This is a genomic window from Bacteroides sp. 1_1_30, from assembly GCF_020982715.1.
GTDB classification, from domain to species: Bacteria; Bacteroidota; Bacteroidia; order Bacteroidales; family Bacteroidaceae; genus Bacteroides; species Bacteroides xylanisolvens.
Genome location: NZ_JAJKHN010000016.1, coordinates 1 through 88299, shown reverse-complemented (window position 1 = coordinate 88299; position 88299 = coordinate 1). Strand labels below are relative to the sequence as shown.

Here is an 88299-nt window from a genome sequence, read left to right as displayed (position 1 = left end):
TAAGAATTTTAACGCAATCCCCCAAGGTTTCAGACTGAGCCATTTTAACGCAATCCCCCAAGTTTTCAGACTGAGCCCCGATTTCTTCGATGAAATGGGGGAAAAAATAAAATCCTCCACATAAAATGCAGAGGATTAAGTGATCGCGACAGGATTCAAACCTGTAACCGGCTGATCCGTAGTCAGCTACTCTATTCAGTTGAGCTACGCGACCCTATAATTTGTAAGTTTTCAGTGACCGCGACAGGATTCAAACCTGTAACCGGCTGATCCGTAGTCAGCTACTCTATTCAGTTGAGCTACGCGGCCATTTTGTTAATTCAAAAAAGTGATCGCGACAGGATTCAAACCTGTAACCGGCTGATCCGTAGTCAGCTACTCTATTCAGTTGAGCTACGCGACCATTATTTCGTTTTAACGGGTGCAAAGATACGGACTTTTCCCGAACTAGCAAGCTTTTCAACGACTTTTTTTGTAGAAAATTATTCTATGAACCGATAATTGAATAGTTGCCAACCTATACTTAGTCCGACATTCCACTCCCTTTTCGGTGAGCTATAATGATTTACATATGCAGAGATGTCTCCAAAAGGTAATTGACATACAACAGAAATTTCTCCTAAATATTCAAACTTGGAGAAAGCTTTTCCATAATATGCTTTATTCAACGAGTTTTTTTCGATTGGATAAATGGGCATAAAGCCATAAAATTCTCCCCGAAGATGGAACATTTGGTTTAAACGGTAAATAGGCCGAATACCGGCTCCCACAAATTGATTGGCACGAAAGGCTTCGTTGTAGGTCAATTTACTGTGTAGCGTGGGCGAAAACTCTCCAGCCTGCATCATTGTGGCCGTATAGTTTTCGGAGAAGTTTTTAGAGGCATATAATGCCTTCAAATACCATCCTAAAACCCAATGTTCACTCATATTATGATATTTCTCTTTCATGTATGATAATTGCAACCATGAGTGATGGTCTTTATTATTGTTGTTGGTGGTACTTCCTTCGCCTGGGTAGAATCGCTCTTTTCCAACGAAGATCTGGGCAACAAGAGCTTCTCTGTATCCACGTGTGGGGTATTGTTTAGAATTTAGGGTACTTCCATTAAAGCTGATTGATCCACCGAATAAATCATAGCGACTTTTGTCAAATTTGTCATTTCCAAAGTCAATGACGCTTTTCTGAAAATATTTATCTTCTATTTTCGCAATTCCGACCCCAAACTCTGCTCGCTTGCTCGAAAGGAAAGGTAAGCCGACCTGCAATTTTAAGAAACGTTCGTCTTTCTGATTGAAGGCAGGTTTGTTATTTCGCGAAAAAAGTTTGTCTTTCTTGAAATAGTCGAAAGTACTGATTGAACCTATAAGACGGTATGAGGTAGGAATGGCAGTGGCAAAGTCAATTTTTGCCATAAACTGCACGTTATTATATACTTTTCCGAGTTGCCCGTCAAGGATAAACTCTTTGGCATAGTAGTTTAAATCCTGATAGCTAAGCCCCAGATAGATCTGATTGGAATTGGAAGTGGATATATTTCCTCCCAACCGCACAGCAAAATTATTTTCTAATTTCACCTTTAAATGTAGATCGTAGGTGTCGTCTTCCGGATTATAAATTGCATGCGGTATAATTTCGGAAATCATTTTATCAGATAACAATCGGAAATAACCTTGTTTTAAATCCTCATAAGTGAATTCTTTGGTATCTGATTTATGAAATTCTCTTTTAATATATACTTGTTGTTGTGGATTAGCTCCGTCGATGATGATATTTTTAAAGCGTAGCTCCGGAAAATTACTCCGGTATACCATTCTTCTTAAACGTATATTGTCCAGATTTACACGCCGATGAATACGACTTTTGATTGAATCCATCATGCTGATGGTTCGATTATATCCTATATCGTGTAATTCGTCAATGCGTTGAAAATCCATTAGATTAACATTGTCATATTTGAACGTCATTAAAATCCCCATGGAGTCCGGAATGGAATAGTCGGTTTTCTGCATCACCATATTCTCAATTTGACTCATGAGATCATTTTCTTTGGGTTTAGTGGGATTGGTTGACACGACGCTTCCTATGATGACATCCGGATGAAAATCATCTCTCATGACATCTGTAGGGAAGTTATTATAAATACCTCCGTCATAGGCTAATACATTGTCTATTTCAATAGGCTTAAACATGAATGGGAAACTCATGGAAGCTCTGACGGCATCTCCTAAATCTCCTTCCTTCATGACTAATTGTTTCTTGTTGTATACATCGGACGCAATGCAACGGAAAGGAACAAAAAGTTTATCAAAATCTCCCTTACAAGCGGCTGTGGCACGTGCATATAGGTCTACAAAAACGAGATTCATCTGAATCGGATTGACAACACTGGTAGGCAGGAATTGAGGTTTCAAACTTTTCAATGAATCCTTGAATGAAAAACGAATATTGAAGAATTCGGGAGTGGGAAGATTCTTTTTGAAGTGATATACATATTTCTCTTCCACTTCTCCGGAATACCATCGTTTAAAGTCTTCCGACTTGAGAAGTTCTACCATGTCGTCAGGAGAGTATCCCATGGCATATAAAGAACCGATAATGGCTCCCATAGAAGTGCCTGCAATGTAATCAATAGGAATGCTGTTTTCTTCCAAAGCGCGAATGATACCGATGTGTGTCATCCCTTTGGCGCCACCACCGCTTAATACAAGTCCTACTTTTTGGGCATGGATAGCCGGAATAATCAGCCATAAAGTAATTAACACTAAAAAAATCTTTCTCATAACCCAAATCAAACAATTGAATTTTTTGTCTATTAAGTGTTCAAATATATACAATACTTTTCAATTAATCGATATTTTACCGATCGTTTTAAATTGAAAAAGAGCATTACAACGTGTATTTAACGTTGAATGCTCTTGCTTGAAGTATGTGTAATGTTTAAAGGGGCGATATTAAATCAATTCTATGCTACGTTTTACGAAGTTATTCAAAGCTTCACCTCTTAGCATATTGTTTTGCAATAAGGCCAAATCGATCAGCTGGCGGATAACTTTATTATTGCTTGCGTAGCCGATAAAGATAGCTTCTTTCTTACTTTTCAGATCATCCCACTTCTTATCCAGATTGTTTAGTTCATCTTTTTCTGATGTGGGGATTTCTTCTTCTTTTTTATCCTTTTGCTTGTCTTTCAACTCATTGCGTTGTTTGTTGACATTGTCCATTTCAGAAAGTATCGGAGCTACTTCTGCCTGGCAAGCGCTTTCTTCTTCATTCAATACCTGTTTTATCAACTTATGGTCTGAATTCAGAATTAGATTAAACATATCAGGCATTTCACCATAGAAACTCATTCCGGCCTGAATATTCGCCATTTCCTTCATACGACGCATATATTCGCTTTGAGTAATCATGACTGGAGCTGAATTTTCTCCTAATGCCTGTGTCATGACATTGAATTCAACTTTATCCATTTTAGGCAATTGACTCTTGAAGGCTGTTGTGATTGCATCCTGTTTATTGGCTTCCAACGTTTCACCTTTCTTATCTTCTTTTACAATAAGATTGTCAACGACATCGCTGTCTACACGAGTGAAACGGGATTTTTCAAGTTTTTGTTCCAGCATGCTCACCATAGCTACATCCAACTGGCCATCCATGAGCAGAACATTGTATCCTTTGTTGGTGGCAGCTTCAATATAACTATATTGCTCATCCTTGTTATTTGCATACAGATAGATTAGGTTTCCATCTTTATCTGTCTGATTATCTTTAATAAGGGTCTGATACTCTTCAAATGTATAATGATTGTCATTTGTATCGGTGAAAAGGGCAAATTTTTGCGCTTTATCATAGAAATCCTCTTGTGTGAGCATTCCATAATTGATAAATATTTTTAAATCATTCCACTTTTCTTCAAACTGCTTGCGGTCATTCTTGAATATAGACTGCAAACGGTCGGAAACCTTCTTTGTGATATAAGTTGAAATCTTCTTCACGTTCGAGTCGCTTTGCAAATACGAACGGGAAACGTTCAACGGAATATCCGGAGAATCGATTACGCCATGCAACAAAGTCAGGAAGTCCGGCACAATACCTTCAACCGAGTCCGTAACATATACCTGGTTGCAATATAACTGAATCTTATTCTTATTTAATTCAATATTGCTCTTTACCTTCGGGAAATAGAGGATACCAGTCAAATGGAATGGATAATCAACATTCAGGTGAATCCAGAATAGTGGTTCATCAGACATTGGATATAACTTACTATAGAATGATTTGTAATCTTCATCCGAAAGTTCGCTAGGTTTACGTGTCCACAAAGGAGTGGTATCATTGATTATATTATCTTCGGCTGTTTCTACCTGTTTGCCGTCTTTCCATTCTTTCTTTTTCCCAAATGCAATGGGAACAGGAAGGAAGCTGCAATATTTCTTCAGAAGCTCGGAAATACGTGCTTCTTCGAGGAATTCTTTGCAGTCATCATCAATGTATAAGATGATGTCTGATCCACGATCAGCTTTTTCAATTTCTTCAATAGTGAATTCAGGGCTGCCATCACAAGTCCATTTTACGGCTTGTGCACCGTCTCTGTATGATTTAGTGATAATTTCCACTTTCTTTGCAACCATAAAAGCAGAGTAGAAGCCAAGTCCGAAATGTCCGATAATGGCATTTGCGTCATTCTTGTATTTCTCCAGGAAGTCGTTAGCTCCTGAAAAAGCTATTTGATTGATGTACTTTTCAATTTCCTCTGCAGTCAAACCGATACCACGGTCAGAAATAGTAATGGTATCTTTGCCCAATTCAACGTGAACGGTTAAATCACCCAGTTCACCCTTAAATTCGCCAATAGAAGCAAGCGTATTCAGCTTTTGAGTGGCGTCTACTGCATTGGATACTAACTCGCGCAGAAAAATCTCATGGTCACTGTACAAAAACTTTTTAATGATAGGGAAAATGTTCTCTGTTGTAACCCCAATATTACCTTTTTGCATAATACGTATATTTTTTAGTTTATCTATTGATTAATTTTAATTGATGTTTGTTCAGATAGAGACAAAAAAAATGCCAGACCCGAAGGTCTGACATTATGGCATATTATTTTATTTTCTTATTCAGGAAATAATATTATTCCGGAGTGACAACTTTCATCTCCAATTCACCTTTTTCTTCATTGAGAGATACCTGAATAGTATCTCCCTCCTTCAAAGAGGAGGAAATGATGAGCTCGGATAAGCCATCCTCCAGATAAGTTTGAATTGCTCGCTTCAAAGGACGGGCGCCATATTGTACGTCATATCCTTTGCCGGCGATAAATTCTTTCGCCTTATCTTCAATAACAAGCTTGTAACCAATAGATTCTATTCTATCATACAATCCTTTCAGCTCTATGTCTATAATCTTTGTTATTGCTTCCAGAGAAAGCTGGTCAAACGTGATTATCTCATCTACACGATTGATGAATTCGGGCGCGAATGATTTGTTTAGAGCTTTTTGTATTACGCTTCGCGAGAATTCCTTATCATCCAGGCGGCTTTGTGTCGCAAAACCAACGCCACGTCCAAATTCTTTCAGCTGACGGGTTCCTATATTGGAAGTCATGATAATAACAGTATTTTTGAAATCTACCATTCTGCCATAACTGTCAGTCAGACGACCTTCATCCATAACCTGAAGCAAGATGTTGAACACATCCGGATGTGCTTTTTCTATCTCATCAAGCAATACAATCGAGTATGGTTTACGGCGCACTTTTTCTGTCAGCTGACCACCTTCTTCATATCCTACGTATCCCGGAGGTGCTCCAACCAGGCGTGAAACAGTGAACTTTTCCATATATTCACTCATATCTATACGAATCAGTGCATCAGCAGAACCAAACATATATTTGGCTAACTCTTTTGCTAAGTGAGTTTTACCAACTCCTGTCGGGCCTAAGAACATAAATGTGCCAATTGGCTTATTAGGATCTTTTAGCCCTACACGGCTTCGCAAAATAGCTTTAACCAGTTTTTCTATTGCTGTATCTTGTGCGATGACTTTAGCCTGCAAATCTTCTTTCATACCTGCGAGCTTGATACCTTCAGCCTGTGCCATCCGTTGTACCGGAATGCCTGACATCATTGAGATGACATTGGCAATTTCTTCTGCATCAACAGTTTGCCTGTTTTCTTTCAGATTGGCTTCCCATTCTTTTTTCATCTCATCCAATTGGACAGAAAGCTCTTTTTCTTTATCACGGAAGCTGGCTGCAAGTTCGAAATTCTGCGATTTCACAGCTTCGTTTTTCTTGCTTTTGGCTTCTTCGATCAGTTTTTCTTGTTCTTCTATCTCTTTGGGCACATTGACATTGGTAAGATGTACACGTGAACCGGCTTCGTCTAAAGCGTCAATAGCTTTATCAGGGAAATTACGATCTGTGATATAGCGGTCTGTCAGCTTGACACATGCTTCCAATGCTTCATCCGTATAATACACATTGTGGTGATCTTCATATTTATCCTTGATATTACGCAAAATCTGCAAAGTTTCGGCAGCGGTAGTCGGTTCTACTATTACTTTTTGGAAACGACGTTCCAAAGCGCCATCTTTCTCAATGTTCTTACGATATTCATCAAGAGTGGTAGCACCGATACATTGTATTTCTCCTCTTGCCAATGCCGGTTTTAGCATATTGGCAGCATCCATAGAACCTGCCGCAGAGCCTGCGCCTACAATCGTGTGGATTTCATCAATGAATAATATTACATTCGGATTTTTCTGTAATTCATTGAGAATGGAACGAATACGTTCTTCAAATTGTCCACGATATTTGGTTCCTGCTACAACAGCAGTCATATCAAGAGCAACCACTCGTTTATCAAACAGAATCCGCGAAACCTTTTTCTGAATGATTCTTAATGCAAGACCTTCAACAATCGCTGATTTTCCTACACCAGGCTCACCAATCAAAATCGGATTGTTCTTTTTGCGGCGGCTTAAGATCTGCGCTAAACGTTCGATTTCTCTCTCTCTGCCGACAACGGGATCCAGGCGTCCTTCTTCTGCCGCTTTTGTCATGTCAGTACCGAAATTGTCAAGTACCGGTGTGTCATTAGACGGCTTCTTTGAAGCGGTTTGTGCCTGTTGGCGTTCGTCCGAACCACCTCTGCCGGAACGGGGAGAGGACATTTCTTCGTCATCATCATCGTCTTCCGTAAAGCCCATACCAGAGTTTATATCTGGCTGCAATGTAGCTTGCTCCAGTACTTTCACATAATTTATATCGTTTGCTTCAAGTACAGAAGCGGCCATATTGTTTTTTTCTCTTAAAATAGCCAATAATACATGTTCTGTATCAGCGATGTTACTTTTCATTCCACGAGCTTCTAAAATACACATTTTTAATATCTTTGCCGCATCATTAGATAACGGTACCTCTGCATCAGGCAATAACATATCATCAGCTTCTGCCTTCAGTTGAGCTTCAATCTGTTGCTTTATTGCAGCTAGATTGGTGTTGAGTTTAGACAATATCTCGATAGCTTTTCCTTCACCGTCACGAAGGATTCCCAGAAGCAGGTGCTCAGGGCCTATATACCTACTTCTCAACCGATTCGCTTCTTCCTTACTATAGACGATAATGTCGGAAACTCTTTGTGAGAATTGATTATTCATACTTTTCCTTTTCTTCTAAGGGTTATTCACTGGCAAATATACGCATTAATCAAGTTTGTATTGCAATATTTGCTTTATTTCTTATATCTACAAATGGCGTGCCATAAAAACGGTGTATTTGCATTATATATATAAGGTATAACAAATATCCAGCTCTTTTTTACCAATGTTATCTATCTTTCCATATTATATTTATCGTTTTTATCTTTTTATTTTCGAATTTTAAAGTTTAATGAATTGTCGTCCCGGTCATGCTAAAACTTTCTTTCTAAAAACTTTCGTATATCGGGGAAAAGTAGTACTTTAGCGTGGTTTTTCACAAACCGTAGAATGTATAATTAATAATCATTTTAAATGCTTGAACAAGACAGAATTATAAAGATTAACATCGAGGAGGAAATGAAGTCATCGTACATTGACTACTCCATGTCGGTCATCGTTTCACGTGCCCTTCCGGATGTTAGAGATGGATTTAAGCCTGTTCACCGTAGAATTTTATACGGAATGATGGAATTGGGCAATACTTCAGACAAACCTTATAAGAAATCAGCCAGAATTGTGGGTGAGGTACTCGGTAAGTACCATCCTCATGGAGATTCTTCTGTTTATTTTGCAATGGTGCGTATGGCTCAGGAATGGGCAATGCGTTATCCTTTGGTAGATGGACAGGGGAACTTTGGTTCTGTAGACGGTGATAGCCCTGCTGCTATGCGTTATACAGAAGCTCGTCTTAATAAGTTGGGTGAAGCAATGATGGATGACCTGTATAAGGAAACCGTCGATTTTGAGCCTAACTTTGATAATACGCTGGTAGAACCTAAAGTTATGCCGACACGTATCCCGAATCTTCTGGTGAACGGAGCATCCGGTATCGCTGTAGGTATGGCTACCAATATGCCTCCTCATAATCTTTCGGAAGTAATTGAAGCATGTGAAGCATATATTGATAATCCGGAAATTACAGTAGAAGAACTGATGGAATTTGTCAAAGCACCAGATTTCCCTACTGGCGGGTTTATATATGGTGTGAGTGGTGTACGCGAGGCATATTTGACTGGACGGGGACGTGTAATTATGCGTGCGAAAGCCGAAATCGAAAGCGGACAGACACATGATAAGATCGTAATAACCGAGATTCCTTATAATGTAAATAAGGCCGAACTGATTAAGTATATAGCTGATCTTGTAAATGATAAGAAAATAGAAGGTATCTCAAATGCCAACGATGAGTCTGACCGTGACGGTATGCGTATTGTTATTGACATCAAACGTGATGCAAATGCAAGTGTAGTGTTGAACAAACTCTATAAAATGACAGCTTTGCAGACATCTTTTGGCGTAAACAATGTTGCTTTGGTTCATGGACGTCCAAAAACGTTGAATCTGAGAGATTTAATTAAATATTTCATCGAACATAGACACGAAGTTGTTATTCGTCGTACTCAGTTCGATCTTCGTAAAGCGAAAGAACGTGCGCACATTCTTGAAGGTTTGATTATCGCTTCGGATAATATTGATGAAGTAATTCGTATCATTCGTGCAGCAAAAACTCCTAATGACGCTATAGCAGGCTTGATTGAGCGATTCAACCTGACAGAAATTCAGGCTCGCGCAATTGTAGAAATGCGTTTGCGTCAATTGACAGGTCTGATGCAGGATCAGCTTCATGCGGAATACGAAGAAATAATGAAGCAGATAGCTTATTTGGAAAGTATTTTGGCTGATGATGAAGTATGCCGTCAGGTAATGAAAGATGAATTGTTGGAAGTTAAAACGAAATATGGAGATGAACGTCGTTCTGAAATCGTTTATTCTTCAGAAGAGTTCAATCCGGAAGACTTCTATGCAGATGATCAGATGATTATTACAATTTCTCATATGGGTTATATCAAACGTACTCCGTTGACTGAATTCCGTGCACAAAATCGTGGTGGTGTAGGTTCGAAAGGTACGGAGACCCGTGATGAAGACTTTGTAGAACATATCTATCCTGCTACCATGCACAATACGATGATGTTCTTTACACAAAAAGGCAAGTGCTATTGGCTGAAAGTATATGAAATACCTGAGGGAACGAAGAATTCTAAGGGACGTGCTATTCAGAATTTGTTGAATATTGACTCGGACGATAATGTAACTGCATACTTGCGTGTGAAGAGTTTGGAGGATTCTGAGTTTATTAATAGCCATTATGTATTGTTCTGTACTAAGAAAGGGGTAATAAAGAAGACATTACTAGAACAGTATTCTCGTCCTCGTCAGAATGGTGTAAATGCCATAACTATCCGTGAAGATGACAGTGTTATTGAAGTTCGTATGACGAATGGAAACAATGAAATCATCATTGCCAATCGTAATGGACGTGCAATTCGTTTCCATGAAGCAGCAGTTCGTGTAATGGGACGTACAGCAACAGGTGTACGCGGTATTACATTGGATAATGATGGTCAGGATGAAGTAGTAGGAATGATTTGTATCAAAGATTTGAAGACAGAATCTGTGATGGTAGTTTCCGAACAAGGATATGGCAAACGTTCTGAAATAGAAGACTATCGTAAGACGAACCGTGGCGGTAAGGGTGTGAAGACCATGAATATTACCGAAAAAACAGGTAAGTTGGTAACAATCAAGTCAGTAACTGATGAAAATGACTTGATGATTATCAATAAGTCTGGTATCACTATTCGTTTGAAAGTGGCTGATGTTCGTATTATGGGCCGTGCTACTCAAGGTGTCCGTCTGATAAATCTAGAAAAACGTAACGACCAGATTGGTTCGGTATGTAAGGTTATGACAGAAAGTCTTGAAGATGAAATTCCGGCAGAAGAAGCAGAAGGAACAATTGTGAGTGATCCGAATGCTGATGCTCCTGATATTGATGATGCAGCAGACGTAAATGAAAACGAAAGCAACAACGAAATCGAGGAATAGACATAATATTAATAATTAATCAAACAACAATCATGAAAAGAGTATTATTTTCGATGGTTTTATTGATGGCTGTTAGCTTCTCATTCGCACAAACGAAGAATGTAAAAGAAGCAAAGAGTATTGCTAATGATGTAAAACCTAATTTTAAGCAGGCTGAACAGCTTATTGGGGAAGCTATGAAGAATCCTGAAACGAAGGATCTTGCTGACACATGGGACGTTGCTGGATTTATTCAGAGACGTATCAACGAAGAGCAAATGAAAAATGCTTTTTTGAAAAAGCCGTATGATACATTGAAAGTGTATAATAGCATTCTGAAAATGTATGAGTACTATACTAAGTGTGATGAATTAGCGGAAATACCTAATGAAAAGGGGAAAGTTAAAAACAAATACCGGAAAGCAAACGCTTCAAGTATGTTGGCTGAACGTCCTAATTTGATTAATGGTGGTATTCAGTATTTTAACTTGGATAAGAATAAAGAAGCCTTGAAATTCTTTGCAACATATGTTGAATCAGCTTCTTACCCAATGTTAGCTGATAAAGAATTGGCTAAAAACGATACTCTTCTCCCGCAAATTGCCTATTACGCAACATTAGCTGCTGATAGAGTAGGTGATAAAGATGCAATTATTAAGTATGCTCCTGCTGCTTTGTCTGATAAAGATGGTGGTAAATTTGCAATGCAGTTGATGGCTGATGCATATAAGGCTAAAGGTGATACTGTTGCATGGATTAAGGCTTTGGAAGAGGGTATCCTTAAGTTCCCAGGAAATGATTATTTCTTCGCTAACTTGGTTGATTATTATAATAGCTCTAATCAAGCTTCAAAAGCTATGGAGTTTGCTGACAGAATGTTATCTAATGATCCGAACAATAAGTTGTATTTGTATGTAAAAGCATATCTTTATCATAATATGAAAGAGTATGATAATGCAATCGAATACTACAAGAAAGCTATTGCTGCTGATCCGGAATATGCAGAAGCATACTCTAATGTAGGCTTGGTATATTTGATGAAAGCACAGGATTATGCTGATAAAGCAACAACAGATATCAATGATCCTAAATATGCTGAAGCACAGGCTGTAGTTAAGAAATTCTACGAAGAAGCTAAACCATTCTATGAAAAAGCTAGAGCTTTGAAACCTGATCAACAAGATTTATGGTTACAAGGTCTTTATAGAGTTTACTATAACTTGAACATGGGACCTGAATTTGAAGAAATCGATAAACTGATGAAGTAATATCGTTTTCAGGAAAATTATAAGTCTGAAAAATATGGGAAGGTTGCTAGAAATAGTAACCTTCTTTTTTTTCGTATAATTCTATTGGGGAGAGATAATCAAAATATACATTTGGGGGAGTAACTTTCTTCAATTGATAAAAATTAAAAAGGAGTAATATAATAACATTGCTCCTTTTTGTATTAAACATAATATTGATTATTCACCAATCATAAATGCCCATTTTTTGCTTGATCTGATCAGCTGTTAATAACAAGTAATGGTGTATCAGAATGAAAAATCATTTTTCTAGCAATACTTGGATTAAATAACCGAGCAAATATGTTCCTTTTGTAAGAAGTCAAAGTGATTATATCTATTTGATTATCTTTGATATACTGATCAAGTCCTTTTAACAAATTATCGTTCATTACTACATCATAATGAATTTCAAGCCCTGGATATTGCTTGTGAAAATATTCTTTTATGCCTGCTAGTTTTATTTCATTCCAGGTATCTTTGGAGTCAGTAAGATGTATTAAAGATACAGAAAAATGGAATGATTTCCAAGTATTAAAGAATGCTTCGAAAGCAATTAAATCTCTTTGATCAAAATTGGTAATAAAGGCGATCCGTTTTACTTCACTAAACTGTTTAAATGGTGTGTTTTCGGGAATGGCCAGTACAGCTGTGCGGCTTCTATCAATAACTTCAGCAGTTACACTGCCAATCAAATCGATATCTTTCTGATTCTTTCCCCGAGTCCCCATGATGATAACCATAGGACGCTGTTCCTTAGCATATCTTAAGATTTCTTCTTCTGGAATACCTTCACGTAAGATACAGCTATATTTAATATTGGGAAAATCACCCGATGTGACTTTTTCTTTTATCTTTTCTGATAAGGCATTGAGGTCAGAATGAACTTTCTGAATAATCGTTTTTACGGATTCTTCATCTCCAATTTGGTAATTGAAAACATCTCCATATGGTAATGATGAAGCATATATAGGCGTAAAATAGACGTGCAACAAAATGACTTCAGCATTTTCTGTTTTTGCTAGGTTAAATGCAAATTCACACGCTTTCATCGAATAATTAGAGAAGTCGACGGGAATTAAAATCTTATTTGACTTATTTTCTGTTTTGGGCTCCTTCTCTCCCACTATACTTTCAGACAGCCATGTAGAACTTTCTGTTATTTTCAAAGCACGTGGCAGATCGCTTTCCTTTATGCGTAAACGCACCCCCGAAGAAACAACCGGTTGTATTTGATTTACGTTGTGAATGTATGTTTCTATACCTTCATTTTCCAAGACATTCTTTAAGATCTGCGCTTTGGTGTATGTCAGAATGGCTAGGGTTACTAATTTGTCTTCCATAAATGCACATTTTATAAGGTGAAAACAAATAAGAAATCCCAATTGTTTGATTCAATTGGGATTCAGTTTGTTATATTTTAAACTTGCACAGATTCGGTAGCCTGTTCTTTTTGCATACTCATATTCAATTCATCTAGGATTTTTAAAGCCCGATCAAGAACGGTCGTATCATCCAACATTACAAGCCCACCATCTGGACCGGGCTCAAGATGTATTCCGACACTTTTTCCCTCCTTGAAATTGTGTCCTCCGAAAAAGTTTCGCACTGTATCTACGTGCAAACCAAGTTCGTCTGCTATTCTATGCATGCTACCGCTAGGCAATGAATCTTTAATTTTACGAAGTTCATTAAACGTTATTGTTCTCATGTCTCATAAATTTAATGGTTAATACTATGTGATTTTTTTATCACGCTATAAACTTAAGCAAAAAAAAAGATAAAACAAATTATTTGCTTATCTTTTTTTCTTGAATTTATAAAATCTATTAATGACCTTTATATTACTTCAATAGCGGAAGCTGGTACCCATCCTACTTTTCCATCTTCCAACCGAATTTCTTTCCATTCTTTCATAGAGTTGTCCTTGACGTTTACTTTTCTCCCTTCATGCAGAATAAACAAACTGGTACCACTCTCGCTTGGAGTACTTCGAACTGTTACACTTGGGTTCATTACTATAGCTTCATTTCGATTGACTAAATGTTCTTTTTGTTGTGAAGCAAAAAGATTAGAGCAAATGGTGACAATCAGAAAAACAATTCCTAATATGAAGCCTACTTTCTTTAACACAATCTGTTTAGAGAATATAAAAAAGTAAAGAGCTATAATCAATAGAATAAAGGATACAATACCCCATGTGGCCCATGCATCTACACTCATGCTATTTGTCAGAGATTTGATCCATGAAACAAAGAACACTTCAGGAACAGGCTCAACTTTGTCTATTGTCTTTGCGCGTGCCACTTCAAGATTAGCACGTATATCGCCATTTCCAGGTTGCAATAACAAGGCACGCTCATAATTTAAAACAGCTTTCGCTATCTCTCCTATTTTATAATAACTATTTCCCAGATTGTAATAAACGTCAGCAGCTTCTCCATTTTTTAATAATGCTTCATATATTTGAATAGCTGCTGCATAATCTTCTTTTATATATGCGGAATCGCCTTCAGCTTTTGTGGCATCTTCCAGTGTGTTACTGGAAAATGTGGTGTGTGAAGCGTGGATAGAATCAGCTCCATTGGTTTGTTTAGAATCAATGTTTAACGAATCTTGTGCAAAACAAGTAAGTGACATTGATAATAATATAAAAAATAATATCTTTTTCATGACACAATCTCTTCTGGGTTAATGTTTTATCGAATTCTCCATTTTGCTTATTACTTCTATTGAAGAAGAATAAACTTTATCCATGGCTTGATTTTCATCACCTGGAGCAAACCGGGCAAATTCACAGTCATTCAATGCATTCAGGAATTCTTTGATTAGTTCCTCATTTACTCCATGATTTCTTAGCTTCTCTTCAATATTATCTTTAGATAAACGAGATACCGGAATATTCAGTTTGTCACTTATATATCCCCACAGTGCCTTTAAAACTTCATCATAGAAAGCATCTTTCTTATTTTCTGAGAGTAATTTTCCAGCTAACTTCATACGTTTTGTTGCTACTTTATTGGCTTTCTTCGTACGCATTTTAGCTACGTTCGCATTTTCAGCAGCTTGCTTACGATAAATAATAAAGAAAATAATAAAGGCAAGAGCCGGAATGATATAGAATAGCCAATATGTCATTGAACCATAGAAGAAACTTCCTTTAGGCTGGAGAGTAACTTCGTTTTGTTTGATGTAACGGATGTCCTCACCTAATACTTTCAAATCCTCTTTATTAGTGAAATTAGCAATTACTTGATCTGCATTACCCGCACCTTTCTCAACGTTTATTACATATTCTTCTGTTTTCAGCGTTTTATAAGATTTGGAGCGAATATCAAAATAACTAAAAGATACTCCTGGAATCTTATATGTTCCAGCATGTCTCGGAATTGCTAAATATTCGATAACCTTATTACCTGTAAGTCCTTCCCGGGTTAATCTGACTTGATTGTCTACTTTGGGATCGTATACTTCAAAATCATCTGGGAATTTAATTTCCGGATTAGAAATTAATTTCAGGTTACCTGTACCGGATATTACTAATTTAATAGTAATAGCATCATTGGTTTTCAGTTCCTTGTTGTTGATAGATGAAGAAATATTGAACTCTCCCACTCCACCGGAGAAATCTGCCGGTTTACCTGCAGGAAGCGGATTTACATTTATTGCTATTTTAGGGGTGGAAATTGATTTTTTTATTTCAATGACATTACTTCCTCCATTGAAGAAAGCATCAAAAGGATCATCAGATTGTACAGGCTTACCGACTGTCATCTGGAATTGAGCAGGATCAATATATAGTTTTCCTGATTGTTGCGGGAAGAGAACGAACTGACGATAAACTGTCGTATAGTAATTACGTCCCTGATAATGTTCCGGAGTCCATCTCGCATTTGTAGTCATTTCGATTTCTTGAGAATGGAAGCCTTTAAAGTCGGGTAACTTTGCATTATTCAGTTGTAAATTGGATTCTCTGGTGTATATTTTATAGGTCAGGACAAATGCTTCCTGTTCGTACACATTCGTTTTACTGGCACTTGCTGTAATAAACAAGTCTTGGTTAGAGACCCCTGTACCAGATGAGGAATGTGTAGAAGAGCTACTGCTACTATTGCTATCACCTTGATCTTGTGGCAATACTTTAATCCTTACTGAATTTGATACCATTTGATCGCCATCAGCAACAATTGAAGCTCCAGGTATTGTATATTCTCCGGCATTATTCGCCATTAATATATATGTGAATGTAATACTACTAGTAGACGTAACATTACCATTTACTATTTGAGTATTACTTTGTTGTGAACGGCTTGGCCCCATCAACACATCAAAACCTTTGATTGATGGTGCCCGGAAATCTTTCACTTTTTGTGTAGTAACAGTATACGACAGCCTGAACTGGTCGCCTACTACCACTGCGTCAGGAGCAGAAGCAGTAAAAGACACTTTATCAGCAAGCATCTGAGTGCTATATGCTATCAATGCCATCAATATAATAATCAGTTTTTTCATTGCTTATGAAATTTATATCATCAACTTTATATTACCAATCTTTTTCTAAGCGACCACCTTGCATAACTTTTTGTTGCTTTTTCACTTTGTCTTGCACATCTTTTTCATCCTGCATTACAGAATTCAGCAATTGTTCAGCATTCTCCTTTGACATCTGGTTATCTTGTTTTTTTTCTGACTTCGGTGGTTGCTGCTGATCTTTCTTTTCATCTTGTTTCTGATCTTTCTGCTTGTCTTTATTCTGATCTTGTTTTTGATCTTGCTTTTGTTGATCTTTATTCTGATCCTGATTTTGGTCTTGATTCTGCTGATTTTGTTGATCTTTCAACATTTTCTGTGCAAGAGCCAAATTGTACCGGGTTTCATGATCGGCAGGATTATTACGCAGTGACATTTTATAGGCGTCCACAGCCTTTGCATAATCTTTACCAGCTTGGAAAAGTACTCCCATATTGTGGTAGATATGGGCGAGCTTCATTTTATCCTTTTCAATTTTGCTGGCCGATACGTATTGTTCCATGGCATCCTGAAACTTTTGCTGTTGCGAAAGAGTATTTCCCAAATTGTACATAGATACTGTAGACTTGGGATTTGCTTCCAGAGCTTTCCGGTAGTTTACCTCTGCGTCAACAAATACACTATCATTAAACAGGCGGTTTCCCTTACGGATATAGTCGCGTTCTGCTTTCTGAGCCGAGACACCGACTGTCGCTAGCAGAAATACAGCGAATAGAATATATTTACTTTTTAACATACGTATAACTATTTCTTATTAGAAAACAGGTGAATGTTCTTAAATAAAGGATTTTTGCGGTCCAAAATTAAGATTTCTGCCAATAACAATAGTAGAATAACCCATGCAATAGCTTGGAATTGTTCGTTAAACTCTGTATATACTTTCGACTCTACATCAGACTTCGCCATTTTGTTCACTTCTTGATTAATAGCTCTTTGGGCTGAATTAGAGTTGTCTACTCGTACATATATACCTTTTCCTTCCTTAGCAATTTCCTGGCACATAGCTTCATTCAAACGGGTAACAATCACATTACCTTCCCGGTCGCGACGATAATCATTCGTACCTTCTACCGGAATGGGGGCACCATCAGGCATACCTACTCCCAATACACTTACTTGAATACCTTTTTCTGCAGCGGCTTTTGCGGCTTCCACTGCACCACCCTCATGATTTTCACCGTCAGTAATAACAATAATAGCACGTCCTACCCCTTCTTGTGGAGTGAAACTACGAGCTGCTAAATTGATTGCTTCCCCGATAGCTGTACCCTGTTTAGAAATCAACGAAGGATTGATGGACTCTAAAAACATCTTAGCGGAAATATAGTCACTTGTAATTGGTAGCTGAGTAAAAGCGTCACCTGCAAATACAATCATACCTACCTTATCATTGTCAAGTTCATCCACTAATCTGGAAATTAGTCTTTTTGCTTTTTCCAGACGGCTAGGTTGTACATCTTGAGCTAACATAGAGTTTGAAATATCCAAAGCTATAATTACCTCTACTCCTTTACGCTTAACCGTTTCCAGCTTAGAACCGAATTGGGGGCGTGCTAATAATACGGAGAACAAGCCAATAGCAACAAAAATAATCCAGAATTTTACATCCGGACGATATTTGGATACATCAGGCATTAATTGAGCCAATAAAGTCGGGTCCCCGAAGCGTCGGATATTCTTTCTTCTCTTGTAGTTGGAATACAAGTAGAAAGCTGCTAAAAAAGGTAATAGCAGCAATAAGTATAAATATGTAGGTTCTCCAAATCGAAACATCTTCTTACTATTTTATGATTGACAAATAACGATTGACAAACATTCTTATGGAATTTTTTTGAGTACCGAATTGCGTAATAGTACTTCCAACAAAACACAGAGGAAAGCAGCTAGGGCAAACCAGTGATACTCTTCGTCTCGTTTACTGTACTCTTTTACGTTCAGTTTCGTCTTTTCCAGTTTATCAATTTCTTCATATACTTCTTTTAGTTTCGAGTTGCTCGTAGCCCGGAAATAGTTACCATCCGTTGTTCCGGCAATCTCTGTCAATGTCTTTTCATCAATTTCCACCGGCATACTTACATATTGTACAGTATTCCCCACCGGATAAGGATAAGGGGCCATTCCATTAGTACCTACCCCGATAGTATATACACGAATACCAAAACTTTTAGCTATTTCTGCTGCTGTCATTGGAGAAATATCTCCCTTATTATTAGTACCATCCGTCAATAAGATAATAACTTTAGATTTCGCTTTGCTATCTTTTAAGCGAGTCACAGCATTAGCAATACCCATACCAACCGCAGTACCGTCAGTGATAAGGCCGCATTTAATATTATGTATCATATCCAACAATACGGCATGATCTACAGTCAACGGACATTGAGTGAAAGTTTCTCCTGCAAATAATGTAATACCGATATTATCATTGGGGCGTCCGTTGATAAATTCAGCAGCTACATCTTTGGCAGCTTCAAGTCTGTTTGGCTTTAAGTCTTCAGCCAGCATACTGGTAGAAACGTCAATAGCCAGCATAATATCAATTCCTTCTATTTCACTGTTCTGCCACTTGTTAGTAGTTTGCGGGCGTGCAAGAACCAAGATAACTAACACCAAAGCAATGCAGCGCAGTAGAAATGGAACATGCAACAAATAGTTCTTATAACTTTTAGGTGTATGTGCATATACCCGAGCATCTGAAATTTGAAGGGTTGCTTCACTTTTCTTTTGTTTCAGGATATACCATACAATATATGGTATAAGCAATAATAGCAAAAACAGATATTCAATATTGGCAAAAACCATTTTATTTATGATTTAACAGTTTACTATTTAGTATTAAGTTATACACTCTTTATACAAAAAGATTGTATAACTGCAGACCTATATATATAAAGGTACCAATCAGTGCTGCTGATAACAGTGCAATTCCGCAAATCAGCATAGCTTTAACACGTAAAGAACGTTTCTCAATGATAGTGATTTCCGTTGGTTGCGGTTTCTGGTTTTCCTCTTCCGGTTGTTTTGTCTCATTGATAAAATCGATGGCATTAATTAAATTAGCATCGTTTTCATTCATCTGAGGATCATGTTTGGCAAACTTAACTAAATCAGCGGTCTGGAACAAAAGCTTCAAGTCTGATATAGCCTCTTTATCATTCAACTCCAATAGCTGGTCAATTATTTCAGAAGAAGTCATTTCTAATGCGTTAAATCCGAAACGGTTCTTAATATAGGTGCGAAGTGTATCCGTTAGTTCGGTATAATACTCCTTCGATTGTCCTTTTTGCCATATCTTCTCTGTTTTGATACGTTCTATCTCTTTCATTGCAGCCTGATGTGGCGGCAATTTAGGTTCAACTTTTATTTTACGGATAATAGGTTTATTATCACGTATACGAATAATGAGATAGATCAGTAAACCAAGCAAAGGTAAAGCCAGGAATGAACAAGCAATCAATCCATACCAGTCTTCCCACGCAAAAGGAGCTTTCATCACAGGTTTCTGTCCAAAGAACTGGTCCGGATGTAATGTATCAACCGGCATCGAATATACTTTCAATGCCAGAGCTTTGGATTTATATACTTTATCATCTACGGTAACCGGCATTGGTGGTAGATAATATAGAGCAGAGTCAAAAGAAGTGATAATGTATTCTTGAGTAATCAACATTCGTTGGCGATCATTCAGGAATTGAGTATCCGGTTTGACAGTTTCTATAATTTCCACACCTCTTACCAATGTATCGGTGTAAGCAGGAAAAATAGCACGCTGTTTAGCATCCATGGCTACTTGCAATTGCACTTTCGCCTGTTCGCCAATCAGTATCTGCAATGAATCAATTTTTGCTTCTACCGTGACAGACTGTGCTGCTGCTTTGCCTACAGACAATAGAGCTAATAATGCTATCAGAATAATATTTCTATTCATCTTTGATTCCATTAATTTCGTTTGGCAAATAAATTCAACAATGCCTTTACGTAATCCTGGTCGGTTCTGACAGATACAGCATCCACGTTACTTTTAGTGAAAGTATCGTTAAGTTCAGTCTGCTTTTGTATCCACCAGTCACGATGTGCCCGGCGTACAGCTTTGGAAGAGGTGTCGATCCATTGTTCATGTCCAGTTTCCGCATCTTTGATTCGCATCAGTCCTACTGGGGGAAGATCACTAACCCTCCTATCGTACACTTGTAATGCTACTACATCATGTTTTCTGTTAGCAATGGTCAGTGCATTCTTAAAGCTGTCCTGATCAATAAAGTCTGATAAGATAAATGCGGTGCAACGTCTTTTCATCACGTTTGTCAAATATTCTAAGGCAAGACGAATATTTGTACGACGGCTTTCCGGCTGAAAATCAATCAATTCGCGGATAATATATAAGATATGTTTACGTCCTTTCTTGGGAGGAATAAACTTTTCTATCCGGTCTGAAAAGAAAATCACACCAATTTTATCATTGTTCTGAATAGCAGAGAAAGCAAGCGTGGCAGCGATTTCCGTCACCATATCTTTCTTCAACTGCTTGATCGTACCAAATTCCAAACTTCCGGAAACATCGACCATTAACATAACTGTCAGTTCACGTTCTTCTTCAAACACTTTCACATAAGGTTTATTGAAGCGCGCAGTCACATTCCAGTCTATGTCACGTATATCATCGCCGAACTGATACTCACGGACTTCCGAAAATGACATACCCCTACCCTTGAAAGCCGAATGATATTGGCCTGCAAAGATATTGTTAGACAATCCTCGTGTCTTTATTTCAATTTGGCGAACTTTTTTTAGTATTTCACTTGTTTCCATTTATACAGTAGTTAAGTAGTAAGTAGTTAAGTAGTCATGTATAGATATTAATGACTACTTATTGACTGTATTATAACTACAAATTAGGGCACTTCAACCTTATTCAGAATCTTACTGATGATTTCGTCCGAAGTCATATTATTAGCTTCAGCTTCGTATGTCAATCCAATACGATGACGGAGAACATCATGTGCTACAGCACGTACATCTTCCGGAATTACGTAACCGCGACGTTTGATAAATGCATACGTACGAGCAGCCAAAGCCAGATTGATAGACGCACGAGGTGAACCTCCGAATCCGATCATATCTTTCAGTTCCTTGAGGTCATATTTTTCAGGGAAACGAGTTGCAAATACAATATCTACAATATAACGTTCAATCTTCTCATCCAGGTACACTTGACGAACAACCTTACGTGCTTCAATAATTTCATCCGCTTTGAGAATAGGCTTCACATTGAACTTCTCACCATTGATATTTTGGCGAATAATCAGTTTTTCTTCTTCCAGCTTTGGATAATCAATGACAACTTTCAACATGAAACGGTCAACTTGTGCTTCAGGAAGCGGGTAAGTACCTTCTTGTTCGATAGGGTTCTGAGTAGCCAGTACAAGGAAAGGTTCCGGTAATATGAATGTTTCTTTACCAATAGTAACCTGACGTTCCTGCATTGCTTCCAGCAAAGCACTCTGTACTTTAGCAGGAGCACGGTTGATTTCATCAGCTAATACAAAGTTTGCGAAAATTGGTCCTCGCTGCACTTTAAAAGATTCATCTTTCTGACTGTAAACCATTGTACCAATAACGTCGGCAGGCAATAAGTCCGGCGTAAACTGGATACGGCTATACTTCGCATCAATCAGAGAAGCGAGTGTTTTAATAGCCAAAGTTTTCGCCAAACCAGGCACACCTTCCAAAAGAACGTGACCATCGGAAAGTAATCCGATAAGCAGTGATTCAACCAAATGTTTCTGACCAACAATGATTTGGTCCATCCCTGTCGTAAGATTGGTAACGAAAGCACTTTGTCTTTCAATCCGCTCATTTAGCTCGCGGATATCAATTGATTCAGCCATAAATACTTAATATTTTATTATTTAAATCCCTTTTATTTTTATGTAAGCCTTTCCTGTGTGTTGTAAGGCTTCTTATTTTGCCTCCAAAAGTACGCCATATAATTAACGATTGCAACTAATTTTTATTAAAAAACAATGCGAAATCTTTAGATTAAGGTACTTTCATACGCTTTTGTACATCCATAACATTTCACCCGATCAATACAGGATTTGTATGATCGGGTGAATGGATTATTGCTATTTATTCTTTTGTAAGTTCCGGTATTTCAATTGTTGTGCCATATGGTACGTTATTGGGGTTCTTAATAACCTTCGGATTGTGCTTCACAATGTATGGCCACATTGCTTTTGTACCATAAAAACGCAAGGAAACCCTAGTTAAAGTTTCTCCTTCTTTGATTGTATATTTTGTTTTGGTTCCTGTAATTTTATAAGATGCTGAATCCAAATAAGCAGATGTAGCGGGTTGCTGTGGAGCTGTCTGGGGTTCTGCTTTGGCAGGAACAGTTTCTTCTTTTTGAGCAACAGGTGGTGTGGGCGTAACAACTTTAGGTACATCAGGAGTTATTTCCTTTATGGTATCCTTCTGTTCAATTGTATCGGAAAGTTGTGTTTCCGGTTGAACGGGTTGAGTTGTCACAGGTGGCATATCCAGCGCATTCTTGTCAGATGAAGAAGAAAATAAATCCGGGTAATAAATAAACAGGATAACCCCTCCACATAATAACAAAACGATTACAATAACAGCTATTAAATAAGGTACAGGAGATTTTTCCTTCACTGGAGCTGTTTTTTTAGAAGCCGGTTGGGATACATGTTCTGATTTGACCGGTTTTATCGTTTCTTTTTTAGCAGGAGGTATTATAGGAGCCACAGGTTGCAGATTTGCTTTCATAAGCTCTTGTTCTATAATTTTCTCGGCAGTGATCTCCTCTTTTTCTTCTATTATAGGTGCTGCAGGTTGTTGTTCTACCATTGCGACTTCCTCTTCCGGGACTTCTTCATCTTCCAGCTGTTCGACTTTCTCTTCAATATTAGTTTCTGTGCTGGTTCCTTTAGGTTCTACATGAGAGGATGGCTCAATAGATTCTTCTACTGTAGATACATTTTCAACGATAACAGGTTCTTCAATGGAGTCTTCCACAGATGGTTGAGCAGTTATTTGCTCTTCCTGAATCAACTCTTTTTCTGAAAGCTCATCATCAGTGCTTTCATATTCCTCCGTTACAAGGGGGGGCGTATTCTCACCAATCTCATTCAATACAGTTTGTGCTGATGCTTCCTCACCTGCTTCTTCTTCCTCTGTATCTTCTATCGGAGTATCTTCCAAAATTGTATTTTCATTCAATACAACAGTCTCAAAGTGTGCGAAAGGCTTATTTATTGTATCTCTTAGATTGGCATCCGGAGAAAATGAGACTTTTGTATGTCCCTTTATCTGGAAACGTTCTCCTGTGTTGACATTGACACTTTCCCGGCTATCTACATCAATAAGTTTGAAAGTTCCCAATCCTTTGATTTTTACAGTCTTTTCGTTCTCCAAAGCTTGTTCTATCAAGAGAAAAAACTCTTTAACAAACGCTTCGGCGTCTTTCTTGGTCATGCTATGTTTGGCTGCCAATAAGTCAGTAAGGTCTTGAATTGTTAGTCTTTCATTCATAACGGGAAATTATTTATTTAAACTTATCTTTCAATGTATTGCTAGGTCTATAAGATAGCACTAATTTGGGTGGAACCAACATGCGTTGTTTACTTGCCGGGTTGATTGAAATTCGTTCCGCTTTCTTTTTAACTTCAAAAGAGCCGAATCCTTGAACTGCAATCACATTACCTTCTTCCAATTCTTGTGTCATGCTGGACAACAAAGAACCTATCAATTCGGAAGTATCCTTGATTGTGTATCCCAATCTTTCCGCTAGTTCGGATGTAAATTCCTTATTATTCATAGTCATTTATAATCTTTGCATATAAATCAAAATCGTCTGCATTCGTCACTTCCACCTGATAAAACTGTCCGATCTTAAGTTCTCTCTCTGAACGCTTAACCAGCACTTCCGGATCTACTTCCGGTGAATCAAATTCTGTTCGTCCAATATAATAATCTCCTTCCAAACGGTCGATGATAATTTTCATCTGTTTACCGATTTTTTCCGCACTTAATTCTGCCGAGATACCTTGCTGGATGTCCATCAATTCATCAAGTCTGGCTTGTTTAACCTCTTGTGGAATAGAATCTTCGTATGATTCTGCAGCATAAGTTCCCTCTTCTTCGGAATATGCGAAAGCTCCCATCCGATCGAAACGTACTTTGCGCACAAACTCTTTAAGCTCTTCGAAGTCTTCCTCGGTTTCTCCGGGATGTCCTACCATTAAAGTTGTTCGCAGGTGAATGCCCGGCACTTCTTTACGAAATTGTTCAATTAGTCGGTAAGTATCCTTTTTGCTCACTTGCCGACGCATTAATTGCAACATATTGTCACTGATATGCTGAAGAGCAATATCCATATATTTACATACATTATCGCGTTCACGCATAACCCGGAATAAATCCGTAGGGAAATGTGCCGGATAGGCATAATGCAACCGAATCCATTCCACGCCAGGGATATCGGAAATACGTTCAATCAGTTCCGGAAGCATTTGCTTCTTATACCGATCGATCCCATAATAAGTCAATTCCTGTGCGATCACCTGAAATTCTTTCACGCCTTGCGATACCAGATATCGTACTTCGTCCAAAATTTCCTCCATCGGTTTGGAGATATGGCGTCCTGTAATAATGGGAATGGCACAATAAGAACATTTGCGGTCACACCCTTCTGAAATTTTCAGGTAAGCATAGTGTTGGGGAGTTGTCAATGTCCGTTCGATATATAACTCATCATGATAGACCTTTCCTAAATCTTGTAAAAGCTCCTTCCAATTGAACTTGCCATAAAATTTATCTACTTGCGGTATCTCAACAGCCAATTCCTTCAGATAACGTTCGGAAAGACAACCCATCACGAAAAGTTTCTTTAAATCCCCTTCTTCCTTTCTTTCAGCAAACTCCAGAATCATATTTATGGACTCCTCTTTGGCATCACCAATAAAGCCGCACGTATTGATTACTGCAATTTCTCCTTGTGGATTTTCAGTATCATGGGTTACGCTATATCCGACTTCTTCCAGTTGGCGCATTAACTGTTCGGAGTCAACCAAATTTTTAGAGCATCCTAAAGTGATAATATCTATTCTCTTTCTTTTCATGCATTCTCTCCAAACAAGGAATCAACGAATTCATTTTTACGGAATACTTGCAGGTCTTCCATACCTTCACCTAACCCGATATATTTAACAGGAATCTTGAATTGATCGGAAATACCAATCACAACACCACCTTTAGCGGTTCCGTCAAGTTTAGTGATAGCCATGGCAGTTACTTCGGTTGCCAGAGTGAATTGTTTGGCTTGTTCGAATGCATTTTGTCCGGTGGAACCGTCCAATACCAATAAAACTTCATCCGGCGCATTGGGCACAACCTTCTTCATCACATTCTTGATTTTGGTCAGCTCGTTCATCAAGCCCACCTTATTATGCAGGCGACCGGCTGTATCGATTATAACCACATCTGCGTTGTTGGCAACGGCAGAACTAAGAGTGTCATAAGCCACAGATGCAGGATCCGCTCCCATTTTCTGTTTAACAACAGGAACCCCTACCCGTTCTCCCCAAATCATTAACTGTTCTACGGCTGCAGCGCGGAAAGTATCGGCTGCTCCCAAATAAACCGATTTGCCTGCTTTTTTGAATTGATAAGCCAGCTTGCCGATAGTTGTAGTCTTCCCTACTCCATTCACTCCCACAACCATAATTACATAAGGTTTCCTTGTGATGGGTACGTCAAAATCAGCTACATCATTCGAGTTGTTTTCGGTAAGCAAAGCTGCTATTTCGTCACGTAATATAAGATTCAGTTCTTGAGTATTCACATACTTATCAGCCGCAGCGCGTTTCTCGATGCGTTTGATAATATTTAAAGTTGTTTCTACACCTACGTCAGATGTGATCAGTACTTCTTCCAGATTATCTAATACTTCATCGTCTACTTTTGACTTACCAGCCACAGCACGAGCAATCTTACTGAATACGCTCTCTTTGGTTTTAGATAATCCTTTATCTAAAGTCTCCTTCTTCTCCTTTGAAAAAAAACTAAAAAATCCCATATTGACACTTGTTTGTATAATACATTTGCTACAAAGATATAACAAAGGATTGGAAAAGTAAAAAAAGAAGCAATAAAAAATCCCCTCATTGTTCACCAATGAGAGGATTTTGCAGTTATAGCGTATATGCTATTTCGATTATTTTTTGAAAAAGTCTTGTACTTTTTCGTTCGGAACCATTTGTTCATCAAAAACGTATGCTCCAGTTTTCGGAGATTTTACCATTTTGATAACCTTGGTATAAGCACGACCTTCTTTTGAACCTTCGTGCAAACTTGCTACTGTTTTCTTTGCCATGGGTTATACTACTTTTATTATTTAATTTCCTTGTGTACTGTTACTCTCTTCAGAATTGGGTTGTATTTTTTCAACTCAAGTCTTTCTGTAGTATTCTTTCTGTTCTTAGTTGTGATATAACGAGATGTTCCCGGCATTCCACTGTCTTTGTGTTCTGTACATTCCAGAATCACTTGTACTCTGTTACCTTTTGCTTTCTTTGCCATTGTAAGTTTTCTCCTCTACGTTTAGCCGATTACTTTAATGCTTTTCCAATCACAATAACCTTTAGCCACTGCTTCAGTCAGCGCAGCATCCAGTCCTTTTTTGTTGATAATACGCAACCCGTTAGCGCAAAGGCTAAGGCTGATCCAACAATCCTGTTCTACATAATAGAACTTTTTGTTAAACAAGTTCAAATCAAAGGTTCTTTTAGTTCTTCTCTTTGAGTGTGAAACATTGTTGCCAATCATGGCTTTCTTTCCGGTAATTTGACAAATCTTCGACATTTCTATCTTATTTTTATAGTTTTATATCTATACTTATTTCAAACAGGACGCAAAGTAAGCACTTTTATCCGTATAAAACAAGAATTTCTTAAAATAATTCACTTACAGGCACCTATTTTTCTTTATTTGAGTAAATCACGGAGCATTAATAGGGCATTATTGCCAGCTCTTTCAATGTTCATGCCTCTTCCGCGGTTTGTTTCTTGCTTGTAAGTATGAATTTCGTTTTTATAACCAGCAGCTATCCATACAGTTCCCACCGGCTTTTCCGGAGTACCACCTCCAGGGCCTGCTATCCCTGAAGTAGCAACAGCGCAATCTGTTTTTAATGTTTTCATCGCACCTTTTACCATTTCAATCACAGTTTCCTCACTGACAGCTCCATATCGTTCCAAAGTTTCGGAGGAAACGTGCAAAAGCCCCATTTTCACTTCATTAGAGTAGGCCACTACACTTCCATTAAAATATTCAGAACTGCCGGCGATGGAAGTCAACCGTGCGGCAATACTGCCCCCGGTACAACTTTCTGCGGTGGAAACGGTCAATTTCTTCTTTTTTAAAAGCTCACCGACTATAACCTCCAATGGTGTATCTTCTTCACTGAAAATATCTTCACCAAGTATTTCCTCTAATTTTAACTTTTCACGTTCAAGAAGAACTTTTACTTCTTCTCTGTTTTGTCCTCGTCCTGTCAGTCTAAGACGAATAATGCCAAGTTTGGGTAGATATGCCAATTTAATGCATTCCGGTAAAGTGTTCTCCCACGATTCTAACTTTTCGGCTAATACAGATTCCGGATAGTGCTGTACGAGAAATGTTTGATGCATAATAACATCCGTTTGAAACCTATCGTGCAGCTTAGGTAGCACGCTTTCTGTCATCACAGCAATCATCTCTTGTGGAACGCCCGGCATGGAAACAAGTACCTTGCCATCCCTCTCGAACCAACTGACAGAAGCACTTCCCACAGGGTTATTTATTACCATACAATCTTTCGGGACCATTGCCTGGCTTTTATTGAGTGCATTCATTGGTATTTTTCCTGCTAGTACCCGTTTTACGTTTTCGAATACTTCTTCGTTAAAAACCAGTTCCGTATGGAAGTATTTACATAAAGTCTGTTTGGTAATATCGTCTTTGGTAGGTCCGAGTCCTCCGGTTACTAAAACAATATTCACCCTTTCCATCGCATTATCAATCGCTTCCATGATTTCTTCTTCCCGGTCACGGATTGAAACAATACGAAGAACCTCAATACCTATTTTATTTAATTCCTGTCCCATCCAGGCAGAATTAGTATCGACAACCTGTCCTATCAGCAGTTCATCGCCAATGGTTATTATTTCGGCAAACATACTTCTTAGTTTTATCCTATTATATATAAGGTATACTTATTATAATGTCACACGCGAATAAGCCGGAAGATCAATAGAACAAAAATCCTTATCCAGGTATTTGAAATATCCGGTAATGGCAATCATTGCTGCATTATCGGTAGTATAACTGAATTTAGGGATGAAAATATTCCAACCATATTTCTCGGCGTGTTCTCGGAAAGCATTGCGTAATCCGTTATTTGCGGAAACTCCTCCGGCTACTGCTATTTCATTAATTTTATATTCTTTGGCAGCTTTCCGTAATTTATCCATCAGAATGTCCACTATAGTAGCTTCCAATGATGCTGCAAGATCCACTTTATGGTGCTCTATAAAATCCGGATCATCTTTTAGCCAGTCGCGTAATGAATATAAAAAGGAAGTTTTCAATCCGCTGAAACTGTAATCTAAACCGGGAATATGCGGTTTGCTAAATGTAAAAGCTTTCGGATTTCCCTGGCGTGCTAATTTGTCAATGATTGGTCCACCCGGATAGCCAAGTCCCATCACTTTAGAACATTTATCAATTGCTTCACCTGCCGCATCGTCAATAGTCTGTCCGAGGATCTTCATATCATTATAGGCTTTTACCAGTATGATTTGTGAATTTCCTCCGGATACCAGCAAGCAAAGAAATGGGAAAGCAGGCTGTCTTTCTTCCTCTCCTTCTGCTTTAATAAAATGAGCTAAAACATGTCCGGTCAAGTGATTAACGTCAATCATTGGAATGTTTAAGGAACGAGCAAATCCTTTTGCAAAGGAGACTCCGACAAGCAAAGATCCCATCAATCCTGGACCACGAGTGAAAGCTACTGCGCTCAACTCTTCTTTGGTGACACCGGCACGTTTTAATGCTTCATGTACTACCGGTACGATGTTTTGTTGGTGTGCCCGTGAAGCCAACTCGGGTACTACTCCACCGTATGCTTCATGTACGGCTTGACTTGATACCACATTTGACAGCAAATAACCATCCTTGATTACGGCTGCCGACGTATCGTCACAGGAGGATTCAATTCCTAAAATTATTGCACTCATAAGTATTTAAACTATTAAACGGTGCAAAAGTAATCATAAAACTACGATTCGTAACGAACTATTTTATATTTTTGTTCGCAAAATAAAAGTTATCGCATATCAGAACGCTGAAAAAGACTGTACGCTGGGTAGTTGGTATTGTACTGGGAGTATATATCGGGACTATTGTTTTGCTGAATATACCAAGCATTCAGCAAACAATGAGTGTATTTGTGGCTAAAGAACTTTCCGAAGTTTTAAACACAAAGGTAGTGATTGGTAGAATTAATATCGGTCTATTGAACCGTATTATTATTGATGATGTATTGCTTGACGATCAAAGTGGTCAGGAAATGCTCAAAGTCACTCGTTTATCCGCCAAGTTTGATATTATGCCTTTCTTTAAAGGAAAGATATCCATTAGCAGTGTTCAGCTCTTCGGATTTAATATCGATCTCCGGAAAGAGACTCCGGAGTCTCCTCCTAATTTTAAATTTGTTTTGGATGCTTTTGCTTCCAAAGATACAGTAAAGAGAGAAAGTTCACTTGATTTACGAATTAACTCCATCCTGATTCGTCGTGGAAGGATGTCCTATCATGTGTTATCGGAACAGGAAACACCGGGAAAATTTAACGCCAAGCATATTCAGCTTCAAAATATCATAGCCAATATATCGCTGAAAGCCTTAAGTAAGGACTCTTTGAATTTAGGAATCAAGCGATTGAGCCTTGATGAAAAGGCATCCGGCTTTTCTTTGAAAAAAATGAGTTTGAAACTGGTTGCCAATGACAAGCAGACAAACATTGATAATTTTACTATAGAGTTGCCCGAAACATCTCTTAAGCTGGATACCATTCATTTAGAGTATGATAGTTTGAAAGCTTTTGACCGTTTTACAGAACAAGTGCATTTCTCTTTCCGTACTTTGCCGTCGCAAGTTACTCTAAAAGATATTTCTCCTTTTGTTCCTATCCTATCGCATTTCAAGGAACCGGTGACATTGGATATGGAGGTGAAGGGAACTGTGGACCAGTTGACTTGTTCGCATTTGGAAATTACGGCCGACGACCGCCAGTTTCGTTTGCGAGGGGATGTGTCGCTTCAGGACTTGTCGCGTCCACAAGATGCGTATGTATATGGAACACTTTCCGAGCTTTCGGCCAATACTCGTGGAGTCGGCTTCTTAGTGCGTAATTTGAGTCACAATTATAATGGAGTTCCTCCGCTTCTCGAACGTTTGGGAAATGTAAGTTTTCAGGGAGAGATTTCAGGATACTTTACGGACCTAGTTACTTACGGGCAATTACAAACGAGCCTTGGAAATGTAAAAACCGACTTAAAATTGAGTTCTGACAAGGCTAAAGGACTGTTTGCATATTCCGGTGCTGTCAAAACTGAAGATTTCCAGTTAGGTAAGTTATTGGATAATGAGAAGTTGGAAGAAATCACTTTCAATCTGGATGTACATGGGCGGCACATTACCGGGCAATTGCCAGCTGTGGAATTGAAAGGATTGATCGCTTCGGTAGATTATAGCAGATATAGATATGAAAATATCACATTGGATGGAGAATACAAACAAGGTGGATTTAATGGTAAAGTGGCGTTGGATGACCCTAATGGATCGATTTATCTGAATGGAGATGTAAATGTTACGTCTAAAGTGCCTACTTTTAATTTTCTTGCAGTAGTCAACAAAGTACGTCCACATGATTTGAATCTTACGACTAAATACCCAGATGCGGAGTTCTCTTTAAAACTGAAAGCTAATTTCACAGGTGGATCAGTGGATGAGATGATTGGAGAAATCAATGTGGATAGTTTGGAATTTACAGCTCCGGATAAAGCATATTTTATGCAGAATATGAATATCCGGGCTACCAAACAGAACGGCGAGAACCAACTAAGATTGACTTCTGAATTCCTGAAAGCAAGTATAGAAGGTAAATTCCAGTACCACACATTACCTGCCAGTATTCTGAATATTATGCGGAAGTATGTGCCGTCTTTAATATTACCTCCCAAGAAGCCGATTGAAACACATAACAATTTTCTGTTTGACGTACATATATATAATATGGACATTTTATCTACAATCTTTGATATACCGTTGACAGTGTACACTCATTCCACATTGAAGGGATATTTCAATGATGCCTTACAACGCTTGCGTGTAGAAGGATATTTTCCCCGTCTGCAATATAAAAATAACTTTATTGAGTCGGGCATGATTCTGTGCGAGAATCCTGCAGATCATATTCGTGCACAGGTTCGTTTGACTTCTTTGAAAAAGAAAGGGGCAGTCAATCTATCCTTGGATGCACAAGCTAAAGATGATAATGTCAGTACGACATTGAATTGGGGGAATAATGCTGCAGTGACATATAGCGGGCAATTGGCTGCCGTTGCCAAATTTCTACGTACAAGCGGGGAAAAACCATTGTTGAAAGCGATGGTGGATGTAAAACCTACTGATGTTATTTTAAACGATACTCTTTGGAAGATACATGCTTCACAAGTGGTGGTCGATTCAGGCAGGGTGGATGTGAATAACTTCTACTTTAGCCATCAGGATAGATATGTACGTATTAACGGCCGGCTCTCCGAGAATCCTAAAGATACTGTAAAGGTTGATTTAAAAGATATAAATATGGGATATGTATTTGATATTGCAAGCATATCCGACGATGTGAATTTTGAAGGTGATGCAACGGGAACAGCTTATGCAAGCGGAGTGCTAAAGAAACCTATTATGAATACCCGTTTATATATAAAGAACTTTTCACTTAATCAGGGTCGCTTGGGTGATTTGGATATTTATGGTGAGTGGGATAACGAAAATAGAGGTATCCGGTTGGATGCATCCATTCAGGACATATCCCCTTCTCCGTCACGTGTCACAGGTATTATTTATCCATTGAAACCCGAGAGCGGACTTGATTTAAATATTGAAGCAAATGAATTGAACTTAAAATTCCTCGAACATTATATGAAGTCTATTGCCAATGATATTAAAGGACGTGGGACGGGAAAAGTACATTTCTATGGAAAATTCAAAGGATTGAATTTGGATGGTGCGGTTATGACAGACGCTTCCATGAAGTTTGATATTCTGAACACACATTTTGCTGTAAAAGACACGATTCATCTAGCTCCTACCGGATTGACATTTAATAATATACATATATCCGACATGGAAGGACATTCGGGAAGAATGGACGGATATTTGCATTTCCAGCATTTTAAGAACTTAAACTATCGTTTTGAGATACAGGCAAATAATATGCTTGTGATGAATACGAAGGAATCGGCAGATATGCCTTTCTATGGTACGGTATACGGTACCGGAAATGTATTACTTGCCGGAAATGCCACACAAGGGTTGGACGTAAACGTGGCTATGACAACCAACCGAAATACTACCTTTACTTATATTAATGGCAGTGTAGCATCGGCTACCAGTAATCAGTTTATTAAGTTTGTAGATAAAACCCCCCGTCGTACTATTCAGGATTCTATTCAGGTAATCTCATATTACGAACAAATACAGCAAAAACGTCAGGCAGAAGAAGAGCAGAAAACGGATATCCGTTTGAATATTCTGGTGGATGCAACTCCCGATGCCACCATGCGAATTATCATGGACCCTATTGCTGGAGACTATATTAGCGGAAAAGGTACGGGAAATATTCGAACGGAATTTTATAATAAGGGTGATGTGAAGATGTTTGGTAATTATCGGATTAATCAGGGAGTATATAAATTCAGCTTGCAGGAAGTAATCCGTAAGGACTTTATAATCAAGGATGGAAGCACAATAACGTTCAATGGAGCACCTCTGGATGCTAACATGGATATACAAGCTTCATATACAGTGAATTCTGCTTCCTTGAATGACTTGATACCGGATGCTTCGGCTATTATCCAACAACCCAATGTACGTGTAAATTGTATCATGAATTTAAGTGGTATGCTGGTACGTCCGACTATCAAGCTGGGCATAGAGCTTCCAAATGAAAGGGATGAAATACAAACATTGGTGCGTAACTATATCAGTACGGAAGAACAGATGAATATGCAGATCCTTTACCTGCTGGGTATTGGTAAGTTTTATACGGAAGATGCACGGAATAATAATCAAAATTCGAATGTGATGTCTTCGGTGCTCTCATCTACCCTCTCCGGCCAGTTGAACAATGCACTTTCACAAGTCTTTGAAACAAATAACTGGAATATAGGTACGAATTTGAGTACGGGTGATAAAGGTTGGACGGATATGGAAGTAGAAGGTATTCTATCGGGACAATTATTGAATAATCGTTTATTGATAAACGGAAACTTCGGTTATCGGGATAATCCGATGGCTAATACTAACTTTGTAGGAGACTTTGAAGCAGAATGGTTGATTACCCGTTCGGGAGATATACGCTTAAAGGCTTATAATGAGACGAATGACCGCTATTATACAAAAACAAATCTGACTACACAGGGAGTAGGTATCATGTACAAGAAGGACTTCAATAAATGGAGTGATCTCTATTTTTGGAATAAATGGCGGTTGCGTAATAAGCGCAAACGGGAAGAAGCAGAAAAGGTGAAAACGCATCAAACGGACAGTATCACTGATAAAACAGCCAAATCGGCAGTAAAGAGAAATCATTCGCAACAACAATAAACATATAATAAACGATGACATGATTCCAGGCGGATATGTCATCGTTCATTATATGTGAGAATTATGTAATCAGGAGCATGTGCATCCTTTTTTATGGGATGACAATGCCGTCTTCATTGATATTTACTTCAAGATCTACATTCATTTTTTCCAGTTCAATCCGATAATAGATGGTGCCATCTGCTTTTTCAATACGTTTCGCTTCGTCAAAACGATATTCTCCATATTGATTATTAATCGTATTTTTGACAGCTTCGGGCAGTTCATTTTGACGTACTTCCCATGAAGTAGAATGCCAATCTCCGGTCTGATCGAACAAAACATCTTTTGATATTCCGTTATGAATGATATCCACTTCCGTATATCCGAAATCCCAGTCATTTCTATCATCTTCTACATCTATTTCCATGATTTTGGCATTCGGATATTTTTCATTAATGAAGTTTCTCATTGCTTCAGTCAATTGAACGGGAAGATGACCGGTGTTATCATCATCAGTGTCTACGATACTTTTAATCAGAGTTCCGTCCGCAGAATAATATAAGTCTATCTCCTGGTTCTGATTTTCGACTTCAATTACGAAAATAGTCTCAACGCCTGTCCGCTCCAATTTGTCTACATCATCTTGTTTCCACGAAGCATATTCACTCTTTTCAAAAGAAGTTTTCACAGCTTGCGGTAATGCATTGTAAGGAATGTCCGTTTCCGTCATTTGCCATTTTCCATCTTGGGTAAACCATGCAGATGCTTCATATCCATCATAGAAATCTGCTACATAATATCCGCACTTAGTTTCCCATTTCACATTTGCAGCATTAGGGTATTTAGATGCAAATGCGTTTTGAAGTTCGGTAGGAACAGCAATTGAATTATCGTCGTCGTTATCACAACTTTGTAGGCTCCATGTAACGCAAAGTGCCAGTAAGAGTGTATAAATCTTTAGTTTCATCTTTGTTCTATTTTAAAAGGTTTAGAAGTCAATATCAATCAAATTAAATTTCAAGTCGAATTTCAATTCCGTACGGTTGGACAGTTTTACTTCATAATCTTTTTTATCCCTCTCTATTTTCAGGATTTTAGCATCGGGATAATTGGTCGTTACATATTTTTGAATTGTTGCAGGGATAATAGCTGTAGGTACCGCGCTATATTTGCAATTCACTTCTTCCCAGTTTCCTTTGTTATCAAATTCTACTTTATCGCCATTAGTGAAAATCACTTCATAACTTTTATAGAAGAAATCACTTTCCATTTTGGCTAATGCTACTTTGCTGTCGGCAAAATGCTGTTTGATAAACTGCTGTGCCTGTTGTGGCATTTGAGTTACCTGAATAGGTTTGTCGTCATCTGCACGAGCTACTGTTTGCAAAGTAAAAAAACATACTAATAAGAATACTAACTTTTTCATAATCGTTGTTTTTTAAATATTGGTTTTTACTACTATTATTAATTTCGCATTGCAAAGATGAAAGGAGAATCTGAAAAGATTTGGGAATTTTGAGAATTATCGAAAAAAATCTCATAAAAATATAGTGACGCTATCCTGTTAACATAGCGTCACTATCTATAAAGGATACCGTCACCATCCCATAAGGATAGCGTCACTATAATTTCTTCCTGAAATTAGATTCTTTAGGATTCTTTTAAAACTACTAATATACACATCGTTTATTTTTGCACACACGAATTTGACGATATTCATATTAAATAACCATAAGAACTTTTTTATGACTATGAGAACAAATTATTTTTTATTATTAGCTATTCTATTGGGGGTTATTCCCATGAGTTACACACACGCCAATGATTCAATACCGAAAAGCGTGATTCTGTACACACCTTACACAAAAATCTCCGTATCGCCCGGAGCGTCAATTGATTACAGTATTGATCTTATCAACAACACGGACCAATTGACGAATGCGAATCTTTCTGTCAGCGGATTATCCGCCAGTTGGAAACACGAAATGAAATCCGGTGGCTGGAGTCTTAGCCAGTTGTCGGTACTTCCCAAAGAGAAAAAGACTTTTAATTTAAAAGTCGAAGTTCCATTAAAAGTGAATAAAGGCAATTATCATTTTGTGGTATATGCCGGAAACGCTAAACTTCCCTTGAATGTGGTGGTTGCCCAAAAAGGAACGTACCAAACCGAATTTACTACTGACCAGCCCAACATGCAGGGAAATTCGAAGTCAACCTTCACTTTCAGTGCTACTTTAAAGAATCAGACCGCCGATCAGCAACTATATGCTTTGATGGCTAATGCCCCCAGAGGGTGGAATGTCGTTTTTAAACCGAACTACAAACAAGCCACTTCTGCACAAGTAGAGGCAAACAGTACACAAAATGTAAGTATAGATATTACCCCTCCTGCCAATGTAGAAGCCGGTAGCTATAAAATTCCGGTACGTGCTGCTACAGGTACAACTTCTGCCGAATTGGAACTGGAGGTAGTTGTCACTGGTTCTTATCAAATGGAACTGACTACTCCTCGCGGATTATTGAGCACAGATGTCACAGCTGGTGATGTGAAGAAATTAGAGCTGGAAGTAAGAAACACCGGTTCTTCATTACTGAAAGACATTCAGTTGTCTGCCAATAAACCTGCAGACTGGGAAGTTACTTTTGAACCTTCAAAGGTTGACGCATTAAAAGCTGGAGAGACATCAACGGTAATGGCTACTTTGAAAGCTTCTAAAAAAGCGCTGCCCGGGGACTATGTGACTACTATCATGGCTAAAACTCCTGAAGTAAATGCCGATGCGCAGTTCAGAATTGCGGTAAAAACTCCGATGATATGGGGATGGGTAGGTGTGCTTATCATCATTGCTACTATCGGTGTGGTTTACTATCTGTTCCGTAAATATGGAAGGAGGTAAATGATGGGCGAACAAGTGATCGTACTTACCGATTTGACCAAACAATATGGTAATTTCACTGCTGTAGATCATATTCGCCTGAATATCCGGAAAGGGGAAATCTTCGGATTGCTGGGACCGAATGGTGCCGGAAAATCAACTACTATCTTAATGATGCTAGGGTTGACGGAGCCTACTTCGGGAACAGTTGAAATCTGTGGAATAAATTCTACCACTCATCCTATTGAAGTAAAAAGGAGGATAGGTTATTTGCCTGAAGATGTAGGATTTTATGATGATATGACAGGACCGGAGAACTTGATCTATACAGCGCGATTAAATGGTATTCCTGATAAGGAGGCGAAAACCAAAGCTATGGAACTGATGAAGCGGGTAGGCCTTGAAGAACAGTTAACCAAAAAGACCGGAAAATATTCTCGTGGTATGAGACAGCGGTTGGGATTGGCTGATGTGCTTATTAAAAATCCGGAGATTATTATCCTCGATGAACCGACTTCAGGAATTGACCCGGCTGGTGTTCAGGAGTTTATCGAACTGATTCGCTGGTTGAGTAAGGAAGAGGGGTTGACTGTACTTTTCTCTTCCCATCACTTGGATCAGGTACAGAAAGTATGCGACCGGGTTGGTTTGTTTAGTAATGGCCAATTACTTGCGTTGATCGATATGGCAGAACTGAAAGACAAGAAACAGGAATTGTCTGATATTTATAACCATTATTTTGAGGAAGGAGGAGAAAGACATGAATAAAGTCAATCATCCTTTTTGGGTGATCGTCAACAAGGAAATTTCCGACCATGTCAAAAGTTGGCGGTTCATTATATTAATAGGTATTATAGCGCTTACCTGCATGGGATCGCTATATACAGCACTCACAAATATTGGTGAAGCTATCAAGCCTAATGATCCGGACGGCTCGTTTTTATTTTTGAAGTTGTTTACGGTTTCAGATGGGACTCTCCCCTCTTTTGTACTGTTTATTAACTTCTTAGGACCTTTATTAGGAATCGCCTTAGGATTTGACGCAGTCAATTCCGAACAAAATAAAGGAACATTGAGCCGTATGCTGTCCCAGCCTATTCATCGTGATTGCATTATCAACGCGAAGTTTGTGGCTGCTCTAATTGTAATAGGTATCATGCTGTTTGTATTGGGCTTTTTGGTAATGGGCTGTGGATTGATTGCCATTGGCATTCCTCCTACAGCAGAAGAGTTTTGGCGAATTGTTTTCTTCATCATTACCAGTATCTTTTATGTAGCATTTTGGCTGAATTTAGCTATTTTGTTTTCACTTCGTTTTCGTCAGGCAGCGACTTCTGCATTGGCATCGGTGGCTGTTTGGTTGTTCTTTAGCGTATTCTATACCATGATTGTTAATTTGGTGGCAAAAGGTTTGAGTCCGTCACAGATGGCGTCGCCTTATCAGATTATCAGTTATCAAAAGTTTATTTTGGGATTGATGCGTTTGGCACCGAGTGAATTGTTTAATGAAGCTACCACTACATTATTGATGCCTTCTGTTAGAAGTTTGGGACCATTGACTATGGAACAGGTTCAGGGAGCTATTCCCAGTCCGCTTCCGTTGGGACAAAGTCTTTTAGTCGTATGGCCGCAACTGACGGGACTGATTGCAGCAACAGTTATCTGTTTCGCTATCTCTTATATCATGTTTATGAGGAGAGAAATACGATCCCGATAACTGACTCACCATAAAAGACGCAAAGGACACAGAGAAATAAGTTAAATGAATACAGCTGATAGATCAGATGATGATTACCGATCGGTTATTCACTTTTTACTCCGTGTCCTTTGTGTTTTCTGAATAAAAAATTATTGTCTGGAAATCTCGAAGCAGTGCTCTTTCTGTTCGAAGTAATATCTTATACTCAAGTGTTGCAAACGACAGATAGAATCGGCTATTGCTAGTCCCAGACCTGTAGATCCTTCCTTTTTAGTTCCTTGATAGAAACGTTCGAAGATATGTTCCTTATCCAACGGATTTTTTACTCCTGAATTTCGGAAAGTAATACTGTTTTTGGTGACAGTGATCCGGATATGTCCCCCGTCAATGTTATGTACAAATGCATTTTTTAGGAGATTCGTGAGTAAAGCAACAGCCAGAGATTCGTTTATTGTCACATTGAAAATGTCCTGTTCATCGATAGTTACTTCTATGTTACGATAGTCGTAAACTTCTTCGTAATCTTGCAGATATTGTTTGAGAAGTCCATTTAGTTCCAATTGCTTGGTATCCGTAAACTGGCCATTGTCAATTTTAGTAAGCAATAGTAGAGATTTGTTTAATTTAGTGATGTATTCTAAAGTCTGGTGGGTTTTCATCAGCTCTTCCAGTTGTTTTTCTGATAACGAATCATCTTCCATCAACATTTCCAATCGGTTACGACAGATAGCAAGTGGAGTTTGTATCTCATGTGAAGCATTTCCGATAAATTGTTTTTGTTGTTCGAACATCTGCTCCGTACGTTCTACATAACGAATAGCAGCCTCATTTAATTTTCGGAATTCCGTGATTTGGGTTTCGTTACTCAACGGCTTATTCTTTTTTCCTGTTTGATAACCGTCCAGCCAATGAAGAAGCACATAGAGCGGTCGCATATTCCGATAGAACACCCATACGGAAATGATAATAATGCAGAATAACAGAGCTACATACAAAAATATAATCCATACTTGGATGGCATCTCTCAAATCATCTTTTTCAATGCTGGGAATTGATACTGTCAGTTCGTGGTATCGTCCTTCATCGTCTTTAAAGATAGTAGTAAGAATACGTGCCGGTTCGGTTTCCTCTTTTTCTTCAATATATACCATAGAGTCTTTATATTGAATATCCTCCCGGCTTTCTGCATATTCTTTGCTTACTTCCATCATATAATATTGATTGTTGGAGCCGTTGGTTTTAGAAGGTAGCTCCTCTCCTGCCAATGCCCGGATAATGATGGTTTCCGAATAATCTTCCAGAGCGTCATCCACTTCATCGTTGACTTCATCAATCATCGTAACATAAAAAAAGATAGCCCAGACCGTCAGTATGAAGGTCAAAGCAAGCGTAATACGAAGAATGATGTAATATATTAATTTCATGGACAATATTCTCTTTTTTTTTATTCTACTACCATTTTATACCCAAACCCATAGACCGCTTTGATTTCAATATTTGCACCCGAATCTTTGAGCTTTTTGCGAAGATTCTTAATCTGTGCATATATGAAGTCAAAATTGTCAACCTGGTCAATATGATCTCCCCATACTGATTCGGCCAAAGTGTTTTTATTGATTAATCTTCCGGGACGATTGATAAAATATAACAGGATGTCATACTCTTTTCTATTTAGCTCCACTTCCTGATCGTTGACAAATACACGATATTTATCCGGTTCTATTCGTACATTACCTTGGCGGATATCAATTTCTCCGTCATGCTGATGACGGCGAATCACGCTTTTAATTCGTGCATTTAGTTCAACCAAATGAAATGGTTTTGGCAAATAATCGTCTGCTCCCAGTTCTAGTCCCAAAACTTTGTCTTCCAAGGAGTCCTTTGCGGAAATAATAATTACGTTCTCCCGTTTATGGAGAGCTTTCAGTCGTTCAAGAAGATCAAGTCCGCTTCCGTCCGGTAGCATGATGTCCAATAAGATACAATCATAGTCGTAGTCTTCAACTTTGCGTAGAGCAGAATTAAAGTCACTGGCTGTTTCCACAACGTAACGTTCTTTTTCAAGTGAACATTGAATCAGTTCTCTTAAAGAGGGTTCGTCTTCTACAATCAATATCTTCATAACTTTGTCTCCTTTCTTTTTTACAGCTACAAAGAAAAGGGATATTTCTGAAATAAAACTGAAATGGATTGAAAAAAGAGTTTGAAATAACTATTGAATGTCCTATGAACTATTAGGACAGGTCACAAATAATATAATATGGATGGAAAAAGAAAAGGATGAAAGCGATTGAATCGTTTCCATCCTTTTTATAATTATGTGTGATTTCTATTTAATAAGAACGTGCAAATATCACGCGGCAAGCAGATGGTTTGCCTGTTACCATACATTTACCCGGTTCCTTGTCTCCCGGAACAAATGAATCGAACGGAATACAACGAATGGTTGCTTTGGTTTCTTCCTTAATCTTTTCTTCTGTTTCAGTAGTTCCGTCCCAATGAGCCAGAATAAATCCACCTTCTTCGATTTTTTCTTTAAATTCGTCGTAGGTATCTACTGTTGTAATCTTGGAGTTACGGTAGTCCAATGCTTTCTTGTAGATATTAGCCTGCATTTCTTCAAGCAAGTTCTGAACATACATTTCAATGCCTTCACAAGTAACTGTTTCTTTTTCCAGTGTATCACGGCGCATCACTTCCATGGTGTTGTTTTCAAGGTCGCGACCACCCATAACCAAACGAACAGGTACACCTTTCAATTCATAGTCGGCGAATTTAAAGCCTGGACGTTTATTATCTGCATTGTCATATTTAACAGAGATACCTAATGCTTTCAGTTTCGCTACAATGCCTTCTACTTTAGCATCGATTTGTTTCAGTTGTTCGTCATTCTTATAGATAGGAACGATCACTACCTGAATCGGAGCCAAATGCGGAGGTAATACCAATCCGTTATCATCCGAGTGAGTCATAATCAATGCCCCCATCAAACGGGTAGAAACGCCCCATGAAGTAGCCCAAACATACTCCAACTTGTTTTCTTTATTAACAAATTGAACATCGAATGCTTTTGCAAAGTTTTGTCCCAGGAAGTGGGAGGTACCACTCTGCAACGCTTTTCCATCCTGCATCATGGCTTCAATTGTATATGTATCAAGTGCGCCGGCAAAACGTTCGTTGGCTGATTTTACTCCCTTTACAACAGGAACGGCCATATATTTTTCTGCAAATTCACCATATACATTCAGCATTCTGATTGCTTCTTCCTCCGCTTCCTCACGAGTAGCATGAGCAGTATGGCCTTCTTGCCACAGAAATTCAGCAGTACGCAGGAAAAGGCGTGTACGCATTTCCCAACGGAAAACGTTAGCCCACTGATTGCAAAGAATAGGCAGGTCACGGTAAGATTGAATCCAGTTCTTATAAGTATTCCAGATGATTGTTTCTGATGTCGGACGGATAATTAATTCCTCTTCCAATTTAGCTGCAGGATCTACTACAACTCCTGAACCGTCTTCTGCATTCTTCAAGCGATAATGCGTTACAACGGCACACTCTTTAGCAAAACCTTCTACGTGTTCAGCTTCGCGGCTTAAGAATGATTTCGGGATTAATAACGGGAAGTATGCGTTTACATGTCCTGTTTCTTTGAACATATCATCCAATTGACGTTGCATTTTTTCCCAGATGGCGTATCCGTAAGGCTTAATCACCATACATCCGCGCACAGCAGACTGTTCTGCCAAGTCAGCTTTTACCACCAAATCGTTGTACCACTGTGAGTAGTTTTCACTACGTTTGGTAAGGTCTTTCAGTTCTTTTGCCATTATATTTTTCTATTTAAAGTTTTCTTGAGTGTTAAAACAGGGTGCAAAAATACGAAAAATGCATGAATTGCCCTATTCTTCATGCATTAATTTTCTAAAGTCATGTTTTGTTTCTTTTCCTCTATAATATGTATTTCAATAGAAAAGGGGCTTGGAAATAAAAAAATCAGGCAGTGTATTTAAGTTAACTGTCTGATTTTCAAAAGAGCGGTAAACGAGGCTCGAACTCGCGACCCCCAGCTTGGGAAGCTAGTGCTCTACCAACTGAGCTATTACCGCATATTTACTGTGTTTCCCGACTTAAAAGCCTTATGAAACGGTGATGCAAAGGTAAACATAATTTTTATATCTCAAATAAAATCACAGAAATTTTAATGAAAGAAAAAAGTAATGTCAAAGTTGCTTTTACTCTTTTGTTTTGATGAAAAAAGGACTGGAACTGAAAGAGCGTGAACAAACCTCTCTTTTCATCTGTTAGAATATCTCGAAATCAGATATAACCTAACCAGTATGAAAAAAAATAAGCGACTTTTTATACTATTGACTTTGTATTTCTCCATCAGTCAGATAGATGCACAGACACCATTAAGTTTTGAAGAATCACTGCATCTGCTGAATCAGGGAAATCAGAGTTTGAAAATTGCAGATAAGAGTATTGAGATTGCGAAGGCTGAACGTGATAAACTGAATGCTTTCTGGTATCCCAGTCTTCAGTCTACGGGTGCGTTTGTGCACATGTCGGAGAAGATTGAAGTAAAACAGCCCCTATCGCAGTTTACTGATCCGGCTAAAGACTTTGTACATTCCATTATTCCGGATGATCAGGTCATTTCATCCATACTAGATCAAATTGGAGCCAACACACTGGTGTTTCCCCTGACTCCCAGAAACCTGACTACTGTTGATTTATCAGCCGAGTGGGTGCTCTTTTCCGGTGGTAAACGTTTTCGTGCCACCAATATCGGAAGAACGATGGTCGACTTGGCACGAGAAAGTCGGGCACAGGTATCGGCTAACCAGCAAAACCTGTTGGTTGAAAGTTATTATGGGCTTCGGCTGGCACAACAAATAGTAACTGTTCGTGAAGAAACTTATAACGGATTGAAGAAACATTATGAAAATGCCTTGAAATTAGAGGCAGCAGGAATGATTGACAAAGCAGGCAGACTTTTTGCCCAAGTAAATATGGACGAAGCCAAACGTGCATTGGAAGCTGCGCGGAAAGAAGAAACAGTAGTGCAAAGTGCTTTAAAAGTCTTGCTAAATAAAAAGGATACAGATGCTAATATCATTCCTACCTCTCCCCTTTTTATGAATGATTCACTACCACCTAAAATGCTTTTTGATCTTTCTGTAAACAGCGGAAACTATACGCTCAATCAATTACAGTTACAGCAACATATTGCCAAACAAGAAGTACGGATTGCTCAAAGCGGGTATCTGCCGAATATAGCCCTTTTCGGAAAACAGACCTTGTATTCGCATGGTATTCAGAGTAATTTGTTGCCACGTACCATGATAGGTATTGGTTTTACATGGAATCTCTTTGACGGACTGGATCGGGAGAAGAAAGTACGGCAATCGAAATTGACGGAACAAACACTGGCTTTGGGACAGATGAAGGCTCGCGACGATTTGGCTGTTGGTGTAGATAAACTTTATACGCAGTTGGAAAAGGCACAGGATAATGTAAAAGCTCTAAATGCAACAATTGCTTTAAGCGAAGAACTGGTTCGTATCCGAAAGAAATCTTTCACAGAAGGGATGGCAACCTCTACCGAGGTTATTGATGCTGAAACCATGCTTGCCAGTGTAAGAGTAGCTCGTTTGGCAGCGTATTATGAATATGATGTGGCACTTATAAATCTACTCTCGCTTTGTGGCACACCGGAACAATTTGCAAACTATCAACCTAAACCGTAACAAATAATGAAACCAACTAGTAAAACCCTATCATGGGCTTTTGTTATCATCCTTTTGGCGGTCGGTATTTTTACCGGCTTGGGAGTTATACTAATGCATAAACAACAGCTAGTTCTGCAAGGACAGGCTGAAGCAACAGAAATCCGTATCAGTGGAAAACTTCCCGGTCGTATCGATACTTTCTTCGTTCAGGAAGGCGATTGGGTACACCAAGGAGATACTCTTGTCGTTATTAATAGCCCTGAAATATATGCCAAGTATCAACAAGTGAATGCATTGGAACAAGTAGCGGTACAGCAAAACAAGAAAATAGATGCCGGAACCCGTCGTCAGATTGTGGCTACTGCATTGCAGTTGTGGAATAAAACGAAGAGTGACCTAACTCTCGCTCAAACAACCTACAACCGTATTCTCACTTTATATAAAGACAGTGTTGTCACTTCTCAAAGGAAGGATGAAGTAGAAGCGATGTATAAAGCGGCTGTAGCAGCCGAACGCGCTGCATACGAGCAGTATCAGATGGCTGTAGACGGTGCACAGAAAGAAGATAAAGCATCAGCTGCCAGTATGGTGGATGCTGCACGAAGCACGGTGGATGAAGTTTCGGCTTTATTGGTCGACTCCCGGTTGACAGCTCCGGAAAACGGACAGATAGCAACGATCTTTCCTAAACGTGGAGAATTGGTTGCACCGGGAACTCCCATTATGAACTTGGTGGTTATGGATGATATACATGTCGTTCTTAACGTACGGGAAGATCTGATGCCACAGTTTAAAATGGACGGAACATTCGTTGCAGATGTACCCGCCATCGGTAAAGAAAATATAGAGTTCAAAATCTATTATATAAGTCCGTTAGGCAGTTTTGCGACCTGGAAATCAACCAAGCAGACCGGAAGTTATGACTTACGTACATTTGAGATTCATGCGCGTCCTACTCAAAAAGTGGATGATTTGCGTCCCGGTATGTCCGTGTTATTGACTTTAGACTAATTGACATCAAATAAACCAGCGAATGGATGAATCACAAACATACTCCCCTTTTCGTTCCGTATTGTTAAGAGAATGGCAGCGAATGACTTCGCGGCGCCTTTATTTTGGCGTCTGCATTGTTTTGCCGTTGTTCACCCTTTTCTTTATGGCTACGATTTTTGGCAACGGACAGATGGAAAATATTCCTATCGGTATTGTCGATCAGGATAACACTGCTACTTCCCGGACTATTGCCAGGAATATCTCTGCCGTACCGACTTTTAAAGTGACAAAGCATTTTGCAGATGAAGCGGCTGCCCGTGAATCTGTACAAAAGAAAGAGATTTATGGTTATCTTTCCATACCTCCCCAATTTGAGCAAGATGCTATCACCGGAAAGAATGCAACACTCTCCTACTATTATCACTATGCATTATTGTCGGTAGGCGGTGAGCTGATGGCGGCATTCGAAACATCATTAGCTCCGGTGGCTCTTTCCCCTGTGGTGATGCAAGCCGTGGCTCTCGGAGTAGAACAAAATCAGATTACCACCTTTTTATTACCAGTGCAGGCTAATAACCATCCGATATATAATCCAAGTTTGGATTATTCGGTATATTTGAGTCAGCCCTTTTTCTTTGTTTTGTTTCAGGTCTTGATCTTGTTGATTACTGTCTATACGGTCGGTATTGAAATTAAGTTCCGTACAGCAAATGATTGGTTGACGACTGCTAAAGGCAATATAGTAACTGCTGTTTTGGGTAAGTTATTGCCTTATACCATTATATATATATTGATAGGGTGGTTAGCTAATTATGTCATGTTCGGTATCCTGCATATCCCTTTTCAAGGGAGTTGGTGGTTAATGAATATCATGACCGTGCTTTTCATCATTGCGACGCAGGCTTTAGGGCTGTTTTTATTCTCGCTGTTTCCGGCAATTTCGTTGGTGATAAGCGTAGTCTCTATGGTAGGTTCTCTGGGGGCTACCTTGTCCGGGGTGACCTTTCCGGTTCCCAATATGTATCCGTTGGTGAGGGATGCTTCCTATTTGTTTCCTGTCCGCCATTTTACGGAGATGATGCAAACCATGCTTTATGGAGGCGGTGGTTTTATCCATCTTTGGCCGTCGGCTGTGATACTCTGTATCTTTCCGTTGTTGGCCCTATTGTTGCTTCCCCATTTAAAACGAGCTATAGAAAGTCATAAGTATGAAAAAATTAAGTAAGTTACAACAGTTATCATTCATCATTCGTCGTGAATTTCTAGCTATCAGTACCAGTTATGCAGTTCTGCTTGTGTTGATGGGAGGAATCTTTGTCTACGGATTACTCTACAATTATATGTATGCACCGAATATTGTAACCGATGTTCCTGTTGCCGTAGTCGATAATTCGCATAGTGAATTAAGTCGTGACTTTATCCGTTGGCTGGATGCTACTCCCCAAGCAGAGATTTATAGCCAGGCGATGGACTATCACGAAGCAAAAGAATGGATGAAAGAAGGCAAAGTACAGGGAATACTCTATCTGCCTCATGATTTTGAGAAGCGAGTGTTCCGGGGAGATGAAGCCGTATTTTCTCTTTATGCAACTACGGATGCTTTCCTGTATTTCGAGGCTTTGCAGGGGGCTTCATCGCGTGTCATGCTGGCTATTAATGATAAATACAGGCCTGATGTAGCTGTATTTCTTCCGCCTCAAGGATTGCTTGCCGTAACTATGGCAAAACCGATCAATGTAATAGGAACTGCACTTTATAATTATACAGAAGGCTATGGCTCTTATCTTATTCCCGCAGTTATGATGATTATAATCTTCCAGACTTTATTGATGGTTATTGGTATGGTGACCGGAGAAGAGCACAGCAACAGAGGAATCCGCGCTTACACTCCTTTTGGATATGGCTGGGGAGTTGCCATTCGTATAGTGGCGGGAAAAACATCCGTATACTGTGCTCTTTATGCTATCTTTGCTTTCTTTCTATTAGGCTTGCTCCCCCACTTTTTCAGTATCCCTAATATTGGAAACGGACTATACATTGTATTATTATTGATTCCATACCTGATGGCGACCTCTTTTCTGGGGTTGGCAGCTTCCAGATATTTTACGGATTCAGAAGCTCCCCTACTCATGATCGCCTTCTTCTCTGTAGGATTAATCTTTCTTTCCGGGGTTTCCTATCCGATGGAACTAATGCCCTGGTATTGGAAAGCTGCACATTACATTCTTCCCGCTGCACCAGGCACACTTGCTTTTGTGAAATTGAATTCTATGGGAGCCAGTATGGCGGATATCAGACCGGAATATATAACCCTTTGGATACAAGTACTTATTTATTTTATAGTAAGTATATGGGTTTACAAGAAGAAACTGAAATCTGATCCGATTCGTTAAATTAACGAAAATAGAATATACGCTAATTATGACAGAAGTTTAAAGAATACCTTCAGATAAATCAACTTCTCAAAGTGAATAATCAACTTTGGAAATAAAAATGTTTCTAAATGAATATTTTCTTGTAGAATCTCTCCTTTTTCTTTGCATTTTTCATTGCTTTTGTCTAGTTTCGTTAATTGTTATATTTATATGATTGCTAGAAGTAGTTTAAAAACAACTGTTTATATGAAATACATTATATATATTCTCCTCTTTTTTCCTATTTGGGTTACAGCACAAACATACAAATATATAGGAATAGAAAATGGTTTGAGCAATCGCCGGATATTCAATATTCAGAAAGATACACAAGGGTACATGTGGTTTCTCACCAATGAAGGAATGGATCGTTATAACGGTAAAGATATAAAACACTATAAATTAAATAAAGAAGCTAGTACTTTAGATGCTCCTGTACGTTTGGGATGGTTGTATACAGGTCCACAAATTGGTATATGGGTGATCGGTAAGCAGGGACGGGTTTTTCGATATGAAGCAAACGAAGATGATTTCAGAATGGTATATAAACTACCGGATATTTCTGAAACAATTAGTTGTGGCTATTTGGATCGGAATAATAACATTTGGCTATGTTGTAAGGATTCTATATTACTATATAATATAAATGATGCTCACATTCTTCAATTTTCCAATATACTACATAGTAATATCACAGCGATAGAACAAATAGACGAACAACATTTCTTTATAGCAACAGAGCTAGGCGTTCGATATGTTAAACTGGAGAATGGCATTTTGGAGACTATTCCTGTTAAAACACTGGATTATTTTCATGCGCAAGTAAGTGAATTATATTTTCATAAGCAATTAAAAAGACTATTTATCGGTTCATTTGAAAGAGGAGTTTTTGTGTATGACATGAATACACAGGAGATTATGCGACCGGAAGCTGATCTTAGTGACGTAAATATAGCTCGCATCAGCCCGTTGAATGAAACGGAGTTACTGATTGCAACAGAAGGAATGGGAGTATATAAGGTTAATGCAAATACTTGTGAACTGGAACATTACATTATTGCTAATTATCAAAGTTATAATGAAATGAATGGGAATAATATCAATGATGTATTTGTGGATGAAGAAAAACGGATATGGCTTGCTAACTATCCCACAGGGATTACGGTGATTGATAATCGCTATGAGAATTATCATTGGATGAAACACGCTATGGGCAATGTCCAATCATTAATCAATGATCAGGTACAAGCAGTCATTGAAGACCATGAAGGTGACTTGTGGTTTGGAACTAGTAATGGTATTAGTCTTTATAATTCAAAAACAGGTCAGTGGCATTCATTCCTAAGTTCTTTTAATCAGCAACTAAAAGACAAGAATCATATTTTTATTACTCTATGTGAAGTGTCTCCCGGCATTATATGGGCAGGAGGATATACTTCCGGTATTTATAAAATAAATAAAAATACTCTATCAGTTGAATACTTCTCTCCTTACCTGCTTTCTCACGTCAATATGCGTCCGGATAAATATATTCGTGATATAGTTAAAGATTCAAGAGGGTATATCTGGTCGGGAGGATATTATAATCTAAAATGTTTTGATCTGGAGACTAACACTACACGTCTATATTCAGGATTGAATTCCATTACGTCCATTGTTGAAAAAGACAAAGATAATATGTGGATTGGGACTGCTATCGGATTGTATTTATTAAATCGAAATACTGGTGAATATCAGTATATTGAAATGGAGGTAGGGATTACTTATATCAATACGCTTTATCAGGCAGATAATGGGTTGTTATATATCGGGACAAATGGTATGGGAGTATTTATCTATCATCCTCAAGATAAAACTTTCGAGCATTACTTTTCTGATAACTCTGCATTAGTTTCAAACAGAATATTTACAATATTGCCGGAAGTAGATGGACGTATAATGATGAGTACGGAGAATGGAATAACCTGTTTTCATACTAAAGAAAAGATATTTCGTAATTGGACCAAAGGAGAAGGATTGCTACCTTCATATTTTAATGCAGCAGCAGGAACGGTGCGTAAAAATAAAAACTTTGTATTCGGTAGTACGGATGGAGCAATTGAACTTCCGGTGAATGTGAAATTTCCGGATTATAAGTTCTCCAGATTGATATTCAGCGACTTCCATCTTTCTTATCAACCTGTTTATCCGGGTGTCAAGGGTTCCCCTTTACAGAAGAGTATTGATGAGACAGATGTATTAGAGCTGGCATATGATGAGAATACGTTTTCATTTGAAGTTTCTACAATCAATTATGATTCTCCCGGAAGTGCACTATACTCATGGAAATTAGAAGGGTTTTATGAAAAATGGACTCAACCGGGAGCAAATAATTTGATTCGTTTCACCAATTTGCCTCCGGGTAAATATACCCTTCATGTGCGTGCAGTATCCAGAGAAGAACATGACATTGTTTTTCAGGAACGTACTATGAAAGTTATCATCACACAGCCTTTTTGGTCGAGTTGGTGGGCTATCCTGTGTTATATCCTGTTGGTAATCGGAGGATCTTATTTCGTTCTGCGGGTGATAAATCTAAGAAAGCAAAAGAATATATCTGATGAAAAAACGCAGTTCTTCATTAATACGGCGCATGATATACGTACTCCATTAACTTTGATAAAAGCACCTTTGGAGGAATTGTTGGAAGAAGAGTCGCTTACCGACAATGGAATCACTCGTACGAACATTGCATTGAGGAATGTAGAAGTACTTTTACGACTGGTCAGCAATCTGATTAATTTTGAACGAACGGATGTATATTCCTCTAAAATGAGTGTTTCCGAGTATGAGTTGAATACCTATATGAATGAGATATATGATACATTTTCTTCTTATGCAGCCATCAGGCGCATTGAATATACATACGAGAGTACTTTCAGCTATATGAATGTATCGTTTGATAAGGAGAAGATGGATTCTATTTTGAAGAATATAATATCAAACTCGCTAAAATATACTCCGGAAAATGGCAAGGTCAGCATTTCCGTATCTGATACGAATGATTCATGGAAAGTGATAATCAAGGATACAGGTATAGGTATTCCTGCCAGTGAACAAAGTAAGTTGTTCAAGCTTCATTTCCGTGCCAGCAATGCTATTAACTCTAAAGTGACGGGTAGTGGTATCGGATTAATGCTGGTAGGAAAACTGGTCAGCCTTCATGGAGGTAAAATTAGTGTAGATAGTGTTGAACATCAAGGTACGACAATCAAAATTGTTTTTCCGAAAAAGAATAAGACTTCTCAAAATATCAGTGACGAAGCACCTTCTAAATTTGAGGCGTTGGCTCCTGTACTGCCCGCTCCGAATGTACCAGCAAAGACAACCGCTACGATAGATAATCCAAATTTACGACGGATTCTTGTTGTAGAAGACAATGATGAGCTACGCTCCTATCTGGTCAGTTCATTATCTTCTATATATAATGTACAAGCTTGCGCTAACGGAAAGGAAGCGTTGATTATTATCAAAGAATATTGGCCGGAACTGGTTCTTTCTGATATCATGATGCCGGAGATGCGGGGAGATGAATTGTGTGTTGCTATCAAAAGTGATATTGAGATTTCACATATTCCTGTGTTGTTGCTCACTGCTTTGGGAGAAGAAAACAATATTCTGGATGGACTGTCGATTGGTGCGGACGAATATCTCATCAAACCTTTCAGTGTGAAAATATTACGGGCGAATATCGCTAATCTGTTGGCAAACCGGGAACTGTTGCGCATGAGATATGCCAATCTGGATATAGAAGCGAAATCAATGGTTCCATCTGCAAACGGTACTAACAGCCTCGATTGGAAGTTTATATCAAGTGTAAAGAAAATCGTGGATGAGAATATAAACAACCCTGAATTTTCCGTTAATGTGCTCTGTGAATCAAGTGGCATGAGCCGTACCAGTTTCTATTGTAAATTGAAAGCATTGACGGGACAGTCTCCGACAGAGTTTATTCGGGTGATGCGTTTGAAACGTGCTACCGAGTTATTGAAAGAGGGTGAATATGCCATTAATGAAATTTCAGACATGGTTGGATTCTCTGAAACTAAATATTTCCGGGAAGTATTCAAAAAATACTATAAGATGAGTCCGAGCAGGTATGCTAAAGGAGGAGGTAATCCCACTGCTGCTGATATGGAAGATGACGACGAAGATTGATAAATAGAAAAATAGATGAATAAGTCCTATTATTATAATATGTTCTCCCCTGCTATAAATATCTTTAGCAGAGGAGAACTTTCTTTTTCAAGACTTATTGTTCTGATTTTGGAAAAGTGGGATATTTAAAAGTTCAAATTAATACCACCCATAAACGTAGCTTTCGGCATGGGATAACCTGCATTTATTTCATAGCGTTGCGCCAACAGGTTTTCTCCTTTCACAAAGAGATTAGCGAAACGACAGAGACGATAATTTCCCCGAAGGTTCCATAAGACAAAACTATCTTGTTGCTCGTTGTTTAGTATTACAGAGGTATAAAGCCCCTTTACATATTGTATACCTGTTGATACACTCCAACGTCCGGAAGTATAATCTACTCCTGCGTACAATTTATGCTCGGGAGCGGCAAGAACAGGATTTTCCATGTGAAGCCAGCTATAATTGGCATTGACATTCCAATGTGAATTCATGCGATAACCAATGTTGGTTTCCAACCCCCAGTTTTCTATTTCACCGGAATTGATATTCAATGGAGGAACCAAACCGTTCGACATAATCACATTATCCCCATTGATATAATAAAGGTTGACTCCGTAGGATAACGCGCCCTCCAACAGACGTTGTGAGTATGAAAGTTCGTAACTTATCAGTTTCTCCGGTTTTAGTTCCGGGTTGGCAGGAGGAAACATATACATTTCACGAATCGTCGGATTGCGGTAGCCTTTGCTAACCATTGCTTTAAGTTCTCCATGCTTCGGCAAATGAAAGGCCAACCCACCTTGTGGAATCCATTCAGTACCTACATGCGAATGATGGTCTACACGAATACCTGCATCCAATGAGAACCAGCTATTGATATCCTGACGGAAATCAACGTATCCGGCAAACTCATCCATTTGCTTGTCTACTCCCGGAGTATGTTCACCTGTAGCTACAACCTTGTTCCACGATTCACCTCCGAAGTGCTGATAATCCAGTCCTACGGTCAAACGGTTGCCGGTAAAGAGAGTGGCACTTTGATACCATGACACACCCAGCATCTTATCTTTGGAGTTGAAATGTGACTTTTGCGGTTCTTTTCCTATCTGATAACCATCATTGATTTTATGCCGTCCCCAGTTATAGAAAAAGCTCAAAGCACCCGAAGTCTTCTCGTAATGATTCTCTAAAGCAAATGATGTCATTCCGCGAGTGATACGGGAATCGTTGTCGATCAATGGTACTTGAATAGTTCCCGGATTGGAAGCATTAAAATGAGTTACGTTTACATCTCCCCACACCTTCCAGAAAGAGTTGATGTCATAGCCTAACTTTGCATATCCACCGTATTGCTCGAATTTCATATCAGGGCGATGTCCGTCCGTACGATTATAAGAGCCGGTTACGACACTACTGAAACGTCCCTTTTTGACACGGTTTGAAAATTCAGTCTGTAATGTGTTGTATGAACCATAGCCCACTTGCATATTCGTATTTACTCCATCTTCCTGTTGCTTGCGGGTGACAATATTAATCACTCCACCCATTGCATTCGAACCATAAAGCACGGATGCGGGGCCTCGTAACACTTCTACTTTTTCTGCCATCATCGATTGATAAGCATCCGCTATCGGATGTCCCATCAACCCCATGTACTGCGGATGCCCGTCAATCAATACCAATAATCCCGCTGTCGGACTACCACCGATACCGCGCAGGCTCATACCTCCCGCAGCTCCGCCGGATACACCATATCCCATGACGCCACGACTGGTAGTGAATAATCCCGGCACCTGCTCCGTCAATAACGGTAACAGAGAAGGTTCATATCTTTTCTCAATCTGTTGCCTACTGACTACGGAAATAGTCATCGGAAGATGACGTACATCTGTCTCATTACGTGTCCCGGTGACTACAACTTCATCGATCATATAATTTCTTCCGGCCTGTGTACTGTCTCTTTTAGTTTGTGCCATTCCCGAGAGGGAAAGCAAAATACCGAACAGGAATAAACAAGCTGTATTTCTTCTCATACTTTATTTCGTGTTTCAGTTATCTCTTTCTTACTTTCTACTTCTAATTTTTTCCAGGAAATCGCGGATCAGCGGTAATATTTCTTCTGCTGATTCCACTTCGCTACACATGGTTTCTACTGGACATCCTCCTGTACGGTCGCGGTTCCAGATAAAAGCAACTTCCTGCGCAAAATCGACTTTCACATCTGATTTCCGGAATAGCTCCAAAGCCTTGGTACTGATAATATCCGTATATAATTCTTCTATACCACCCAGAATCATCAGGGCGGCAGCTCCCTTGCCAACCACTTTGTCGGCAACCAAAGCTCCTTTAAGAAACTCCGGTTCCTGTGTTAGCAAATCATAGAGATCGGCTACGCCACGTTGAGTGAAAGTGCGGATTTTTCCTCCGTTGGCAATGGTACAGGAATATCCTCCTGTATGTAATAGATTGATTAATTCTTCCATCGTTTCTTTTATAAAGTACCTTGTTTCAATTGTTCTACAAACTGGTCTATCCGGTGCAGTTCTTTCAGAATATCAATGTTTTGCGGGCAATGAGCCACACACTGATTACAACCGATGCAATGGCTTGCCTGACGAAGTTTGGGCACGCTACGGTCATATCCGACAAGAAAAGCGCGTCGGGCTTTCGCATAATTTTCATCCTGTCCGCTTCTGGCGACATTACCTTCATTGACACAACGGTTGTAATGCAACAATACGGCAGGTATATCCAGCCCATACGGACATGGCATACAGTATTTGCAGTCGTTACAAGGGATAGTAGGATATTTCAGCATTAATTGTGCCGTTTCTTCGAGGAATTCTTTTTCTTCATCTGTCAATGGTTCCAAAGGAGAATAAGTGCGGAGATTATCCTGCAGATGCTCCATGTAAGTCATACCACTTAATACAGTCAGAATATCCGGGAATGAACCGGCAAAACGGAAAGCCCAGGAAGCGACACTGCTTTCCGGACGACGTTGTTTGAGCCGTGCCACCAGATTATCGTTCAACTTGGATAGACGTCCTCCCAAAAGTGGTTCCATAATGATGGCAGGAATCCCCCGTTTGGCCAGTTCGCCATAGAGGTATTCCGCATCCGTATTTCGAGTATTGGTCTCTTTAGCATGTTTCCAGTCTACATAATTGAGTTGTATCTGTACAAAATCCCATTTAAATTCATCGTGTCGTGAGAGCAGATAATCATATACTTCAATATCGCCATGGTAAGAAAATCCGAGATTCCGGATACGTCCGGCTTCACGTTCTTTAACCAGAAAATCAAGTATTCCGTTATCCAGGTATCGTCCTTTAAGGGCTTCCATTCCTCCCATGCCGATGCCGTGGAGCAACATATAATCAATGTAGTCGACTTGTAGCTCCGCAAACGATTTGTGGTACATCTTGAGCGAGGCTTCGCGAGACCACGTATCAGGAGAGAAATTAGACAATTTGGTAGCGATGTAATATTTATCACGGGGATGACGACTCAATGCAATACCTGTTGCCTTTTCGGAAAATCCTTGTACATACGCCGGAGATGTATCGAAATAGTTTACTCCGTGAGCGATTGCATAATCTATCAATCCATTGACGGCATCCTGGTCGATAACTTCACCATTACCATCGGGAGCAGATTTGAGCGGCCAACGCATACAACCATATCCCAAAAGTGAAACACGGTCACCGGTGGTTGGAGATGTGCGGTAAGTCATTTTATCGGTGGGCACCTCTCCTTCTCCTGTTGCGCTACTTGAAGAAGTAGTCCCCTTTGAAGAGCATCCGTATAGCAACCCGGTCGATGTGGCTGCGCTGATACCTACAATCTTAATGAAATCTCTTCTATTTATATCTTTCTTATTTTTTTCTTCCATAATCTTATACTGATTTAGATCAAATAATTCTGTGCATCTGGTGTCCGCTCACATAAATGGCGCTGAAAGGACGGGACGGACAAAGGTTTTCACACGCTCCGCAACCAATGCATTTTTCTACATTCACTACCGGAATTTTTAGAGAATCCGCTTTGTCAGGATCGGAAGCCACCATTTGTATGGCACCTGTCGGGCAATGGCGGGCACAGTTGCCACACTCCATTCCATCCGTCAAAGGCACACAGTTCTCTTTAATCCATACGGCATGTCCGATCTGAATAGCCGATTTCTCGGCAAGACTGGTCAGATGAATAGCACCTGCCGGACAAACCTCCGAACATTTGGTACATTCAGGGCGACAATATCCGCGTTCATACGACATTTCCGGTTGCATCAATGTCATCAGATTGTCTGAAGGACGCAACACTTGGTTGGGGCAAACAGATACACATAATTGGCAGGCCGTACAATGTTGAGTGAAATTACGTGCGCTTAATGCGCCGGGAGGATAAATCGGATTTTCTCTGTTCGGGATCTTCTTATCCTCAATAGTGGCTAACCCGCCGTCCACTTTCTTTTCCTGTGCTTTCAGGACAGAAGTTGTCGCAAAGATTGCTGATGCCGAAAGGAAGCTACGGCGGGCATTATCAATCTGTTCGGTAGTGACAGCCTTTGCTTTCATATCTTCACTTGTAGCAGTTTCGTTTTTAGGTTTCCGTCGAGTGTATTTAATGGCTCCATGCTTACACTTTCCAATGCAATCCATACAAGCCACACAACGACTATAATCAATTTCATGAGCTTTTGAATTGATACACGATGCTTTGCAATTACGGGCACATAAACCGCAACTATTACATTTGGAAGTATCAATCACCGGTTTGAATATCGCATATTTGGATATAAATCCCAATACAGTACCCACCGGACAGATGGTATTGCAATACGTTCGTCCATTACGCCACGCCAGAATGAAAAGGACAATGAGAGTGACAACGGCAATAATCAGTGTTGAAAGGCTCTTCATCCATACATCTACCTCATAAAAAGCATAACTATCCATTCGTTCGGCAAAGTACGCCAACAGGTTGTTTCCCCATTGCCATACCGGCGCGAAAAGGCTGGAAGCTATCCGTCCATAAGCACTATACGGAGCCAGTAAGATAGCCAAAGAATTCAGCCCTGCAACCATCATGATAATGAACATTCCTAAAACGCCATACCGCAACCATTTCATTGCCGATGAATAGCGGAACCGGTTTTTCTTTTGTTTACCGGATATCCACGAAACGATGTCCTGAAACACTCCCAACGGACAGATAACGGAGCAATAGATACGCCCGAACAGGAATGTAAGCACAATTAAAAACAATACGACACCTATATTCAAGGCTAATAAAGCCGGCAGAAATTGAATTTTCGCCAACCATCCGAACCATGTGTGCAATATACCCGTAAAGTCGAGAAAAAGCAGGGTAATAAGCGTAAAGCACACAATGGCGGCTGAAAGTCTGATAGTACGTAGCATAAACTTTTTTAATTTTCAATTTATAGTAGTTATCTCTAAATGTCCAAAACAGTCAGGATTGAACCATCTGTATTTCAACGTTGCAAATTTAATCAGTGAAATTTGTTTTTCAACTATACAGATTACAGAATGTTTTACCAATTTTACTGATAAATAGAAAAGAAACGTTTAACCGTATTAGGTGAAGAGCTATTTTTCTAATGTCACGACCTCTCCGATCTCCGGAATCAATACATTGAGGTAATCTTTATTCTTCATCTCTTCTGCATTCTTCAAAGGCTCGTCCCAACGATGTTTGGCTAACGCATATTTAGAATGATGTACGGTCAGGACTTTCTTCGCTTTTAAGTCTCTGGCTGTCTGCGCCATATATTGGGGCATGAGGTGAATTAAGCTCCACTCTTTGTCGTATTGCCCGTTTTCGAGGATTGCAAGGTCGATATTGGGGAAGCGGTTGCCTATTTCCGCATAATGTGTATCATACCCTCCGTCTCTATAATTAGGAGATTTCATGACTCTCTCCAGCCGTTCCCCGCGAGGAGTTCTGCCGAAGCTGGGTTGATTGATAAAAACAACGACTGACACAGCCAGCAACGCTATTACAGCTAATATACATCCTACAATCATACGTGTTCTGAATTTCTTGAATATGATACGCATATAATTAATGACTAAATTATTTCACGCAGCAAATATACAGGTATTCAGAGAGCCCGTTAGTATATAGATTACAGATTGTTATACCATAATTACTGAAAGCAGTTGTCTGTTGGGTGTCAGTCTATTGTGTGAACAAACCTTTTCTTATTCAGTGCTTTAGAAATAAATTTTGTAGCTGATGTTCGGAATCAATCCTGACCCGTCTTTTTCTTCTACTACGCTTGTTCTTTCATTGTATTCATAGAAATGCATTCCGGTGCGCATACCTACATTCAGTATCTTTAGAGAGAACTTGTGAGACACTCTTTTCTTATTGATCCGGAAGCTGATAGAGACATCACCATTAATGGAAGGATTGAAACGTTTGGTATATGCCTTGCTTTCGTCAAAAACGATGTCGCGTTCTTCTTGGCTTTTTTCTTCATCCACAGGAGTGTAGCGTCCCCCTCCTTGAAAAAACAGGCGTCCGTTTATACTTAATACATTTTGTTTGAGTCTGCCGACCATCCATTCTTTTCCGGCGAGCAAGTTCACTAAATAACTTTTGTCCAGTCTTGTATTTCGCCAGATACGATCTCCTCCCCTATACTTCGACTTAAATAATGAACCTGTAATCATATAGTAGAAGCCATTTTTCATGTACTGCTCCAATGTTATATCTATTCCATAGTTTTTCGCTGTTCCAGTGCTTGTCAGGATTCGGTCTAAATAGAATTCTTCGTAATTAATAATCGAAAAGGAAGAATTCTGTTCCACCGGTATGTGGAACAGGTATTGATAATAGGGTTCTATTTTCAGATGCAGGTTTTGATTAATATTCCAGTCATAAGTAAATCCGAAATGATGTGCCTTAGAAAAATCCAGGTATCGGTTTGATTCCTTTTTACCATTGATTACCTGTTCGACAAAATAATAATCGAGCCTTTCCCTATGGCTGTGCAAACCGTAAGCTACCGCTAAAGAATGTGCAGGATTTATTTCCCATTTGAGTGCGACTCTCGGTTCTATCGACCAGTTCTTGTTTAAAGTAAAGTATTGTCCGGTAACTCCCAAACTGGTTGTCAGGTTATTGCTCAAGTTGATTACGGAACTGCTATACGCCGAAAGAACTGTACTTTCTCCACTACCTTTCGAAAGCTGCTCCATGGGTTGGTTTAATCCAAAATAAGGACTGACCTTATAATCAAGATCATATTTAAGTTCCGTAATGGTAATCCCCGTTCTATTGGTGTGCCTCGAACTGAATTTCTTGTTCAGATAAGAATTGAACACAAAATTCCATCTGCTGTTTTGAATATCTCCCACTTGGACAATGGTTCCATCGTCAGTCTGTAAATTGACTAGTGAATGATCTTTCGAATAGGTTGCAGATAGAGACGAACGGATATAGGTATTTTCATTAATTACATATTTATGAGTTAGCCCGCCTGCCAGTTTATCCAGTTTGTTAGATCCCGACGACCGGTCTCCCATTGTTTCCCATTCGGAACGATCCAAAACCTCTGCCTTGTTCCTGTCGATCAATCCTAATCCCCAGATCGAAAAGGTTCCGGCTTTACGTGTGGGGAAATTCAGTTTAAAGGCTAAATCCTGATATTTCAGGTTGATGTCATTGCCCGACGCCAGCGAGGTAGTGGAAAAACGGTAATTAATCAGGTAGGAACTTCCCCGCTTTTTATTGATAGGGCCTTCCGAAGCCAAATCTATCCCCATGAGTCCGACCTGAAAAGCGTGTTCGTACTTCTGATTATTGCCATTTCGCAGATGCATATCGAAAACTCCTGATAGGGCATTGCTGTATTCCGCAGGGAAAGCTCCGTTGTAGAAGTCGGAGTTGCCGATGACTTGCGTACTTAAGCCAGACAGGAATCCTCCGCCCAAACCTGATAAATCGGCAAAATGGGTAGGATTAGGTATTTCAATTCCCTCCAGTCTCCATTGGGTAAATTGTGGAGCGTTTCCCCGGATGGCAACCGCATTGGTACCGACATCTCCCGCTACTCCTGCAAATGCAGAACTCAACCGTGCAGGATCGTCAAAGCCATTGGCAAATCGTGACGCTTCTTCGATACTAATCATACGTCCTCCTGTGATGGCCATCGGGTTGACAGTCCGGTCTTTTTTTATTTCCGGTTTGACAAGCACTTCTGCCAAATCCTGTACATTTTCATCCATCGGAATCTCTACAAATACTTCTTTGGAAGAAGTGACAGATACTTCGGTGATGATACTTGAACGATACCCCATAAAAGTTGCCTGAATATTATAACGCCCTACCGGGACATTATTAATCCGGAAATTTCCCCGTTCGTCAGTCGAACCTCCCCGCGAGGGATCTTCTGTTATACAGACGGAGGCATATTCTATCGGCGTATTGGTTTTGGAATCAACAACAATTCCTCTTATGGTTTGAGTCAGTTTTTGTGTATAATTGTTGGCGGGCTTTTGCTTGTTATCCTGCAAAGAGATAATAATATGATATCCTTTTATCTTATATGCATATCCCGTTCCTTTCAATAGTTGGATCATGGCTTTGTCGACAGTTACATTTTTGAGAGATAAAGAGTGCTTCTTTTCGATATCCAGCTTCGATTGTTCATAAGCGATGCTATATCCGGTTTGTGTCTCTATTTGTGCAAAAGCCTCTTTTAATGAGATCTTTTTATTTTGTATGGTAATCTTTTTTTCTTTATTCTGTGCAACAGTTGTAAGAGAGAGAAAAGTAAAAAATAAAAAAATGGCGAGCTTACCTGCTCTTTTCTTCGTATTTATTCGATTCATTATTCTATATTTGTATGTTGATACTTCATTTTACGTCACTGGTTGAATGAGGGTAGACATTTCAGAACTGGGAAGAGGGTCTCAAGCTACTTCCCGGTTCTTTTTATTCATAGGCTGTTTCTTTTTTATGGTTGGGTTACTACTATTTTCTTTTCATACTGCTGATAATCAAAGCCGATTATATCTTTCAATATATTCAGTATTTCATCCAGACTTTCATCTTTCAGAAACTTGACTGTATATCGTTTCGATGTGGGGATAGTTGCTGTATTATCAATCGTGGTGTTGTAGTGCCTTTCCAGGGTTCGGAATATTTCTCCGGCACTGGCATTGGTAAAGACCAGTTTCCCCACCATCCAGCAGTTGGTATCATTGGTATCTATCATTGATATATGGATGTCTGATGATTTTTTGTCGTATGTAAGCTGTTCGTTAGGCTTTAGTATATGGGGAGGTTGGGACTGAACGCTCACTTCCACCTTACCGCTAGTCAATGTAGTAGTTATTTTCTCATCATTAGGATAGGCTTTCACGTTGAATCTGGTTCCGAGCACTTTCACCGAAAGTTGGGATGTTTCTACAATAAAAGGACTTGCGGTATCTTTTTTGACAGAGAAATAAGCTTCGCCGTCAAGCATGACCAAGCGTTTATCTTTGGCAAAAGTTTCCGGGTATAAAATGGTACTTCCCGCGTTCAACCATACTTCCGAACTGTCTGGTAAGATCAGGCGTTTCTGTTCTCCGTAGGCAACGGATACTTCTATCATTTCGTTTTGGGGAGAAAGATAGTAGAACATTCCTCCTGCAAATAAAAACAAAGGAATAATAACGGCGGCAATACGGGCAAATTTCTGATAAGAAGCTATGTTGGTGAGATGCTCCTTATTATATCCCGTTCTTAAATTTACCCGTTCCAATGAAGCATAAGTATTTGAATCGGCTTCTACGTCCAATTCATTCCAAAAATCCAGTGAAGCCTTAGCTTTCGCCTGCTGATTTTTATCTTTGATGATCCACTTCTGCACTTTTTCTTCCGTTTCGGATGGAAAACGGGCGGAGAGGAACATTTTGATGATTTTACTGATATTACTTTTCTTCATTTTTGCTGCACTTTACTATATATACAGTTTGGTGGCAAAAAGCTCAATAAGAAAATAGAAGTTTTTTTGAAAAAAACAGGATGAAGACGAAAATGATCCTATAACAATGATACCAAAAAACATGAAATCACCTTCCGTATTTCTTTCAAAGCAAGGCTTAACTGGCTTTCAACATTTCTTTTGGTAGTATTCAGGCGTTCGGCAATCTCGGCATTGGATAGTCCTTCGTTACGGCTCAATGTATAAATCATTCTCCGTTGTTCGGGCATTCCTCCGACAAGTTTGTCAATCAGCATTTCCAGTTCCTTGGCAATAAGGTCTTCTTCGGAAGTAGAGCTATATTCTGTATCTTGGTTGTTGTTCAGATAGGCATCACACACATATTTATGTTTCAGGAAGTTGATGGCTGCATTTCTGGCAATGGTGTGCAAATAAGAATTGAATGATTTGGATGTATCAATGGAATGACGATTGATCCAAAGATTGACAAATAAATCCTCTGTCAGCTCTTCTGCATCGGGCTCCGATTTTATATATCCGTCAATGAATGTTTTGGTTTTGTTGTAGTATGCTATAAAAATAGTCTCAAAGGCCTTGTGATTCCCATCCTGAAAGGCCTCCAGCGTTTTTATATCAATGTTATTACTCATACTATTTCCCAACTTTCATTTCATTAGGACAAAAGAAACAATAATTTATCTTATATGAATGCTCTTTTTTGAAATATTAATGATATTAGGAGGATTTATTTTATTTTAATGGCCGGTAAAGAATACCAAATACATTCAGCAGATAGCCTAACAAACAGACTAAAGGGGCAATACGTATGCGTGTTTCGCTAAATATATCGGGATGATAGGCGGCAAGGGTACTCCCCTCGCCGCTCATCAATATATATCCTGCGATAATCAATATCGAACTGCTTATTAAAATGATGTAATTCTTTTTGCTTAATACAGTTTTCTGTTCTTTCTCTTTTACTATTTTCGTTTTCATCTTTCTTGAGTTTAGTTTTGATAATTCATTAGTTGAGCGAGTCGCATGTATTTCTCTTCAAACTGCTGATTACTCTGTTTATACCTCTCTTTATCCATATCTTTCAGTAATTCATTACACTGATTCCACTGCCAGAACTTATACAGGCAATCCCGTTGAACCATTTCTATCCGGCTATCTCCCAGCGAGAAAGCCCAGTCGATATAATCTCTCGATTCTGCTATCAGATCATTCAATAAAGTGATCGCTTTCCCGGTTTCTCCTATGGAGGCATAAGCTGTGGCTATCTCATACGAACCACTCTCGTATACTTGAGGTACATTATACGCCGGAATAGCTTGTTCGGCATACGCTAATACTTTTTGGGCGCGGGCATTGTCTCCTTGTTTCACCAGTTCTTTAGCCAGTTGGGCAAAGAGTCTTCGGTGGGAGTAGCAGATACGCATAGTCGTTTCGTCCAGATAAAGTCCGGGAGTATCTAATCCTCCATATTTATATCTGTTCATCACATTCTCGTAGAATTTCTCCGTATCTATTGCATATCCATTGTCCCCTTCCGCGTCTCCCCATTTTTTATAATTAAATGGGGTAAACCGGAATGCCAATCCTTCCTGGACAAAGTAATCATTAAACTTCAATTTAGTGGCATTTCCCACCGAGATAGCCATGTATAACGGACGTTCCCAGTTGCAGTTAGCCAATATTTCGAGTATGAGCAAATCTACTTTAGTCAGCAGACGCATATCTTTCAGAGAAATAGATAGTTTATCCGGTATCGCATTTTTCAATTCTTCTCCTTTTAAATGACGAATGGCTTTAGGCAACATCATTCCCGAACGAAGCACTGCATCCTTATCGATGTGAATATTTATCGTATCGGTAGGTATCACATGAAATTCCTGCTTCTCTGCAAATACCCAATGTTTCAAGATATTCTTTATCTCATACGGATCATCTCCAAAACTGTCACGGGCTTCTTCGGGATGCTTTTGATACAATTCTTCTATTTGTTTTTTCAACTCCGGACGAACGGCTACATATTCGTTCTTTCCCTCTTGATATTGATTTTGTTCCCAGCTGATCGGTAGTCCGGGAGCATTGTATAGAGGACATTGTTGCTGATAAATATACCAGTCGGTTTGCGCATAACTTAAGTTGCAGATGCGTGCATCTCTGCGCACCTCTTCCGTGTCCTGATTATACCATAAAGGGAACGTATCATTGTCTCCGTTACAGAATATGATCGGATTTCCTGTATCGGGAAGCGTCATTAGATAATTAGCCCCAAAGTCACGGCAGGTATATCGGTTGCTCCGGTCATGATCGTCCCGAGTCTGGCTTGCCATTTGTACGGGGATGAGCAGGCAAAGCAGCATGAGTAAGCTGACCGGGAGGACTTTAAAGTGCTTCCGACGAAGCATGTCACAGCATCCGGCAGCTCCCATCCCGATCCAGATAGCGAAGGCATAGAACGAACCTGCATACGCATAATCCCGTTCGCGAGGTTGTCCGGGAGTCTGATTCAGATAGAGCACAATCGCCAATCCGGTCATAAAGAAAAGGAAAAACAAGACACTGAACTGTTGCTTGCCTTTCTTTCCACGTGCCCATTGCCAATAGATACCAAGTAGTCCTAATAATAACGGCAAGCCATAGAAAACATTGTGGCCTTTATTCTGCTGCAAAGATTCTGGTAAAAGCTTCTGATCTCCCAAGCGCAGATTGTCAAGCCAGGAAATTCCTGTAATCCAGTTGCCGTGTTCCGGTTCACCGCTTCCTTGAATATCATTCTGCCGTCCGACAAAATTCCATAGGAAATAACGTACATACATGTAGTTGAGCTGGTATGTAATGAAATAAGTCAGGTTCTCTTTTTGTGTGGGTACATCATTCGTGCTTCCCGACCATCCTTTATAAGAAGCAGCGAAACGATCATTCCACATTCGCGGAAACAACATATTTTGAGTGTAGCACACATTTTCTTTATAGCCGATGATTTTATACTTGCCTTCTTCTTTATCTTGTCGATATATGGCACTACCTTTTTCTGTTTTCACTTTGTAATAGTCTCCTTCGGGCACATACTCCGGTTCGGAAGCGTATGTTCTTCCATAAAGTAAAGGGGCACTTTCATACTGTTCGCGATTCAGGTAGCTTTTGAGCGTGAAAATATGATCCGGTGTATTTTCATTAAGCGGTGTATTGGCATTGGCACGAATCAATATGACCGCATAAGTGGTATATCCTATGGTGAGCATGAGCAGGCACCATAAACCGGTATGTACTATGCGTTTTTTGAATCGGTAGATGGCTCCTATCAACAAAAACAGGACTAAAGTCAGAAAAATGATTAATCCTGTTTGGAAAGGAAATCCCAATACATTGACGAAGAATAGCTCGAACCATCCTCCCATATCAGCCATTCCGGGTATATAAACAAAGAGAATCAATACAATAAGAAGACCGGACAGAGCAATCGTTCCGATCACTCCCTTGAGTGATACAGCTTGGTATTTCCGGTAATAGAACACCAATACAATAGCAGGAATACAGAGCAGATTGAGCAGATGTACTCCGATGGAAAGTCCTATGATATAGGCTATCAGGATAATCCAGCGGTCGCCGGATATTGAATCTGCTTCGTCCTGCCAGCGAAGAATCATCCAAAAAACCAAAGCTGTGAGGAAGGAAGAGAAGGCATATACTTCACCCTCTACCGCACTGAACCAGAATGTATCACTGAAGGTGTAAGCCAAAGCTCCTACAAACCCTGCTCCTAAAATGATAATTACGTCGGTCGTTGATAGCTTCCGTGCATCATCCGTAAGTATGCTTCGCACCAATCGGGTAATACTCCAAAAAAGAAATAAAATGCACCCTGCACTTAATAGTGCATTTAAAAAGTTGACCATGTGCGACACCTGCGAAGCATCGGACGCAAACTGGGTGAATAGATTCCCGACAAGCATATAGAAAGGTGCTCCCGGTGGATGACCTACTTGTAGCTTTTCGGCACACGAAATAAATTCGGGACAATCCCAAAAACTTGCGGTAGGTTCAATAGTCATTCCATACACAAAAGCTGCTATCAGAAAGACAATCCAACCTCCTAAATCGTTTCCTCTTTTAAATAATAAGTAACTCATTGTTCTGTCATTTTTTTGTTTGCAAAGTTACAGAACATGCATATATGATAAGTGTTTTTAGCCGGACAGATACGGACAAAATGATTTCGTAATTTATTGATATTCAGACTTGATAGAAGCCTAAATACAGACAAAAGCAGACAGCATATATATAGGGGAAAATTATTTATTCTGTAATTTCATTGTTTCTTCAATTTTAGCTTATTTCTGTACGGGTTTTCACCACAGAATTCTAAGACCTATGCAAATAATAGGCCTATAAAAAACAGTTAAAGAAGTTAAACGGGCTATTTCAGTCCGTTTACTTTTTGTAAGTCATTAACTCCACAAAGGGTGTTCCCCTTTTGACCACCGCAAACATTCTTCCTACTAGTTTAAACTTGACTGCATTTAGCACTACTCCATAAGCTTTCCCTTCCTTCCTTTTCCTTTCATAATACTCTTTCATTTCCTTATCCCATACAATCGCTGAATTAGCAGCTTGTGAAAGATCCGCTTTCAATAGTTTTGCTCCCGTGGGATAAACCCTTGTTTTACCTTTAATACTTGTTCCCGAAGAATGCTCAAAAGGAGCAATACCTAAATAACATGCATATTGACGTGCCGTTTCAAATGCCTGAAAATTATTAGTATGTATGATTGTATTCATCGCATTGATCGTCCCAATGCCTTTAATACTGTTTAAGAGCTCATAATTTCGGAGAATAGATGGGTCTGAATTGATAATTTGCAGCATTTCTTCTTCAACACTTGCAATTTCTTCATCCAGTATCTTTACCATATGGGCAGCGCGCCCAATGGTAGAAGTCATTTCACAATCTTTTCTATCAGTGAGAAAACCTTTGTATTCAGCTTGTTGCTTTACAAAACGTTTTCTCTCTGCAGCAAAGTCACGCAAACGGATAATTGAACTCCCTGACAGCTTAGAGTAAGATAGTTCATCCCGATGAAGATAAGCAAAATAGGCTATTCTTTCGGCATCTACACGGTCATTTTTCCCACGTACCAAACCTAAGGAACGTTTTAAATGAAGAGGATTGAAAGAACAGTAATCGATGGATGCTGCTTCTAGAAAAAGGCATAAGTCAAAACTGTAAATACCCGTATTTTCCATACTAATGACCAGCCTTTTCTTTGCCATGTTTTTCTTTTTCAACCAACAAAGAAGAGACTTGTAGCCCTCTTCTTTGTTTAAGAAGCGTTCATAATTTGTTTCGTCCGCATGTTTCTTTGTAGGAACGTAAATAACAACATCCAAAGTTTTTTTTGAGATGTCAATGCCAATAAACCATTTCTTTTCCATATTTTTGCACTATTAAAGGGTTAACCATAGGTTGAACAAACTATATCCTTTAATAGGCCAACGACCTAAAATTCTAATTGGATCTGTTCAACTGATAAGGAAAGAAGGACTAATTCCGTGGATAGGGCTTCTGCCTAGAGGACACAATGGGTCACCTACTTTCCTTGGTTAACTTGTTTTAACCACAAAGGTAATATTTCAACCTTTATTTTTCACAGTGCAAATCTAAAGGAGGACACAGAGGGCACAGAGGTGAATTTTATTCATTACTTACAGTTTTGAGCATAATTGTGATGCGTAATCCCCTACTATAAAGTTGAAAAACGTAAAAACATCTGCCACCTGCAACGAAAAGCGTGTAATGTGCTAGTTGATAAATAGTTGGAACGTTGCAGATACCTGCGGCAGATAGGTTGCAGATACTTTATCTGCAACGCAGTATAAACTTTACATAAGCTAATTCTCTAGGAGTGCAAAAGTTTATTTGAATACATAACTTCCTGTTTCCAGGCGGGGAATTGTAGTTTCCTGCATTAGAAACTACAGTTTCCACGGTAGGAAACGAGAGTTCCCAAGGCAGGAAACTACAGTTTCTACGTAAGGATACTGTCGTTTCTCCATAGGGACTATAAATTATCCATAGAGCCATCCCAATTATCCCATAGCTTTGCGTAAAGGAATCAAGGCTTTTTCTTTGATTATATAACGTGTTGCAGATAAAGTATCTGCAACCTATCTGCCACAGGTATCTGCAACGCTCCAACTATTTGTCAACTAGTATATTACACGCTTTTCGTTGCAGGTGGCAGATGTTTTATGTTTTTTCAACTTTATAGTAGACAAAACTTTCATTCATTTCTGCACTGAAATAAATTTCTCCGTTAAAGTGGTGAAGCCCCCAATGACTTAACAATATCTTCCAATGATTCTTTCGAGTTTGCCAGCATCAGTTTCTCCGTTTTTATTCTGGAAATTCTTCGTGTCAGCGTTTCGGTAGTAAGTTTCATTAAATCAGCAAAATAAGCCGGTTGAACTCCTTCCCGTAGAAAAGCACATACCCTTAAATCTTCTTCCGTGAGTTTTGGACTTATCTCTTTCAATTTAGAAACAAGTCCATAGACATTCTCTTGAAGTCGCAGCAACTCTGTCCAGTCTTTCTCGGAGAAAGAAGGGATTTTAGAAGACAAAACATTCCGTTCCTTAAACTGCCGTACTTTTGAGACAACCGGAGAACTTTCATAGATATGTAGTTGAAGAGACTGATACTTCTCTTCGAGATGATTACATTGCAACATCAGCTTATCCGACTCGACATCTTTCTTCAGTATTTCCTCTTTGAAAAGATCCAGTTGGGAAAGTGCGTGCCGGTTTTTCTGCCAGAGTAGTCCAAGCAACAAAGACATCACACCAAACATACCTAAAGCAGAAGACAGAATGACCGAAGAATCACTTTTGTTATCGTTTAACATCAACTGACTGGCGTATGCCTTTCTTTCCATTTCCAGTGCTTCATCAAAGTTACCGTATTTCTGATAATAAAGACTACATCGTTTGCATATTTTTGCCAGATGATCGTATTCCTCTGTTTCTTTGGCAAGTTTGATTGCCTCCTTAAAGTGGATCTCTGCATCCTCTTTCTGTTCCAAATCACTTTCTACACAGGCAAGATAATAATATGCTTTTGATTTTTGATATTCATCGCCATTCTTCTCATAATAAGATGCCGCCTGCCTAATCTGCTTATCAGAGGAATGAGGAATGTTTTTATCCTCGTTGAGCTGGGTACACAATAAATTATACTCTGCCAGTTGAGCCTCATTCATTTGGCTTGACTGAATAGTCTCAAGAATAATGGATGCTGTATCAGGGTCCTGCTCCATCAGTTGCGCAGCCTTGTCCAGCCCTTGCTTCACGCTCGTCCCTTCCGGATGACAGGCAGCTAGTGAAAGGAGCATCATATACAATAAAATTCGAAGATTATTCATAACTCTATTTTTGTCTTTGCAAAGGATTGATTGGATTTGCAAATATAAAAAATAATCGGCATTTATGCTTCTATAAGTTACACAAAATATAGTGACGCTATCCTGTTCTTATAGTGACACTATCCTTGCTAAATGGCGTCACTATCCTGACAGGATAGCGTCACTATGTTTTTTTGACAAATATCAAGCCGTTGCGGGCTATTAATTAAGAAGATAAGCCGTATCTTTGTAGCAAACAAGAAAATTATATATCATGATTAAAAACATTGTATTTGATTTTGGAGGAGTGATTGTAGATATTGATCGTGACAAAGCGGTTCAGGCATTTATCAAACTGGGACTGGCAGATGCTGATACCCGGCTGGATAAATATCACCAGACCGGCATCTTTCAAGAATTGGAAGAAGGAAAGCTAAGCGCGGATGAGTTTCGGAAACAACTGGGGGATTTATGTGGCCGTCCATTGACGATGGAGGAAACCAAACAGGCATGGCTGGGCTTTTTCAATGAAGTGAATCTAAATAAACTCGATTATATATTGGAATTGAGAAAGTCTTATCATGTGTATATTCTAAGTAATACCAATCCTTTTGTTATGTCGTGGGCATGCAGCCCCGATTTCTCATCGAAGAAAAAGCCGTTGAATGATTATTGTGACAAACTATATTTGTCTTATCAGGTCGGTCACACGAAACCTGCACCCGAAATTTTCGAATTTATGGTGAATGATTGTAATATCATTCCTTCCGAAACTTTATTTGTTGATGACGGCGCTTCAAATATCCATATAGGCAAGGAACTCGGATTTGAAACGTTCCAGCCGAAGAATGGTGAAGATTGGCGGGAAGAAATGACTGCTATCTTGGAGAAATGATAATTGAGCAGTTAGTACCATACCGCAAATAAGAAATATGCAACCACAAGTCATACTTATCACCGGAGCATCTTCCGGATTCGGCAAGATTACCGCTCAAATGTTATCGGAACGAGGGCACATCGTTTATGGAACAAGCCGGAAACCTTCCGAAGACATGAATCAAGTAAAGATGCTTGTTGTCGATGTTACCAATTTCCTTTCCGTTTGTCAGGCCGTAGAGCGGATTCTATCGGAGCAGGGACGGATTGACGTATTGATTAATAATGCCGGAATAGGTATCGGCGGCGCATTGGAACTTGCCACTGAAGAAGAAGTGAATATACAAATGAATACAAACTTCTTCGGTGTAGTGAATATGTGTAAAGCAGTTTTGCCATCTATGAGAAAGGCGCGAAAGGGCAAGATTATCAATATCAGCTCTATCGGTGGTGTAATGGGAATCCCCTATCAGGGATTTTATTCTGCTTCGAAATTTGCAGTGGAGGGATATAGCGAAGCATTGGCTTTAGAGGTTCATCCGTTCCATATAAAGGTTTGTGTAGTAGAACCGGGAGATTTCAACACCGGATTTACTGATAACCGGAATATCTCCGAACAGACAAGACTGGATGCTGATTACGGAGAAAGTTTTCTGAAATCATTGGAGATTATAGAAAAAGAAGAACGTAATGGATGCCATCCGCAGAAGTTGGGTGCTGCCATCTGTAAGATAGTGGAACGTACCAATCCTCCTTTTCGGACGAAAGTAGGTCCATGGATACAGGTGTTGTTTGCGAAGAGCAAAAAATGGTTGCCTGATGCAGTGATGCAGTGTGCCTTACGGATATTCTACGCAATTAAGTAAACGATACAATATATAAAAGAAACTGTTCCCAAAGTTTCTAAAAGAAAAATCGTCCTTACTACAACCTATCGTAGTAAGGACCATTTTATAAGATCAAGGCTTTTTTGAACGGCCTCTTTTTTTGATTTGAATATCTTCTATGTTTCCGGATTAACCTTTCGGAACCAATTCCAAAAACATGGTAGTAGTCAGCAACACGGCCAGTCCGACGCAAACGCTTATCAACAGCCAATTGATATATTTTGCTTTCGGCTTGGTGTCGGCATGCAGATTATTCAGGAAATACTCCCTAAAGAAAAGATACAGGCCGGGGATCGTAGCACTTGCCAATAAGAAATCTTCCGGAATCTGAAAGAAATAAGTTTTGGATAATCCGATCAGCGACCAGTGGCAAAGGAACAATACCAAAAACATATTGACCTTTTGCGCAAACAGCAATAACAATCCGATGGTAAACACCACTACCGAACAAGGCATGACCGGAGAAGTCATTTCCGGGAATGAAAGTCCGCGTGCCAATGAAACCAAAGGATATATAAAAGGCATTGCCAACAGGACATAAGACAGTAGATCATATTTGTGGGTACGTTCGAAGGTAGTATATCCCGTAATCGCATCCCATATCCAAATGATAGCCATCACACCCCAAAACATAGCCATCACCCCATTATAGCTACGCTCTTCACAGTAGATATAATAGTAGACTAGAGAAATCCACGTATACAGACCTATCATATAGAACTTCATCGCCATTTTCACCCACGGACGTGGTCGACCGATAAGCAATCCGGTCAATGCAATACCAATCAGAATGATAACTATCTGTAACAGCCAGGTAGCTGAATTATAATATGCAATTGTTCTCCAAAAAATCTCCATAAACGTTCGTTTTAGTGTCTTGTTAATGAAAAGGCTCTATGTGGGAACAGGAACATCGGGAACGTAGCTCCTACCGCCAACATGAAAATCACTGTGCTTGCTATCAGAGTATTAGAGAAGAACATCGACATAAACTTGTCCAGCTTATCCGGATCATTCACATTTTGCAGACACATGATAAGTGAAAATACCATGTTGTATGCAAACTTTCCCGGAATCATGGGAAGTAACGCCGGAATGTACAATACCGTCATCGGGCAATATACTTTTTTCCCTAACCACAAACTACCGAAGCCGATGACTAATCCGGCAAACAACGAACCTGTGGCAATATCCACGCCTAAATAGGTCATCAAACAAAAACGACAGGCGTGTCCCAGTGCTGCCAGTATGGCAATCATTTTGAATGCACGCAAAGGAGGATCGGAAATCGCACCAAATCCTATACCTGCTATTGCTGCAAAAAATCCATCCGTAAGAATGTCAAGTGCTATCATATCAAATTAAACTGTTTTTTACCATTAATAATGTGAAGGAAAGTCCGATAGCGATGCTGACAATCAACAAAGAAGCCTCTGTCAGACGGGCAAATCCTGTTAATACATATCCCTCTACTACATCAATCACGCCATTAATCAAAGGCACCCCAGGCACAAGATAAAGCACGCTGGTTGCCATGGCAATCTCCGAAGTTGTGTCGAAAATTAGCGCGGTGGAAGCACACAGGGAAGCAACAAAAGCCGAGACTATAAATACAACATAATGATTGATCTTTTTCGCCTGCATTTGTTGTTTCAGGTAGAATCCTGTAATGGTAGCCGAGAACACAATTCCCATCGAAATTAAATCACCGCCGAACAATTTGCAGAAAGACGCATTGGCAAATCCTACCAGTAGTAAAACGAAAAGTGGATGTATCCGCGGAGCAGAAATAATCTTCTTGTATTTGTCTTTCAATTCTTCCAATGACAAATGATTGTCTACTGCTTCCCAGCTCAATGCGCTTAACTCTGAATTATGTTCAAAACTGATCGGGTGTGCAGGAATGTCTATAACCTCGTTACAAGCCTCGTTTGTTTCTTTGTCTATAATAGTCAGAATGATGTTTCTATGAAATACGCTTAATTTGACATCTAGTCCGAAAGCCTCTCCAATACGCTTTGTGTTACGTACTACCCGCGAGGTGTGTACTCCGGCTCCCATTAAATGGGCTGAATATTCTGCAATAAATTTACCTATGGATAATAAAGATTCGCCTGTCTTCATGAATATGATATTTTTAAATCGGGCGCAAAAGTACAAAAAAAATAGATACCTTTGCCGCGATTAAAAATAAAAAATGCATGAATAACCAATTTACGCATCCAAAAGAGAGAATACGCTTTGCCATATTGACTTTTTTCTTCGCTCAAGGACTTTGTATGGCAAGTTGGGCTAGTCGAATCCCTGATTTCAAAGACGTTTTTGCCGCAAATTATGCTTTCTACTGGGGACTGATTTTATTTATGATCCCTGTCGGAAAATTTGTCGCGATCCCCTTGGCTGGTTATCTTGTTTCGAAGTTAGGAAGCCGGAGCATGGTACAGGTCAGTATCTTGGGATACGCTTCATCCCTGCTTTGCATTGGGCTGGCCCATGAGGTCTATCTTTTAGGCTTTCTGCTCTTTTGCTTCGGGGTGTGCTGGAATTTGTGCGATATATCATTCAATACACAAGGCATTGAGGTGGAACGTATCTATGGTAAAACCATTATGGCCACTTTTCATGGAGGATGGAGTCTGGGGGCATGTGCAGGAGCACTTATCGGCTTCGTAATGATTTTGGCAGGAGTCTCCCCCATCTGGCATTATACACTGATATTTATCATCATCCTTATAATTGCACTTTCCGGGCGGAAATATTTGCAGGAGAGCGCATCGCAGGAAACGGAAGTTTCTGATACAAAGACGCAGGAAAGAAATGCAGCCAAAGCTCCCAATGGTTTTCGCCTGTTATTTCAAAAACCGGAAATGTTGCTTTTGCAGTTAGGACTTGTCGGACTGTTCGCACTGATTGTAGAAAGTGCGATGTTCGACTGGAGTGCCGTTTATTTCGAATCAGTGGTTCATGTACCTAAATCATTGCAAATCGGTTTTCTTGTATTTATGATTATGATGGCAACGGGCCGTTTTCTGACTAACTATGCTTATCAGCTTTGGGGAAAGAAGAAAGTCCTGCAACTGGCGGGCAGCTTTATCTGTATCGGCTTTTTTATTTCTGCCCTGTTAGGAGGAGTTTTCGAATCTATGGCCATGAAAGTAATTATCAATTCTTTGGGTTTCATGCTGGTCGGCTTGGGTATTTCCTGTATTGTGCCTACTTTGTACAGCTTCGTGGGAGCCAAATCAAAAACACCGGTCAGTATTGCACTTACCATTCTGTCAAGTATCAGTTTTATAGGTTCGTTGATTGCTCCCCTGCTTATCGGTGCCATCTCGCAGGCGTTCGATATCCGTATCGCTTATATGCTTATCGGCATATTGGGCGGATGCATCGTATTAATTGTCAGTTTCAGTAGTGCTTTCAATATTCAGGAATCTAGCGATAAACCTGAATAGAACAAATAAAAAACGCAGCCTTTCACAGTGTTTAAAATTAAACTTCCTGTGAAAGACTGCGTCAATCTTTTAATGCCTTAACTAACCTAACTACTTTATCTTAACTATACTAACCTATCTACAAAATACCCGAAAAATCTTTTATACTACTAATAATCCTATCTTTCAATTCGTTATTTTCAACTATTGAGAAGCCACAGTCTACATTTGCCGGAGCCAATAATACAGCTTTAGCTTCTTCTGCATCTGCCATCTCTTCCGGGTGCTCTCTGAAATAAGTTTCCCATTGGGAAGCTGATTGTGAAGTTACACCCAGCACATAGTTGATAAAATCATCATCCGTCAAAAAATCCATTACCTTTGAGCACATATCGCATCCTTTTTAAGCGTTTACATAAGTAGGACGGCGTTATCCTGTCTATGTACTCAACCCATTTACCTTTTTACTAAAATTAACTCGCCAGACTACGCAACTTTGTCAATCCGCGATGCATCAGGTTGCGTACAGACTGATAATTCATATTCATAATCTCGCAGATATCCTCGTATTTCTTTTCTTCTATATAATATAATGTAAGCGCTTCACGTTGGCGGGGAGATAATTGGTCTAAGAGACGTCTTACCAATGAGAATTCATTCTTGCGTTGCTCTTCTTCCATATAATCATCTTCTACATCTGTAGGAGTGGATATGCTAACTTCTTCTACTGCCGTATCAGACATATACATACGTCTGCGAAGTTCATCACACAACTTATTCTTTAAGGAGATGAATAAATAAGATCTCAAATTATCGATTGTTCCTAATTCATCTTTCTTTGTATAGAGTTTCACGAAGATGTCATGAATACAATCTTTCAGTAACTCTTTATCAATGGTCAACTTCAATCCGTAATTAAAAAGGACGTTGATGTGCAAGTTATACAGCTGTGAAAAAGCTGCCATATTTCCCGCTTGAAAAGAAGCGAGCAAAGTGTCGGTTGAATGATTAGTCTGTTCCATCATAGCATTAATTCGATTGATTTGATGTTGCAAAGCTAAGCAGTATCGACTGCAACCTTGGGTAAAATCTGGTTTGTGGATTGAAAAAACAAGTATCATGTTTTATAACACTCTTTTACTAGAAATTACCAATAAAAAGCAAAAATCCCGCTGAATGGTCTTCAACGGGATTCTCTGCTTTATAACTTATGGAACCAATAAATACCTTCTTTCTTATCTGGCACCTTTAGTTTGTATAAACCATTTATTTTCAGTGATTTATTCATCATTTCGATCTTTCCGGAAGCAGGATGAATGTACTTTAATACATACTTTCCGGACGATAATTGAACTGGAATTTCTGTTCCGGACTTGGAATAAATGATACTTCCAATATCAGATTTTACCATTTTCTTGTACTCATCCGTATTTGTTTCTTCCACTTCCATTGCTGCTGCATCCTTCAGAAACGCTTTATCTGTACACGGAATTACAGGACATGAACCTCCTGCCATAAATACAGCCCATCCCATAGCCGGATAATTCTGTGCGTAGAATGTCACTGCCTTTTGAGGAAATTTCTGACGATACTCATTGACAGCTTTATATGCTTCTGTGAAAGTCACCTTTCCTACTTTCATCTTACGCATGTGCTGACGTGGCGCCATATTCTTTCCACCTTCCGGCGCAAAGATTCCATCCGTCTTATAATGCCAGTATCGAATATCAATAATATCTACTACGGCAGCGCGTTTGGGATCTGCAAGGATTGCATCCTGTACGTCTTTCGTTGTACTCAATGCCACTTTTGCTTTCTTTCCGGTTTCAGTTTCCCATTCGGCTATCACGTCCAACCAAAATTGTACGAAATGCAACGGACCTGTAAATTCGGCACTTGTCAACTGAATAACATTCGAATTGTCCGCGAAGTTATTCAGGCACTGACGGATATATTGTCTGTGCAATTCACGACGAACAGGATGACTGATGTCATAGAACATATCCGCCACAAAGATTCGTTTGTCTCCGGCAAATGGAGCAGGTTCAGGAAATCCGGTCTGATTGATGTTATTGCTGCTTCTCCATGGAGAATCTACCCAATGCGCACCGGCTTCCAATATATTGTGCTGGAAATAGTTTTCATGGAACAACAGCAGTCCGTCCTTATTTCCTTTTTCTGCAAATTCTTTTAAGCGGCTCCAGTACCATGCATTAGGGCGTTTCAAATCATATTTGCTCAATCCTTCCCATGCTGTTCCCTGACCGCTACGACCGAATGGCTGTTCATAGAAAGGTCCCCATACATCACCATCCCGACGGCGAACCCGTTCGTGGTCATCCCGGCGACGGTCATACCAAAGACCGTAATTTTGATCGAAAACAAGAATGTTTTTCTGTTTCATGAAGTCAACTACAGAATCAATGCGGTCGGTTAATCCCAATCCCTCACGTCCCGGCACAAAGCGGGTGATGGCCGGACTTGCCTTTTTCAGATAATTGGTTTTGAGCTTTCCGTTCCACCAAGGGGTGGTATGACTGCCTCCCACCAATAGAGCACCGTTCATCTGAATACGTCCATTGGTTACAGTTACTTCCGGTTGGGTTAATAATTTAGCAGCAGTAGAAGAAGAAGAAGATTTTGCAAGTGCAGCGCTCTTTTTCTCTTTAATGTCATCAATTGATTTTACTCCGGTTGATGCCACCGAAGGAGCAAACTTATTATCACCTATCCAATGTTCCAACGTCAACCGTGGTTTATATGCTTCTTTAGCGAGTTCCATAGCTACTTCCACTGTAGGACTACTGGTTGCACTTGTATTTCTGGGCAGAATACGTGCACGTTCCGCACATTCTTTGTTCAACCGTTCTCCCAATTGAGCATAAAAAATACTGCGAGGTTGTACATGATTGTTGGATTGTGCCCATTCACCGTCACCGGAGAATTGTGCCCAACAACCGTATGCACGGTTCATCGCATCTTTTGCCGGGGCATAACATTCGATTTCCGCTGCGGTACATTGCCAAAACAAGCTGTTTGCCGTATTCCAACCGGCTCCGTTTTTATCTTGTCCCAAATTCTTGAAAGTCAGGTTATGACCGTCGATATTTACTACGTCAAACAACAGTCCGCACGCCCAGGCATCAATAGAACCACTGAATCCCAAAGATTCGTACGAATCACATTGTACAAAAGCATTGGGACCGGCTGCGCAATATCCGGCAGCAAAGTCATGAATACCCTGTTCCGAATAGCAGCGTTGAAATAAGGTTTGTTGTCCCAACGTATGGAAAGTGCAACGACGCATCCCTCCGATTTCTGAAACGGGTTCTTTCGAGATACAGTCTTCAACGGTAATTTTGGAACCTGTGCGCTGAACAATCACAGCGCTTCCTGCAAAATGCTTGAAGTTAACCAGTCTCACCCAACAGTTTTCCGCATCTTCAATGGAGATACCTGTCCAGCAATGATCCTCGTCTTTAGGATAACGCTTGTCGTAATCAGAAATCAGTGTCATATTTTCTACGCCACAATCGTGAATACGTCCGTTCCATTGATAAGTCAACAGGGAAGAAGTTCCATAGTTAGCATCCAAAGCTACGGTTAGCGGAGTATCCAGTGTTATCTGGTTGCCGTTTACTTCGCAGACTGTTCTGTCCCAAGTCAGATCCATGTCACCTTCTTTCCATCCCAAAGCGCTGATACCTCCTCCAAAGATATCACAACCCAAAGAGGCAATCCATTCTTTGCCGGAAGGACGGGTAACCATGACACGATCTCCTTTTTTCAGAGAAACACCCGAAGCGACTTCCAATGTTCTCGCGTTTACCGGAACATAGTGGGAAAGCACCTTCAATGTGTCTTGCACATTCAGGTCGTCCACTCCTTCCATATAGATAAGCGCACCTCTGTCTACGCCCTTTTTCAGCAGTATTGTTTTTTCTTTATCCGTTCCCCGCAATACAATTCCGGATGCGGAGATACGAATACTGCCGGACAGGGAAAACTCTCCCTGATCGAGTAATACGGCTCCCCGAAAACCGGAAGCGTCGGGAGTCAGCGAAGCTACATAATCAATGGCACGTTGAATGCGCGCAGTATTATCTCCGGCTTTCCAAGGTACAAATACCACATTGCGGACAGAAGGAATATTCTGTTCGGAGGATTTATATCCGCATGTAGAGAAATCGAGAATCCGGTTTCCCCGATCATCATTCAGGTAAGTGATCTGGTCATTCTTAACCTGTAAAGCAAAGGTTTGCGCATAACTTTGCACAAACCCAATGCTCAATAATCCTAAAAGGATCGTTCTTACTTGTATATTCATTACAATAAACTTTAATCTCTTTTCATCCGGTTACAACAGACTTTTCCGTTTAGACAATGTATCGTAATTGTTCTTCAAGTCTGTCCAGTCCACTTTCTTTCTGGTGTCTATACCATTGATGTATTTTTCAATATTGGTATATCCGTCACCGTTGCAGTCCATGTTGGCGTCGGTCGGGTCATTCGGATTCAATCCGTTGGCAATTTCCCAAATATCCGGCATACCGTCGCCGTCCGAGTCTACTACCGCTTCACCTTTATATTCGGGCAGTCCGCCTACCTGACGAATATCTGTGATGATACCTTGCTTGTAAGAATCAGCCGGTAACCGTCTCTTCACGTAAGGAGAGACAAACTCCGGTGCATCTTTCGCATAAATGGCCTTTCCTGTTTGTACGGTTTTAATGACACGTGCATCTACTGCGTCACGTTTCGGAAAATTAGCTCCTACATTATCTAATACAAAGGTATAAGCTTTTTTGGTATCCATTACAGTTACCGGTGGCATTTTGAAAGCCTCGTCCGATTTAATTAGCGGCAAAAACTTTGCGGCGTCCACCTCTTCTTTAAGTTGTACGCCTCCGTCCCAGTTATCTTTTGTAACTTTAGCATTGCCATGGATAATATTTCCGTTTACGTATGCTTTTCCGAATGAAAGCGGTCTGTTCTTGTCACGTCCTGCTTCCGGTTTGAGAATACGATAAGAAATCGGTTTACCTATCGGAGTGATCGGACCGGGTTTGAAATAGTTGTTTATCATATTGTAGAAACTGTTGTGATCGCCTCCGTCTACGGAACGGTTCCACCAGTTGAAAACAACATTATTGACGAAGTTAAAGTCGCCGTCCATACCTACCGAACTGTTCCGGCTGATGTTGGAAGCAAAGAGATTACGGCAGAACATACTGTTATGCCCACCGATGGTTGCACCGAAAGCATGATTGTAGGTATCCAATGCTTCAGAGAAAATAGAATTCTGGATGGTAATGTTTACTGTCGGAAGTTTCAGCCCGTGTCCGTCTGCCCCTCTGTTGTATACATGACGGTAGATAGACATATTTTCATCCAATCCCCAACTGGCGGAGCAATGGTCTACCATAATATTTCCAACCGCATTCCCTCCTACTGCATCATCACGGAAAGCTACGTCCTGCGCACCGCGGCGGAAGCGCATGTGACGAATCACGACATCGTGTGTATCGATCAGGAAAGATTGTCCGGTGACGCAGATACCATCTCCGGGAGCCGTTTGTCCGGCAATCGTTACATAAGGGGCACGTACACTAATCGGGCTTTTCAAACGAATCACTCCCGCTACATTGAATACAATAATACGTGCACCTCCCGTTTCACAGGCTTCGCGCAATGTTCCGGGGCCGGAATCTTCCAGCGAAGTGACCACGATCACTTTACCTCCACGACCACCGGGAGTATACATACCTCCGCCTTCCGCGCCGGGGAAAGCCGGGATATTACTTTTTATCAAATCTTCGGGTTTGGAGGCCCAAGGCTTATAGGGACGACCTTTCTTTGCTTCTTCTAACACTGTCGGCAAAGCTTTTTCCCATGCCGCATCCGATTTCCGTTCAAACTCCGCTTCTTGTTTTGCTCCTCTTGCTTTTACCGAGTCCGGAATTACAGGATACTGGGCTGCCACAGGTAGTACACAGGCAACCAGCATCCACGCTGATAATACTTTCTTAATGTTGTTCATTCTTTCGAATCTTAATTAGGTTTCTAAAAGGACGATTAAGAAAGCATTTTGTAATCGGTTATCTCTCTCCTTTCCGCCATTCATTCATATATTCGCGAGGGGACTGATTATATTTTTTCCGGAAACACTTACTATAATATCCCGAATCCTTGAATCCGACAGCAAAAGCAATTTCGGAAACACTTAAATCCGTATTTTTAATCAGCTCGATAGATTTATTCAAACGAATCTCTTTTACCAGATCGACGGGTGCCAGGCCGGTAAGACTCTTCAGTTTCTTGAAGAATGCCGAACGGCTCAATCCGATACCGGATGCTATGGTGTCAATGTTAAAGTCACTGTCATCCATATTTTCTTCAATGACCTGATGTATCTTTTCGAGGAACTGTACGTCTTTCTTTACCAAAAATTGTTCGTAGCTGTCTTCTTCGGTCGTCGTCTGGTTTTCCATTTGCTGACGGATTCGTTCACGGAACAGTTTCCGTTCGGCAAGCAACTGGTCGATACGTGCCAACAGATATTCCTTACTGAAAGGTTTGGTGATGTAGGCGTTCGCCCCTAAAGTGATCGCTTTGGTCTTGGCGCCTTCATCATTCTTCGCAGTCAGGATAATGACAGGGATATGACTGATTTGGAAATCTTTGCGGATGGATTGCAACATTTCAAGCCCATCCATTTCGGGCATCATCTGATCGGTCACCACAATATCCGGATGATATAGGTGTACTTTCTTCAAACCTTCCACTCCGTTATTGGCAATATGGATATTGAACTTGTCCTCCAGCTGAAGCTTTATCAACTGGCAAAGGTCTTTGTTATCTTCCACCAACAGAAGGGTCGGTAATGAAGCGTCGATTTCCGGTTCTTCTTCCGTACCGTCTTCGGATATGGCATTTGCAACAGGATCTTGTTCTACCGAAACAGGGGCTGTCTCCGTATCTCCCACATAGAAGTCTACTTCTGACGGGCGGTAATGCTCCTTATCCATCAGGAGTTCTACAATAAACACCGCTCCTTGTCCTTCGGGACTTTCGGCACGAATCTGTCCGTGATGCAGATTGACGATCTCTTTTGAAAGTGCCAATCCGATACCAGTGCCTTGATAATAGGAGTTTTTCGCGTTCTCTCCTTGCGAGAAGCGTTCGAAAATCTCGGTCAGTTTATTTTGTGGAATACCTACTCCGTTATCTTCCACCCGTACATAACAACGTTTACCGTCGTCCGTCAATCCGGTAGTTATATAAATACTTCCTCCGGAATGAGTGAATTTGAATGCGTTGGATATGATGTTGCGGATAACAATGCTCATTTTCTCCTTGTCCGCCCATACCATAATCGGTTCATCCGGCAACTGGAAAGTAAAACTGATCTCGTTTTCTTCGGAAAGTACCCGGAATTCTTTCTGGAAAGAAGCTATCATCTCATTAAAATCAATTAATGACACATGCAAACGCATCTTGCCGTTCTGAATCTTCCGGAAATCAAGGATCTGATTCACTAATTGCAGCATCTGATTGGTGTTCTTCTCCATCAGATCCACATATTGCAATCCTTTCGGAGAGAGCTTTTCGCGTTCTCTTAGTTCCTGTATCGGACCTTTTATCAATGTCAAAGGAGTGCGCAATTCATGGGAGATATTGGTAAAGAACTTGATTTTCATCTCCGATACCTTCTGCTCGATATAAATATCATTCTTCATTTTAAGCATGAAGAAAGCCAGGCGCAGGCTGAAATAGAGAGCTGCCAAACCTAGAATTACATATATAAGGGTTGCCCACCAGCTCAACCACCACGGTGGAAGGATAGTAATAGCCAATGTACAGTTGGAAACCAGCTCCGGATTGGCTTCATCTACGGTTTCTACACGGAATGTATAGTCTCCGGGAGGTACGTTGGTATAAGAAGCGATACGATTCTTTCCGTTATAATGCCATTCTTTTTCATATCCTTCAAGTATATATCGGTAAGATACCCGGTTCTGATTATAGAAATTCAATGCGGCAAATTCAATCGTGAACATGGATTGATTGTAGTTCAGTTCGATTGCTTTGGCGTATGTGATGGATTCTTTCAGAATCGGACACTCGCGGAAACTACGCAGATCGCGGTTGGAAACTTTAAAGTCAACAATACGTGTATCGTAGTTCGTATGCAATGTTTCCAGTTTGTCGGGAGAGAATGTCAGGATTCCCTGCCGGGTACCAATCCACAAATCTCCATTCAAGGTACGGAGGGCACTACCCTCTTCCAATTCCACGTTTAAGAAACCGTCGTATTTGTCGTAGTTACGAAACTGTTCGGTAGCTTTATTGAAGCAAGACAAGCCAATTTCCGTTGTAAACCACAAGTTACCGTTTTTATCTTCTACGATAGACTTGACTACATCGTTATTCATTCCTTCACGTATGCCGTATGATTTGAAAATCGGCTCACGCTTTTCTTTATCATAGCGGACTAATCTATTCAAACCGCCTCCGAATACACTTACCCAGATTTGCGAATCAGTATCTTTGTAGAGTACATAAATATCATTATCCGCTACGTTTGAATTTTCGCTGACTTGGCGGTACGTTTCAAACTGGATCTGTTCGGGGGCAGTGAAATGTCCGTCGAAAGACATCAGTCCATCCATTGTTCCTACCCAAATACGTCCGTCTTCATCTTCCGTCATGGTACGCACCTCCATATAAAGACCGTATGCAGGATATTGTTTCAAGCCATTGTATTTATGGATAAAGGTAATTGTTCCGTTCTCTTCGGAAATTAGATTCAGACCCCCTCCTAGTAATCCGACCCAAATGCGTCCCTGGCTGTCCTGATAGGTAAAGTACACATCGTTGTTACTGATAGAATTCGGATTCTTGGGGTCATTGATATAACGGGTAAAACGCAACCCGTGCGGTGAATTCATGTCTGGTTCGGCTTTGACAAGCCCGTTTCCTTTGGTGGAAAACCAAAGATTACCGTCTTTGTCTTCCATAATATGATATACGGCTCCCAATAGATAGTTCTTATCCGAGAAGATTTGTTTCACTTGTCCGTTACGATCCAGGCGATACAAGGCTTGCCAGCGGGTTCCTACCCAAATGTCTCCATTTTGCGCCTGGAAGAGAGCACGTATTCCCTGGTTCCAGGAAGTCGATCTCTCGGGCACTACCGGAGATGGAGAAACTTCTGTCAGCAGTTGGAATTGCTTCTTGGGGAAATTAAGCCTGTATACTCCGCTGCTTGTAGATGCCAGCCAAAGGATACCATCTTTATCCAGCAGAAGATGGAAGAAAAGCTGATTGGGAAGATCGTCGGAGAAAGGCTTCAATTGGTTGATACGGGTCATTTCCAGTTTCTCCCTGTCGAATAGAAGAATTTCTCCTCCCGGAGTCATAAAGAACATACCCTGTTCGCCGGCATCCTGCATTTCAAAATTACCAATTGCGTTCTGATTGGGGAATGTAAAGCGGTAATGGCTTCTGTTCAGGGGATCATAATAGGTCAATGCCTGGTTACCCTCCTGAAACCATACCTTATCATATTTATCATAGAATATAATTCCATTGTCCTTTTCGGGGATGGTAAAGGGGAGCTTGGTCAACTGTTTGTAGCCGATATTGTACTCGTATGCTCCTTCGTTGGTGGTAATGTACATCAGACCGGATTCCGTTACCAGCAAATTAGAAACCGGCTGTTTGATTTCCGGTATCTCGTAACGGTTAACCACTCCGTTTTGCGGATCAATGCTATAAATGTGGCCTTTCTTGTCTCCCAACCATAAGAATTTAGAATTATAGGAGGCACAAGTAAACTGATCGGGGTTGGCAGATACCTTTTTCTGTATAAAGTCGGCAGGTTTGTCTTTCAGCGCTTCCCCTTTCCGTAGGGACAGAATCTGATAATCCATACCGATCCAATTGATAAACTCGGCTGTTTCACAGAATATGTTGTGTTTCAGACGCATGTCGTACACGTTCACGTTAGGACGCGAATCATGCAATTGTTTCATCGTTATTTTACCTTCCTTGTCGGTGTACGCACGCAAAAGGCTTTTATCTTTTGTCAGCAACAGTACGTCGCCATCTTCGGTCGTCTGAATCTTGATAATCTGAATGTTCTCGGAATATTCTTTCACATCATCGTAGACGGCATGAAAGCTTTCATGCCGTTTATCGAACAGGTAGAGTTTACGGTCGATAGTCTTAATCCACAGAAAACCATTCTTATCTTCTACGATGCGCTGAATCTTACGCGGCGGAATGTCTGTGGAATAAAACCCGTCATGGTTATCGTAGGAACGGAATTTACTTCCGTCAAAGCTGCATAGTCCATACCAGGTGCCGAACCAGATAAATCCGTCTTGTCCTTTTAATGTACAGTTTACGATATTATTAGGCAAACCACGTTCAGCCGTGTAGTGTTCTACAATCATATTTGGATAGGCAAAAGCATACATGCCTATCATGGATAGTAATAGTATTAGAATATTCCGTTTTCTCATTGATGGCTATAATTGGAATTAAATGTACTCAAAGATAGTCTTTTTTTTTGAATAGTGCTTTAGTAACATATAAAAAACAAGTTGGCAGATCACCCTGCTAATCACTTATCACTAACCTGCTAATCACTTTTATCGTACTATTTTTCAGTTCCAAATTCAGTCTGTTGACGTTCTACTTCATCTAACACCCGTTGGCGTTCTTCCTCTGTCAGTTGCACTTTTCCTTCAGATGGTTCCTTGGCCGGGTTTGCATTGAGAGTGGACGGTGTTGTCCTTTGTATTTCATAAGTCTGTTCCTCATAGCAGAAAGGAAGTTCTGCAGGAACACTTTCCAGTTCAATTTCAGTAGCTGTCGGAGCTTGAGTGCCCTCAAACTGTACGCGGGCTTTCACCTTTATTTTTCCGGCTTTCCGGGTAGAACGAATCAACACCGGAGCGGAGCCGAACTCCACCGCACGGGGATTAGCGCCAATAGTAGCATCTCCGATGATTTCTCCTTCACCTTCTACCGTGAAAACGATATTCTCTTTTGCCAGACGGCGCACATTTCCACTATCATCGGTTACTTCAGCAACTACGACGATAAAGTCGGAGCCGTCAGCTACCAGGTTCACTTTTTGAGTATCTACATAAAGACGTAGTTTGGTGGAACGTCGGGAAGGCATTTTCTTTTGAGTGCATACCACTTTTCCGTTGATGATTCCTTCGGCAACCATGTTCACTTTTTGCCAATTCTTTTGAGTATAGCTATATCCGCGTGCTTCCCAAAAGTCCCAGACATTCTCGAATATAACGGGAGTATTTGGCATGTGCCCTTTGGCATGAACCACCGGTTTCGTCCAGGTTTTCGTTCCATCATAAATAGAAAGACGGACTGAATCACAGTTTGTAAATACAACTACGTCCTTATCGGAGAATTGTGACATTTCATGAGCAATGAATATCATCGGGCCACATTCTGCCAATGAGTGTTGGAGACTAGCCGGCGACTGGCTGCGAAATACTTCATACGCATATTTCTTCTGACGGAAAGCATCATAAATGCCGCCCCAATAAGGGTCCGGATGATAGCCACGCTGATGGTCGAACGGATGCCATTGGGCACCACCGATAAACAAACCGGTCGTGCGATACATCTCGTCATAGCTCTTTGCCAAGGACATAGCCTGTACCAGTAACGGGCGTTCTCCCCAACTGCGGCTGGCACGGTTATTATTGTTGTGAGCATACCAGTCGTCTACATTCTCCCCGAATTCACGGGTAAAGATACATTGCTCCGGCTTGTCTTCTTTTTCATCATCACCCGGCCAGCCATAAACAACGTCATAATGCTCTTTCACTCCGGCCGAATGGACATCGGCAGCAGCTACCGGACGTCCCGGATAGGGATATTCTTCTTTGGTAATCTCAAGAGCTTTCAAGGCAAAATCGAGCGGATAGCGGGTTTCATTCAAGATGGGTTCCCACATCAGTACGGAAGGGTGATTACGGTCACGGCGAATCATTTCGCGGGTATTCTGATGAACCAACTCCCCGAATTTCGGGTCTTTGTTCCAGTATTGCCATCCTGGAGTAGCGACAATCACGAACAGGCCGAGCTCGTCACAGGCATCCATAAAGGCTGGGTCTTGGGGATAGTGGGCTACACGAATAATGGTGCATCCGGCATCACGCAGACGTTTGGCGTCACGCCATTGCTGTGAGTTCGGCAAAGCATTGCCTACGTATGCAAAATCCTGATGGCGATTGGCTCCTACCAGTTGTCCGAAAGGTTTGCCATTCAGCCAGAATCCGTCTTTACCACGGAATTCTGCCAGACGAATACCGACACGGGTAATGCCTCCGTCAATGGATTTATTTCCTTTTTTAATACGTGATTGTACCCTATATAAATAAGGTGTATCCGGTGACCAAAGAGTAGGATTCTTTACTTCCATCTGTTGACGGATGGATTTTTTCTCTCCTGGCTTTAAAGAAAGTTTTCCTGAACTGCGTTTGATTACTTTTCCATCCGCGTCTGTCAAAGTCGTTTCTACAGTGACTGACTCGGAACGGGCGTCGTCATTCTGAACTTCGGTGTTTACATATACCTGCGCACTCTTTTCACTGATCTTATCAAAATGAACGAATACACCTCCACCGCCAACGATTTGTGAATCAATAGCGTCAGTAATAGCTACCGGAGATTTGGCAATCATCCATACATCACGGTAAATGCCACCATGATAAGCAAAGTCTAATGTATATTGACGTTTTCCGGGAGGATAGGATTTGTCATCACTGTTGTCCGTGAAAACAGCGAGCAGACAGGAGTCTCCGGCTTGTACGCCATTGGCGGTCAAGTCTAAAGTAAAAGGCAGATAACCTCCCAGATGTTCCTGGATGCGTTTACCATTCAGATAAAGAATCTGTTTGCCCATAGCTGCTTCAAAATGAAGCACTACCCGTTTCCCTTTTGTTTCGGCGGGGAGGACAAAGTGCTTACGGTACCAAGCCGGTCCTTGATAATTGCGGCATCCACTTCCTTCGGCCGGCATCAACTCTACGGTATGAGGGGTGGAAACGACATTCCAGGAACGGTCATCGAAGTTTACCGCTTCTGCTCCCCGGACATCGCCTCTGAAAAAGCGCCATCCCGGATTGAAATTATAGACTTGTCGCCCGCTACCGGGAAGCTGGATGAATCCGGCAACCGATGTCTCGGGACGGTAAGTTTCTGTAGCCTGCCCTTTTTCTATCAAGGAAAATAGCAACAGAAAAGCTGATAAGATGATAAATGGTCTTTTATTCATAATTCTTTATTTATATATTTCATTCGTTAAATGGGAATTTATCGGTTAAAATGGGAATTTTGCAGTTAAATGAGAATTTATCGGTTAGGCTGAAAGCCTTACAATTATATATTTATTGGGATGCCCTGAAAGGGCTTAATTATATAGCGTAGGGCAACGCCCTACGAAAAAAACACACCAGCCACAAGCCCTGAAAGG

Annotated in this window: 62 protein-coding genes and 4 tRNA genes; 14 read left to right on the top strand and 52 right to left on the bottom strand. The window is 40.0% G+C overall.

Annotation, left to right across the window (positions count from 1 at the left end):
* Positions 1-140: 140 nt before the first annotated feature.
* From LPH68_RS06485 to LPH68_RS06460, 6 genes are all read right to left on the bottom strand, one after another.
* A tRNA-Arg gene (locus LPH68_RS06485) sits at positions 141-214 on the bottom strand.
* Between the two features lie 21 nt (positions 215-235).
* Positions 236-309 (bottom strand) — tRNA-Arg (locus tag LPH68_RS06480).
* Positions 310-329: 20 nt separating this feature from the next.
* Positions 330-403 (bottom strand) — tRNA-Arg (locus LPH68_RS06475).
* 79 nt (positions 404-482) lie between these two features.
* The gene (locus LPH68_RS06470) at positions 483-2783 is read right to left on the bottom strand and encodes a patatin-like phospholipase family protein (RefSeq protein ID WP_008640243.1); all 2301 of its coding nucleotides are present in this window, start codon (positions 2781-2783) and stop codon (positions 483-485) included.
* Positions 2784-2954: 171 nt separating this feature from the next.
* Positions 2955-5000, bottom strand: coding sequence for a molecular chaperone HtpG (gene htpG, locus LPH68_RS06465; protein WP_117684117.1), 2046 nt, complete (start codon positions 4998-5000; stop codon positions 2955-2957).
* A gap of 133 nt (positions 5001-5133) precedes the next feature.
* A complete protein-coding gene (locus LPH68_RS06460; protein ID WP_004314507.1) occupies positions 5134-7662 on the bottom strand; it encodes an ATP-dependent Clp protease ATP-binding subunit in 2529 nt (842 codons plus the stop codon).
* A 354-nt stretch (positions 7663-8016) separates the two neighbouring features.
* On the opposite strand from LPH68_RS06460, the gene gyrA reads away from it, so the two are divergent.
* Together gyrA and LPH68_RS06450 are read left to right on the top strand one after the other, a co-directional pair.
* Entirely contained in the window at positions 8017-10593 is a 2577-nt protein-coding gene (gyrA, locus tag LPH68_RS06455) for a DNA gyrase subunit A (protein ID WP_055234961.1), read from the top strand.
* Between the two features lie 32 nt (positions 10594-10625).
* Positions 10626-11840 (top strand): M48 family metallopeptidase, encoded by a 1215-nt coding sequence (locus tag LPH68_RS06450; protein WP_055234963.1) that lies wholly within the window; start codon positions 10626-10628, stop codon positions 11838-11840.
* A gap of 239 nt (positions 11841-12079) precedes the next feature.
* Here the strand turns inward: LPH68_RS06450 and LPH68_RS06445 are convergent, their stop codons facing one another.
* The 19 genes from LPH68_RS06445 to tsaD all read right to left on the bottom strand — a co-directional run bounded on the left by LPH68_RS06445 (position 12080) and on the right by tsaD (position 29680).
* Positions 12080-13201: a universal stress protein gene (locus LPH68_RS06445; protein ID WP_004314373.1), complete on the bottom strand. Its 1122-nt coding sequence runs from the start codon at positions 13199-13201 to the stop codon at positions 12080-12082.
* Positions 13202-13278: 77 nt separating this feature from the next.
* Positions 13279-13569: a hypothetical protein gene (locus LPH68_RS06440; protein WP_004295969.1), complete on the bottom strand. Its 291-nt coding sequence runs from the start codon at positions 13567-13569 to the stop codon at positions 13279-13281.
* Between the two features lie 128 nt (positions 13570-13697).
* Positions 13698-14531: a tetratricopeptide repeat protein gene (locus LPH68_RS06435; RefSeq protein WP_004314372.1), complete on the bottom strand. Its 834-nt coding sequence runs from the start codon at positions 14529-14531 to the stop codon at positions 13698-13700.
* Between the two features lie 18 nt (positions 14532-14549).
* A complete protein-coding gene (locus tag LPH68_RS06430) occupies positions 14550-16370 on the bottom strand; it encodes a BatD family protein (protein WP_004314371.1) in 1821 nt (606 codons plus the stop codon).
* A gap of 31 nt (positions 16371-16401) precedes the next feature.
* Positions 16402-17124, bottom strand: coding sequence for a tetratricopeptide repeat protein (locus LPH68_RS06425; protein WP_008640249.1), 723 nt, complete (start codon positions 17122-17124; stop codon positions 16402-16404).
* Positions 17125-17132: 8 nt separating this feature from the next.
* Entirely contained in the window at positions 17133-18161 is a 1029-nt protein-coding gene (locus LPH68_RS06420; RefSeq protein ID WP_004314368.1) for a VWA domain-containing protein, read from the bottom strand.
* A gap of 45 nt (positions 18162-18206) precedes the next feature.
* Positions 18207-19190: a VWA domain-containing protein gene (locus LPH68_RS06415; protein ID WP_004314367.1), complete on the bottom strand. Its 984-nt coding sequence runs from the start codon at positions 19188-19190 to the stop codon at positions 18207-18209.
* Positions 19191-19239: 49 nt separating this feature from the next.
* Positions 19240-20316 carry a hypothetical protein gene (locus LPH68_RS06410; protein ID WP_008640252.1) on the bottom strand — a complete coding sequence of 359 codons (1077 nt, stop codon included), beginning with the start codon at positions 20314-20316 and terminating at the stop codon, positions 19240-19242.
* 11 nt (positions 20317-20327) lie between these two features.
* Positions 20328-21197 (bottom strand): DUF58 domain-containing protein, encoded by an 870-nt coding sequence (locus LPH68_RS06405; protein WP_004314365.1) that lies wholly within the window; start codon positions 21195-21197, stop codon positions 20328-20330.
* 83 nt (positions 21198-21280) lie between these two features.
* Positions 21281-22276, bottom strand: coding sequence for a MoxR family ATPase (locus LPH68_RS06400; RefSeq protein WP_004314364.1), 996 nt, complete (start codon positions 22274-22276; stop codon positions 21281-21283).
* 241 nt (positions 22277-22517) lie between these two features.
* Complete coding sequence (locus LPH68_RS06395; RefSeq protein ID WP_151923135.1) at positions 22518-23936, bottom strand: HU family DNA-binding protein; 1419 nt, start codon at positions 23934-23936, stop codon at positions 22518-22520.
* Between the two features lie 13 nt (positions 23937-23949).
* On the bottom strand, positions 23950-24222 hold the full coding sequence (locus tag LPH68_RS06390; RefSeq protein ID WP_004314362.1) for an HU family DNA-binding protein: 273 nt from the start codon (positions 24220-24222) through the stop codon (positions 23950-23952).
* A complete protein-coding gene (gene rimO / locus LPH68_RS06385) occupies positions 24215-25525 on the bottom strand; it encodes a 30S ribosomal protein S12 methylthiotransferase RimO (protein WP_004314361.1) in 1311 nt (436 codons plus the stop codon). Before rimO ends, LPH68_RS06390 begins: the two co-directional genes overlap by 8 nt.
* The gene (gene ftsY, locus LPH68_RS06380) at positions 25522-26481 is read right to left on the bottom strand and encodes a signal recognition particle-docking protein FtsY (RefSeq protein ID WP_008019172.1); all 960 of its coding nucleotides are present in this window, start codon (positions 26479-26481) and stop codon (positions 25522-25524) included. The genes rimO and ftsY overlap by 4 nt, the downstream gene beginning before the upstream one ends.
* A 138-nt stretch (positions 26482-26619) precedes the next feature.
* Positions 26620-26778: a DUF4295 domain-containing protein gene (locus LPH68_RS06375; RefSeq protein ID WP_004295982.1), complete on the bottom strand. Its 159-nt coding sequence runs from the start codon at positions 26776-26778 to the stop codon at positions 26620-26622.
* A gap of 17 nt (positions 26779-26795) precedes the next feature.
* Complete coding sequence (gene rpmG, locus LPH68_RS06370) at positions 26796-26984, bottom strand: 50S ribosomal protein L33 (RefSeq protein WP_002560155.1); 189 nt, start codon at positions 26982-26984, stop codon at positions 26796-26798.
* 21 nt (positions 26985-27005) lie between these two features.
* Positions 27006-27266 carry a 50S ribosomal protein L28 gene (gene rpmB / locus LPH68_RS06365; RefSeq protein WP_004314359.1) on the bottom strand — a complete coding sequence of 87 codons (261 nt, stop codon included), beginning with the start codon at positions 27264-27266 and terminating at the stop codon, positions 27006-27008.
* Positions 27267-27388: 122 nt separating this feature from the next.
* Positions 27389-28621: a competence/damage-inducible protein A gene (locus tag LPH68_RS06360; protein WP_004314358.1), complete on the bottom strand. Its 1233-nt coding sequence runs from the start codon at positions 28619-28621 to the stop codon at positions 27389-27391.
* 39 nt (positions 28622-28660) lie between these two features.
* Complete coding sequence (gene tsaD, locus LPH68_RS06355) at positions 28661-29680, bottom strand: tRNA (adenosine(37)-N6)-threonylcarbamoyltransferase complex transferase subunit TsaD (RefSeq protein ID WP_074704672.1); 1020 nt, start codon at positions 29678-29680, stop codon at positions 28661-28663.
* Positions 29681-29880: 200 nt separating this feature from the next.
* Between tsaD and LPH68_RS06350 the strand changes: the two genes are divergently transcribed.
* The gene (locus tag LPH68_RS06350; RefSeq protein WP_008771030.1) at positions 29881-34335 is read left to right on the top strand and encodes a translocation/assembly module TamB; all 4455 of its coding nucleotides are present in this window, start codon (positions 29881-29883) and stop codon (positions 34333-34335) included.
* A gap of 91 nt (positions 34336-34426) precedes the next feature.
* Here LPH68_RS06350 and LPH68_RS06345 read toward each other — a convergent pair whose 3' ends face one another.
* Both LPH68_RS06345 and LPH68_RS06340 read right to left on the bottom strand, forming a co-directional pair.
* Complete coding sequence (locus LPH68_RS06345) at positions 34427-35284, bottom strand: PepSY-like domain-containing protein (RefSeq protein ID WP_004314355.1); 858 nt, start codon at positions 35282-35284, stop codon at positions 34427-34429.
* 21 nt (positions 35285-35305) lie between these two features.
* On the bottom strand, positions 35306-35743 hold the full coding sequence (locus LPH68_RS06340; protein WP_008019169.1) for a PepSY-like domain-containing protein: 438 nt from the start codon (positions 35741-35743) through the stop codon (positions 35306-35308).
* A 319-nt stretch (positions 35744-36062) separates the two neighbouring features.
* Here LPH68_RS06340 and LPH68_RS06335 point away from each other — a divergent pair, with 319 nt between their 5' ends.
* From LPH68_RS06335 to LPH68_RS06325, 3 genes are read left to right on the top strand one after another with little or no spacing between them, the layout of a single operon-like run.
* The gene (locus tag LPH68_RS06335; RefSeq protein ID WP_004314353.1) at positions 36063-37214 is read left to right on the top strand and encodes an NEW3 domain-containing protein; all 1152 of its coding nucleotides are present in this window, start codon (positions 36063-36065) and stop codon (positions 37212-37214) included.
* Between the two features lie 3 nt (positions 37215-37217).
* Positions 37218-37961, top strand: coding sequence for an ABC transporter ATP-binding protein (locus tag LPH68_RS06330; protein ID WP_004314352.1), 744 nt, complete (start codon positions 37218-37220; stop codon positions 37959-37961).
* The gene (locus LPH68_RS06325) at positions 37954-38910 is read left to right on the top strand and encodes an ABC transporter permease (protein ID WP_007752792.1); all 957 of its coding nucleotides are present in this window, start codon (positions 37954-37956) and stop codon (positions 38908-38910) included. Before LPH68_RS06330 ends, LPH68_RS06325 begins: the two co-directional genes overlap by 8 nt.
* 131 nt (positions 38911-39041) lie before the next feature.
* Here LPH68_RS06325 and LPH68_RS06320 read toward each other — a convergent pair whose 3' ends face one another.
* The 4 genes from LPH68_RS06320 to LPH68_RS06305 form a co-directional block, all read right to left on the bottom strand.
* The gene (locus tag LPH68_RS06320) at positions 39042-40316 is read right to left on the bottom strand and encodes a cell wall metabolism sensor histidine kinase WalK (protein WP_230296883.1); all 1275 of its coding nucleotides are present in this window, start codon (positions 40314-40316) and stop codon (positions 39042-39044) included.
* 20 nt (positions 40317-40336) lie between these two features.
* Complete coding sequence (locus LPH68_RS06315) at positions 40337-41014, bottom strand: response regulator transcription factor (RefSeq protein WP_007752797.1); 678 nt, start codon at positions 41012-41014, stop codon at positions 40337-40339.
* Between the two features lie 211 nt (positions 41015-41225).
* Complete coding sequence (gene proS / locus LPH68_RS06310) at positions 41226-42719, bottom strand: proline--tRNA ligase (RefSeq protein WP_120068437.1); 1494 nt, start codon at positions 42717-42719, stop codon at positions 41226-41228.
* A gap of 206 nt (positions 42720-42925) precedes the next feature.
* Positions 42926-42998: transfer RNA gene (locus tag LPH68_RS06305), tRNA-Gly, on the bottom strand.
* Between the two features lie 231 nt (positions 42999-43229).
* Between LPH68_RS06305 and LPH68_RS06300 the strand changes: the two genes are divergently transcribed.
* The 5 genes from LPH68_RS06300 to LPH68_RS06280 all read left to right on the top strand — a co-directional run bounded on the left by LPH68_RS06300 (position 43230) and on the right by LPH68_RS06280 (position 52228).
* Entirely contained in the window at positions 43230-44642 is a 1413-nt protein-coding gene (locus LPH68_RS06300) for a TolC family protein (RefSeq protein WP_117808861.1), read from the top strand.
* 6 nt (positions 44643-44648) lie between these two features.
* Complete coding sequence (locus LPH68_RS06295) at positions 44649-45635, top strand: HlyD family secretion protein (RefSeq protein WP_120068441.1); 987 nt, start codon at positions 44649-44651, stop codon at positions 45633-45635.
* 22 nt (positions 45636-45657) lie between these two features.
* On the top strand, positions 45658-46842 hold the full coding sequence (locus LPH68_RS06290) for an ABC transporter permease (protein WP_120068445.1): 1185 nt from the start codon (positions 45658-45660) through the stop codon (positions 46840-46842).
* A complete protein-coding gene (locus LPH68_RS06285; RefSeq protein WP_151923134.1) occupies positions 46826-48010 on the top strand; it encodes an ABC transporter permease in 1185 nt (394 codons plus the stop codon). The genes LPH68_RS06290 and LPH68_RS06285 overlap by 17 nt, the downstream gene beginning before the upstream one ends.
* A gap of 228 nt (positions 48011-48238) precedes the next feature.
* The gene (locus LPH68_RS06280; RefSeq protein ID WP_151923133.1) at positions 48239-52228 is read left to right on the top strand and encodes a two-component regulator propeller domain-containing protein; all 3990 of its coding nucleotides are present in this window, start codon (positions 48239-48241) and stop codon (positions 52226-52228) included.
* Between the two features lie 125 nt (positions 52229-52353).
* Here the strand turns inward: LPH68_RS06280 and LPH68_RS06275 are convergent, their stop codons facing one another.
* The 12 genes from LPH68_RS06275 to LPH68_RS06220 all read right to left on the bottom strand — a co-directional run bounded on the left by LPH68_RS06275 (position 52354) and on the right by LPH68_RS06220 (position 69604).
* The gene (locus LPH68_RS06275; protein ID WP_192923076.1) at positions 52354-54243 is read right to left on the bottom strand and encodes a TonB-dependent receptor; all 1890 of its coding nucleotides are present in this window, start codon (positions 54241-54243) and stop codon (positions 52354-52356) included.
* 30 nt (positions 54244-54273) lie between these two features.
* Positions 54274-54693, bottom strand: coding sequence for a DUF1893 domain-containing protein (locus tag LPH68_RS06270; RefSeq protein ID WP_120068456.1), 420 nt, complete (start codon positions 54691-54693; stop codon positions 54274-54276).
* An 8-nt stretch (positions 54694-54701) separates the two neighbouring features.
* The gene (locus LPH68_RS06265; RefSeq protein WP_151923132.1) at positions 54702-56105 is read right to left on the bottom strand and encodes an aldo/keto reductase; all 1404 of its coding nucleotides are present in this window, start codon (positions 56103-56105) and stop codon (positions 54702-54704) included.
* Between the two features lie 19 nt (positions 56106-56124).
* Positions 56125-57633 carry a 4Fe-4S binding protein gene (locus LPH68_RS06260; protein WP_120068459.1) on the bottom strand — a complete coding sequence of 503 codons (1509 nt, stop codon included), beginning with the start codon at positions 57631-57633 and terminating at the stop codon, positions 56125-56127.
* A gap of 189 nt (positions 57634-57822) precedes the next feature.
* Positions 57823-58293, bottom strand: a complete 471-nt coding sequence (locus LPH68_RS06255) for an MBL fold metallo-hydrolase (RefSeq protein ID WP_151923131.1) — start codon at positions 58291-58293, stop codon at positions 57823-57825.
* Between the two features lie 156 nt (positions 58294-58449).
* Complete coding sequence (locus LPH68_RS06250; protein ID WP_151923130.1) at positions 58450-61074, bottom strand: carboxypeptidase regulatory-like domain-containing protein; 2625 nt, start codon at positions 61072-61074, stop codon at positions 58450-58452.
* Between the two features lie 125 nt (positions 61075-61199).
* Positions 61200-62174: a FecR family protein gene (locus LPH68_RS06245; RefSeq protein WP_151923129.1), complete on the bottom strand. Its 975-nt coding sequence runs from the start codon at positions 62172-62174 to the stop codon at positions 61200-61202.
* Between the two features lie 98 nt (positions 62175-62272).
* A complete protein-coding gene (locus tag LPH68_RS06240; RefSeq protein ID WP_008647509.1) occupies positions 62273-62824 on the bottom strand; it encodes an RNA polymerase sigma-70 factor in 552 nt (183 codons plus the stop codon).
* 100 nt (positions 62825-62924) lie between these two features.
* Positions 62925-63170, bottom strand: a complete 246-nt coding sequence (locus LPH68_RS06235; protein WP_151923128.1) for a DUF3098 domain-containing protein — start codon at positions 63168-63170, stop codon at positions 62925-62927.
* 11 nt (positions 63171-63181) lie between these two features.
* On the bottom strand, positions 63182-66316 hold the full coding sequence (locus LPH68_RS06230; RefSeq protein ID WP_151923127.1) for a DUF2723 domain-containing protein: 3135 nt from the start codon (positions 66314-66316) through the stop codon (positions 63182-63184).
* 301 nt (positions 66317-66617) lie between these two features.
* Complete coding sequence (locus LPH68_RS06225) at positions 66618-67619, bottom strand: IS110 family transposase (RefSeq protein WP_151923126.1); 1002 nt, start codon at positions 67617-67619, stop codon at positions 66618-66620.
* Between the two features lie 881 nt (positions 67620-68500).
* Positions 68501-69604: a tetratricopeptide repeat protein gene (locus LPH68_RS06220; RefSeq protein WP_151923125.1), complete on the bottom strand. Its 1104-nt coding sequence runs from the start codon at positions 69602-69604 to the stop codon at positions 68501-68503.
* A 253-nt stretch (positions 69605-69857) separates the two neighbouring features.
* Here LPH68_RS06220 and LPH68_RS06215 point away from each other — a divergent pair, with 253 nt between their 5' ends.
* Both LPH68_RS06215 and LPH68_RS06210 read left to right on the top strand, forming a co-directional pair.
* Positions 69858-70478, top strand: coding sequence for an HAD family phosphatase (locus tag LPH68_RS06215; RefSeq protein ID WP_004314330.1), 621 nt, complete (start codon positions 69858-69860; stop codon positions 70476-70478).
* A gap of 37 nt (positions 70479-70515) precedes the next feature.
* A complete protein-coding gene (locus LPH68_RS06210; RefSeq protein WP_049702847.1) occupies positions 70516-71325 on the top strand; it encodes an SDR family oxidoreductase in 810 nt (269 codons plus the stop codon).
* A gap of 150 nt (positions 71326-71475) precedes the next feature.
* Here LPH68_RS06210 and LPH68_RS06205 read toward each other — a convergent pair whose 3' ends face one another.
* Genes LPH68_RS06205 through LPH68_RS06195 form a run of 3 tightly spaced genes read right to left on the bottom strand, consistent with a single transcriptional unit; the run spans position 71476 to position 73470 of the window.
* Positions 71476-72204, bottom strand: coding sequence for a DUF6064 family protein (locus LPH68_RS06205; protein ID WP_004296021.1), 729 nt, complete (start codon positions 72202-72204; stop codon positions 71476-71478).
* Positions 72205-72215: 11 nt separating this feature from the next.
* Complete coding sequence (locus LPH68_RS06200) at positions 72216-72701, bottom strand: threonine/serine exporter family protein (protein ID WP_004309747.1); 486 nt, start codon at positions 72699-72701, stop codon at positions 72216-72218.
* 1 nt (position 72702) lies between these two features.
* Positions 72703-73470, bottom strand: coding sequence for a threonine/serine exporter family protein (locus tag LPH68_RS06195; RefSeq protein WP_004296023.1), 768 nt, complete (start codon positions 73468-73470; stop codon positions 72703-72705).
* Between the two features lie 77 nt (positions 73471-73547).
* On the opposite strand from LPH68_RS06195, the gene LPH68_RS06190 reads away from it, so the two are divergent.
* Complete coding sequence (locus tag LPH68_RS06190) at positions 73548-74801, top strand: MFS transporter (RefSeq protein ID WP_151923124.1); 1254 nt, start codon at positions 73548-73550, stop codon at positions 74799-74801.
* A gap of 118 nt (positions 74802-74919) precedes the next feature.
* Here LPH68_RS06190 and LPH68_RS06185 read toward each other — a convergent pair whose 3' ends face one another.
* The 6 genes from LPH68_RS06185 to LPH68_RS06160 all read right to left on the bottom strand — a co-directional run bounded on the left by LPH68_RS06185 (position 74920) and on the right by LPH68_RS06160 (position 88101).
* Positions 74920-75171, bottom strand: coding sequence for a hypothetical protein (locus tag LPH68_RS06185; RefSeq protein ID WP_151923123.1), 252 nt, complete (start codon positions 75169-75171; stop codon positions 74920-74922).
* Positions 75172-75253: 82 nt separating this feature from the next.
* Positions 75254-75805: an RNA polymerase sigma factor gene (locus LPH68_RS06180; RefSeq protein WP_004296026.1), complete on the bottom strand. Its 552-nt coding sequence runs from the start codon at positions 75803-75805 to the stop codon at positions 75254-75256.
* 176 nt (positions 75806-75981) lie between these two features.
* Positions 75982-79107, bottom strand: coding sequence for a DUF6298 domain-containing protein (locus LPH68_RS06175; protein WP_151923122.1), 3126 nt, complete (start codon positions 79105-79107; stop codon positions 75982-75984).
* A 30-nt stretch (positions 79108-79137) separates the two neighbouring features.
* On the bottom strand, positions 79138-80820 hold the full coding sequence (locus LPH68_RS06170) for a polysaccharide lyase (protein ID WP_008775700.1): 1683 nt from the start codon (positions 80818-80820) through the stop codon (positions 79138-79140).
* Positions 80821-80878: 58 nt separating this feature from the next.
* Complete coding sequence (locus LPH68_RS06165) at positions 80879-85309, bottom strand: two-component regulator propeller domain-containing protein (protein ID WP_151923121.1); 4431 nt, start codon at positions 85307-85309, stop codon at positions 80879-80881.
* A gap of 137 nt (positions 85310-85446) precedes the next feature.
* A complete protein-coding gene (locus LPH68_RS06160; RefSeq protein WP_151923120.1) occupies positions 85447-88101 on the bottom strand; it encodes a glycoside hydrolase family 2 protein in 2655 nt (884 codons plus the stop codon).
* Between the last annotated feature and the right edge of the window lie 198 nt (positions 88102-88299).

Excerpts from the sequence above, each read along its gene's own strand:
- LPH68_RS06180 (WP_004296026.1), bottom strand. The coding sequence starts at position 75,805 with ATGATGGAACAGACTAATCATTCAACCGACACTTTGCTCGCTTCTTTT.
- LPH68_RS06190 (WP_151923124.1), top strand. The coding sequence starts at position 73,548 with ATGAATAACCAATTTACGCATCCAAAAGAGAGAATACGCTTTGCCATA.
- LPH68_RS06280 (WP_151923133.1), top strand. The coding sequence starts at position 48,239 with ATGAAATACATTATATATATTCTCCTCTTTTTTCCTATTTGGGTTACA.
- LPH68_RS06220 (WP_151923125.1), bottom strand. The coding sequence starts at position 69,604 with ATGAATAATCTTCGAATTTTATTGTATATGATGCTCCTTTCACTAGCT.
- LPH68_RS06240 (WP_008647509.1), bottom strand. The coding sequence starts at position 62,824 with ATGAGTAATAACATTGATATAAAAACGCTGGAGGCCTTTCAGGATGGG.
- LPH68_RS06315 (WP_007752797.1), bottom strand. The coding sequence starts at position 41,014 with ATGAAGATATTGATTGTAGAAGACGAACCCTCTTTAAGAGAACTGATT.
- LPH68_RS06440 (WP_004295969.1), bottom strand. The coding sequence starts at position 13,569 with ATGAGAACAATAACGTTTAATGAACTTCGTAAAATTAAAGATTCATTG.
- LPH68_RS06225 (WP_151923126.1), bottom strand. The coding sequence starts at position 67,619 with ATGGAAAAGAAATGGTTTATTGGCATTGACATCTCAAAAAAAACTTTG.
- LPH68_RS06470 (WP_008640243.1), bottom strand. The coding sequence starts at position 2,783 with ATGAGAAAGATTTTTTTAGTGTTAATTACTTTATGGCTGATTATTCCG.
- LPH68_RS06230 (WP_151923127.1), bottom strand. The coding sequence starts at position 66,316 with ATGAGTTACTTATTATTTAAAAGAGGAAACGATTTAGGAGGTTGGATT.
- LPH68_RS06325 (WP_007752792.1), top strand. The coding sequence starts at position 37,954 with ATGAATAAAGTCAATCATCCTTTTTGGGTGATCGTCAACAAGGAAATT.
- LPH68_RS06460 (WP_004314507.1), bottom strand. The coding sequence starts at position 7,662 with ATGAATAATCAATTCTCACAAAGAGTTTCCGACATTATCGTCTATAGT.
- LPH68_RS06235 (WP_151923128.1), bottom strand. The coding sequence starts at position 63,170 with ATGAAAACGAAAATAGTAAAAGAGAAAGAACAGAAAACTGTATTAAGC.
- ftsY (WP_008019172.1), bottom strand. The coding sequence starts at position 26,481 with ATGGGATTTTTTAGTTTTTTTTCAAAGGAGAAGAAGGAGACTTTAGAT.
- LPH68_RS06250 (WP_151923130.1), bottom strand. The coding sequence starts at position 61,074 with ATGAATCGAATAAATACGAAGAAAAGAGCAGGTAAGCTCGCCATTTTT.
- LPH68_RS06320 (WP_230296883.1), bottom strand. The coding sequence starts at position 40,316 with ATGAAATTAATATATTACATCATTCTTCGTATTACGCTTGCTTTGACC.
- LPH68_RS06215 (WP_004314330.1), top strand. The coding sequence starts at position 69,858 with ATGATTAAAAACATTGTATTTGATTTTGGAGGAGTGATTGTAGATATT.
- LPH68_RS06350 (WP_008771030.1), top strand. The coding sequence starts at position 29,881 with ATGAGTGTATTTGTGGCTAAAGAACTTTCCGAAGTTTTAAACACAAAG.
- LPH68_RS06445 (WP_004314373.1), bottom strand. The coding sequence starts at position 13,201 with ATGGAAGACAAATTAGTAACCCTAGCCATTCTGACATACACCAAAGCG.
- LPH68_RS06450 (WP_055234963.1), top strand. The coding sequence starts at position 10,626 with ATGAAAAGAGTATTATTTTCGATGGTTTTATTGATGGCTGTTAGCTTC.
- LPH68_RS06295 (WP_120068441.1), top strand. The coding sequence starts at position 44,649 with ATGAAACCAACTAGTAAAACCCTATCATGGGCTTTTGTTATCATCCTT.
- LPH68_RS06260 (WP_120068459.1), bottom strand. The coding sequence starts at position 57,633 with ATGCTACGTACTATCAGACTTTCAGCCGCCATTGTGTGCTTTACGCTT.
- rpmG (WP_002560155.1), bottom strand. The coding sequence starts at position 26,984 with ATGGCAAAGAAAGCAAAAGGTAACAGAGTACAAGTGATTCTGGAATGT.
- LPH68_RS06395 (WP_151923135.1), bottom strand. The coding sequence starts at position 23,936 with ATGAATGAAAGACTAACAATTCAAGACCTTACTGACTTATTGGCAGCC.
- LPH68_RS06400 (WP_004314364.1), bottom strand. The coding sequence starts at position 22,276 with ATGGCTGAATCAATTGATATCCGCGAGCTAAATGAGCGGATTGAAAGA.
- LPH68_RS06335 (WP_004314353.1), top strand. The coding sequence starts at position 36,063 with ATGACTATGAGAACAAATTATTTTTTATTATTAGCTATTCTATTGGGG.
- LPH68_RS06345 (WP_004314355.1), bottom strand. The coding sequence starts at position 35,284 with ATGAAACTAAAGATTTATACACTCTTACTGGCACTTTGCGTTACATGG.
- LPH68_RS06410 (WP_008640252.1), bottom strand. The coding sequence starts at position 20,316 with ATGAATAGAAATATTATTCTGATAGCATTATTAGCTCTATTGTCTGTA.
- rpmB (WP_004314359.1), bottom strand. The coding sequence starts at position 27,266 with ATGTCGAAGATTTGTCAAATTACCGGAAAGAAAGCCATGATTGGCAAC.
- LPH68_RS06265 (WP_151923132.1), bottom strand. The coding sequence starts at position 56,105 with ATGGAAGAAAAAAATAAGAAAGATATAAATAGAAGAGATTTCATTAAG.
- LPH68_RS06340 (WP_008019169.1), bottom strand. The coding sequence starts at position 35,743 with ATGAAAAAGTTAGTATTCTTATTAGTATGTTTTTTTACTTTGCAAACA.
- LPH68_RS06255 (WP_151923131.1), bottom strand. The coding sequence starts at position 58,293 with ATGCGTATCATATTCAAGAAATTCAGAACACGTATGATTGTAGGATGT.
- LPH68_RS06270 (WP_120068456.1), bottom strand. The coding sequence starts at position 54,693 with ATGGAAGAATTAATCAATCTATTACATACAGGAGGATATTCCTGTACC.
- LPH68_RS06405 (WP_004314365.1), bottom strand. The coding sequence starts at position 21,197 with ATGGAAACAAGTGAAATACTAAAAAAAGTTCGCCAAATTGAAATAAAG.
- LPH68_RS06290 (WP_120068445.1), top strand. The coding sequence starts at position 45,658 with ATGGATGAATCACAAACATACTCCCCTTTTCGTTCCGTATTGTTAAGA.
- LPH68_RS06435 (WP_004314372.1), bottom strand. The coding sequence starts at position 14,531 with ATGAAAAAGATATTATTTTTTATATTATTATCAATGTCACTTACTTGT.
- tsaD (WP_074704672.1), bottom strand. The coding sequence starts at position 29,680 with ATGAGTGCAATAATTTTAGGAATTGAATCCTCCTGTGACGATACGTCG.
- LPH68_RS06430 (WP_004314371.1), bottom strand. The coding sequence starts at position 16,370 with ATGAAAAAACTGATTATTATATTGATGGCATTGATAGCATATAGCACT.
- LPH68_RS06390 (WP_004314362.1), bottom strand. The coding sequence starts at position 24,222 with ATGAATAATAAGGAATTTACATCCGAACTAGCGGAAAGATTGGGATAC.
- LPH68_RS06415 (WP_004314367.1), bottom strand. The coding sequence starts at position 19,190 with ATGGTTTTTGCCAATATTGAATATCTGTTTTTGCTATTATTGCTTATA.
- LPH68_RS06300 (WP_117808861.1), top strand. The coding sequence starts at position 43,230 with ATGAAAAAAAATAAGCGACTTTTTATACTATTGACTTTGTATTTCTCC.
- LPH68_RS06285 (WP_151923134.1), top strand. The coding sequence starts at position 46,826 with ATGAAAAAATTAAGTAAGTTACAACAGTTATCATTCATCATTCGTCGT.
- gyrA (WP_055234961.1), top strand. The coding sequence starts at position 8,017 with ATGCTTGAACAAGACAGAATTATAAAGATTAACATCGAGGAGGAAATG.
- htpG (WP_117684117.1), bottom strand. The coding sequence starts at position 5,000 with ATGCAAAAAGGTAATATTGGGGTTACAACAGAGAACATTTTCCCTATC.
- LPH68_RS06195 (WP_004296023.1), bottom strand. The coding sequence starts at position 73,470 with ATGAAGACAGGCGAATCTTTATTATCCATAGGTAAATTTATTGCAGAA.
- LPH68_RS06165 (WP_151923121.1), bottom strand. The coding sequence starts at position 85,309 with ATGAGAAAACGGAATATTCTAATACTATTACTATCCATGATAGGCATG.
- LPH68_RS06170 (WP_008775700.1), bottom strand. The coding sequence starts at position 80,820 with ATGAACAACATTAAGAAAGTATTATCAGCGTGGATGCTGGTTGCCTGT.
- LPH68_RS06420 (WP_004314368.1), bottom strand. The coding sequence starts at position 18,161 with ATGTTTCGATTTGGAGAACCTACATATTTATACTTATTGCTGCTATTA.
- LPH68_RS06360 (WP_004314358.1), bottom strand. The coding sequence starts at position 28,621 with ATGTTTGCCGAAATAATAACCATTGGCGATGAACTGCTGATAGGACAG.
- LPH68_RS06160 (WP_151923120.1), bottom strand. The coding sequence starts at position 88,101 with ATGAATAAAAGACCATTTATCATCTTATCAGCTTTTCTGTTGCTATTT.
- LPH68_RS06175 (WP_151923122.1), bottom strand. The coding sequence starts at position 79,107 with ATGAATATACAAGTAAGAACGATCCTTTTAGGATTATTGAGCATTGGG.
- LPH68_RS06275 (WP_192923076.1), bottom strand. The coding sequence starts at position 54,243 with ATGAGAAGAAATACAGCTTGTTTATTCCTGTTCGGTATTTTGCTTTCC.
- rimO (WP_004314361.1), bottom strand. The coding sequence starts at position 25,525 with ATGAAAAGAAAGAGAATAGATATTATCACTTTAGGATGCTCTAAAAAT.
- LPH68_RS06185 (WP_151923123.1), bottom strand. The coding sequence starts at position 75,171 with ATGTGCTCAAAGGTAATGGATTTTTTGACGGATGATGATTTTATCAAC.
- LPH68_RS06205 (WP_004296021.1), bottom strand. The coding sequence starts at position 72,204 with ATGGAGATTTTTTGGAGAACAATTGCATATTATAATTCAGCTACCTGG.
- proS (WP_120068437.1), bottom strand. The coding sequence starts at position 42,719 with ATGGCAAAAGAACTGAAAGACCTTACCAAACGTAGTGAAAACTACTCA.
- LPH68_RS06425 (WP_008640249.1), bottom strand. The coding sequence starts at position 17,124 with ATGTTAAAAAGTAAATATATTCTATTCGCTGTATTTCTGCTAGCGACA.
- LPH68_RS06375 (WP_004295982.1), bottom strand. The coding sequence starts at position 26,778 with ATGGCAAAGAAAACAGTAGCAAGTTTGCACGAAGGTTCAAAAGAAGGT.
- LPH68_RS06245 (WP_151923129.1), bottom strand. The coding sequence starts at position 62,174 with ATGAAGAAAAGTAATATCAGTAAAATCATCAAAATGTTCCTCTCCGCC.
- LPH68_RS06200 (WP_004309747.1), bottom strand. The coding sequence starts at position 72,701 with ATGATAGCACTTGACATTCTTACGGATGGATTTTTTGCAGCAATAGCA.
- LPH68_RS06330 (WP_004314352.1), top strand. The coding sequence starts at position 37,218 with ATGGGCGAACAAGTGATCGTACTTACCGATTTGACCAAACAATATGGT.
- LPH68_RS06210 (WP_049702847.1), top strand. The coding sequence starts at position 70,516 with ATGCAACCACAAGTCATACTTATCACCGGAGCATCTTCCGGATTCGGC.